Raw genomic sequence first — 112513 nt, 5'->3', positions numbered from 1 at the left:
GATCGGCCGCAGCCATTCCATCACCTGGAACTTGTAGCCCTGCCGCAGCTCGCCCGAGGAGCCGGACGGGATATAGAACGACACCACGCTGAGGTTGCCGAAGCGGGCTTCGATGTAGCGGCCTTCTTCGTCGAACTCCGGCCAACCGAGCGCGGTGCGCACCTCGTCGGGTTCACGCTTGGCGTAGATCGCCACGCCGCTGTAGCCCTTCTTGGTGCTGGCATCGCGAAACCAGGCCTTGTAGCCGGCAGGCAGGAATTCCGGCCCGGCCAGCTGATGTTCCTGCGCCTTGGTCTCCTGGATGCACAGCACATCCGCGTCCTGGGTGGCGAACCACTCGAAGAACCCCTTGCTGGCGGCCGACCGCAGGCCATTGGCGTTGAAACTGATGATGCGCATAAGAGCTGGGAATGGGGAGTCGGGAATGGGGAATCGTAAAGCCTACCCCAGCGCCGCCAGGAAGGCTGCCGCGCTGCGATGCGTTTACCATTCCCGACTCCCTATTCCCCATTCCCGCCCCATGACCGACCACCGCACCCGTTTCCTGCAGCTGGCCCTGGATGCCGATGCCTTGCGCTTTGGCGAGTTCACGCTCAAGTCCGGCCGGCTCAGCCCGTATTTCTTCAATGCGGGGCGCTTCGATTCGGGCGCAAAGACCGCGCAGCTGGCGCAGTGCTACGCCGATGCGATCGATGCGGCGGGGGTGGAGTTCGACCTGCTGTTCGGGCCGGCCTACAAGGGTATTCCGCTGGCGACGGCGTTGGCCTGCGCCTATGCCGGGCGGGGCCGCGACCTGCCGCTGGCGTTCAACCGCAAGGAAGCCAAGGACCATGGCGAAGGCGGCACGCTGATCGGGGCGCCGCTGCAGGGCCGCAAGGTGCTGATCGTCGATGACGTGATCACCGCCGGCACCGCGATCCGCGAGGCCTTGGGCATCATTCGCGCCGCTGGCGGCACGCCGTCGGGCATCGTGGTGGCGTTGGACCGGCAGGAGATCGCCTCCGAGCAGGACCGCCGTTCGGCTGCGCAGGCGGTGGCGGCCGAGGCCGGCATTCCGGTGATCGCGGTGGCCAACCTCGCCGACCTGCTTGCATTCGCGGCAGGAAACGCCGACCTTGTGGGCTTCCGGGAACCGCTGCTGGCCTATCGTGGCCGCTACGGAACCGACACCACAGGCTGATAGCAGGCGACAGGGGGCTGCGCTGATGCCGATACACACACGTTTGGCGTTACTGGCCGCCGTTGCGGCCGCCGTGGTGGCCGCACCCGGCGTTGCGCAGGACAAGCCGGCCGCAAAGAAACTCTATTGCTGGAACCAGAACGGCGCCCGGGTCTGCAGCGATACGCTGCCGCCGGAGGCGGTGAACCAGGCGCGCGACGAATTCAACGTCAAGAGCGGCATGCGCAGCGCCGAGGTGCAGCGCGCGATGAGCAGCGACGAGCGCGCCGCCGCTGCGGCCAGCGAGCAGCAACGCCAGGCCGACCTGGCCGCCGAACAGATGCGCAAGCGCACCGACCAGGCAATGCTGATGTCGTACCAGAGCGAGGACGACCTGCGCCGGGTGTTCAATGAGCGCATCGCCATTGTCGACAACAACATCCACACCGCGCGCTTCAACGTGACCAGCCTGCGCGAAGGCCTGGCCAGCATGCTGCGTGCCGCCGGTGACCGCGAGCTGGCCGGCCAGGCGGTGGCCGACAAGCTGGCCGGCGACATCCAGCAGCGCCATCGCGAGCTGATGGCGCAGTTGCGCCTGCAGGGCAGTTTCGAGCAGCAGCGCACCGCGCTGGACGGCGAAATCACCGACATCCTGCAGCGCTACCGAGCCATGAAGGGCGCGCAGGACACCGCCACGCCGGCAGGCTGAGCCGGCCGGACGCCGCCCGCAGGGGTGACGCAGCGCCGTCGGGGCGCATTTCCCGATCCGGCGCCCAGCCCGCATAATGGCCGGTCTTACTCCTTGCCCACGAGGCTCTCCCGCATGGCCCGGATCATCGCCATTGCCAACCAGAAAGGCGGCGTCGGCAAGACCACGACCGCGGTCAATCTGGCGGCCGGCCTGGCGCGCGCGCCCAAGCGTGTGTTGCTGGTGGATCTGGACTCGCAGGGCAACGCCACGATGGGCAGCGGCATCGACAAGCGCGAGGTCGCCGCCTCCACCTGCGACCTGCTGCTGGGCGAAAACACCGCCGCCGAGATCCGGGTCACCGCGCCGGAAGGCTTCGACCTGCTGCCGGGCAACATCGATCTGACTGCCGCCGAGATCCAGCTGATGGACCAGGGCGAGCGCGAACAGCGGCTCAAGCGCGCGTTGGCGCCGATCCGCGACGAATACGACTTCATCCTGATCGATTGCCCGCCGGCGTTGTCGCTGCTGACGCTCAACGCGCTGACCGCGGCCGATTCGATCATCGTGCCGATGCAGTGCGAGTACTACGCGCTGGAGGGGCTGACCGCGCTGCTGGAAACCATCGAAGCGCTGCGTGCCAACCTCAATCCGGCACTGGAGATCGAAGGCGTGCTGCGCACGATGTTCGACATCCGCAACAACCTGGCCAACGCAGTGTCGGCCGAGCTGACCGAGCATTTTGGCGACAAGGTGTTCCGCACCATCGTGCCGCGCAACGTGCGCCTGGCCGAGGCGCCCAGTCACGGGCAGAGCATCGTGGGCTATGACCGCACCTCGCGCGGCGGGGTGGCTTACCTGGGCCTGGCCGGCGAGATCGTGCGCCGCCAGAACGACCGCAACAAGGCCGTCCGGCCCATGGAGACCATCTGATGAGCAAGCCGACCCCTGCCAAGAAGCGTGGACTGGGCCGCGGCCTGGAAGCGCTGCTGGGACCCAAGGGCGCGGCAGCCGCAGCGGCACCGACCGGCGCCGACGAAAGCACCCTGCAGCCCGGCGACACCTTGCGCCAGTTGCCGGTCACCCAGCTGCAGCCGGGCAAGTACCAGCCGCGCCGGGAGATGGACGAGGTCAAGCTGGCCGAGCTGGCGGAGTCGATCAAGGCGCAGGGCGTGATCCAGCCGATCGTGGCGCGCGAACTGGCGCCGGGGCAGTTCGAGATCGTCGCCGGCGAACGCCGTTGGCGCGCCTCGCAGCTGGCCGGGCTGACCGAGGTGCCGGTGGTGGTGCGCGAGCTCGACGACCGCACCGTCATCGCGATGGCGCTGATCGAAAACATCCAGCGCGAAGACCTGAACCCGCTGGAAGAAGCCCAGGCGCTGCAGCGCTTGATCGACGAGTTCTCGTTGACCCACGCCGAGGCCGCAGAAGCGGTGGGCCGTTCGCGTGCGTCGGTATCCAACCTGCTGCGCCTGCTGGAATTGCCGGTGGCCATCCGCGTGCTGCTGGAAACCCGCCGCCTGGAAATGGGCCACGCGCGTGCGTTGCTCACCCTGGCGCCGGAACTGGCCAGCAAGCTGGCGCAGGAAGCGGCCGACCAGGGCTGGTCGGTGCGCGAAGTGGAACACCGCGCGCAGCAGTTCGCTGCCGGCAAGGTGCCGGGGTCGCTACGCAAGGGCAAACCGGCCACGGTTGCGCCGCAGGCCGATATCGCCTCGCTGGAAACCGAACTGTCCGAGTCGTTGGGCACCAAGGTGGTGTTCAACCACGGCCGCGGCGGCAAGGGCAAGCTGGTGATTCATTACACCGACCTGGACACCCTGGACGGCGTGCTGGAACGCTTGCGCGCCCGCACGGGGTGACGCGGCCAGCGCAGGAGGATCAGCGATGCATCCCGCCAAAGTGGACCGCGCGCATCTGCTGCGCCTGACCGACCTGCCCAACGTCGGGCCGGCCTGCGAAAAGGACCTGCAGCAGATGCCGGCGCAGCTGCACGGCCGTGATGCCTACGATATGTACGCCCAGCTCTGCCTGCGCACCGGCGTCACCCATGACCCGTGCGTGATCGATGTCTTCCTGTCGCTGGTGCGCTTCATGCAGGGCGAGCCGGCACGCAATTGGTGGGATTTCAGCGCCGAGCGCAAGGCAACCCTGGCGGCCGAGCGCACGGGTACGCGGGCAACCGCGCCGCTGCCGGGCCGCCGTGTCGCCAACACCAGCACCAGCACCGGCGCCAGCAGCGACGGCAAACACCGCCCATGAGCCACGCCGACGAGACGATCAGCCCGTCCGGCAGCCCGATCCTGCATCACGCGCAGGCCAACGGCTTCGAGCCGGCACGCGGCGAAGAATGCCTCGTGCAGATCAGCGCGCACATCGAGCAGCACCTGGGTCCGATTGCGAGTGTGTTCCACGAAATCCTCTCCGATACCGTGCATCTGGATGTGCATATCGTGCCGCCCAATGCGCACTCGCCGCATCTGCGTCTGGTGACCTCGGGCATGAGCGATCTGCCGATGACGCTGCCCGACGGGGTGGCGGCGCCGCGTTACATGGAGCTGATGCTGAGCCTGCCGGGCGATTGGCCGGTCGACCAGCGCGACTTCGACGACGAGCGCCACTACTGGCCCATCCGCCTGCTCAAGAACCTGGCGCGGCTGCCGCACAAGTTCGACACCTGGCTGGGTTTCGGCCATACCGTTCCCAATGGCAACCCGGCCGAGCCGTATGCGCCGGGTGTCGCCTTCGACGGCGCGATCGTGCTGCCGCCGGTGAGCACGCCGCAAGCATTTGCCCAGCTGCGCATCGATGCCGACAAGACCATCGCCTTCATGACGGTGGTGCCGTTGTATCCGGAAGAAATGGCGCTGAAGCTGAGCCACGGCAGCGATGCACTGCTGGATCGCCTCGATGCCGGCAACATTCGGGACGACATCGACCTGCGCCGCCGCAACGTGGCGAGGAAGCGCTTTTTCGGGCTGTTCTGAGCGCTGTTGTCTCCTTCCCTTTGACGTTTTCAGGACCATTGCCATGACCATTCTCGTCACCGGCGCCGCCGGTTTCATCGGTGCCTACACCTGCCGCGCACTGGCTGCGCGCGGCGAGAACGTGGTGGGCCTGGACAACTACAACAGCTACTACGACCCGCAGCTCAAGCACGACCGCGTGGCCGCGCTGTGCCCGCAAATCGACATCCGCACGCTGGACCTCACCGACCGCGAAGGCCTGGCCGCGCTATTCGACGAGATCCAGCCCACCCGCGTGGTCCACCTGGCTGCCCAGGCCGGCGTGCGCTATTCGCTGGAAAACCCGCATGCCTATGTCGACAGCAACCTGGTCGGCTTCGTCAACGTGCTCGAGCTGTGCCGCCACCGCGGGGTGCAGCACCTGGTGTATGCGTCGAGCAGCTCGGTCTACGGCGATTCGGCCACCCCGCCGTTCTCCGAAGACCAGCGCGTGGACCAGCCACGTTCGCTGTATGCCGCGACCAAGGCGGCCAACGAGTTGATGGGCTACACCTATGCGCAGCTGTACGGCCTGCGCGCCACCGGGCTGCGCTTTTTCACCGTGTACGGGCCATGGGGCCGGCCGGACATGGCGCCGCTGATCTTCAGCCGCGCGGTGTTGGCCGGGCGCCCGATCGAGGTGTTCAACCACGGCAAGATGCAGCGCGACTTCACCTTCGTGGGCGACATCGTGGCCGGCGTGCTGGGCGCGCTGGATACCCCCAGCACCGAGCCGGTGCCGCACCGCGTGTTCAACCTGGGCAACCACACCCCGGTGGAACTGGAATACTTCATCGACGTGATCGCCCAGGCGGCCGGCCGCCCGGCCGAAAAGGTCTACCGGCCGATGCAGCCAGGCGACATGGTGCGCACCATGGCCGACACTTCGCGGGCGCAGGCGGCATTCGGCTTCGATCCGGCCACGCCGGTCGAGCTCGGTCTGCCACAGGTGGTGGAGTGGTGCCAACGTTATTTCGCCTCGCGCGCCTGAGCTTCATGCCCGGCTCAGATGGTCAGGGCACAATGCGCGATCTTTTTTGCTCCGCCTGCATCCGGGCCACCACACTCCCATGAGCCAACCTCAGCTTTCCGTCGTCGTCCCCGTGTTCAATGAGCGCGACAACGTGGCGCCCCTGGTCGGCGAGATCGTGGCCGCGTTGCGCGGCGTGGCCGCCTTCGAGATCGTCTATGTCGACGACCACTCGCGCGATGACACGCTGGCGGTGTTGCAGGAGCTGAAAACCCGCACCCCCGAACTGCGCGTGCTGCACCACGTCACCCAGAGCGGGCAGAGCACGGCGGTGCGCAGCGGGGTCAAGGCCGCGCGGGCGAGCTGGATCGCCACGCTCGATGGCGATGGCCAGAACGACCCGGCCGACATCCCCAAACTGCTCATTGCGCGTGCCGAGGCCGAGCCGCAGGTCAAGCTGTTCGCTGGCTGGCGGGTCAACCGCCAGGATTCGGGCTCCAAGCGCTGGGCCAGCAAGTGGGCCAACGCGATCCGCTCGCGCATGCTGCAGGACAACACCCCCGATACCGGCTGCGGGATCAAACTGTTCGAGCGCGAGGCGTTCCTGGACCTGCCCTACTTCGACCACATGCACCGCTACCTGCCGGCGCTGATGCAGCGCGCCGGTTGGCGCACCATCAGCGTGCCGGTGCATCATCGCCACCGCACCGCCGGCGTGTCCAAGTACAACAATCTCAACCGGGCGCTGGTGGGCATCCGCGACCTGCGCGGCGTGGCATGGCTGATCACCCGCAGCAAGCGCACCGCGGTGGAGGAGCGCTGATGGAGCTGCACTGGCTGGATCAACCGCTGACCTGGCTGTATTGGACCGGGCTGCACGTCACCGGCTGGAAGCTGATCGGCTATGTGGGCGCGCTGATGTTCGGCGGCCGCTGGCTGGTGCAGTTCGTGGCCTCCAAGCGCGCCGGCAAGCCGGTGATCCCGCGCATGTTCTGGTACATGAGCGTGGTCGGCAGCCTGATGACGCTGAGCTACTTCGTGTTTTCGGCCAAGCAGGACTCGGTGGGCGTGCTGCAGAACATGTTCCCGGCCTTTACCGCGTTCTACAGCCTGTACCTGGACATCAAGCACCGCGGCTGGAAGCGCGAGCGCGCCTCGCACTGAGTACTGCACAGGCTTGCTGCGCCTGCTGACGGACGCACCGCCAGCGCGCGCCTGAAACGGCGCGTCTTCGGACACTGCGCTGCCGGGTTTGCCTAATCGCGCGTGGGTGCCGCACCGATGCGCGGCGACGTTGCTGCCACGCAGGCTGTGGGCATGCCCAGCGCCCAGCCCCTGCCCGCTCTACCTCTGCCGTCCAACGCCGCGCGGCTTTGGCATCTGCAGGTGCACACCCATCAGCAGGTGGCGCTGTTCGCTGACTGGCGCTGCGCGCGCGCTGCAGCGGCGTGCCTGTCGCGTAGTGGCCATTGGCATGGCACGCGATTGCTGTGCTGGGTGTTGCTGCCCGATCACTGGAGCGCGCTGTTGCAGGCGGATCAGCCGGCGCTGCTGCTGCACCGCGCCGGCAGCGCGTGCCAGGCGGCGGCAGAGGCGGTCAATCGCGCACGCGGGCGCGGCGGTACGGTCTGGCAACCGCAACCCACCCTGACGCCGTTGGCTGCGCCCAACGACCATCGGCACTTCGCGCGTGCGCTGGTGGCCGCGCCGGTGCGCGCCGGACTGGCCGCGCACGTGGGCGCCTATCCGTACTGGGATGCGGTCTGGCTGCCGCGTGAGGCCGGTGGCACAGCGGTGCCGGGCATCACGGCGATGACGCGGCGTGCCGGCTGACTGTGCGATGCAAATCATCGCGACGGGATCAGCGAACGCAAGAGGCCAGCGCTCGCGCGCGAGGGTGCCCGGCAGCCCGGGCGGATGCTCTTCCCCATGCGTCTTGAGCTACGGAATCAGCGCGAGTGCGCTGGGAAAGCCGCGCGCAACCACGTCAGTGCTGCGTCGCCGCAGCGGAGTGGCTACTCCTCACCGCCGAGCAACGCACGCGCAGCCTCGCGCGCGGAGACTGCGGAGCAGAACGCGGCTTGGCCAGGACGCCACTGCGCCGGCCGCGGCCGATGCGGCCAGCGCAGTGCCTCGGCGGTTGCCGTGCTCAGAATGCGAGCGGGTGATCCGGCAGCAGCGCCTGCAGTTCGCTGCGGAACAGCGCGCGGATGCGTTCCAGCGCCACAGCGGTGTCGGCTTCGAAGCGCAGCACCAGGATCGGGGTGGTGTTGGACGCACGCACCAGGCCCCAGCCGTCGCCGAAATCCGCGCGCAGCCCGTCGATGGTGGACAACCGCGCGGCCTCGAACGGCGACTCCTCGCCGGCCTGGGCACGCTCCACGAACCGGGCCACCAGCGCATGCGCATCGCCGTCCACCGGCACCTTGATCTCCGGCGTGGACACGCTTTCGGGCAGCTCGCCGAGCACGTCGGACGGGGTCTCTTCGCGCTGGGCGAGGATTTCCAGCAGGCGCGCAGCGGCATAAATGCCATCGTCGAAGCCGTACCAGCGCTCCTTGAAGAAGAAGTGCCCGCTCATTTCACCGGCCAGCTCGGCATCGGTTTCGCGCATCTTCGCCTTGATCAGCGAATGCCCGGTCTTCCACATCAACGGGCTGCCGCCGTTGCGTAACACGTAGTCGGACAGCTTGCCGGTGCACTTCACGTCGTAGATCACCAGCGCGCCGGGATTGCGTTGCAGCACATCGGCGGCAAACAGCATCAGCAGGCGGTCGGGGAAGACGATGGCGCCTTCCTTGGTGACCACGCCCAGGCGGTCGGCATCGCCATCGAAGGCCACGCCGATATCCGCATCGAAGCGCTGCACCATCTGCACCAGATCGCCGAGATTGTGCGGCTCGCTCGGGTCTGGATGGTGATTGGGAAAAGTGCCGTCGATTTCGCAATACAGCGGCACCACTTCCGCACCGATGGCCTCCAACAAGCGCGGCGCGATCTCGCCGGCCGCGCCATTACCGGCGTCCACCACCACCTTGATCGGGCGGTCCAGCTGCACGTCGTCGGCAATGCGCTGGATGTAGGCATCGCTGATGTCGCGCTGCTCCAGTTCGCCGGGGCTGGCTGCGGTATGCAGGCGGCCTTCGTTGATGCGCTGGTGCAGCTCGGTGATCGCCGCACCGGAGAGCGTCTCGCCCCCGATCACGATCTTGAAACCGTTGTAGTCGGGCGGATTGTGGCTGCCGGTCACCGCCACGCAGCTGCCGGCGCGCAATTCGTAGGCGCCGAAGTACACCACCGGCGTCGGCGCCAGGCCGATGTCGGTGACGTTGCAACCGGCGCGGCGCAGGCCTTCGATCAGGCCGTTGGTCAGTTCCGGGCCAGACAAACGTCCATCGCGGCCGACCACGATGTCGCGCAGGCCTTGTGCCTGCATCACGCTGCCGATGGCCTGGCCGATCAGCGCGGCGATGCCGGGGTTGAGATCCTTGCCCACCACGCCGCGGATGTCGTACGCGCGGAACATTTCTGCGGCGACCTGCACGGCCGGGACCAGCGCCGCAGGCGCCGGCGTGGCAGCGTCCAGCGCGCGGGGCTCGCCGGCCACGCTGGCGTCCTGCTGCAGGCTCTGACGGAAGGTCGGCTCGTCTGCGGCCGCATCACCGGCCACCCGGCGGCGCGGCAAGGCCACCTGGCCCCGGCTGGCCAGCACCAACAGCACCGCGATCACCAGCAGCAATGCCGCCACGATCGCGCAGCCGAGCGCGCCCAGCCCCAGCGGGCCGCTGTCGCTTTGCGGCACTGCCGCAGCGATGCGCAGGCCGCTGTCGCCCAACGGGCGGGCCAGGGTTTCGGCGGCGTCCGCCAGCGCGGTATCGCCCTGCTCCACCACGTTGAAGCTGCCCTGGCGCAATGCCAGATAGGCCTGCCCGGGCACGGCAATGGCATCGAGCGGGCCAGTCAGGCGAAGCAACGGCAGCCGTGCGTAGGCCACCGCCGGCTGGCCGCCCAGGGCGACCGCGGCGGCCACGCCCAGCCGCACCTGCTTGGCGTCGCGCACCACGCGCACCTGGGCACGTTCGCCGACCAGCGCCGACTCGAGCAAGCTCAGCCGCGCATAGCCGAAGTCTTTGGGGTTGTCGTACGCCGCGCTGAGGTCGCCGCGCAGCACCTGCACATCCTCGGCGCCCTTGAAGCGCTCGCGGATCGCCGAGGCGGCGGCAAGTGCATCGCCGCCGGCCAACGCGGCCACCACCTGAGGTTGCTTGAGCACGGCGTCCAGCTGGCCGGCCTGCGAGGTCATCGCCTGACGCACGTCCTGCACGGCGCGGTCGCGCGCCTGCTCAAGCGTCTGCGCGATCGCGTCCTCGCGCCATTGCGCGTAGCTGTTCCAGCCAAACCAGGCGGCCAACAGCAGCAGCATGCCGCCCAACACCGGTCCACTCGTCCGCACGCCCGACATCCCCTGCCTGCGCTCGTTCGCCTTGCTCATCGTCAAGCTCCCCTGTCAGCGCACGCCGGTGTGGCCGAATCCACCCGCTCCCCGCGCGCTGTCCACGAAAGTATCCACCACTTGCAAGCTCACGCGCACGATCGGCAGGATCACCAACTGCGCGATGCGATCGCCCGGCTCGATGGTGAAGGCCTCGCGGCCGCGGTTCCAGGTGCTGATCAACAGCGGCCCTTGGTAATCGGCATCGATCAGACCGGTGCCATTGCCCAGCACGATGCCGTGCCGGTGGCCCAGGCCGGAGCGCGGCAGGATCACCGCGCAGACCTGCGGGTCGTCCAGATGGATGGCGATGCCGCTGGGAATCAGCGCCGCATCGCCGGGCTCCAGCGTCATCGGCGCCTCCAGTGCCGCGCGCAGGTCCATTCCGGCGCTGGCCTCGGTGGCATAGGCCGGCAACGGCCACAGGTCGCCGAAACGCGGGTCGAGCAACTTCACCTGCAAGGACTGGGTCATGCCTGCAATCTCTCCGCGATCAGGGCCAGCAATTGCTCGGCCAGGTCCGTCTTGCTGCTGCTGGGAAACGCACGTTCGCCGCCCTGCCAATAGGCGGTGGCGGCATTGTTGTCGCTTTCGAAGCCACCGCCGGCGATCCCCACCTGATTGGCGATGATCAGGTCCAGCCGCTTGGCCGCCAGCTTGCCACGGGCGTAATGCTCCACGTCGTGCGTTTCGGCAGCAAAACCGACCACCAGTTTCAGCGCACCGGTCTGCGCGGCGACCTCGGACAGGATGTCCGGCGTGCGCACCAGTTCCAGCGTGAGCGTCTCGCCGGTCTTCTTGATCTTCTGCGACACCACCCGCTTGGGCGTGTAGTCGGCCACCGCGGCTGCGCCAATGTAGATATCGGCCGGGAACGCGCCCAGCACCGCATCGCGCATCTGCGCGGCCGAGCGCACATCCAGGCGCTGCACGCCCTCGGGCGTGGTCTGGTGCACCGGCCCGCTGACCAGCACCACATCGGCGCCCTGGCGTGCGGCCGCCGCTGCCAGCGCGTAGCCCATCTTGCCGCTGCTGCGGTTGCCGACATAGCGCACCGGGTCCAGGTCCTCGAAAGTAGGCCCGGCGCTGATCACGATGCGCAGGCCTTCGAGTTGAGCACTGCTGGGAACGAACACCGGCGGCGACGCGCCAGCAGCGTCTTGACGCAGATCGTCACCGGCCAGCGCCGCGATGATCGCGGCCGGCTCGGCCAAGCGGCCGGGACCGGATTCGCCCTCGGCCAACGGGCCGTCGTCCGGGCCGACCACCGCCACGCCGCGCGCGCGCAAGGTGGCGATATTGGCCTGGGTGGCCGGGTGCAGCCACATGCGGTGATTCATCGCTGGCGCCACGGTCAGTGGCGCGCTGGTGGCCAGGCACAGGGTGGTGACCAGGTCGTCGGCCAGGCCGTGCGCCAGGCGCGCCAGCAGATCGGCGGTGGCCGGCGCGACGATCACGCGGTCGGCCCAACGCGCCAGTTCGATATGGCCCATGGCCTGCTCGGCAGCGCTGTCCCACAAGGTGGTGCGGGTGGGCTGGCCAGACAGCGCCTGGAAGCTGAGCGGGGTGACGAAGTGCTGCGCGCCGCTGGTCATGGCGACCTGCACCTGCGCACCGGCGTCGCGCAGGCGACGGACCAGTTCGAGCGATTTGTAGGCGGCAATGCCTCCGCCGACGCACAGCAGCAAGCGCTGTCCGTCCAGGGGGCGGGCCTGAGTGGAGCCGGTCACGTCGGAGTCGTCCTACCGTTACAAGGACAACTAGATTAGCCGATGCCCCCGTTCGGCCTGATAGGCGTCGGCGATGAGCACCGGCAATCTGGCCATATGCACATCAACGACTGGCCCACCGACGAACGCCCGCGCGAGAAACTTCTGGCCCGCGGCGCCGCTGTTCTCTCCGACGCCGAGCTGCTGGCGATCTTTGTCGGCTCGGGGTTGCGCGGCCAGGACGCGGTGCGCACCGCGCGCGACCTGCTGCACCGGCACGGCCCGCTGCGCTGCCTGCTGGATCGCCCGGCCAAGGCGCTGGCCCGCCTGCCCGGGCTGGGGCCGGCGTCGGCCTGCAAGCTGAGCGCTGCGCTGGAGCTGGCCAACCGGCACCTGCTCAGCGACCTGGAGCGCGGCGAGGCCTTGAGCGATCCCAGCAGCGTGGGGCGCTACTTCTCGCAGCGGCTGCGGGCGCGCAACTACGAAGTGTTCGCGGCACTGTTCCTGGACAGCCGCCATCGCGCGATCGCCTTCGAGGAGTTGTTCACCGGCACCATCGATGCGGCCGAGATCCATCCGCGCGAAGTGGTGCGGCGAGCGCTACTGCACAACGCGGCGGCGGTGGTCGTGGGCCACAACCATCCCTCCGGCAATCCGGAGCCGTCTGAGGCCGACCGCGCGGTCACCCAGCGCCTGCTGCAGGCCCTGGGGCTGGTGGATATCCGGCTGCTCGACCACTTCGTGATCGGGGATGGCCGTCCGGTCTCGCTGGCCGAGCGCGGCTGGGTGCCGTGAGCCTGCGCGCCGGGACCTGAATCGTCACTCGGACCTGCGGCCGCGCGGTCGGGTAAAATCGCTGGTTTCGTTCCAAGCAGATCCCACGTGAAAGCCCAACTCCGCGCACTGATCGGCCAAGGCATCGAAGCCTTGCGCGCCAATGGCACCCTGCCCGCCGACACCCTGCCGCCGGATTTTGTGGTCGAGCGGCCCAAGACCCGCGAGCACGGCGATTTCGCCACCAATGCGGCGATGCTGCTGGCCAAGGCTGCGCGCAGCAACCCGCGTGCGCTGGCCCAGGCGCTGCTGGCCGCATTGCCGGCCAGTGACGATGTAGCGCGCGTGGAGATTGCCGGCCCGGGCTTCATCAATTTCCATCTCACCCCGGCCGCCTACCAGCGCGAAGTGATTCATGTGATCAAGCAGGGGCACGACTACGGCCGCGGGCTGGCCGGCAACGGCCGCTCGGTGGGCGTGGAATACGTCTCGGCCAACCCGACCGGCCCGCTGCATGTCGGCCACGGCCGCGCGGCGGCGATCGGCGACAGCCTGGCACGCGTGCTCGATGCCAATGGTTGGAACGTCAAGCGCGAGTTCTACTACAACGATGCCGGCGTGCAGATCGAGAATCTGGCGTTGTCGGTGCAGGCGCGCGCGCAGGGCCTCACCCCGGATAGCGCCGGCTGGCCGGAAAACGGTTACCGCGGCGATTACATCGCCGATGTCGCAAAGGCCTATCTGGCGGGCGACACCGTCGACCTGGAAGGCCACCTGGTCACCGGCACCAGGGATCCGGCCGATCTCGAATCGATCCGTCGCTTCGCCGTGGCCTACCTGCGCAACGAGCAGAACCACGACCTGGCCGCGTTCCGCGTCGATTTCGATATCTATTTCCTGGAAAGCTCGTTGTACAAGGACGGCAAGGTCGACGAAGCCGTGCAGAAGCTGATCGCCTCCGGCCACACCTACGAGGAAGGCGGTGCGCTGTGGTTGAAGTCCACCGACTTCGGCGACGACAAGGACCGCGTGATGCGCAAGTCCGACGGCACCTACACCTACTTCGTGCCGGACGTGGCCTATCACCTCACCAAGTGGCAGCGCGGCTATGAGCGCGCCATTACCGAGCTGGGCGCCGACCACCACGGCTCGCTGACGCGCGTGCGCGCCGGCCTGCAGGCGATGGAGCTGGGCATTCCGCAGGGCTGGCCGGAATACGTGCTGCACCAGATGGTCACGGTGATGCGCGGCGGCGAGGAAGTGAAGCTTTCCAAGCGCGCCGGCAGCTACGTCACCTTGCGCGACCTGATCGAAGAAACCAGCGCCGATGCGGTGCGTTGGTTCCTGATTGCGCGCAAGCCCGATTCGCAGCTCACCTTCGATATCGACCTGGCGCGTGCGCAGAGCAACGACAACCCGGTGTTCTATGTGCAGTACGCGCATGCCCGCGTCTGCAGCGTGCTGCGCCAGGCGCAGGAAAAAGGCCTGAAGTACGACCAGACCCACGGCATGGCCGAGCTTGCACGCCTGGACGACGAACATTCGCTGGCGCTGATGCTGGAGCTGTCGCGCTACGCCGAAGTGGTGGAATTGGCGGGCCAGACGCTGGAGCCGTACCAGATTGCGCAGTACCTGCGTGAATTGGCGCACGCCTTCCACACGTGGTATCACAACAGCAAGGTGCTGGTGGACGATGCCGCCGAGCGCGACGCCAAGCTCACCCTCGCGGTGGCCACCCAGCAAGTTCTCGCCAACGGCCTGGAACTGCTTGGCGTCAGCGCCCCAGAAAAGATGTAATCAGCGGCCGCATGGCCCGCAATGACGTGATTCGGAGAAGTGGTGAATGGCAGCACGACGCGGTAAGAGTCAGGCGCGACGCAATACCAGCAATGGCACACCGGGATGGGTCTGGTTGGTCGCCGGCGCAGCGATTGCGGCCGTGATCTTCCTGGCGGCCCCCAACCTGTTCAAGAAGGACGGCGACGGGTTCCTGCGCGTGGGCCCGCGGCCCAATCCGGATGCGCAGCCCGCTCCGGTGGCCGACACCGATGTCGACACGCCGGCCGAGTTGCCCAAGCCCAGCACGCCGCCGGCCAAGCCGGCGGTCAAGCCCGGCGATGCGCAGACGCAGTACGACTTCTACACCCTGCTACCAGGCAAGGAAGTGCAGATGTCCGATGCCGAACTGGCCGCCAGCGCGCGTGCCGAAGAGGCTGCGCGTGCGCGCGCCGCGCTGGAAGGCAAGCGGGTGGCACCAGCGGCCAGCGTCGCGGCCGCCACACCCACGACCAGCGTGCCGATGCCCTTGAACGAAACCGCCGCCAGTACGCCCAAGCCGTTGCCGGAAACCGCGCCCGCGCGGCCGGCCGCAACGCCGGCGCCGGCCAGCACCGCTGCGGTCACCACGCCGGCAGCCGCAAGCGCCGCCAAACCGGCGGCCAGCGCGGCCGCTGCACCGGCCGTGGCCGACACCACCCGTTACATCCTGCAGGCCGGTTCGTTCGGCGCCTCGGGCGATGCGGAGTCGACCAAGGCCAAGCTGGCGATGATGGGCCTGGCCGCACGCGTGGAGTCGGCCGACATCGCTGGCAAGACGGTCTACCGTGTGCGCATGGGGCCGTACGGCAGCGCCGGCGAATTGGCCGAGGCCAAGCAGAAGCTCACCGGCAGTGGGCTGCCGGCCATCGCCATCAAGGCGCAGTAAACACCGGTGATGCGCCGGGTCGCTGCGCTGCTGCTGTGGGGGCTGATCTGCACGGCGCAGGCCACCGAGCAGATTCCCGACCGCATCCAGATCGATGGCCGCGATGCAGCGCTGCTGGCCGAACCGTTATCTGCGGTGCTCGACGACCAGGCCACCTGGCAGCGTTTCGTCGCCAGTGCGCACCAGGCGCTGGGCGGTTGCAGCGCCAATTGGCGTGGCTACCAGGCCTATTGGCGACTGGACGGCGTGCGCCTGCTGATGGATCGCGTGGTGATCGGCGCCTGTGCCGACACGCCGCCGAACTTGCCGCTGCAGGTGCTGTTTCCGCAGCGCCAGGCGCCGCTGCTGGCAGACTGGGTCGACGGCGAACTGCTCATCGCCCTGCCTGATGAGCACGCACACGATGCAGCGGCGGCTCCTGCACAGGCCAGTTCGAAGTCGCTGCCGTATCTGCTGTTGCACGTCCAGCACGGCCAGGTCACCACACGCGAACCGCTCAGCGCGGCGATGTTGGAGGCGCGGCGCGCCGCCGCCGATGCGCAACGTGCCGCTCCCCATCCCTGACCCATGTCCCCAGGAGTTCCCCCATGTCCAAGACCGTCCTGATCACCGGCGCCACTTCCGGATTCGGCAGTGCCGCCGTCCGCCGTTTTGCTGCAGCCGGCTGGAACGTCATCGCCACCGGCCGGCGTGCCGACCGCCTGCAGGCGCTGGCCGCTGAACTCCCCGCAGGCCAGGTGCACACCGCCGCCTTCGACATGCGCGATGCACAGGCCCTGGGCGCTGCCATCGACGCGCTGCCGGCGGACTTCGCCGACATCGACGTGCTGGTCAACAACGCTGGTCTGGCGCTGGGCACCGCACCGGCGCAGCAGGCCGACCTGACCCAGTGGCAGCAGATGATCGACACCAATGTCACCGCGCTGGTGACGCTCACCCATCGCCTGCTGCCGGCGCTGATCGCGCGCCGCGGCGCCATCATCAACATCGCCTCGGTCGCGGCGACCTACCCCTACACCGGCGGCAATGTGTACGGCGGCACCAAGGCGTTCGTGCAGCAATTTTCGCTGGGCCTGCGCTCGGATCTGCACGGCACCGGCGTGCGCGTGACCTCGATCGAACCGGGCATGGCCGAAACCGAATTCACCCTGGTGCGCACCGGCGGCAACCAGGCCGCCTCGGACACGCTGTACCGCGGCGCCACGCCGATGACGGCCGAGGACATCGCCGAGCAGATCTTCTATGTGGCCAGCCTGCCGCCGCACTTGAACATCAACCGGCTGGAGATCATGCCGGTGACGCAGTCGTTTGCAGGCTTCCAGGTTGCACGCGACGCGCAGTGAGGCGGTGATGCGTGCGGGCACGCGAGCGTGCTTTGCATGCCAAGCGCATCGCCGGTAATCACGCCGCCGCACTGCGCTGCGTGGGCAGAACGAACGCCGCGTTTGCGGGCGTGTTGAAGCCGTGCCGGTGCATGGCCGTGGCTGCACCCGCTTTCGTCCATGAACGCGACTGCTGAAGCCAGAAAGCCGCGCATTGCGCGGCTTTCTTCATTGGCGTCGATACGTCGAGAGATCGGTGGGTTGGTCGATCGGTAGCCGCTGCTTGTTGGCGCGATGTGGACAGAGAACAGCGCACGGCTGCGCGCCTGTTCGGCCAGCAAGGGTGTAGCGCATACCCAACGCAGGAGCGCCAACGCCGAGCGCGCTACGCCGGCTCGGCCACCACGGCCGAACTGCGCCGGCGAAGCACACTGCCGCGCAGGCGCAGGAACGGCCGCTCCACTGCGTAGTGCAACAACGCCCCGGCCAGCAGTGCGCAGACGCCGTAGACGGCGAACGCGAGGATGCCGCGCCCGTCCAGCGCCTCCCCCAGCCAGGTCTGGGTGACATGGAACACCGCCTTGTGGGTCAGGTACAGGCTGTACGAAATGCCTGCCAGCCAGGTCGCGCCCGGTACATGCAGCCTGCCAAGCGCGCTGTTGGTGGCGGTACCGGCCAACACCAGGCATGCCAGGCCCCGCGACAACACCGGCCAGCCCACTGCATTGCCGAGCAGGCCGGTTCGGTCGCGGAACAGCCACAGCGCCAGCGCCATGACCGCCACACCGGCCAGCGCGAAAGCGTTGCCGCGCTGCTGCAGGCGCTGCCAGGTGTGCGGGCGAAACACCTTCACCACCGCCAGCACCACGCCGGCCAGCAGGCCGTCCAGACGGTTCCAGGTGGGGTAATAGATGTCTTCGATAAACCAGTTGCGTTGCAGCCCGGCGCCGGCCGCGTCCAGCGCGCTGTCATGCAGCCACACCCCCGCACGCAGCGCGATGCCTGCCGCGACCACCACGACGCACAGCACACCAAAGCGCAACGCCGACGGACGCCGCAGCAGTACCGTGGCCAGCAGCGGAAACACCAGATAGAAATGCTCTTCCACGCACAACGACCACGCATGCGAAAACGCGGCGTCACGGCCGTAATCGACCAGCAGATTCAGCGTAAAGGTCACAAACATCCACCAAGGCGCCAGGCCCGGCGACTCGCGGAATGCCGGCCAGGCCAGGTACACCGCCAGCACCACCAGGAAGGCCGGCAAGATGCGGAAAGCGCGGCGCAGGTAGAAGTCGGTGAAATCCAGACGCTGCCCACTGGCCAGCGGCATCAGCACCTGCGTGCCGATCAGAAACCCGCTCAGCACGAAGAACAGATCCACGCCCATCCAGCCGTAGCGCGACAGCCACGCCCACTCCGGCCCCAGGCCACCGACCACGAACGCGTGGAACAGCATCACCCACACGATGGCGATACCACGCAACAGATCGAGAGCCGGATAGCGCATGCGGGTAGGGGCAGTCGGGAGAACTCCAAATTGTGCCCTAACCATCGCGGCGTTACGGATGGGTGCGCGTGCATTGGCGCAGACGCCCGGGCACGCAGAGGAATGCACTACCGATGTCAGCAGCGCACGCGCATGTGGCAATGCGCCGCAAGCGCATGCATGCCTGGATCAGAAGGGTTGTGCACGCATGAAAGACACGCCACTGCGCAACCACGCTGCCAGCGTGCACGCCATTCTGGCGATCGCGCGCCAACTGGCCGGCCAGCATGACGGGCGAATGATGCAAAGCAACGCAGTGCCGATGTCAGCGGCGCACGTTTGCTTGGACACTGGTCGCGAGCGCATGCATGGAGCAGACGGCGGATAAAGAAACGTACTCCACCGCCGCATCACGCGGCCAATCATGAAGACACAGCCAGTGGCCCGATGAACCCTGATGGCTCGCACTGCTCTCACGTTAGATGGCCTTGCCTGCGCATGGATCCAGCACGCAGCGCAGGCACTCTTCCCGCACCCAAAGAATAGGCCGCGTCACACGGCGGCCAGTTGATGCGTGCGCTATAGCCTTGCGCAGCAGCGACCCGTCAGCCCATCAGCAGCCAGACAAACGTGCCTGCTGCGGCAATGCATCGCGGCACTGCTCACCTCAGCGCCGCCACATGCCAAACGCCATCGCGCCTCAGGCCATCGCCGGCTGCGTACTCCGCGCATCCACGCTGACGGGTATGCCGGCGTCCAGTAACGCCCAGGCCTCCAGCTGGTCCACGGCCCGGCGGATGCCGTCTTCGTCGCGAATGCGTTGGCCCAGCGCAGCTGCGGCCGCACGCATAGCCGGCGTGCTGGCCTGGGCGATGGCATCGGCCAGGGTCTGCGGCAGCAACCCCTTGCGCGACAACGCTGGCGGCGCCACACCGCGCTGGGCCAGGCAATGCGCCCAGAACGGTTGGTCGTAACCGAACGGCAGCACCACCGACGGGATCCCCGCGGTCAGCGCCGCACCGGAGGTACCAGCGCCACCGTGATGCACGGCCATCGCCACGCGTGGAAATAACCAGTCGTGTGGCGCCTGCTCCAGATGGAAGAAGCGCGTGGCATCGTCGTCGGCGTCTTCCCCGGCCGCCAACCCGCCCCAGCCGCTGGCCAGCAGCGCACGCTGGCCGGTCAGGCGCACCGCCGCCTTGACGGTGGCGGTGAGTTGCGCGGCATCGTTGCTGGTCATGCTGCCGAAGCCGATGTACAGCGGTGGCGGCCCGGCTTGCAGAAACGCCTGCAGCGCCGCCGGCGGCTGCCACTGCGGCTGCGGCAACTGCCAGAAGCCGCAGACCTGCGCGCTCTCCGGCCAGTCGGGCGGACGCGGACACAGGTGCGCGCTGTAGCCGTATAGCACCCGCAATGCACTGCGATCGGGCCCGTTCCACGGGTACGCCGGCAACCCCAATGCCGGGCGCACCACCTCGTTGAGCGCCGGGCGCATCAACTGCCAGCCGGCAAAGCGCATCACATGATGCAGCGCCACGCTCACCAGCCCGGGCAGGCGCACGGTGGGCATCACCATCAACGGCAGATGGCGCGAGGCGGTCAGCGGCTGCAACTGCGCGAACACCACCGGCAGGCCATACCGCTGGCCCAGGCTATGAGCCAGGAAACTGGCGCTGCCCACGCCAAGAATCAGGCCGGCATCGGCGCAGGCGGCGCGGCCCTGGTCGGCCCAATCGCGCGCCCACTCCATCAGCTGAGCACGCAATTTGCCCCAGATGCCACGCCAGCCGCCACGCATCTCGGCGATGTCCGGATGCCCCTGCAACAGCTTCTGGTGATCGCCGCTCAGCGGGTAGAACTCCAGCCCGTTGGCAAGAATCAACGCAGCAAAGTTGGCGCTGGTCAGCACCCGTACCCGGTAACCACGCTGCTGCAGGCCACGGCCCAGCGCGATGATCGGGCGAACATCGCCATGCGTGCCCAGCGTGGCGATCACCACCGGGCGCTGGGATGACGCTGTGGAGGACTCAGGCATATTCGGCCACCCCGTCGCTGGCGGTGGTGATGCAGCCGTCGGTGCGCGCGGTTTTCGCGGTCGCCGCATGCAGCAGCGTGCTGAGCGTGGCCGAGTGCGCAGGCGACAGCATCGAGTGGTGGTCGCTATCCAGGGTGTGCAGCTGCAGGGTGCGCACATACGGGCGCCATGCCTGCGGCCGGTAGTCCACCCAGAGCGCATCGTCGCCACCGGAGGTCATGCGCACGCTGGCTTCGACGAACAGCACATCCTGCGCCAATGCACGCGGCTGGTAGCGCCGTGCCAGGTGCAGGTGATGCTGGGTCACCGCGCCCAGATCATCCAGCAGCGTGGGGCGTTGATCGAGCAGGTGGCGCACCGCCGGCAACGACATCAGCCCGTAGTGATCGCACAACAGGCTGGCGAGTTCGGCCACCGTGGTCGGCATGGGTTGTCCGTGCGCCAGGTTCAGATTGAGCGCATGCACCGAGGCACGCACGCCTTCGGATTCCGGCAACGCCGCGGCCTGCTGGCGATGCGGGTAACTGTCGAGCATGGCCAGCACCTCGACTTCCTCGCCAAGCGCATGCAGCTCGGCGGTGATCGCATGGGCGATCAGCCCGCCCAGCGACCAGCCCATCAGGCGATAGGGCCCGTGCGGCTGCACTGCGCGTAGCCGCGCCAGGTAATCGCGCGCAATCGCCTCGATGCTGTCCGGGCGGTGCAGCGGGTCGCTCAGGCCAGGCGACTGCAGCGCATACACCGGCCACTGCGGGTCGAGCTGCCCCAGCAAGGTGAGATACGACCAGCCAAGCCCCACCACCGGGTGGATGCAGAACAACGGCGTAACGCCTGCGGTGCCGGCACGCAGCGGCAGCAGCACGCCCAGTGGATCGTTCGGCGTATGGGTACTGCGCCGGACCACCTCGGCCAGCCCGGCAATGGTCGGCGCATGGAACAGCGTCCCCAGCGGCAGTTTCACCCCAAACAGCTGCGGAAAGCGTGCCGCCATTTCCGCAGCGCGCAGCGAGTCGCCGCCAAGCTCGAAGAAGTTGTCGTCCACGCCCACCACGGCAATGCCCAGCACGTCCTGCAGCATCGCTGCCAGCTGCTGTTCGAGTGCATCGCGCGGGGCCAGATGCGCACGCTGCGGTATGGCGCCCGGCGCCGGCAATGCGCGGCGATCGAGCTTGCCATTGGCCGTGAGTGGCAGCGCCTGCAACGGCATCCACAGCGTGGGAATCATCGATGCCGGCAGGCGCTGCTGCAGATGCGCGCGCAGCAGCTCGGTGGACGGTGTGGCGCCGTGCTTGCCAACCACGTAGGCGAGCAGCTGCAACGCGTTGGCACCATCGTGATGCCCCACCACCACCGCCTGCGCCACCTGCGTATGCAGCAGCAGTGCGTTTTCGATTTCCGCCGGCTCCACGCGGTGACCACGGATCTTCAATTGCCCGTCCGCACGGCCGATGAATTCCAGCAGGCCGTCGCGGCGCTGACGCACGCGATCGCCAGTGCGGTACATGGTGCTGCCGTCATCGGCAAACGGGTCGTGCACAAACCGTTCGCTGGTGAGCTGCCGCTTGCCGCGATAGCCCTTGGCCACGCCCGCGCCCCCGATGTACAGCTCGCCGACCGCGCCGGTCGGCAACGGCTGCCGCTGTGCATCGAGCACGTATACGCGTGTATTGAGCAACGGCCGGCCGATGGGCGGCGCCGCCGCGTCGCTCAGCTGCAGCGGCATGATGGTCGACCAGATGGTGGTTTCGGTGGGCCCGTACAACTGGGTCAAACGGCCCACGCGGCTCAGCAGTTGCGCGGCAAGTTCGGGCACCAGGGCCTCGCCACCGACCAGCGCATGCACGCGGTCCAGCGCCAACTCCTGGTTGGCCAGCAGGATGCGCCACAACGACGGCGTGGCCTGCACCACGCTGATCTGTTCGTTGGCGATCAGGCGCGAGAGGCTGCGTGGATCGTGCGTAATCCCTGCAGGTGCAATGACCACGCGCGCGCCAGTCAGCAGCGGCAAATACAGTTCCAGCCCGGCGATATCGAAGGTGATGGTGGTGACCGCCAGCACGCGATCGCGCGGGCGCAACGCCAGTTCCTGCTCCATCGCATGCAGGAAATTGGCCAGGTTGCGATGGCTGACTTCCACGCCCTTGGGCACACCGGTCGAGCCGGAGGTGTACAGCACATACGCGGTGCCATCTGGCTGCGCCAGTGGGGCGATTGCGGCGGGCAAGACGGCCGGGCACGGGTCCAGCCAGACCATGCCGCCGAGCAGATAGCGCTCGCACAGCGCAGGCTCGCAGACCAGGGCGATGGCACCGGAATCGTTGAGCATCTGCCGGTTACGCGCGGCCGGGCTTTCCGGGTCCAGCGGCAGATACGCCGCCCCGCTCCACATCACCGCCAGCAATGCCACCAGCAACTGCTCGCTGCGCGGCAACGCGATGGCGACCACATCGCCCGGGCGCACACCATCGTCCACCCATTGCGCGGCGATGCGCGCGGCCAGCTCGCACAGCGTGGCGTAATCCAGCGTGCGGTTGTCGTACTGCACCACCACCGCAGCGGGCATCAGCTCGGCACGCTGCAGCATGCCGTGCAGCAAGGTGCTCGGCTCCGGCAATGGCGCGGCGGTGGCGTTCCAGGTGTGCAGCAGACGCTGGCGCTCGGCATCGCCCAGCACATCGACCTGACCAAGCGCGCACTCCGGATCGGCGAGCACTGCATCGGCCAGATGGGTCAGGCGGCGGCAATGTTCGGCCAGCTCCTCGCTGTCATACAACGCCGGGTTGGCATCCAGATCAAAGCGTAACGCTGCACCGTCGCCACGCTCGTAGCAGAAAATGGTCAGATCATCGGCCGGGCCATTGCACAGGTTATGCGGCACCGCGTAGGCCTCGCCAAACCGCAGTACATAGTCGAAGGCTTCGATATTCACGGCCAGGCGTGCGAACTTCTGCTCGATGCCGAACAGGCCCAGATCGCGGCGCACATCCTCGAAGCGATATTGCTGGTGCCGCAGTGCACTCCTGACCACGGAGGCCACCTGCGCGAACAGTGCATGCACCGGCTGCTGCGGGTCCATCTTCAGACGCAGCGAAATGACATTGGCCACCAACCCGGCGGCCTGCCGGTAGCGTGCATTGATCCGGCCAGTCACCGGCATGGCCAGCACCAGGTCTTCTGCGCCGGTGCAGCGGTAGTAATACGTGGCAATCAGCGCAATCAACATCTGCGGCAGGCTGGCACCGTAGTGCTTGCCCAGCGCCCGCAGCTGCACCACCTGCTGCGGGGAGAATTCCCCGGTGCCACGCAACAACCCGGTGGACAGCTGGTTGCCCGGGCGCGCCAGGGTCGTCGGCGGTGGCAGGTCGGCCAGCTGCTCCATCCAGTAATTGCGATCACGCTGAAAGCGATCAGAGTCGCGGTACTGCTGCTCCAGCTCGATCAACGACAGCGCGCTGCCGTACTCGGCAGGTACCGGCTCGCACCCGGCGGCGTAGGCGGTATACAACACCGCCATGCGCTGCATCATGATCGAAGCGCAATAGCCGTCCATCACCAGATGGCTCACGCATTGCACCCACATGTGATGGTCTTCGCCCAGGCGGAAGACTGCACACCGCCACAACGGCCCGTTCTGCAGATCCTCCGGCTTGCGGATCTCCTCTTCCACCCAATGCTCGGCCGCATTCCGTGGCGCAGGATCGTCGCTGAAGTTGAAATAATGGATCGGCGCGGTGTACTCGGGCATCACCACCTGGCTGGGCACGCCGTCGTGCTCGACGATGCATAGCCGCAGCGTGTCGAACTCGCGCGTGAGCTGCAGGCTGGCCCGGAGCAACACTTCAGGATCGAGCGGGCCGAACAACTCCAACGCTTCGGACAACATCAAGGTGTTGTCGGTATGCAACTTGCTGGCCACCCACAGCCCGCGCTGCGCTCTGGTCAGGGGATGTATCGGGGAAGAGTCAGCGTGCATTGATGTGCGTTCCTTGTTGTTGGCGTGCAGTGATCCAGCGCGTTCCCACGCATTGCGGCATCAGGATGCGGGCGAGACCTTGCTGCCTTGTAAGATCATGAGGGTGAGCAACACCATCGATCACCGACATCTTCCGGCAATACGCGATGGAAACGCACAATGGAGACGCACACGAACGCGACGCACAGTCGACTGAATTGCAGTTGACTGTTAAAAAACCCCTTGCGTCGATACAAGTTAATAAACACTAACAATCTGTGCACGCAATAAACCGTGCAAAAATCACGGTTTTCGCGTCGTGCGCAAATATTTTTACCGAAGCGTGATTTGAACTAGTGTTATTGATGCATAGGTCGCGCGCGCGCACTTCGCGATCGCAGCTGCCGCAGAAGCGCCTGATAAAGGCTGCATTCGTGCACTCAAGCCTCCACGCATACTCGGAGTCTTCATCCATCGCAACGCATCGGATGGAGGCTCGAGTAAGACCACTTTGCGTAACGCTATTGGTATAACTGCGCCGCAGAGCGAATCACTTACCGAAATCGGACTGGCTCCAGAGAGCGGCGAACGTTTTAGCAAGCACGGCGTGTCCTCGCACGATCATCTGACAGTCGCCGAACTGTCATCGGCGTGCAGCAACCTTCGGGAACAACGCGCAGCGATTGCCTACGCCTTCTCGGCACACGCATGCGGCCAATGGCAGGCCTTACGCACAAGAAAGTGCGGCGTTGGTCACTCTAATCGGTCGATGCGCATGGCGCGGGCGTGTGCGTGCATCACCCGGCTTAGAAGAGGCTGACGAGTGCACCCCGCTCCGTGGCAGGCCTGCGCATACCACCCCCACTGCGCTGCGGCACTGGCCGCAGCGCAGCTGCCCATCAGCCCAACGGCTCGTCGGACAGATAGGTGTAGCCGGTCAGGCCGGCTTCCAGGGCGTCGTGCAATTCCTGCGCGCGCTCGGGCGGCAACTGCGCCGCGGCGATACGTTCGGCATAGGTAGCACGCAGGGTGTCCAGCTGATAGCCCACGTAGTCGAGCATCACATCGGTGGTGTCGCCGCGACGCTGCTGCGCGATGCGGTAGCCGGTGCCGTCCACCGCCACTTCCACCGCATCGGTATCGCCGAACAGGTTATGGATGTCGCCCAGGATTTCCTGGTAGGCACCCACCAGGAAGAAGCCAATGCGATAGCTCTCGCCGGGGTTCAAGCCATGCAATGGCAGCGAGCTGTCCAGGCTTTCGTTCTCGACGTAGGTCTTGACCATGCCGTCGGAATCGCAGGTCATGTCGGCGATGATGCCGCGCCGCTGCGGGGCCTCGTTCAGGCGCTCGATCGGCACGATCGGGAAGACCTGATCGATCGCCCACACATCCGGAATCGATTCGAACACGCTGAAGTTGACGAAGTACTTGTCCACCAGCCGCTCGTTGAGCTCGTCCAGCACCGGGCGGTGGCTCTTTTCGTCGAAACTCAGGCGCGCACGCACGCCGTGGGCGATGGCGTAGAACAGGTCGTCGATGCGCGCACGGTGGGTCAGGTCGATCTGGCCCAGCGCGTAGGCACTCAGCCCTTCGGCATGGAAGTGCTGCGCTTCCTGGAACAGTTCCACCGCCGGGCGCACATCGAGCTCGTCGTGGATCTCGCGCAGGTGACGGATCGCCGCCGGCTCGTCGTCGTGCGCATCCGGCACGCGGCCTTCCGGCGCCTGCTCCACTTCCGAGACATTGGCGATCAGCACCGCGTGGTGCGCAGTCATCGCGCGGCCGCATTCGGTGACGATGCGCGGCGGCGGCAGGCCGTGTTCTTCGCAGGCACTGGCCAGCGGCTGCACGATGTTGCTGGCGTACGAATGCAGGCCGTAATTGATCGAGCAATAGCTGCGCGAACGCGTGCCTTCGTAGTCGATGCCCAAGCCGCCGCCGACATCCACATGGCTGATCTTCGCGCCCAGGCGCGAGAGCTCCACGAAATAGCGGGTGGCCTCGCGCATGCCGTTGGCGATGTCGCGCACGTTGGAAATCTGCGAGCCCATATGGAAATGCAGCAGGTTCAGGCTGTCTGCGTATTCGGTGTCGCGCAGCGACTTCCACAGGTCCAGCACCTGGCGCGGCGACAGCCCGAACTTGGCCTTGTCGCCACCGCTGTTCTGCCACTTGCCCGCGCCCAGCGACGCCAGCCGCATGCGCACGCCCAGGCCCGGCTTGACGTCCAGCGCGCGCGCCTCTTCCAGCACCAGGTTCAGCTCGGAGGGCTTTTCGATGACGATGAAGGTCTGCAGGCCGAGCTTGCGCCCGATCAGCGCCAGGCGGATGTACTCGCGATCCTTGTAGCCGTTGCAGACGATCAACCCACCCGGACGCGACAGTGCCAGCACCGCCATCAGCTCGGGCTTGCTGCCCGCTTCCAGGCCGAAGCCCTCGCCGTGGTGGCTGGCCAGCGTGCCGGCCACGCCGCGGTGCTGGTTGACCTTGATCGGGTACACCGCGGTGTAACCACCGGCGTAGTCCCAATCGGCCTGGGCCTGGGCGAACGCCGCCTGCAGCTTGCCCAGGCGCTGGCCCAGGATGTCCGGGAAGCGCACCAGCAGCGGCAGCTTGGCGCCGGCCGCACGCGCGGCATCCACCACTTCGGGCAGCGACACCGCAGGGCCGTCGGCGGTCGGTCTGACCACCACATGGCCGGCGTCGTTCACATCGAAATACCCATCGGCCCAATGCGGGATCGAGTAGGTCTTGCGGGCTTGGTCGAGGGACCAATCGCTCATTTCGTTGTCTCGGCTGGGGCAAAAGGGCGTGAATTGTAACGCCTGGCATGCCGAGGGTCCGTTACAATCCGCGCCGATCTGACGCCCTGTTCCCGATGGAAACGGGGCTGACGAGGGCTCGGACCTGGTCGTCAGCCGCATGGCTGCACCAGGCTGCGCCCCGACCCTCACCTGGCGCCGTGCGCCACCTTCTCCCGCCGGGAGCAGGAACAGCCCGTTTCTTTTCGATTAGGACGTCCGCATGAGCACCAACGACAACTGGTACATCGAACACTTCCAGCCCACCGGCTCGGCCATCGGCTACCGCATCAGCGGCAAGCTCGACGAGGTGCAGTCCCCGTTCCAGAAGATCGAGATCTACCAGACCACCGATTGGGGCAAGCTGATGATCATCGACGGCGCGGTGATGCTCACCAGCCGCGACAACTTCTTCTATCACGAGATGATCAGCCACCCGGCGCTGTTCACCCATGCCGCACCCAAGCGCGTGGTGATCATCGGCGGCGGCGACTGCGGCACGCTGCGCGAGGTGCTCAAGCACCCCGGCGTGGAAAGCGCCACCCAGTGCGACATCGACGAGCAGGTCACGCGCATGTCGGAGAAGTACTTCCCCGAACTGTGCGATTCCAATGACGATGCGCGCGCCGAGCTGCTGTTCGACGACGGCGTGGCCTACATGGCCAATTGCCCGGCCGGCAGCGTGGATATCGTGATCGTGGATTCCACCGACCCGGTGGGCCCGGCCGAAGGCCTGTTCAACAAGTCCTTCTATGAGAGCTGCTTCAAGGCACTCAAGGACGACGGCATCCTGGTGCAGCAATCCGAATCGCCGCTGGCGCTGCTGGACCTGATCAAGGAAATGCGCACGGAAATGGGCAAGGCCGGCTTCCAGTCGTTCAAGACCCTGCCGTTCCCGCAGCCGTGCTACCCCACCGGCTGGTGGAGCGTGACCATGGCCAGCAAGCAGGCCAACGCGGATTTCGCCTTCCGCCAGGCCGACGCGCAGGCCAAGGGCTTCGACACGCTGTACTACACCGCGCACCTGCACACCGGCGTGCTGGTTGCACCGCCGTTCGTGGCCAAGGCGCTGGGCGAGTAAGCGTGAGAAACGCCGGCAGTGGAGTACGCGCTTGCCGGCGTCGTGTGAAACGAGAACGGGGCGGATGTTGTCATCCGCCCCGTTGCCACATCTGCAGTTCCGACGCGCGTCTGATCAGAAGCGCACTTCGGCACCAACGTTCAGCACTTCTGCGCGATTGATGGTGATGTCTTCATCGGAGTAGTAGTAATCGTTGGCGTACAGATAGTTCGTGTAGAGCACGCTCAAGCTCGCATGCCGGCCGAGGTCGACGCCAACGCCCGCACCGGCATAGCCGCCGGAAACGCGCTCGTTCGAGTCGCCTTGTGAATTAGCCGACCAGTATCCCAGCCGCACGACGGCAAACAGTGGGCTGTCGCCGAAGTTGAAGCGCGCCATGCCGCCCAGACTGCCGAATTCCACGCTAGGAACGTAGTAGCCGTCGTGATCACTGATACGGGCCAGCTTTCCAACTGCGGCCTCGACGCCGATCAATGTCACCGGACCTGCCCGCCACCGATAACCGGCATTGAAGCCAAGCATGTCCTGGTCGATGCTTTCGTACACCTTGCCCTGGCCGCCCTGCACACCGATAAACGCGCCACTCTTCAGGCGTTGTTCTTCCTGGCGTGGTGGCGGTGGTGCATACGCTGGTGCTGGTGTCGTGTCCACGACCGGGTACGGTGCAGTGGCGGTGGTCATTCCATCGCTGGCGGTCCCGCTCGCATCGGCAGACTGCGGCGACGTGCCACGTGTTTGCTGCGTAGTTGAGGCAGGCGCCGCCGCACCCTGCGTACCGGCCTGCTGCTGCTTTTGCTGCTGGCGGTAGCTGTCCCAGCCGCGCGATAACGATTGCGCCGAGGCCTGTGCCGTGACGCCAAGCGCCGTGCAGGCCAACAGCAGTGTTGCGGTCCTTTTCATCGCATCCCCATGAGTGAAACTCCATCGTCTTCCGCATCCTTGCGCGCGCAGGCATGGCCCAACGGCGTCCGGAAGTGGCGCAGTTGCCGTCAGTAGCTGGAGCGTTCCCCACATCACCGCATGGCACGCGGCGCGCACGCCTTGGCATGCGCGCGGGTGATGCAGCCCCCCTGACCGCAGCGGCACAGTGCCTGGAGTCTCATTTGCGGTCAAGACGTTAAGTGACCGGTTTCCGATGGACGGTTGAGGCGCGATGCCGGGTCCTTCCGGGCTGTCAGTTGTGCCTCGTCTCAACGTAGCCACTGTGCTGCGCCGCCTCGGCATCTACTTCCCGCAACCGCCTGCATCTGCGTGATCGCCCAAGTGCCTGATCTGGCAGAGCATTCCACCTCCGGAACATTTCATTTTTAACAAATCTAATTTCAGAACTTGGAAGTTCTAAAATTGTCCGGTCCCGATCTAATGATCACCGTGGACCTGCAGACGCGTGACCACTCCCGCGCCCCCAGGGTCCGGAGAGCCGTCATGCACTACCAAGCGCTGGATACCGCCAGCCTGACCATCGCCACCCCCGTGCTGCTCAAGCAAGGCACCCGCCTGCTCGAGCCCACCGTCTACCGCACCCATCTGGATGGGCAGCTGGCGGTGGTCAAGGACTACAGCCGCTACCGGCGCACCCTGCTTGCGCCGATCGCGCGGCTGATGGTGCGCCACGAGACCAACATGCTGCGGCGCCTGCAGGGCTGGAAGCATGCACCGGCCTTGCTCGGCACCTTGGGTGGCCTGGCGCTGGGCATGGAGTTCATTCCCGGCGACACGCTCAGCGCCAGCGCGGTGGTGGGGCAGGAAGTCTTTCAGCAGCTGCAGCACGCCTTGCGCCGCCTGCATGCGGTGGGCATCACCCATAACGACCTGCATGGCACCAACGTGGTGGTCAGCGCCGGGGTGCCGGTGCTGATCGATTTCACCTCGGCGTGGCGGTTCCCGCGCTGGTTACGCCGCAGCACGCTGTCGCGGCAGCTGCAGCGCAGCGATGTGGCGAACTTCCAGAAGATGCGTCGGCGCCTGGTCGGCATCGCGCCCAGCGACGCCGAAGCCGCGCTCACCGCCGAACCGGGATGGGTGCGCGGCGTGCGTAACGGCTGGAAGCGGCTGTATCGGCGGCTGAAGGGCGGCGCTGCCTGAGATCCGGCAGGGGTGGGCCTGCGGTGCGTGTTGATCACAGGCCGGTGGGATCCACAGGATTGGCCGCGGACTGCGGACTGCGGACTGCGGACTGCGATAAGTCTGTGCCCGTAGTAAGTCGGGTTACTGCGGTCTTCCGCCGACGACCACATCCAGATGCACGTGCTTGCGCGCATGGCAGCGCCGTCGATCACGTCGTGGCGAGGTCCACCAGCGCCTCCACCCACTGCTCAGCACCAAGCACTACCTGGGAGCGTGGCATTCGCCCCACGGACGAACGTGCCTTACAGCGCGTCGCCGTCCAGTTCGCCGGTGCGGATGCGCACCACGCTGCCCAGGTCGTAGACGAACACCTTGCCGTCGCCGATCTTGCCGGTGCCGGCCGCCTTGACGATGGCTTCCACCACCTGCTCGGCCTGGTCGTCGGTCACCGCCACTTCGATCTTCACCTTGGGCAGGAAGTCGACCACGTATTCGGCGCCGCGATACAACTCGGTGTGGCCCTTCTGGCGCCCGAATCCCTTGACCTCGGTCACCGTGATGCCCGCGACGCCGCAGCCGGCGAGTGCTTCGCGCACATCGTCCAGCTTGAACGGTTTGACGATGGCCATGATCATTTTCATCGGGGGCAAGTCCCAGGAATGACGGGCGCGCAGCATACCGTGGACCGCCGCAACACTCATCCCATCCGATGGCAGGGGCCGCCACGGCCGACAGCCGAATGGGACTATCCTTACCACCTGCCGACTGCCCTGCCGATGTCCCGTATGACCGGCCTGCACTAGGCTTCCTACGGACCTGCGGAGAACTGCCATGATCGATTTCAACCAACTCGACGACCTTGCCCGCCGCCTCAGCGACCTGGTGCCCCCGGGCCTGCGCCAGTCGCGCGAAGAACTGCAGAGCACCTTCAAGGGCGCGCTGCAGGCCGGCCTGGGCAAGCTGGACCTGGTCACCCGCGAAGAGTTCGATGTGCAGCGCGCGGTGCTGCTGCGCACACGCGAAAAACTCGACGCGCTGGAGCAGACGGTCGCGGCGCTGGAAGCGCGCAGCGGCACCGCGCCGCCCACCTCCCCAACCCCCTGACCCAAGGCCGCCCCCATGAGTCTGGCGCTGGTGCACAGCCGTGCCCGCGTGGGAGTGCACGCGCCTGAAGTCCGGGTGGAAGTGCATCTCTCCGGCGGCCTGCCTTCCACCCAGATCGTGGGCCTGCCCGAGGCCGCGGTGCGCGAGTCACGCGAACGGGTCCGTGCCGCCTTGCTGTGCGCACAGTTCGAATTCCCCGCACGCCGCATCACCATCAACCTGGCGCCGGCGGATCTGCCCAAGGACGGCGGACGCTTCGACCTGCCGATCGCGCTCGGCATCCTTGCGGCCAGCGGGCAGATCGACCGCCAGGCCCTGGCCGACTACGAATTCCTCGGCGAGCTGGCCCTCACCGGCGAGCTGCGCGGCATCGATGGGGTGCTGCCTGCGGCCCTGGCCGCCGCGCAGGCCGGGCGGCGCCTGATCGTGCCGCTGGCCAACGGCGCCGAGGCGGCCATCGCCGGACACGTGCAGGCCTTTACCGCGCGCACTTTGCTGGAAGTGTGCGCCGCACTCAACGGCACCCAGCCGCCACCGCCCGCCGAACTAGCCATCGTCGCACTCGGCGCCCGCGCGCTACCGGACATGGCCGACGTGCGCGGGCAGCCGCATGCACGCCGGGCCCTGGAGATCGCCGCGGCCGGCGGCCATCACCTGCTGCTGGTCGGCAGCCCTGGCTGCGGCAAGACCCTGCTGGCCTCGCGCCTGCCCAGTCTGTTGCCGGACGCCAGCGAGGCCGAGGCGCTGGAAACCGCCGCCATCACCTCCATCAGCGGTCGCGGCCTGGACCTGGCGCGCTGGCGGCAACGCCCTTATCGCGCCCCGCACCACACCGCCAGCGCGGTGGCGCTGGTGGGCGGTGGCACCCATCCGCGCCCGGGCGAGATCTCATTGGCGCACAACGGGGTGCTGTTCCTGGACGAGCTGCCCGAGTGGCAGCGGCAGACCCTGGAAGTGCTGCGCGAGCCACTGGAGTCCGGCGTGGTCACCATCTCGCGGGCCGCGCGCAGCATGGACTTCCCGGCGCGGTTCCAGTTGGTCGCCGCAATGAATCCCTGCCCGTGCGGCTGGGCCGGCGACGCCAGCGGGCGATGCCGCTGCAGTGGTGACGCCATCCGCCGGTATCGCAGCCGCATCTCCGGGCCGCTGCTGGATCGCATCGACCTGCACGTCGACGTGCCGCGCCTGCCGCCGCAGGCACTGCGCAGCGGTGCGACCGGCGAGGACAGTGCCAGCGTGCGTGCACGCGTTGCTGCTGCACGCGAACGCCAGCAGGTACGTGCGCAGGTGCCCAATGCCCGGCTGGACCAGGCCGCCACCGACCGCCACTGCCGGTTGGGCAATGACGATCAGCTGCTGCTGGAACGCGCCATCGAACACCTGCAACTGTCCGCGCGCTCGATGCATCGCATCCTGCGCGTTTCGCGCACCATCGCCGATCTCGACGATAGCGCCGACATCGCCACCCGTCACCTCACCGAAGCCATCGGCTACCGCAAACTCGACCGCGCCCTCGATACCTCCAGCGCCGCATAACGTGTCTTGATGGATGGCTCTGGCAACGCGACCGGCGGCAGACGCATGCGGGTTCGTGGTGAAGGAAAGACGCATGGCCGCTGTGGTGTCACCGCAGGACTCGTAACCAGGCTGTTCTGCGCTGCTCGAACAACACACTGCGTGTGCGGTGCGCTGCGTGACCACACAGCTGCGTTGCACCTGGCTGCGTTGATCTGCTCGGCACGCGCACTGCGCGGCGCCTGCTCGAAAACAGCCCGCTGCGGTCAATCGCAGGAGCCCGCAACCGGCGCGTAACGCCACCCCGCACCACATGCCGACACCCGATTCATGGCGGTGCGCGTACAACTGCGGCGATCCCACTGCACAGAGGCCGCCATGAGCCGACATCCCGACCTGTCCACCGTCGCATCGTTGGACCTGAGCCGTTATCTCGGCACCTGGTACGAGATCGCCCGCCTGCCGATCCGTTTCGAGGATGCCGATTGCACCGATGTGTCTGCGCATTATTCGCTGGACGCCGACGGTGGCATCCGCGTGCAGAACCGCTGCTTCACCGCCAAGGGCGAGCTCGAGGAAGCGGTTGGGCAGGCACGCGCGATCGATGAAACGCACGCACGCCTGGAAGTCACCTTTTTGCCGGAAGGCTTGCGCTGGATTCCCTTCACCAAGGGCGACTACTGGGTGATGCGTATCGATGCCGACTACACCGCTGCGCTGGTTGGCAGCCCGAATCGCAAATACCTGTGGTTGCTGGCGCGCTTGCCGCAGCTGGACGAAAACATCGCGCAGACCTATCTGGCACACGCACGCGAGCAGGGCTTCGATCTGGCGCCGCTGATCCACACCCCGCATACGGGGCGGCTGACCGAGCAGCCGCTCCCGTAGCGCGGCACCGCTAGTTGTTGAGGGTGCCCAGGTCCTTGGCGGCGGCCTGCGCGCCCTCCAGGCTGTCGAAGGCGACGCCGGTGTCGCCCACCACGTACTTGGTCACCTCGCCGTCGCGGGTGGCCTCCTGCATCTTGAAGATCGGCACTGCATCGGTGCCGCCGACACGTTCTTTCTGTTGGGTCATGGGTCGTTCTCCATCGAGGGCGCCAGCATGGCGCCGAGGTGTCGGATCAGTGCAGCACTGCCGACCACCTGACCCTACCCGCTGCCCCGACGCGGGTGCGTGAACCTAACAGGGCCGGACCTTTCAACACCGACACAAGCGGCCGCGAGCATAAAAACGCGACCGCTTCGCCGAAACGCTGCCCGCAATGCACGTGTGTGTCGTACATTCGTGACGTGCAGCCTCATCTGTCACCGCCGCCCGCCATCTCCGCCCCCATGCGGCGGTGTTGTGTGGCCGAACATCCGCCACAGCGCAAACCACTCTCGAGCGCGCCGCGCGCGGCTGCCCACCCTGCCATCGGCCAGCCGGCAATGCTGGCCACCCATGTCAGGATCTGAAGTGAAGCGGCACCGCATCATCAGCGTCACCGTGCTGCTTGCCCTGCTGTGTGCAGCGCTTCCCACCGGTGTCTCGTATTACCTGGCGTGGCGGTTGGCGCTCACGCGCGAACAGGCCGAGTTGAGCAGGCTGGCCGAATTGTCGATCCGCCGCACCGACACCGCCTTCGACGAGGCGCATGGCGCGCTGCTGAGCATGGCCGCATCGACGCTGCCCTCCTGTTCGCCCGCGCACCTGGCGCAGATGCGCGCGCTGGTGCTGAGCAGCCACCACATCGTCGAACTCGGCCATTTCCAGCAAGGTCAGCTGCGCTGCACCTCGTGGGGCACGCTGGACGCGGCAGTGCCACAGATGCCTGCGGACTTCACGGTCGCGCGCGGGATCGCCGTGACCACGCGCCTGCTCCCGCTGGCCAGCCCGCAGCACCCGGTGATGGCCCTGCACCTGGGCGACTACAACGTCCTGATCAACCCCTCCACGCTCACCGACATCAACGTCCCACCCGGCCTGCAGTTGGCAATCGGCACGCCGGCCGGGCAGATCCTCAGCAGCACCGGCACCGCCGCCGAACAGTTGCTGCAAGGGCAGGCGCTGGCGGCCACCTCGCATGCCGCGCCGGCCTCGGAAGTGCTGTCCGGGCGGGCGCGGCGCGGCGATTGGGTGGCCGTGGTCACCGAGCCGGCCGCCTATCTGCGCGGGCCGCTGGCGGCCTTGCGCCTGCAGCTGCTGCCGGTCGGCATCCTGGTGGCGCTGTTGCTGGTAGGCGCAGTGGTGTGGGTGTCGCGGCGGCGCCTGTCCCCGCTGGCGCGGCTGGAGATCGCCGTGCAGCGTGGCGAGTTCGTGGTGCATTACCAACCGATCATCGCGCTGGACAGCGGCGACTGCGTGGGCGCCGAGGCCCTGGTGCGCTGGCAGCAGCCCGGCGGCGCGCTGGTGCCGCCGGATGACTTCATCCCGTTGGCCGAGCACAGCGGGTTGATCCTGCCGATCACCGACCTGGTGGTGGCCGAAGTCATCCGCGATCTCGGCCCGATGCTGGCGGCCGACCGCTCCCTGCACGTGGCCATCAATGTCTCGGCCGGCGATATCAAGAGCGGCCGCGTGCAGAGCGTGCTGGCCGATGCATTGGCCGGCACCGGCGTGGACAGCGGGCAACTGTGGGTGGAAGCGACCGAGCGCAGCCTCATGGATATCGATGCGGCGCGCACCACGATCATGCATCTGCGCGGCGCCGGCCACACCGTGTCCATCGACGACTTCGGCACCGGCTATTCGAGCCTGCAATACCTGCAGGGGTTGCCGCTGGACGCGTTGAAGATCGACAAATCCTTCGTGGACACCATCGGCACGCACTCGGCCACCAGCGCGGTGACCTCGCACATCATCGAAATGGCCAAGACCCTGCAGTTGCGCACCATCGCCGAAGGCGTGGAGCGGCAGGAGCAACTGGATTATCTGCGCGCCCACGGCGTGGACCTGGCGCAGGGCTGGCTGTTCTCGCGCGCCTTGCCGGCTGCGGGGTTCATCGCCTACCGCAATGCGCTGCGGCGGACTGGCTGAGCGTCGGATCGCCGACCTGCTCAGTGGGTCGTTGGTTCATTGGCTCGCCAATCAGCGGCAGGCTGTGCGCTGCAAAGCTATCGCGTGCGTCTCATGCACTTGCATGCGCTCCGCAAGCATCGGTTCGTGCCTCGCCATACCCATCACGCCGTCGCTTCCAGCCAGTCACCAGATGACGGTGACGGCGCAGGGCTGGCTGTTCGCGCGCGCATTGCCGGCGGCGGATTCATCGCCTACCGCAATGCACTGCAGCGGACTGGCTGATCGCTGTAGCGCTAATCGGCTAATCGGCTAATCGGCTATTCGGCTAATTGGATCGTTGGATCGTTGGATCGTTAGGTCGCTATCAGCGGACATGCTGCGCGCTGAAATAGCGACACGACAGTTGTTACGCATTACCGCATGCACTCCAACGCAACCGCCCTTCCGTCCCGGCGACATCGCATCACATCGCGGTTCCAAGCAAAGCCGACAGCGATGGCGCGAGCCCTGCCACACCTGTTTCCGTTGTACGTGCCAGCGAGCGTAGCTGCTCCTCAATACAGTCAGCCAAACAGTTGCGCACCCCACAAACACAATCGGCCTGCCGCACGCGCGACAGGCCGATCATTTGTATCAGGTCGCAAGCCTCAGGCGCGTTGCAGTGCGCCGTCGTTCTGCCGCACCGGTGCCGGGCGGCTCGGGAAGGCGTGCCGCACGATCCGCCACATCACCTGGCCGAACTGACGCGGCAGCGAACCGGTGTTGTAGTGCTGGCCGTAGCGCGCGCAAATCTGCTTCACTTCGACCGCGATCTGCGCATAGCGATTGGCAGGCAGGTCGGGATAGAAGTGGTGTTCGATCTGGTGGCTCAAGTTGCCCGACAGCACATTCATCAGCTTGCCGCCGGTCAGATTCGACGAACCACGCAGCTGACGCAGGTACCAGTGACCACGCGACTCGTTGCGGATCGATTCCTTCGCGAACACTTCCGCATCGGCGGTGAAGTGGCCGCAGAAGATGATCACGAAGGTCCAGATGCTGCGCAGCATGTTCGCAGCCAGGTTGCCCAGCAGCACGGTCAGGAAGAACGGGCCGGCCAGCAACGGAAACACGATGTAGTCCTTGAGCATCTGGCGGCCCATCTTGCGGCCGACCGGCAGGAACGACGCGCGCAATTCGGCGGCCTTCATCTTGCCGGCGAGCCAGCGGCCCAGGCGCAGGTCCTGGATTGCCACGCCCCATTCGAACAGCAACGCGAACACCACCGCGATGAACGGCTGCAGCAGGTAGAACGGGCGCCAGCGCTGCTCGGGGAAGATGCGCAACAGGCCGTAGCCGATGTCGTCATCCATGCCGCGCACGTTGGTATAGGTGTGGTGCTTGAAGTTGTGGGTCTTGCGCCAGTTGTCGCCGGTGGCAACGATGTCCCACTCGTAGGTGTTGCCGTTGAGCTGCGGGTCGCCCATCCAGTCGTACTGGCCGTGCATGACGTTGTGGCCCAGCTCCATGTTCTCCAGGATCTTGGACAGGGTCAGCAGCACCACGCCGGCGATCCATGCCGGGATCAGCACGCTGTGCACGAAGGCGCCCAGGAACAGCAGCGCACGGCCGGCCACGCCGGTCCAGCGCACGGCCGCAACGATGCGGCGGATGTAGCGCGCGTCGGCGGCGCCGACCTGGGTCAGCACGCGGGCACGGACGGCATCGAGCTCGTCGCCGAAGGACTGCAGTTCGGCGGCGGACAGGGCGCGGTTATGGACTCGGCTCATGAGGGTTCCTTACAGATCCAGGATCAGGTCGGTGCTGGCGGCGCTGATGCACAGGCGTACCTGTGCGGTGGGTTCGCTGCTGCGCTCGCCGGTCAGCAGGTGCCGCGTGGTGCCGGACTGGCGCGCACACGCGCAGCTGTTGCAGATGCCCATGCGGCAGCCGTGTTTGGGACGCAGGCCCTGGGCTTCCAGCCCTTCCAGCAGCGACTGGCCGCGCGGCAGGGTCAGCGTACGGCCGCTGCGTGACAGCTGGACCTGCACCTGGCCGGCTTCGCCGTCGTCCAGTGCCGGCACGCTGAAGGCTTCGGCCTGGAACCGGGCAACACGGTCCTGCAAGCGCGCGCGCGCGGCCTGCACGAAACCGCCCGGCCCGCAGGCCATCACATGCCGGTCCTGCAGGGCGGTGACCTGCTCCAGCGGGAAGGTGTCGATACGCGGCGCAGGCGCGGCGCCTTCGCGGGTGGTGAGCAGTTGCACGCGCAGGCGCGGATGCGCGGCCGCCAGTGCTTCGAATTCGTCCAGAAAGCAGGCCTCGTCGCGCTGGCGCACCCAGTACAGCAGGTCCACGTCCATCGGCATGCCTGCCGCAGCGGCGGCCTGCAGCAGCGCGCGCATCGGCGTGATGCCGCTGCCGGCCGCCAACAGCAACAGAGGTGCGGGCGTTGTGGGCAGCAGCATGTCGCCGAACGCCGGATCCAGCGAGACCAGCGCACCCAGCGGCGCCTCACTGGCCAGATACGTGCTGACCAGCCCGCCGGTGATCGCCTTGACGGTGATCGCCAGGCGGCCGTCGGCCAGCACCGTGGGGCTGTAGCTGCGCAGCAGGCGGCGGCCGTCGATTTCCACGCCGATGCTGACGTGCTGGCCGGCCTGCAGGCCCTGCCAATGCCCATTGGGCTGGAACAGCAAGGTCACTGCATCCCGGCTGGCTGGCGTGCGTGCGACCAGCCGCGCCAGCGGGCGCTCCAGGGTCCACAGCGGGTTGATCCGGGTCGCCCAGAAGTCGAACAGCTGGGGCGACACCAGCCGGCGCGCCAGGCGCGTGGGCAGCGGGGACTTGGGCATGCGAGCAGGAGCCGAGTTCATGGGGTGTACTATACGCACGCATGCACAGACGTGTATACAGTTGTATATCGACCAGAGGGGCTATGATTCAGGCCCACGCCCGGCTGCTGCCTCATGACCTCCATCGCCCTGCCATCCCACGACGCGCCGCCGTCACGCAAGCCGGCGATTTCACGCGAGGACCTGATCGCCGCAGCGCTGTCGTTGATCGGCCCGCACCGCAGCCTGTCCACGCTGAGCCTGCGCGAAGTGGCCCGCGAGGCCGGCATCGCGCCGAACAGCTTCTACCGCCAGTTCCGCGACATGGACGAGCTCGCCGTGGCGCTGATCGATCTGGCCGGGCGCTCGCTGCGCACCATCATCGGCCAGGCACGGCGGCGGGCGACCTCCACCGACCGCAGCGTGATCCGGGTGTCGGTGGAAACCTTCATGGAACAGCTGCGCGCCGACGACAAGCTGCTGCACGTGCTGCTGCGTGAGGGCGCGGTGGGCTCGGATGCCTTCAAGCAGGCGGTGGAACGCGAGCTCAGCTATTTCGAAGACGAGCTGCGCGTGGACCTGATCCGCCTGGCCGCCGCCGACGGCGCCACGCTGCATGCGCCGGCGCTGGTCTCCAAGGCGATCACCCGGCTGGTGTTTGCGATGGGCGCCACGGCGATGGACCTGCCGCCGGAGAAAGACCCAGAGCTGGTCGAACAGATCTCGCAGATGCTGCGCATGATCCTCACCGGCGCCCGCACGCTGGGCTCGCACGGCCACTGAGTGTTGCGGGACGGCGGGTGGTGCCTTGTCGTCACGCTGGAGTGCATGCGCCATTGCCGCTGTGGTGCGCCACCGGTATCCCTGCGCGAATGCGTCTTTAGTCGCCTACAAATCGTTGGATGCAAACTGGTGCATACATTCAAACGGCACTGCGGTGCATTGCCCACCGTGCGACCGACTGTCGCGATTGAGCTGCGTTGAGACAGCGCCCAGCGCGTTTTTCGCACGCCTGCCGAGGCCGCCGTTGCAGCAATGGCCGAACACGCACGCGCACCATCGCCACCCAGTGAGCATGCCCGCGCGCACCACTACGTGATTCACGGCGTCTCGGCGGGCCGCGCCCTAGCGTCGGCTACCCGCTTGCCTTGCCGCCGCCCATGCCTGCGCACCGCATCTCTTCTGCGCCCACCACTCCATTGGCCAAGCCGGTGGACACCGTACCCAGCGGCACCTTGCCCGCGCTGCGAGCGCAGGCACAGCACTGCCGTCGCTGCGATCTCTGGAAGCCGGCCACCCAGGTCGTATTTGGCGCCGGCCCTGCCCGCGCGCCGTTGATGATCATTGGCGAACAGCCCGGCGACCAGGAAGACCAGCAGGGCCGCCCGTTCGTGGGCCCGGCCGGCCAGTTGCTGGGCACGCTGATGGCCGACGTGGGCCTGGATCCGGCGATGGCCTACGTCACCAACACGGTCAAGCATTTCAAGTTCGTCCCGCGCGGCAAACGCCGGCTGCATCAGCGCGCCACCGCCGGCGAACAGGCCGCGTGCCGGCCATGGTTGGCCGCCGAACTGTTACGGGTACGCCCACGCATTGTGCTGGCGCTGGGCGCGATGGCGGCGCAAACCCTGTTCGGCAACGCGTTTCGATTGACCGCCGAACGCGGGCAATGGCGCGCGTTGGATGACCGCACCACTGCGCTGGCAAGCTGGCACCCGTCCGCCATCCTGCGCATGCGTGAGCCCGAGCGCACCGCCACACGCGCGCTGCTGCGTGATGATCTGGCCCAGGTCGCGGCCGCACTGGATAACCGCCGATGATGCCCGGAGATAATCGACTCGATTATTTTTTGCATAAAGTCCTTGCACAATAAAAACAACACGGGTAATGTTCGCGCCCTCGGCAGGTACGCCCTGCAATTTTTGGATTCCCGCGCAGATGACCATTCATCTCCCCAGCAAACAGGACCGACTGCAACGCGCCAACCGCGTTCCGCAGACGCGTGTCGCCGTGCTGGCAGCGCGGATGCACATCTTCGATTGATCTTCAGCCACGGGAGATCGGTCACCCGATCTCCGAGGCTTGCGAACGCCCTCGGATGCTGCATCCGGGGGCGTTTTTCGTTATGCGTTCGCTCAACAGGTTGGTACGGCTGATCGCCGAAGACACCCGGGCAGGGAACGCCCGGCAACAGGGAAGTTGCAGTGCTGCGAGGCGCGCAAGCGCTGTGCCCAGGTGTCGGGCACGGGCGGCAGACGATCATGCGTACACATGGATTATCGTTCCAGAGAACGGTAATCAGAAACGATGCAGAAAGGTTTCCAGCGGTCTGGAGTTTATTCCAGCTGGTGTGCGCGGCGTGCCGTGGCATATACCGGAAACCCCGATGCAGTTTCTGACATCGGATGTCGGCTCCTGGTGGGAGCGGTGGCGTCAGCCACAGGGTCGGTTCGATTCCGGCACATCCACCACTGGATAGCTCAGTTGGGTAGAGCAGCGGAGTCACCTCCGTGAGTCGCGGGTTCGAATCCCGCTCCACCATGACCTTTCACGTCATGCACCACGGGACGCATGTCCCAACCCCAGGAAACGCCCTTGCCTGGTGTAGGCGCACAAACGTGCGCGGCCACCAGACAGCGGCGCTGTCGCCGGGCCTGCGGCCTGGCGCTGCCTTCCCTGCAGTGCGTCTGGCCGTGCGGTTCGCCGTGTTGGTCATGTGCGGTGCGGCGGCAGCGCCAGCCCACCGTGCTCCGCCACCGCGCTGTCTCGGGCGTTTCCTTCTCTTTCCCGCTTGCGCCGCGTTGCGTCGGCAATGGCTTCGTCCCGGTTCCGATCCGGGGGACGAGGCGTGTGCGTGTGCCCGGATCGGATCACCAGAGCCAACCCAAGGAGACATGCCATGTTCTGGACCAAGAAGGTCGTGATCGGTGACGGCGAACGCGGCCTGGTGTATCGCGACCGGCGCTTTGCGCGCCTGCTCATGCCCGGCGTTTATCGCCTGTTCGACCCGTTGCATCGCCTCACCATCACGCTGCATGCGGTGGGCAATGGCGCCCCGGTAGGGGCCGAGGCCGAGCGGCTGATCGAGGCGCTGGGCCCGCAGCTGGAGACGCACTGTGTGCTCGCCGACATCGGTGCGCACCAGGTCGGCCTGCTGCTGCGCAACGGCGTCCTCGACGGCGTACTGCCGCCGGGCTCGCGCACGCTGTACTGGCGTGGGGCCACCCCCCTGTCCGTGCAGGTGCTGCCGCTCAGCGATGGGCTGCAGGTGCCAACGGATGTGCAGCGCCGGCTGCGCCAGCTCGGCACGCTGTCGAAGGTGGCCAGCTGCGTTGAGGTGCCGGCCGATTCGGTCGGCCTGGTCTCGGTGGATGGCACGCTCGCACCACCGCTGCCACCCGGGGCGCATGCGTTCTGGAATTTCCAGAACACCGTGGTGACCGAAGTGGTCGACCTGCGCGTGCAATCGGTCGAAGTCTCCGGCCAGGAGTTGCTGACCCGCGACAAGGTGTCGTTGCGGGTCAACCTGGCTGCCAGCATGCGTATCACCGATGCGGTGGCGATGCGCACCCGCGTGGCCAAGGCCGGTGATTTGCTGTATCGCGAACTGCAATACGGGCTGCGCCGTGCGGTGGCCAGCAAGACGCTGGACGAGTTGCTGGGCGACAAGGCATCGCTGGACGCCGACATCGTGGCGCATGTGCGTAGCAGCGTGCACGGCTTCGGCATCGAGGTGCTGGGCGTGGGCGTCAAGGACGTGATCCTGCCCGGCGAGATGCGCGCCATCCTCAATGCAGTGGTGCAGGCAGAGAAGCAGGCGCAAGCCAATGTGATCCGCCGGCGCGAAGAAGCCAATGCCACGCGTTCACTGCTCAACACTGCAAAGTTGATCGAGGAAAGCAGCGTGCTGATGCGGTTGAAGGAACTGGAGGCCTTGGAAAAGGTCACCGAAAAGATCGACACGCTCACCGTGTTCGGCGGCCTGGATGGCGTGCTGAAGCAGCTGGTGACGCTGCGCTGATGATCGCCGTGTGCGGTGGACGGATCCGCCGCGCACGGCCCCAAAGGAATGAGAACAATGAACACACACACCTACGAATTACTGCATGCCGAAGGCACCTCCACGCCGATCAAGGGCTGGGTGCGCGGCGTGCCGCTGGAAGAACAGGCGCATGCACAGCTGCGCAACATCGCCGCCGTGCCCTTTGTCGGGCCGTGGGTGGCGGTGATGCCCGACGTGCACCTGGGCAAGGGCGCAACCGTGGGCTCTGTGATCCCGACCCGCGGCGCCATCATCCCGGCTGCGGTCGGGGTGGACATCGGCTGTGGCATGGCCGCAGTGCGCACCACGCTGCGTGCAAACGATTTGCCCGACAACCTGGCCCAGCTGCGCTCCAGCATCGAGCGCAGCGTGCCGGTGGGCAACGGCCGTGGTGGCGAACACCGTAAGCTCCCGGACAGCATCGCCACGCGCATTGCACAGTCCGGGTTGGTGCCGCGCCTGGAAGCGATCAAGCAGACCCATCGGCGCATCCGTACCGACAAGCTGGAGTGCCAGATCGGCACGTTGGGCGGTGGCAATCACTTCATCGAGATCTGCCTGGACGAAACCGATGCGGTCTGGGTGATGCTGCACAGCGGCTCGCGTGGCACCGGCAACCTGATCGGCACCTATTTCATCGAGCGGGCGCGTGAGCAGCTGGCCAACCGCGTGCTGGGCTTTCATTTGCCCGACAAGGACCTCGCATTCTTCATGCAAGGCGAGCCGTTGTTCGATGAGTACGTGGAAGCGGTGTCGTGGGCGCAGGATTACGCCCGCGAAAACCGCGAGGCGATGATGGCGCGGGTACTGGCGGAAATGCGCCACCGCCTGCCGAAGTTCCAGCTAGAAAAGCTGGCGGTGAACTGTCACCACAACTACGTGCAGAAGGAAACGCACGGCGGCGAGGAACTGTTGATCACCCGCAAGGGCGCGGTCAGTGCGCGCACCGGCGAGTTGGGCATCATTCCCGGCAGCATGGGCACGCGTAGCTACATCGTGCGCGGGCTCGGCAACGCGGAGAGCTTCCACAGCTGCAGCCATGGTGCGGGCCGGGTCATGAGCCGGACCGCCGCGCGTCAGCAGATCACGCTGGCGCAGCACCGCGAAGCCACTGCGCACGTGGAATGCCGCAAGGATGCGGCGGTCATCGACGAATCGCCGGCGGCGTACAAGTCGATTGACGCCGTGATGGCCGCGCAGCAGGACCTGGTGGAAGTGCTGCACACGCTGCGCCAGGTGGTGTGCATCAAGGGATGAGCAAGGGCCGCGCAAGCGGCCCTCTTCATTGCGCGCGCGAACGCGACGAACTCATCCGTAACTGCGCGTGCACAGTTCAGTCATGTCGCGGCCGCACTCACATCCACGCACACACGTTTCACTCCTGCGACGCCATCGTGACGCCACATTCGCGGACCTGCAGTATCAGGACGCGTCCTTGAAGCAACCCGGAGGCGACATGACCAGCTACGACAAGCAGGAACGCAAGGCAGAAGCACAGGACCTCAACCGCGACCCGATCTCCGGTACGCCCGGCTCCCATCCGGTGGGCGTGGGCGTGGGCGGCATTGCCGGTGGTGCGGCCGCAGGCGCGCTGGCGGGCACGGTGTTTGGCCCGCTGGGCACGCTGATCGGCGCCGCGGCAGGTGTGGTGGCTGGCGCTGCCGCCGGCAAGGGCGTGGCCGAACGGCTAGACCCAACGGTGGAGGCCGAATACTGGCGCCAGGAACATCGCAACCGCCCGTACTACAAAGAAGGCACCGACTACGATCGCGACTACGCCACCGTTTACGGATTCGGCCTGCAGGCGCGCGAAACCCGCCCCACCAGCACCTGGGAAGAGACCGAAGCCACGCTGGCAGGTGAATGGCCGCGCAACCGTGGTGAATCGCGTCTGGAGTGGGACGAAGCCCGCTTGGCCGCGCGTGATGCCTGGGACCGTGCGGATCGCACCCACACCGTGTATCGCGACAACGACAACCACTACCAGAGCCGCTTCGACAGCGTGGGGTACCGCGAAGCCGATTATTCCTACGATGACTATCGCCCTGCGTACCGCTATGGCATGCAGGCGCGCCAGCAACATGCCGGCCGCCAATGGGATGACCATCTGGAGCGCGACCTGGGCGACGGCTGGGACCGCTTCAAGGCCGATTCGCGCCTGAGCTGGGAAAAAGCCAAGCATGCCGTGCGCGAGGCCTTTGATTCGGATCGTCACGATGGCTCGGTGCGCCGCACCGATGACACGCGTCTCTAAAGGAGCGCGCTACGTGCAACGCAATCCGTTGCACGCGGGTGGCTAACAACAACGGGCCCAGTGGGCCCGTTGTTGTTTTCAACGTCTTGCGAGACTGTCTTGCTGCGTGGCCAAGCGCGTGTTTTGAACCGCCTCGGCAAGTGCAACTTAAAGCGGCCAACAAAACGTAGCGAGCAGTCGTCAGGTGGGTGCGGACGGCGCTCGGAACCGGAATGTACGTGGGTACATGCCGATTCCGAGAACCGGCCGCGCCCGCCTGGCGGCTGCGCAGTAGTTTTGATAGCTGCTCTTATGCCGACGTCTTTTCCACCGCACGGATGTCGCCACGAAATTCGCGCGAACCCTGCCCCGGCAACGACACCGCGTCGCCCTGCTGTTCCTTGAGCAACTGCTTGCGTGCGGCCACCACTTCCTTGGCCAATGCGATGCGACGCCCCACCACCATCTCGGTCAGCCAATCGATCAATGCACGGGTGTATTCCTGCTGATGCTCTTTCACGCTCAACGCATGATCGGCACCGGCGATGACACGCGAGGTCAGTGAGCGCGCATTGGTGAACGCAGTTGCATAGTTGCGCATCACCGGATGCGGCACGATCACATCGTTCTCGGCCTCCACCAGCAACACGTCGCCCTTGTACTGCGCGCACGCGGCAAGCGCCAGATTGTCGCTTGGCGCCAGCGCACGCCGGCGATAGTCCATCAAGTCCGGGTCGGCATTCAGGCTCACTTTCGGCTGATCCCAATGCGCATCCTTGTAGAGCGCAGGCGAGCGCAGCGCTAGCCATTCCACCGGGCGCTCGCGCGTCAGCAAGGCCGAGAGATACCCCCCATAGCTCAAGCCCACCACCGCAATCGAATGCGCATCCACATACGGCAGGCTTGCCAGCTGATCGTAGGCGGCCTTGATATCGTCCAGGTTCTGCGCACGTGTCACGCTCTGGCGCATCGAGGCATAGCCTTCGTGGCCGCGTAGATCGAAGGTCATGCAGATGCAGCCCAGGCCCACGGCTTCGCGCGCGCGCACCAAGCTGTGATGCTGGCTGCCACCCCACCCGTGCACGAACAACACACCCGGCATGCCGGTCGGCGTGAGCAAGGTGCCGCTGAGTTCATCCTGGCCAACGGGGATTTCGATGCTGGATAGTTTGGCTTCCATCAGTCCGTAGACACCCTCCGGTATTTGATGCGCGGCCCGGGCCCGGGCCGCTGCGCGCGGTAGTAGATCTGTACGTCGTCCGGCGCATCGCCCTCATACAGTTCATGCGTGGAGGCGGTGACCCACCGCAGCGCCGGGTCCTGCTGAAAGCTGGCAATGGCAGCGAGCTCTGCCGGCGTGGCACCACCGACGCGCCAGGATTGCTCCAGCACACCACAGACCGGGCCTACCTGCGCGTCCTGCCCACTCACGACATCGTAATTGCGACGCGAGATCTGCAACGCAGGATACGCGGCAGTGATGAATCGATCGTACATGCAGGCCTGTGCGACCACCTGTTTTTCAAGCGGGGGCAACGCGCTGGCGGCAAGCGCTTCGAGCGAGCCGCGGTAGACGCGCAAGCTGGAACCGCCATACACCTCTGCACCATTGCCATCGCGCACGCTGCATTGAGTGCCGTAGTAGGCGATCTGGATGCCGCCGATGCACAGCTCGCCCACGCTATGGGTGTGCGGCTGCACCACGTTGCGCTCCAGCACCGCGCCATGGGTGGCGAGATACGCAGGCGGCAAGGCGTCCAATGCGGCATCCAGCTGCGCGGCATCGTCGATCCGCCACTGGCCGTTGCCACCAACACCGGTGGGAAGTTTCAATCGCACGCCACCACCTTTACGCAACGCCGCTGCTGCCTGCGTGGCATCTGCACGCGAGAACACCGTGTACCCCGGCAACGTGGCGGGCATCAAGGCCGTGGCCAGGGCTTGATTCCAACCGTCCACACGCTGCGCCGCGTCTGTGATCAACGGATGGCCGATGACCTTGGTGGCCAGAAAGGCGTAAGGCACCACGCCGCCCAACACGTCACGCGTGTCCTGAATGCCCAGCGTGCGTGCTTGTGCAATGGTCAGGGTTTCGTCGGGGATATGCAGCGTGTGCGCTGCCGCGCCGCCATCGTGTTGAACGCGCTCATTGCTCCCGGCGTGCATGGTGCGCACGCCCAGCAGACGCGCCACTTCTGCGCACACCCAGGCATGGGTGGCACGCTCGTGACCATCGTGAGATACGTCGCGCAGCGTGTGCCCCAGCACCTGCCGGTAGTGCGTGTGTTGCATGGCATTCCCCTCGTGGCAGGTTGTCACTGGCGTGATGCACGCATCGCATGCCATGCCCCGCTGTCTACCGCGCCCTGTCTGCTACTTCAGCAGCAAGTAGAACCCGAACACGATCAGCAGGACAACGACCAGGCTGACCAACATGCGGCCGCCACGTAGCTCCAACAGGGCGTGCCACCAGACGCGTGCTTCGGGGGTGCCGCTTGCGTGATGCGGCTTTGAACTGCGGTTATTGCTGTCCTGCATCCTGAGTACTCTCTCCATCGCTCCAAGCGTCCACCTTAACGATCAGACGTTACACAGGTGTGGAGCGGTTCAGAATCTTCCGTGAAATGACGCAGTGCGCGCGCTATTTCGCGCAATCAATGCAGGCAACGCGACGCTGTTGCTTTACCGTGCGCAGTGCGCAGTTCATCGATGCCCCGTAACGTAGCTGCAATCGACACCGAAACTCCGCAGTGCCTGGTGGGTGGTGCGGCACATGTGCACGCAAGGTGTTCGCAGGTGAGTTGCGATGGCACGCTGTGCAGGCGCGGCGCAAAAAGCTGACTAATTAAGCAAACCCTGGCAAACGCCGCGCTGAATTGTCGCGTTCGATGATCATTTGTTGACATACCTGCAGTTACTCTGCGCGTCAAGTTTGTTTAACCCGGAACATGCAAGTCATGAGCAGAGATCCCTCCGTCATCGATGTACAAGCCGAAATCGCGCATTGGCAGGCGCGGCATGCCCAAGGCAATCTCGGCGCCGGCAAGTTCAGCGAATTGTCGCCGGTTGTGAAGATGGCCTGCGACATCTATCTGCAGGCACCGCGTTCCAGCGACCAGGAGCGTTTGAGGCTGTTTCGCGACCGTCTGGAACATCACTTCATTTCGTCAAGCACGCAGTCGAACTACGAACAGTTGGCCACTGACTGCTGGCAGCGTCTGGGCAATCGCACAAGTTGATCGCAATCGTTGAGCAAGACCTGTAATCCAATGGAGATCGTCATGAAAACCCCGTATCAAGTGCAGCAGGAGCTGGAACGACTGGAGCGGCTGGTGCCGCACATCATCAGCGACCAGGGCGACCGCGCGGAGGAGATCCTTGGCTTCCATGTAGCCAGCTTATTGGGCAGTGCACCGGCAAGCGAACACCCGCTGATCCGTGAGCGCACGGCGCACATGGCGCGGATGTGCCGGACCGGGCAGGCTGCAGCACGTGCACCTGTACGACCTTTGGGCATGCAACCCGTTGCCCAGCCGCAGTGGGCCTGATCCATGCGACACCGGAGCCGCTCAGCGGCTCCTTTGCATTTGGAGCAGCTATCAAAACTACTGTGCAGCCGCTCTTGTAGGCCCGTTGACGGCCGCCGCCATTCCCCCGTTCCCAGGACTTTCATGAAACTCACGCTTATTGCTGCTTCGTTGTTGACCATGCTCTCCCTCAGCGCCTGTGATCGCCCAGGAGGCGACGCCTCGCGGACCGCGTCGGCGGTCTCGCCCGAACCTACCGCTGCCCCGGTGAGCGGCACTGGCGCAACCGAGTTGGCCAAGGGCGACGGCGGCGCGCTGGGCGTGCTTGCGGCGATCGACGAGAACGAAATCGCATTGGCCAAGCAGGCCATCGCACAGGATCTGGGCGGCGCCACGGACGAATTCGCCAAGCAGATGCTGCACGACCACGAGGCCAATCTGGAAAAGACCAAGGCCCTGGGCGCAACCGATTCGCCGCGCGCCGATGCGATGCGTGCCAAAGGCAAGGCTGCGGTGGACGCACTGGAAAAGACGCTCACCCTGCCGGACGGCAAGGACGCGTACCGCAACGCCTTCATGCGCACGATGGTCACCGACCACGCCGACACCATCAAGATCCTGGATGCGGAGCTGATCCCGGCCGCGGAGACCGACCCCGTCAAGGCGCATCTGGAAGAAACCCGCCGTGTGGTTTCGGCGCATTTCGAGCGGGCGCATTCGGTGTCGTCTTCGCGCTGACGCGCCAGGCGGTACCTGCATCACGACGCGCCGGCTTGTCCGGCGCGTTTGCGTTTCAGGCGTGCCGCGTTTCTCGTGCATCACGCAGCCGCAGTGACAAACACGCCCCCGCACGGCTTCACTCCACTCGCGCCCGCCATCGCCTATGGTGCGGCATCGATACGGCGCACTGGAGCCTGGCAATGCATCTGCTCATCACTGGCGGCACCGGTTTCATCGGCCAGGCACTGTGTCCGGCGCTGCTGGAGGCCGGCCATCAGGTCAGCGTGCTGACCCGCGACCCGCCGCGTGCGGCGCGCACACTGCCCGGCGTGACCGCGGTCGCCACGCTCAGCAACAGCTTGCGCGCCGATGCGGTGATCAACCTGGCCGGCGAACCGCTGGCGGCCGGGCGCTGGACCGACGCACGCAAGCAGCGCTTCCGTGCATCGCGGATCGGCACCACCGAGCAGCTACACACCTGGATCGCCCAGCAGCCGGCCGAACAACGGCCGCGCGTGCTGGTGTCCGGCTCGGCGGTGGGCTATTACGGCGAACGCGGCGACGCGGTACTGACCGAGGCCGACGGCCCCGGCGATGACTTTTCCGCAGCGCTCTGCCGCGACTGGGAAGCCGCGGCCATGGCGATTGCCGCGCTGGGCCTGCGCGTGAGCTGCGTGCGCACCGGCATCGTCCTGGACCGCGATGGCGGTGCGCTGGCGCGCATGCTGCCGGCATTCCGGCTGGGCGGCGGCGGGCCGTTCGGCAATGGGCGGCACTGGATGAGCTGGATCCATCGCGCCGACATGGTGGGCCTGCTGCAATGGCTGCTGGAGCACGGCCAGGCCGGTGCCTACAACGCCACGGCACCGACGCCGGTGACCAACGCAGAATTCGCGCGCACGCTGGCAAGCACGCTGCACCGCCCCGCGCTGCTGGCGTTGCCGGCCGGTGTGTTGCGACTGGGCTTTGGCGAAATGGCCGATCTGCTGCTGGTCAGCCAGCGCGTGCTGCCGCAACGCGCGCTCGATGCGGGTTTTCAGTTCCAGTACGTGCGCCTGGACGCAGCCTTGCGCGCCATCCTGCAGCACTAAGCGCGCGTACGCGGCCACACGCGGCACCCAGCAGTGCGCGTCCTCGCGTTACTGCGCAGGGGCCAGCGCGCGCGCCAGGGTCGGCCAGAGCTCGGAGACTGTTGGGTGGATCGGCACCGCCCATTCCAGGGTGTCGATCGGCTGGTCGGCGTTGATCAGGTCGACGATGCCGTGGATGGCTTCATCGCCGTGCAGACCCAGAATTGCGGCGCCCAGCAAGCGCCGGGTCTGCGCATCGGCCACCAGTTTCATCATGCCGATGGTTTCCCCGTTCTCGCGCGCACGCCCCACCTGCTGCATCGGGCGGTGCGCCACCAGCAATGGCCGCCCGCTGGCACGCGCCTGGGTTTCGCTCATGCCCACCCGGCCCAATGGCGGGTCGGTGAACAGCGCATAGGCCGGTACTCGCTGGCTGAGCCGGCGCTCGGCACCGTCGAGCAGATTGGCGGCCAGGATCTCGTAATCGTTGTAGGCGGTGTGCGTGAACGCGCCGCGGCCGTTGCAGTCGCCCATGGCCCACACGCCGGGCACGTTGGTGGCCAGTTGCATGTCGACCTGCACATAGCCTTGCGCATCGGTGGCGATGCCGGCGGCCTCCAGGCCCAGATCGTCGGTGTTGGGCTGCCGCCCGAGGGCCAGCAGCACGTGGCTGGCCACGATCTGCGGCGCGCCCTGCGCGCACTCCAGTTGCACGGCCGCACCGTCGGCATGCGCCGTGAAGGCGATGCAGCGCGCGTCGGTGCGCACCGCGATGCCCTCGTCTTGCAGCATCTGGGCGATGGCCTCGGAGATGTCGGCATCCTCGCGCCCGATCAGGTGCGCGTGCTGCTCCACCACCGTGACCTGCGCCCCCAGGCGGCGAAAGATCTGCGCAAATTCCAGGCCGATGTAGCTGCCGCCGATCACCACCAGATGCTGCGGCAACGTGCGCAGCTGCAGGATCGAGGTGTTGTTCAACGTATTGATCTGATCAAGCCCGGGCAGCTCCGGGGTGCGTGCGCGTCCGCCCACGTTGAGGAAGATGCGCGGTGCGCTGAGTTCTTGCGCGCCCACGCGCAGCCGATCCGGCGCCACAAACCGCGCATGGCCGCGGATCAACTGCACACCCGGCGTCTGCGCCAGCCACTGCTCCACGCCGGTGCGCGCCGCATCGCTGATCGCGTGCGCACGCGCCATCACCTGCGGCAGGTCGACCTCCACCGGGCCGGCAATGCGCACGCCATAGTCGGCCGCGCGCCGGGCCAGGTGCGCCACGCGTGCGCTCGCCACCAGGGTCTTGGTCGGCATGCAGCCGGTATTGACGCAGGTGCCGCCCACCAGGTGCCGCTCGATCACTGCCACCCGCTGGCCGCGTTCGGCCAGGCGCACCGCCAGCGACGGGCCGGCCTGGCCCGCGCCTACCACGATGGCGTCGTAGCGCGTGGCGGTCATGGCAGCAGCACCAGGGCCACACCGCCCAGCAGCAGCGCGGAGCCGTCTTCGAGCAGCCCGGCGGGACGGTCACGCCCCAGCCGCTGTGCCACGGCGGCGCGCGCGGCAGCGCCGCCATAGGTGCCCAGCACCGCACCGACCACGCCGGCCGCTGCGCCGAGCACCCACTGCCCCGCCTGCAGGCCAATCGCCCCGCCGCACAGCGCACCGCTCAGCAGCCGGGTCAGGAACTGCACCGGGACCTTGCGGCTGGGTGTGTTGGGCAATTGGTCGGTGATCAGCTCACCCAGGGCCAGCAACGAGACGATCCAGGGGGTGTAGCGCCAGCCCAGCCAGCCCAGCGGCGTCCCGGCCAGCTGCACGTGGCCCAGGGCCGCGGCCCAACTGAGCAGGGCGGGCGCCAGCATCGCGCGCAGCCCGGCCACCACACCCAGCAACAACGCAGCAGGGAGAAGGTCCATGCAAGCACTCCTCGTAAAATCCGCGGGATGCCGCCTCGGTGCGAGCCAGGCTCGGACACGGCCGCGATCGCCGCGAGTATAGGCAACCCAGGTACTCTCCCTGGCGGCTGAGCCCGTTACTGCGCACGTCGATACCACTGGCGGCCCGCCTCTGGTCGGCTGCCCGGGTTGCCCGCGGTGGCGATGCACTAATATTTGCCTAACGACCACAACCGACAGTGCTGCGGAGATCGGACTGGCCCCAGTGCCCGGCGGACCCACCATGCACCTGCTCCTCGTTGAAGACGACACCATGCTTGCCGACGCCATTTGCGACGGCGTCCGCCAGCAGTCCTGGACCATCGACCATGTCGGCACCGCCGCCGCGGCCAGGACCGCGCTGGTGGAACACCACTACACCGCGGTGTTGCTGGACATCGGCCTGCCCGGCGATTCCGGGCTCACGGTGATCCGCTACATGCGTGGCCATTACGACCCCACCCCGGTGATCGCGCTGACGGCGCGCGGCCAGCTCACCGACCGCATCCGCGGCCTGGATGCCGGCGCAGACGACTACCTAGTCAAGCCGTTCCAGTTCGATGAACTGATGGCACGCGTGCGCGCCATCGCCCGGCGCAGCCAGGGCCGCGTGGTGCCGTTGCTCACCCAGGGCGAAGTGTCGGTGGACCCGAGCAGCCGCAAGGTCACCCGCAACGGCAAGTGGGTCGCATTGAGCGCGCACGAATACCGCCTGCTGCTGGCCTTGATGGAGCGCGCCGGGCGCGTGGTCACCAAGGACCAGCTCGAAGAAGGCGTGTATGGCGGCCCGTCGGAAGGCGGCAGCAACATGATCGCGGTGTACGTGCACCAGCTGCGGCGCAAGCTTGGCGACGAGGCCATCAGCACCATCTATGGCCAGGGCTACATGATCGGCCAGGCGCCCGAATGAGATCCCTGCAGGCGCGCATGCTGGCGACGCTGGGGGCAATCGTGGTGCTGAGCTGGGCAGCCTCGATCTGGATCATCGTGGCGCTGATGTTCCATGGCAAGGACAGCGCGCTCGAACACGAACTCACCCATTTCGGTGCGCAGCTGCTGGCGGCGCTGCCGGACCCGATCGAACGCCAGATCGCCACTGTCGATGCAGCGCATCTACGTGCCAGGCGCAATGCCCGCGCGCACGACCAAGCTGCCGTCGATGCCGAATCACCCCGCGCCGAACTGGAACGCACGCTCACCGCGATCGTGCTCAATACCAGCCAGCTGGCGATCCTGGGCCTGCTGATGTGGCTGGCGGTGCGCACCTCGCTGCGCCCGCTGCGCGCCATCTCGCACGCCATCGCGCAACGCAAGGGCCTGGACATGGAGCCGCTGCCCCTGCAGCAGGTGCCCGACGAAATCCGCCCACTCGTGACATCGTTCAACACGCTGCTGGCACGCGTGGAAAAGGCCGTGCAAGCCGAACGCGATTTCGTTGCCGACGCCGCACACGAACTGCGCACACCGCTCTCCGCGCTGCATGCCTACGCCGAGGTCGCCCTGCGTGCCACCACGCTGGAAAGCAAGGACGCCGCGCTGCAACGCTTGCTGGAAACCGCACGTCGCAGCAATCGCCTGGCCGAACAACTGCTGGATCTGGCCCGGCTGGATGCCGGCATGAGCTCGGCGGCGTATCACCAGGTGGAAATGGCCGAACTCATCACGCATGTGCTGGACGAATTCAGCGTGCAGGCCGAGGCACGCCATATCAATCTGCAGGTGGAAGCCGCACCGTGCGTGCTGCGCTGCGACGTGGACGCGGTAGGCATCCTGATCCGCAACCTGGTCGACAATGCCATCCGCTACGGGCGCCTGCACGGCACGGTGGAAGTGAGTTGCGGGTATTGCCTGCGCGCAGATCAGCTGCACCCATTCGTGCAGGTCAGCGACGATGGCCCCGGCGTGCCGGAGGAGGCCCGCGCCGCGATTTTCGAGCGGTTTTACCGTGTTTCCGGCAACGCGGTGCAAGGCAGTGGCATCGGGTTGTCGCTGGTGGCCGGCATTGCGCGGCTGCACGAGGCGCGCATTGAAACCTGCGAAGGCGGCGACGGACGTGGCCTGTGCATCCGCGTGCTGTTCCCGGCCGACACCACCAGCGGCCCCGCTGCGCGCTGAACACGCAGCACGCACGGCGCCCTCGGCGCGTGCACCAATACCGTCCCAAAAAGTGCTGCCTACAGTGCCTGGAACCGCTCGCATCCAGGATGCACGCCCATGTTCCACTCCATCCGTTCTACCCCGCCCGCGCCCGCTCCGCTGGTGCTGCGCGTGCCCACAGTTGCCGCCAACGAGAGTGCGCCGGCCGCCACCACCGACATGCACGCGGCACCGCCGTATCGCTGCCCCCGCACCGGCATCTGCAATCGCGATATCTGGAGTGCGCTGCCGGACATCCGCAGCACGCGCGACGCACGTCGCCTGCAGCACCGCCACTGCGGGCTGCTGTGCCTGGCGGCCACCGCTGTGCTGGTGATGGCTGCGTGCCGGTTGCTGCTGCATTGAATCCGCGTGCCAGCCGCGCTGGTGCTGGTGGCCCCTTCGTTGTCTCCTTCCAATCAGGTACCCCTGTATGTCCAGCTCTCCTGTTATTCGCTGGTGCGTAATGGCATCGATCGGCCTGCTGCTATGCAGCTGCGCCAGCACGCGGCCACTGCCGTATAGCCAGTTGCCCTCGTCCAGCTATCTGCGTCCGCATGACGGGAGCCGCGGCGACCGCATGCCCTACGCGTATCAAGGCGATGCGAACTGGAGCCGCTACCGCGCCGCGATCGTGGAGCCGGTCAGCATCTATCGCGGACCGGATGCGCAGTTCGAAGACGTACCCGAGCAGGACAAGCGCATGCTGGCCGAGTACATGCAACAGGAATTCAGCGGCGCCATCACCCAGCGCTGGCAACGCGCCACCACACCCCTGGCCGACACCGTGCGCATCCGCATCACCCTCACTGGTGCCAAGCCCAACAAACGGGTGATCGGCACCATCATGAAAGTGGATATCGGTGGCGGCTCCTACAACGCGGTGCAGGCCGCACGCGGCAAGGAAGGCGCGTTCTCAGGCTCGGTCAGCTACGCGGTGGAAATCTTCGATGCGCAGAGCAATCGCCTGCTGGCCGCCTACGTCGAGAAGCAATATCCAAGCGCCTTGAACATCAAGGCCAGCCTGGGCGCATACGACGCCGCCAAGGCCGGCATCCGCAAAGGCGCCGACCAGTTTGTGCAAGGCCTGCAGTGAGTGATGCCGTGACTGCGCTGCGCAGCGCAAGGCGGCTTACGCCGACGGCGGCCTGCGCAGCTGCAGTGGCGTGCCGCATCCAAACGTAGCGCTTACCTAGGCTCCGCGGCCGATGTGCGCGCAGCGTCTTGCACACCGATCAATTGGTGCGGCCGCTGTCACCGCCGCCACTGACAATGAAACAGGCCGGCGCTACTGCAGCGCCGGCCCGTGGTTTTCAGCGCGTGCCGCGCGGAAGGGCCTTCTTGACGGCGGCCTTGCGCGCAACGCTGTTCTTGGCCACCACGCGCTTGGCCGGCGATGCGCTGGCGGTGGCGGCTTTCTTCAGTGGCGCCTTTTTCACCGCCGCCTGCCGGGTCGCGGTCTGCTTGGCCGCGGGTGCCTTCTTGGCGATCTTCTTGGCGATCGCCTTCTTCACCGCTACCGACTTCACCTGCGCCTTCTTGGCGGCCGAACGCGTGCCGGCCGTGGCAACCGCCGCCTTGCGCGCGGCCTTGCTGGCAGCGGTCTTGGTGCTCAGTGCCGCCGCTTCGGCCTTGGCATTGGCCTTGGCGGTTTCCAGCTTCAACTTGGTGTTGGCCTTGGTGCTGGCGATCTTCTGCTTGGCCGCGGCCTTGGTAGTGGCAATCTTCTTCTTCGCCGTGGCGGTGGTGCCAGCGATCTTGCGCTTGGCCGTGGCCGCGGTGGTTTCGATCTTGTGCTTGGCTGCCGCCGTGCCGGTCTCGATCGACTGCCGGGTCTTGGCCACACTACGCTTCACCGCGCTGGCGGCGGCACCGGCTTTCTTGACCACGCGTTTTTCGACCTTGACCACGGCCTTGCGCGCCTTGCTGACCCGCTGCTTGACCTGCGTTACCGCGCCATCGGCGGCGTCCTGCACGCTGGCGACCGCGTCACTGGTGGTGCTGGCGATGCTCTGCCCCAGTTCGGTGGCCGTACTTTTCACGCTGTCGACGGCGTCGGACAGCGTTGCCGTCACACCATTGCCATTGCTCATAAGCCCTCCTTCGGGGCGTCAGTGTGGAAACCCGGGGCGGTGCGCATAGGCACGCCGCATTGCTGAATGTGGGGCTGTTCGAGCGGACGCTACGCCGGGCTCAAGCGGCTGTCAACGCAATGCCCACAAGGCCTGCGCGTGACTTTCACCAGCGGTTAAATCGCGCGCTGGCATCTTCGTTCAGCTTGATTTACGCAGTCAGACGCCCTATTCCTCTTCCACCGCGTAACCCGGAATCCGTTGCATGCGACCGCTGCCCACCCTGCTGTCCCTCTCGCTGGCCGCCGCGTTCGGCGGTTTCGCTGCCAGCGGCATCAATGCCTGGCTGGACAACCGCGCCGAAGCCGCGCCCACCGCCGGTGCCGCGTTTACGCTGCCCACCGCGGCCACGTTGCCGGCGGCGGTTGCCGGGCAGCCGGTGCCCTCACTGGCACCGATGCTGCAGCAGGCCATGCCGGCGGTGGTGAGCGTCAACACCAAGCAGGTGGTGCGCGTACGCAACCCGTTCTTCAATGATCCAATCCTGCGCCGGCTGTTTCCGGAAATCCCGCAGGACCGCATCAACGAGTCGCTGGGCTCGGGGGTGATCATCGATGCGCAAAAAGGCTATGTACTGACCAACCATCACGTCATCGAAAACGCCGACGACGTGCAGGTGACGCTCGGCGACGGGCGCACGGTCAAGGCCGATTTCATTGGCTCCGATGCCGATACCGACATCGCGCTGATCCGCATCAAGGCCGACAAGCTCACCGACATCAAACTGGCCGACAGCAACGCCTTGCGCGTCGGCGACTTTGTGGTGGCGATCGGCAACCCGTTCGGCTTCACCCAGACGGTCACTTCGGGCATCGTGTCGGCGGTGGGCCGCAGCGGCATCCGTGGGCTGGGCTACCAGAACTTCATCCAGACCGATGCGTCGATCAACCCCGGCAATTCCGGCGGTGCGCTGGTCAATCTGCAGGGCCAGTTGGTCGGCATCAATACCGCCAGCTTCAACCCGCAAGGCAGCATGGCCGGCAACATCGGCCTGGGCCTGGCGATCCCGTCCAACCTGGCGCGCAACGTGGTCGAGCAATTGGTGACCAAGGGCGTGGTGGTGCGCGGCACGCTTGGCCTGGAAACCCAGAACCTGACCCAGCAGATGCTGCAGGGCCTGGGCGTGGATTCGCTGCGCGGTGCGCTGGTGACGCGCGTGCTGCCGGGTTCGGCGGCGGCAGCGGCTGGCGTGCAACCCGGTGATGTGATCGTGGCAGCCAACGATCAACGCGTGGACAGCGCGCAGGCGCTGCACAACTACGAAGGCCTGCAGGCAGTGGGCAGTGCGGTCACGCTGGATATCCGCCGCGACGGCAAGCCGCTCAAGCTCAAGGCCACCTTGAAGGAACAGGACCGCGCAGTCACCGGCGACATGCTCGACCCGCGCCTGGGCGGCGCCACCTTCGTGGACCTGCCCGAATCGCTGCGCCAGTCCGGTGTCACCGGGGTCATGGTGAGCGATGTCAAACGCGGCGGGCGCGCAGCTGCCAACGGGTTGGTGAGCGGCGACGTGATCGTGGCCAGCAGCGTGGGCGAGTTCGCCGACCTGGCCAGCTGGCGGGCCAATTTCCAGCGCAAGCCGCAACAGCTGGTGCTGCGCATCCTGCGCGGAAACGCCCAGTACGACGCGCTCATGCGTTGATCCGGCGTGCACTGGCGAGCGCCTGCCCTAACACCCCCTACACCCTGCCGATGCTATTGCTACCGCACGACCGCACGCTTTCGCGGCTGCCCTCAACGACCGTAGGAGATATCGCATGAGCCCCACCAATACCGAACAGCTGAAGGACAACCTGAGCGAAGCCGGCACCCATCTGAAGTCCGCCGCCAGCGCAGCGGGTGAAGCGGTCAAGGGTGCCACCAGCGCCGCGGGCGATGAGCTCAACCTGGGCCGTGCCAACGTCAAGGCCGAACTGTCCGACACCGCGCTTGCGGGCATGGCCGCTGCAGAGTTCGGTGGTGCCGCTGCCAAGGAACAGATGGACGTGCTGGTCAGCAAGGGTAACGACCTGCTCGACAGCGCCACCGATCTGATCCGCGAGCGTCCGCTGGCCGCCTTTGGTGTGGCATTTGCTGCTGGCTGGATCATCGCCAAGCTGGCCCGTAGCAACGACAACTAAGTCGTGAGCGATCAGGCCTCTACTGCTGGCGGCCCGGACGCGCACGATGCACGTCCGGAAACGCCAGGATTGGACGAAAGCGTACGTCAGGTCGGTGCTGCCGGCCGGGCGACGCTGGGATCGGCCAGAGACACCAGCCGTGCCTTGCGCCGGCTGGTGTCGGCCGACCTGCAACTGGCACGCAGCGCCTTTGGCCGCGGCCTGGCCTGGGCATGTGTGGCGGTGGTGTTTGGCGCCTCGTCCTGGTTGCTGCTGGCCGGTGCCATCATCGCGCTGCTGCAACGTGCAGGGTTGTCGTGGTTCCAGGCGATGTTCTTCACCGCCCTGGCCAGCCTGCTGGTCACCGGTCTCGCCGCATGGCGGGTGTTCTTCTACTTCGATCACACCGGCATGAATGCCACGCGCCGACAGCTGGTGCGCCTGGGCATCTTCGATGACGGCAATGACGATGAGACCAGCCCGGCCTCGCCGGCAGCGCCATCGTCCACAACCGGAGGCCGCCCATGAAATTCGGCGCCATGCGTCATCGCGTTGAACGCGCCGAACTGCTGGTCGAAGGCCGCAGCGACGAAACCCGCCAGCATTGGGCGGAGCTGCGTCAGGCATGGACCAGTGGCTGGTCACCGGTGCGGATTCTGGTCGCCGGTTTCGGGCTGGGCTTTGTCGTCGGTCGCAACGAACCGCAGGCCGCACTGGGCAGCATTGCCAGCAAGTTGGGCGGCATCCCCAAGATCCTGCAGATGATCAGCACCATCTCGGCGCTGTTTACTGCGCACCGCGCGCAGGAAGCTTCCGAGCAGGCCGAACGCGCTGCCGACAACGCCGAAGAAGTTGCCGCCGACAACAGCGCAGGTGCTGCCATGGGCCAGGTACCGGTAGACGAACGCACGCTGGCCACGGCCACCGTGGCGCCAGCCCAGGCGACCTACCCGCGTGGCGCACCGCGTGCGGCCGAGGCCGCTACCGAGCTCTCCGAGCATTGAATCCCCGCGCACAGTTCTGTGCGCGGCGTTGACACGTTCTGCTGATAATGGCCCACCGCCGGCACCTCGCCGGCTGCTGCCAGGGCGCGCATGAACTTCCCCGTTGACTCACTGGATGCCGCCGAACCGGCAGACTCGCTTCCGCCACCACCGGCGCCACGCCCGCGTGCACCCGCCTCGTTGGTGGTGTTGGCCACGCTGGCAGTGGGCTACACGCTCTGGGCCGCGCAAACGATCATCCTGCCGGTGATGCTGGCGGCGTTTTTTGCGCTGATCGGCAACCCCATCCTGCGCGGTCTGCGCAAGCTGTACATCCCGCGCTTTCTCGGCGCCTTGATGATCCTGTGCCTGGGCCTGGCCGGCACCGTGGCACTGGCTGCGCAATTGGCGGGCCCGGCGGCCGAGTGGGTGCAGCAGGCACCGCGGCAAATGCGCCAGATCGCCCGCGATGTGCGCGACTTCACCAAGCCGGTGCAGCAGGCCAATCAGGCCGCGGAAAACTTTGCCCGCGCCGCCGGCGGCGAAGGCGCACGCGGCATCCAGATCGTGCGCACGCAGCTGGATGACCCGTACAAATCACTGACCCGCACACCCAAGCTCGCCGCCTCGGTGCTGGCGGTGGTGCTGCTGACGTTCTTCTTCATGGTGTATGGCGAGAGCCTGCAACGGCATGCGATCGCCTTGCTGCCCAATCGCCAGCAGCAACGCTTCACCACCGAAATCATGCTGGACATCGAGCGCGAGGTCTCGCGTTACGTGCTCACCATCAGCGTGATCAATATGCTGGTGGGCCTGGTATTTGCCGGCATTTTGTACGTGCTCAAGATTCCGCTGCCCGAAGCCCTGCTGTGGGGCACCGTGGTGGCGCTGCTGAACTTCGCGCCATACGTGGGGCCGCTGATCGGCGTGATGCTGATGTTGCTGATGGGCTTTGTGGAATTCCGCACCACGTTGTCTTCGCTGCTGCCGGCCATCCTGTATCTGGCGCTGCATACCATCGAAGGCCAGGTGGTCACCCCGATCGTGCTGGGCCGGCGCATGGCGATCTCGCCACTGATGCTGATCCTGGCGTTGATGCTGTTTGGCTGGCTCTGGGGCATGGTCGGCCTGCTGCTGGCGGTGCCACTGCTGGTGTGCATCAAGATGGTGCTCAGCCGGGTGGAAGGCATGCAGCGCTGGGCGCGGTTGTTGGAGTAGCCGGGAATCGGGAGTTGGGAATCGGGAATCGCAAGAGCAGCGGCTGCGCTCTACCCATTCTCGATTCCCGACTCCCCATTCCCGGCATTACAATCTCGCGATGAGTTTCCAAATCAGCGCCATCACCATCGACCTCGACGACACGTTGTGGCCCTTCGCTCCGATCGGTGCGCGCATCGATCAGGTGTTGTACGACTGGATGTGCGAGCACAGCCCGGTCACCGCAGCGCGGTTCCCGGTGGAGGCGATGCGTGAGTTGCGTGAGCGCAGCTTTGCCGACAACCCGCACCTGCATCACGACCTGAGCGCGCTGCGCAGGCTCACGCTGGAGATGGCCTTGCGCGACAGCGGCGGCGATCTGGCGCTGCTGGAACCGGCCTATGAAGTGTTCTATGCCGCGCGCAATCAGGTGGAATGCTATCCGGATGCGCTCGATGCATTGGCGCGCATCGCCGCGCACGTGCCGGTGGCTGCGCTCAGCAACGGAAATGCCGATCTGGAACGCATCGGCCTGATGCACCATTTCGCCTTCCAGCTTGGCTCGCGCGAACACGGCAGCGCAAAACCCGACCCGAGCATCTTCCTGGCCGCGTGCGCGCGCCTGCAGGTGCCGCCCGCGCAGGTGCTGCATGTGGGCGACCATGTGCGCATGGATGTGCTGGGCGCGCTCGATGCCGGCCTGCGCGCGTGCTGGATCAACCGCGAGCAGGCGCAGTGGTCGCACCCCACCCAGCAGCCGGACCTGGAGTTCGACAGCCTGACCGGCCTGGCCGATTGGCTGGACGTGCACCACACACCGGCGGCGCACGCTGGCGTGTGCGTGCCCGGCTAAACCCGGCGCCTTCTTTCCGCAGCTTTTGCGCGGCATGCCGCGCCGCATTCGAGGATTCCCATGTCGCACCTCACCGGTTTCACCGACCCCAGCGCGGCAGCGTTGCCGCTGCATGTCCTCGACCGCGAAGGGTTTGCCAGCTGGTGTGCCGACCAGCCCACCCAGGTGCTTGCATGGGCGCAGGCGCAACGCTTCGACGCCGCACCAGGTAGCGTGCTGCTGCTGCCCGGTGAGCAGGGCCTGGCCGGTGCGGTGCTGGGCATTGGTGACCGCGCTGACGCGTATGCGTATGCGTATGCACCGATGGCGCTGCCGCCGGCCAGCCGGTGGGTGCTGGCCACGCCGTTGAACGAAGCCGAACAGGCGCTGCTGCAACTGGGCTGGGGCCTGGGGGCCTACCGTTTTGCACGCTACCGCAAGGTGCCGCGTGCGCCGGCCGAACTGGCCGCCGCGCCGTCTGCGCATACCCGCGCGCTGATCGAGGCCTGCCTGCAGGTGCGCGACTGGGTCAACACACCCACCGAAGACATGGGCCCGCAGCATCTGGAAGACGCCGCACGCGCGTTGGCGCAGACGCACGGCGCACAGGTCGAGGCGATTGTCGGCGAGCAGTTGCTGACGCAGAACTTCCCCACCATCCATGCGGTGGGCCGTGCCTCGCACCGGGCGCCGCGGTTGATCGTGCTGCGCTGGGGCAAGCCGGAACACCCGCACCTGATGCTGGTCGGCAAGGGCGTGTGCTTCGACACCGGTGGGCTGGACCTGAAACCGGCCGACGGCATGCGCAACATGAAAAAAGACATGGGCGGCGCCGCGCATGCACTGGCGCTGGCCGGGCTGGTGATGGCGCAGCAGCTGCCGGTGCAGCTGACGTTGCTGATTCCGGCGGTGGAAAACGCCGTGGGCCCGGATGCATTCCGTCCTGGCGAAGTGATCATCACCCGCGCCGGCGTGAGCGTGGAAGTGGACAACACCGATGCCGAAGGCCGCCTGGTGCTGTGCGATGCGCTCAGCTACGCCAGCGAGCAACGCCCGGACCTGATCCTGGATTTCGCCACGCTCACCGGCGCGGCGCGCATCGCGCTGGGCCCGGACCTGCCGGCGCTGTTCGCCAACGACGAGGCGGTAGCGCAGGCCTGGTTGGGCGCTGGCGAACGCACCCGCGACCCGGTCTGGCGCATGCCCTTGTGGCGCCCGTACCTGCGCTATCTCAACAGCCATGTCGCCGACATGGCCAACGCCGGCTCGCGCATGGCCGGCGCGGTGACCGCGGCGCTGTATCTGGAACGCTTTATCGCCCCAGGCCTGGCGTGGGCGCATCTGGACGTCTACGCCTGGAACGACAGCGACCGCCCCGGCCGCCCCGCCGGCGGCGAAGCACTGGCGTTGCGCTCGGCCTTTGCGATGCTGCAGCAGCGTTACGGCGGCTGAGGCACACGGCCGGCGCAGCGCGCGCCCGGCATCGTCGGATACCGCGCTGAGACGTGCGGGACGCAGTGCGGGCGCATGCGTTGCAGGCGCCGGTCACACTGGCACTTGCCCGCGCGTTGCCAACATCACACGCTACACGCAGCGCCCTGCGGATGATGCGGCGCAGGCGTCCTCTGCCGCGGCCATTTGCGCGGCCAACCCGGGCGACCCCCACATCACCTCTCGCATCACCCGGAGCCAGCCATGTCGTTGCCACCTCCCTCGCCACACCGCGCACGCAGCCCTGTGGTGCCCTTGCTGGGTATCGCAGCGATTGCCGGCGGCATCGCCATCGCGTTCGCCTGGACCGCCGGCTGGATTGGCGGCGACCGGCTCACTGCCGCGCGCATGACCGACACCATCGAATCCAGCGGGCCGCCGCATCCGGGCTTCCGGCGCGCGCATACCAAGGGCGTGTGCGTGAGCGGGCAGTTCCAGTCCAGCGGCAAGGCCACCTGGCTGTCGTCGGCACGCATCTTCAGCCAGCCCAGCACGCCGGTGCTGGGGCGCATGTCGATTGGCGGCGGCGACCCGCATGGCGCCGACGGTGCGGCGCGCGTGCGCAGCATGGCGCTGCAACTGCGCAGCGATGACGGGCAGGAATGGCGCACCGCCATGAACAGCTTTCCGTTTTTCGTGGTGGCCACACCGGCCGGGTTTCAGGCGCTCAACGTCGCCTCCAAGCCCGACCCGGCCACTGGCAAACCCGATCCGGCCAAGCTGGCAGCGTTCGGCAAACAGTACCCGGAGGCGGCCAAATTCCAGCAGTGGGCCAAGACCGCACCGTGGTCGGACAGCTGGGCGAATACCCAATACAACGGCGTCAACGCTTTCCGCGCGGTGGCCGCCGATGGCCGCGAGCGCTACATCCGCTGGTCGATGCGCCCGCACACGCCGTTCAAGGGCTTGAGTGCGGAACAACGCGCGCAGGCCGATGGCGATTTTCTGGCCACCGATCTGGATGCGCGCCTGGCGCAGGGGCCGTTGCGCTGGGACATGGTGCTGACCGTCGCCGAGCCCGGCGACCCGGTGGATGATCCCTCCCAGCCATGGCCGGCGAGCCGCCGCCAGATCGTGGCCGGCACGTTGTCGCTCGACCATGCGCAGCCGCAGGCCAGCGGCCCATGCCGCGATCTCAACTACGACCCGCTGATCCTGCCCAAGGGCATTGCCGCCTCCAACGACCCGATCCTGGCGGCGCGCTCGTCGGTGTATTCGCAATCGTTCAATCGCCGCGAGCGCGAGATCGCCAACGGCAAAGGCAGCGCCGCCACCGGCCAGGGAGCCCACCCATGAGCAGCCGTACCCACTTCAATCTGCCCGCACGCGTGCTGCATTGGCTGATGGCCGCGATGATCCTGACCATGCTGTTCGTCGGCGTGGGCATGGTGGCCTCGGTGACGCAGCGGCCGTGGTTGATCGACCTGCATCGCCCGCTGGGCATCGCCATTTTGATTCTCGCCGTGCTGCGGTTGATCAACCGCCTGCGCAATCGCCCGCCGCCGCTGCCCTCCGATCTGCCGGCCTGGCAGAAGGCGGCAGCCATCGCCTCGCATTGGCTGCTGTACGCCTTGATGCTGGGCATGCCGCTGATCGGCTGGGCGATGCTGTCTGCCGGTGCGTATCCGATCGTGCTGTGGCCGGGCGCGCAATTGCCGCCAATCGCGCCGCATGACCCGGCGCTCTACGCCTGGCTGCGCAGTGCGCATGGCTGGCTGGCGTATCTGTTGTTCGCCACCGTGCTGGGGCATCTGAGCGCGGCGCTGTTCCATGCCTGGGTGCGCCGCGATGGCGTGTTTTCCAGCATGGCGCGCGGGGAGCGCTCGGTGCGTTGATGGATGGGGGCTCCCTTATCCCCTCGGGAGAAGGTGCTCCGCAGGGGCGGATGCGGGTATGGGCGAAGCATCGGGTTCGCCGCCGTCTGGAGTGGCTTTGCCACGTACCCTCTCCCCAACCCCTCTCCCGACGGGAGGGGGGCTAGCGCTGGCGTTTTGTCTTGGCCTCTGGCGCAGATGCGTCGATGCCCTTGCCGGTCGCGGCCCAGTAAATCCCGCCGTACAAATGCTCCAGATAGCGTGGGTCGTTGTAGGCCTCGGCCAGATGGCCCAATGCCGTGGCGAAGACGCGGCCGCCTTCGAAGTGGTGGTACCACGCCACCGGGTGCTGCCTGCCCATGCCCTTGGCGACCTGGCCGGGCCAGATCAAGGTGGGGTCGTAGCTGGATTCATCCACCGTCATCAGCGTCACTAACTCATCGCTGTAAGGCGGGTCGTATTCGTACCACTCATCGGTCCACACCCAGCGCGCAGGCAAGCCGGCCGTGGCGGGGAAATTGGCGTCCACCACATCCACCATGGCGGTCTGCATGTAGGGATGGGTGCGGAACGACCGCCCGATCAAATGGTCGTACCACTCCCAGTCGCCACGCTTGATCGCAAACGCCTTGTGCACGGCAACCACACCGCCGCCGTTGCGCACGTACTTCTGAAAGTTGGCGCGCTGGGCGGGATCCAGGTCGGTGGCCGGTGTGTTGAGCAAGACGATCGCCGCGTACTGCGACAGATCGCCATCGAAGGCCTTGGCATTCCAGGCCCACACCAGTTCGACGTAATGCTTGCGCGCCATCGCTTCGAACTGCGGCTTGGCGACGGGAATGTAGTCGTGGTGATATTGGTTAGGAATGGCCGCCACCAAAATCTTGAATTGCTCGGCAGATGCGTTGGATGCACACGCCAATAGCAGACCCAACAGCCACAGATGTTTCATGCAATGCGCTCGCGTTAATCACCCATCAACGAGTGTACCTGCGCACGCGTGGCATGCCTTTCCCTGCGTTTTGGAATAGGTGTCCATGCGTGTTCTGCACCACAGACGTCACCGCGTTACATCGCGCGTGCAACGGCCAAACATCGCGCATGCATGCACGCGTATCAGCGCATCACTCGCTCACAACCAGCCTTTTTGCCGCGCCAGGCGATACGCTTCGATGCGATTGGCCACGCCCAGTTTGCCGATGCATTCGGACAGGTAATTGCGCACGGTGCCGTGCGACAACTGCAGCTGTTGTGCGATCTCGCTGGCCGAGCGGCCTTCGCCGGCCAGCCGCAATACGGTGCGCTCGCGCTCGCTCAAGGGGTCGGCTTCCACCCAGGCGTCCATTGCCAGTTGCGGGTCGATCACGCGCCCGCCGCGCTGCACCGTGCGCAAGGCGCTCACCAGTTGTTCGGCCGGCGCATCCTTGAGCAGGTAGCCGGCCACGCCGGCATCCAGGGCGCGGCGCAAGAATCCGGGGCGCGCAAAGGTGGTCACGATGATCACGCGTACCGGCAACGCCTGCCGCTGGATGCGCTGCGCCAGCTCCAGGCCGGTGAGCGCCGGCATCTCGATGTCGGTGACCAGCACGTCCGGCTGCAGGCGCTGCAGCTCGCGCCAGGCGCTTTCGCCATCGGCGACGCTGCCGACCACCGTGATGTCGTCTTCCAGGCCGAGCAAGGCCACCAGCGCACCGCGCAGCAAGGCTTGGTCTTCGGCCAACAGGACACGGATCATCGGTCGCGCTCGCATGCATGCAACGGCTGCGCACGATAGCAGCCGCACGCCTGGCGTGTATGCGACACGCGCACCGACCGATGCGCCGTCAGTGCGACTGTGGCATCAGCGGCACCGGCAGCGGCGGAGTGGCCGGCGCCAGCGTGGGGCGCGGCAGCGGCACGCTGGCACGCAAGCGCATGCCACGCGGCAGCGCTTCCACATCCAGTGCACCGCCCAGGCCTTGCAGGCGCGTGCGCATGCCGTCCAGGCCGTTGCCGGGCACGATCACGCCACCGCGCCCGTCGTCGGTGATTTCCAGCACCGCCTGCGCGTCCTGTGCCTGCAGGCGGACCCGCACGCGTTTGGCCTGCGCATGGCGCTGCACATTGGTCGCCGCCTCGCGCACCACCAGCGCGAGCGCGGTCTCGTGTTCGGGTGGCAAGGCCAGCGTTTCCAGGTGCTGCTCCAGCACGATGCCGTCCAGGTCCAGCAACACCCGCGCCGAGGCCAGTTCGGCCACCAGCCCGGCCGCACGGATGCCGGTGACCGCGCGCCGCACCTGCGCCAGCGCATCACGCGAGATCTGCGCCACCGCATCGATCTCGCAGCGCGCCGCCTGCGGATCACGCTCGATCAGGCGCGCGGCCAGATCCGACTTGAGTGCCACCAGCGACAAGGTGTGCCCGAGCAGATCGTGCAGATCGCGGCCAATGCGCTCGCGCTCGGCAGTGGCGGCCAGCCGCCGCACTTCATCCTGCGACAGCCGCAGCAGCATGTCCTTGCGCTCGTTGACGCTGTACACCGCGCCGACCGCCGCCATGCCCAGCACCGAGACCGGCAACCACACCAGCGATTGCCAGCCCAGCCCCAGCCAGCGCGCCCAGCCCAGGTAGAGCAGGTTCATCAGCACCAGCATGCCGAAGTGCCGCCACAACGCGTGCCGGGTGGAGGCGCGCAGGCTCAGGCAGGCAAACACGAAATAGCTGATGCCGGAGGAATACACCGGCAGCAAGGCCGCGCTGAGCACGCCCATGGCCAAGGCGTAGCGATACAACTGGCCGCGCGGGGCAAGCAGCATGCGCGCATACAGCAGCAGGAACACCGGATACGAGAGCAGCGTGCACAGCAGCCAGGTGGCATCGTAGCCACGCGAAGAAAACACCGGCACTACAAAGATCCAGGACGACCACAGCAGGTGCACGCAATCCATCCAGGGCGACTGCCCTTGCGCAAGGCGTGCGCTGACCTGCGAATTGGCGGCGGGGCGTAACCAGGCAGGAAGCGGAAAGCGCATCTGGATGAGTCCGGTGAGGAAGCTGGAGTCTGCCACCGCGGTGCGCACAGTGGACTGGAACAGTTGAGCACGCATCCGGTCTGTAAGGCACGGCCCGCTTGTCGCGCGCGCCAGTGCGTGCACCTACGATGCGACGGGCGCAGCGCTGCCACAGCATGCCTGGCGAACGCGACAGCCTGGCATGCACCCAGCATCGCGTACTGCCACCGCCGCGCCCAGTTGCCGCTGTCATGTGCGGCGGGTGACAGCTGTCACTGGCGGTCGCGATGGGGCGGTTGCATGCTGCGCGGCACCCACCCCGTTGGTCGCCTTCGTATTGCTTGTGACTTCCGGCAGCTTGCGGCACGGCGCCCGGCCGGTCACATTTCGCGCAGCACCCCGTCACGGTCAACGATGAACACTTCCGCCGATCTGCTCAAGCAACTCCGTATCGACCGCCAGACCCCGCCACCGGCCCCGTCCCGGCGCGGGCTGTGGATCGGCCTGGCCATCGTGCTCGTCGTCATCATTGCCGCCGCGTTGTGGTGGTTCAATCGGCGCCAGGTCATCGAAGTGCAGACCGCACCGGTGGTGGCGATCAGCGCAGGCAGCAGCAGCGCCTCGGTGCTGGATGCTTCCGGTTATGTGGTGGCACGACGCATGGCCACGGTGTCGGCGCAGGTCACCGGCAAGGTGCGCGAGGTGATGATCGAAGAAGGCATGCGCGTGGAAGAAGGCCAGGTGATGGCCACGCTCGACCCGCTGGACGCCGATGCGCAACGCACCTTGTCCGCCTCGCAACTGTCGGCCGCACGCAGCCAGGTGGACAACATGCAGGCGCAGCTGGCGGTGGCCAATGCCGATGCCTCGCGTCTGCAATCGCTGGTAGGGGCGCAACTGGTCTCGCGCTCGCAGTACGAACAGGCCACTGCGCAGCGCGATGCCCTGCGTGCGCAGCTGCAGAATGCGCAGCGCAACGTGCAGGTGGCCTCCAATCAACTGGCGATCTCGGCGATCCGCTCGGACTTCAACGTGGTGCGCGCGCCGTTTGCCGGTGTGGTCACTGCCAAGGCCGCGCAGCCGGGCGAAATCGTCTCGCCGCTGTCGGCCGGCGGCGGCTTCACCCGCACCGGTATCGGCACCATCGTCGACATGGAATCGCTGGAAATCGAGGTGGAAGTGGGCGAGTCCTACATCGGCCGGGTGCAGCCGAAGATGCCGGTCGACGCGGTGCTCAATGCCTACCCGGAGTGGAAGATTCCCGGCGAGGTGATCGCCATCATCCCCACCGCCGATCGCGGCAAGGCCACGGTGAAGGTACGCGTGGCATTGCAGGTCAAGGACCCGCGCATCGTGCCGGAAATGGGCGTGCGGGTGAGCTTTTTGGAACCGGCCAAACCGCAGGAAGCGGCCACGCCGCAAGGCGTGCGCGTGCCCGCCGCCGCGCTGGTGGAGCGCGATGGCGCCACGGTTGCCTTCGTGGTCGATGCGGAAAACCGCGTGCAGGCGCACACCGTTACCACCGGCATCACCCTGGGCGAGGACAGGCAGGTCAGCAAGGGGCTTGCCGCCGGCGACAGCGTGGTGTTGCGGCCGCCGGCGCAGTTGAAAGATGGCGACACGGTGGCCGAGGCGGCCGCCGAGAGCGAATGACGCACGCGATGGCGCCTTTGCACTAAGAGCGGCTAACAAAACGTAGCGAGCAGCCGTCAGGTGGGTGCGGACGGCGCGGAGGAACCGGAATGTACGTGGGTACATGCCGATTCCGAGCACCGGCCGCGCCCGCCTGGCGGCTACGCAGTCGTTTTGATAGCTGCTCTAAGCAGACGCAACCTGGTTGCAGCGTAGCGCTGCGGCGTTTGTCGAAATCAGCAGCTGCCGAACGTCGTGTGTTGTGTGTCTTGCTGTGTCGTGCCCGCTGTTGAATTGCTGGATTGCGCTGTGCGCCGTGTTTGCCGTTGTGGCGCTGCATCGCGGCCGCCGTGTGTAGCACCCGTTGGCCGCAGCGCGTAGCCGCGGTGTTGCACCGTCGTCCTGCCATGCGTTGCCGCTTTGCCTTGCCGCTCCATTCCCGCCATTGCCCCGTCAGGAACCGTCATGACCGCCCTTGTCACCCTGCGCAACATCACCAAGACCTACCAACGCGGCCCGGAAAAAGTGCAGGTGCTGCACGGCATCGACATGGAAATTGCCCGCGGCGATTTCGTCGCCATGATGGGGCCCTCCGGCTCCGGCAAGACCACCCTGCTCAACCTGATCGGTGGGCTGGACACGCCCAGCGGCGGCGAGATCGAGATCGAAGGCGAGCGCATCGACCGCATGAGTGGCGGCCAGCTCGCCACCTGGCGCAGCCACCACGTCGGCTTCGTGTTCCAGTTCTACAACCTGATGCCGATGCTCACCGCGCAGAAGAACGTGGAGCTGCCCTTGCTGCTCACCTCGCTCAATGCCGCCCAGCGCAAGCGCAATGCGGAAATTGCCCTGACCCTGGTCGGCCTTCAGGAACGCCGCAACCACAAGCCCAGCGAATTGTCCGGCGGCCAACAGCAGCGCGTGGCGATTGCACGCGCAATCGTGTCCGACCCCACCTTCCTGATCTGCGACGAACCCACCGGCGATCTGGACCGCCACAACGCCGAAGAAATCCTGCGCCTGCTGCAGGAGCTCAACCGCGAACACGGCAAGACCATCGTGATGGTCACCCACGACCCGAAGGCCGCCGAATACGCCACCCATACCATCCACCTGGACAAGGGTGAGCTGGCCGACGCGCCACTCGCGCTGTAAAGGAGCGTTGCCATGAAGTATCTCTCGCTGGTGTGGGCGCAACTGTTCCGCAGCAAGACGCGCACGTTGCTGACACTGCTGTCGGTGGTGGCGGCGTTCCTGTTGTTCGGCATGCTCGATTCGGTGCGCGTGGCGTTTAGCTCCGGAGGCAATGTCAGCGGCGTGGACCGGCTGGTGGTCGCCTCGCGGCTGTCGATCACCCAATCGCTGCCGATCCGCCTGGAAAACCAGATTCGCAGCGTGCCGGGCGTGCGCGATGTGACTTCGGCGATGTGGTTCGGCGGCATCTACCAGGACCCGAAGAATTTCTTCCCGAACTTTTCGGTGGCGCCGAACTTCTTCGATGTCTACAGCGAATACCAGCTACCCAAGGACCAGCTCAAGGCCTTCCAGACCACGCGCACCGGCGCGGTGGTCGGCGAGTCGCTGGCCAAGCAATTCGGCTGGAAGATCGGCGACACCATTCCGCTGCAGGCCACCATCTTTCCGCGCAGCGGTAGCAACGATTGGCCGCTGCAACTGGTCGGTATCTTCCGCATGAAGGACCGCACCGTGGCAGCCAACCAGGAACGCCAGTTGATGATGAACTGGAAATATTTCGATGAATCCAACGACTACATCAAGAACCAGGTGAGCTGGTACACGGTGACCTTGCGCAGTGCCGACCAGGCCTCGCGCGTGGCGTTGGCGATCGATGCGTTGTCGGCCAACTCCGATCATGAAACCAAGTCGCAGACCGAATCGGCGTTCCAGCAGGCGTTCCTCAAGCAGTTCGCCGACATCGGTTTGATCGTCACCTCGATCATGGCCGCAGTGTTCTTCACCTTGCTGCTGCTGACCGGCAACACCATGGCGCAGGCGGTGCGCGAGCGCATTCCGGAACTGGCCACGCTCAAGACACTGGGATTCCAGGACCGCACCGTGCTGACGTTGGTGATGGTCGAATCGGTGTTGCTGATCGGCCTGGGCGGGTTGATCGGCATGGGGTTGTCGGCGTTGGTGATTCCGATGGTGGCCGCGCGTAGCGGTGGCCTGATGCCGACACAGACGGTGCCGCTGCAGACCTGGTTGGTCGGCCTGGGCCTGATGGCCGGGATCGGCATCGTGGTGGGTGTGCTGCCGGCGTTACGCGCGCAGCGCTTGAAGATCGTCGATGCCCTCGCCGGCCGCTGACAGGAGCACGCAGATGCAAAGCAAATGGAAGAACCGTCTGGTCAATCTGCTGTCGGTGGTGTTGCTGGCAATCGGCCTGGCTGCGTGGATCGCCTTGCCATGGACGTTGTTGCTGCCAAGCGCCGCGCTGTTGGCGGTGTGGTTGGTGGTCACACGCAGCGGCCGGCTGTCGCTGGCGGCGGCACGCATCGGCATTGCGACGTTGCCGCAACGCTGGGGCTCCAGCTCGGTGATCGTGGTCGGCATCGCCGGCGTGGTCGGGGTGCTGGTGGCGATGCTGGCGATGGGCCAGGGATTTCAGGCCACGCTCAACAACACCGGCGACGACAGCACCGCCATTGTGCTGCGCGGCGGCTCGCAAGCGGAAACCAACTCGGTGATCACCCGCGATCTGGTGCCGTTGATCAGCAACCTGCCCGGCATTGCGACCGATGCCAACGGGCGCCCGCTGCTGTCGCCGGAACTGGCGCAGGTGGTCAACATCGCCTCCAAATCCGATGGCACCGACGTCAACGCGCAATTGCGCGGGGTGGGTGAACAGGCCTGGGCGGTGCACACCAAGGTCAAGCTGGTGCAGGGCCGCCACTTCACGCCCGGCCTGCGCGAGATCGTGGTCGGCAAGGGCGCGTTGAATCAGTTCCGCGGGCTGGAACTGGGCAAGACGCTCACCCTGGGCAGCCAACAGTGGACGGTGGTGGGCGTATTCGCGTCCGGCGATGCGCACGACTCGGAGATGTGGACCGACGCGCAGACCCTGGCCACCACCTACAACCGCAGCGCGTATCAGTCGATCACCGCGCGCACCGCCGGCAAACCGGGATTTGCGCAGTTCAAGGCCGCCATGGCGGCCGATCCACGGCTCAAGCTGGATGTGGACACCACCCGCGCGTACTACGGCAAGCAGGGCGGCGGCTTGAACAAGTTGATCAGCATTCTGGGCACGGTGATCGGCGCGATCATGGCAGTGGGCGCGGTGTTTGGTGCACTCAACACCATGTATGCCGCCGTGGCCACGCGGGCGCGCGAGATCGCCACCATGCGCGCGATCGGCTTCCGCGGGGTGCCGGTGATCATGGCGCTGATGCTGGAAACCATGCTGCTCGCCCTGCTCGGCGGCCTGCTGGGCGGGCTGATCGCCTGGGCAGTGTTCAACGGCTACACCGTCTCCACGCTGGGCAACAACTTCAGCCAGGTGGTGTTCCAGTTCAAGGTGTCGCCGGAGCTGCTGTGGAGCGGGCTGAAGTGGGCGCTGGGCATTGGGCTGGTGGGCGGGCTGTTCCCGGCATTGCGCGCGGCGCGCTTGCCGATCACCACGGCATTGCGCGAGGTGTGAACGGGCGGTGGCCCGCCGGGATTGGGGATTGGGGATGCATGACAGCCAGGGCAAACCATCTGGCTGCGGCTGAACGCTGGGCGGGCTGTCATCGTTTTGTCACCGCACTGCGGTAGATGCGCGCGCCAGACAGTCCGTAGTCTGCTCGGCCGCTTCGCCCTTCGATGCATTGCCATGACGCGCCTGCTCCTGCTGGCCTGCGCCTGCCTTTGGCTGGCCGGCTGTTCCTCGTCCTCCACCTCGCTGAGCGAGCGCCTGGTCGCGCCCGGTGGCACCTCGCTGTTGCTGGACGAAGAGCGCATTGCCGCCACCATCGCCAGCGTGCCCAGCCGCAGCGGGCACGTGGTCACCCGCGATCAGGTGCCGATCTTCTGGCGCGCAATCGACCCGGGCCAGTACGCCATGCGCTACCGCTACCGCGGCCAGCGGCATGACCCGGCGCATGCGCTGGACGTGGATTTCAGCTTCACCGTGCCCACCGCGGCCGCGCCGGCCACACCGCGCGGCACCGTGGTGCTGCTGCACGGCTGGATGATGGATGGCGATTCGCTGCTGCCGTGGTCGTTGGAGTTGGCGCAGGCCGGCTACCGCGTGGTCACCATCGACCTGCGCAACCACGGCCATTCCGGCGGTGGCCCGTCCGGCTACGGCACGCGCGAGTCCGACGACGTCATCGACGTGATCAATGCACTGCAGCCGCGCGGCGAGATCCAGGGCCCGCTGTATCTGTTCGGGATTTCCTACGGCGCGGCCACCGCACTGTTCACCGCCGACAAACTGGGCGACCGCGTGGCCGGCGTGGTGGCCATGGAATCCTTCGCCAATGCCGGGCGCGGCATTCGCGACATGGTGCCGCACCTGCTCGCCAGCCAGCCCAACGGCTGGCGTGGGCAGGCGGTGGCAGCGTATGCGCGCTGGCGCTATGGCGGCCAGGACATCGATGCGGTGATTGCCGCGGCAGACACGCAATTGCAGCTGGATCTGGACCATGTCGACGTCACTCAGGCATTGGCCGCCACGCGCAGCTGCGTGCTGCTGTTGCATGGCGATGCCGATCAGCACATTCCGGTGGCGCATGGCCGTGCCCTCGCCCTGGCCAGCCCGCGTGCGCACTACCTCGAGCTGCACGACGAAGACCATCTGAGCCTGCCGTTGCGCCTGGATCTGCTGGCGCAGCCGATCGATGCCTGGCTGGCGCAAACGCAACAGGACCGCGGCACTTGCCCGGCCCCGCAGGCACTGCCGGCCTCCACGCTTGCTGTCGCGGCAGCGGCAACGCCGCCGCGTAGCTGATCGCAGGGCAGGCCGTCGCTTCAGATCACTGCGCGGCGGCACGCAAGCGCGCGTAGCGAAACCAGATTGCACATCGAGTCCCGCGTGCGCAGGTACATCAAGCACGCGACCACGTCCGCGCGGACTCTCACACCTGCATGCCACACGCTCCGCGCTCAGCGCGATGCCGCAGGCCTGCGCGCACGCCACACGCTGTCACCGACGAACAACAACAAGCCCAGCCAGATCGCGGCAAATCCAATCGCACGGCCCTGGTCGAACGGCTCATGGAAGAACCACACGCCCAGCAGCAGCTGCAGGCTCGGCGCGATGTATTGCAGGATGCCCACCAGCGACAGCGGAATGCGCCGCACACCATAAGCGAACCCGATCAACGGCAAGGCCGTGACTACGCCGCCGAAGATCAGCATCGCGTCGGTGCCCAGGCTCCAGCTGCCGATAAAACCGCCGCCGTGGCCGTACTCGCCCCAGCCCACCAGCAACAGTGCCGGCACGAACAGATACACGCTTTCCACGCCCAGGCCGGCCACCGGATCCACCGCCACCAGTTTGCGCAGCAAGCCATACAACCCGAACGAACTCGCCAGCCCCAACGCGATCCACGGCGGCGCGCCCGCATCCAGCGTCAGCCACAGCACGCCCAGCGCCGCGCATGCCACCGCCACCCATTGCAGGCGCCGCAGGCGCTCCTTCAACACCACCACGCCCAGCAGCACGCTCAGCAGCGGGTTGATGAAGTAGCCCAGGCTGCTTTCGATCACATGCCCGGCGTTGATCGCCCAGATATACAGGCCCCAGTTGAAGGCAATCACCACGCTGCTGCCGGCAAGCATCGCCAGCGCGCGCGGCTGCGCGGCGATTGTGCGCCACCAGCGCAAGCCGGAGGTGGCCACCAGCCACGCCACCACCAGCAGCGCACTCCAGACGATGCGATGGCCAATGATCTGCAGCGACGGCACCGCCTTGAGCACATGCCAATACAGAGGAATCACGCCCCACAACACGAAGGTGGACGCGGTGATCAACAAACCGCGGCGCGCTTCGACCGGTGACACCGCGCTCATCGGCGCGCCTTGGCAAGCGTCACCACCAGCACGCCGCACAGGATCACCGCCATCGCGCCGATGTCGTGCGCACTGAAACGTTCGTGGCCAAGCCAGGCGCCCAGGCTCACCGCAATCACCGGGTTGACGTACGCATAGCTGCCGGCCAGCGCCGGGCGCACGTGATGCAACAACCACACGTATGCGGTGAACGCCACGATCGAGCCGAACACGCACAGGTAGGCCACCGCCAGCAGGCCCTGCGTGGTGGGCCAGGCGTGCGGGCGTTCGCCCAGCAACAGGCCGGTGCTCACCAGCAACACGCCGCCGCACAGCATCTGCCCGGCGGCGGTCATGAACGGAGTCGGCAGATCACGCCCGCGCGACCACACCGAGCCGAACGCCCAGCCGATCGGCGCGATCAGCAACAACACCAGCCCACCCGGCGTGGCGGTCAGGCTGCTGCCGGCATTGAGCCAGACCACGCCAAGAAATCCGATCACGATGCCCAGCCATTCGCCGCGGCTGGCGTGCTGGCCGCGCAACGCGCCGAACAAGGCCATCCACAACGGCACCGATGCCACCGCGGTCGCCGCCAGGCCCGACGACACACTGCGCTCGGCCAGCACCACCATGCCGTTGCCCAACAGCAACAGTGCCGCGCCCATGAAGGCCACATGCGTCCATTGCGCAGGCGTCGGTGCGGCCACGCCACGCCAGCGCAGCACCGCATACAACAGCGTGCCGGCAACGATGAAGCGCGCGCCGGACACCATCGTCAGCGGTTGCGCGCCGCCGGCCAGGGCGAAGCGGATCACCAGGTACGTCGAGCCCCACACCACGTAGACCAGCAGCAGCGCGAGAACGACCAGCCCGTTGCGCGCAGGCGCAGGCGCGGCAGCGTTGTGAGAGGCAGACATCGGACAGGCCAAGTGCAGCGGAAGCTTCAATTCTAGAGCACCTGCACACGCCCACGTGCCGCATGCGCTCGCCTGCCGCGCACGTTATGGTGCCTACCGACTCTCATCACGATGGAATGCTTATGCAGCGTCGCATCACCTTGCTGGCCCTGGCCGCCCTGAGCCTGCTCTCCACCACTGCAGCGGCGCGCACGCCCGAGCCGTGGGAACTCACCGGGCAAACCCTGATCGATGCCGGACTGGACGGTTCGCTGGCACCGGAAATCGACGCACCCGGGCAGCCCGAACTCAAGGTCATGGTCTCGGCCAGCCGCGCGGGCGCGTACGTGCTCGGCGTCGCCAGCACCGGCTATCGCACCAAGTGGTGCATGCCCGCAGGCAAGGCCGGCCCGCCAGACTTGCAGGCGATCATTGCCGATCTTGCGGCGCTGCCGTTGAAGCGTCTGGAAGAGCCCGCTCCCGGCTTGATCCTGCAGGCGCTGGCCAAACGCTATCCGTGCCGCTGAGGGTCAGGATTGCTTGCGGACTGCCGCAATCCTTCGGCGGCGTGCGCGGTACAGCTGAAGGTGCATCTGCACTCAGCGATGCCCGGGCCTGACCAACGCACCGGGCACCTGCACCGCGCCGCGCTTACTTGCGCGCCGCATCGCTCTTGCTGCGGATCGCCTTGAATTCCGACCCGTCCTGCCAGCTCGGCCACTGGCGGTTGTTGGCCAGCGCCACACCCACGTCATAGACCAGCGTGGTGTCGGCCGCATGGCCGCTGGCATCCCATTGCGGGGTCCAGCGATCGCAGGGCTGGTGATAGCACTGCGCAAAGTAGGTATCGCGCAGCGCCTTGCCGGCAGCCACGCCACCATCGAGCATGTCCAGGCCCGGGCCTGCGGTGATCGCCGGCACACCCATGCGGGCAAACGCGAAATGATCGGCGCGGTAGAAGAAGCCCGCTTCCAGATTCGGGTCCGGCGAATACGTGCGCCCACGCGCCTTGGCCGCCTGTTCCAGATCGCCCTCCAACGAGACTCTTCCACGGCCCCACGAGGCGATGTCGCGGGTCGGGCCATCCGGGCTGAACATCTCCATGTTGAGCACCGCCACGGTCTTGTCCAACGGTGCCAGCGGATGTGCCGCGTAGTAGTTGGCACCCAGCAGGCCCTTCTCTTCGGCCGTCAACGCAATGAAGTACAGCGTGCGCTGCGGTCTGGGGCCGGCAGCGAACACGCGCGCCAGTTCCAGCACGCTGGCCACGCCGGTGGCGTTGTCCACCGCACCGCGCCGGATCGTGTCGCCGCTTGCATCGGCCTTGCCAACGCCAAACGCATCCCAGTGCGCGGAGAAGATCACCGTCTCATCCGGATGCTGGCTGCCGGTGAGCTTGCCCACCACGTTGTGGGTCACCACCCGCTCGCGCTTGAGCTTGAAGTCCACCGACAGGCGCGCATCGCCCAGCGCGATCGGTGCGAAGTCGCGCTGCTGTGCACGCTGCTTGGCCTGCTCGAAATCCAGGCCGGCACGCTGGAACAACGATTCCGCCAACGCACGCTGCATCCAGCCACGCACCGACACGTGCTGCGCGCGGGCGTCGGCATCACTGCGTTCGATATCGAACAGCGGCGACAGGCCGGAGCTCTGCACCGTGGCCCAGCCATACGCGGCCGGCGCGGTCTCGTGCACGATCAACACACCGGCCGCGCCGCGGCGCGCGGCTTCTTCGTATTTGTAAGTCCAGCGGCCGTAGTAGGTCACCGCCTTGCCGTCGAACGCGCCCGGCTGCGGCGTAGCGAAGTCGGCATCGTTGATCAGCACCACCGCGATCTTGCCGCGCAGGTCCACGCCCTTGTAGTCGTCCCACTGCCGTTCCGGCGCGCTGATGCCGTAGCCCACGAACACCAGCGGTGCATTCTTCAATGCCACCGTGTCGATCGGCCGCAGGCTCTGCAAGGTCACATCGGTGCCGTTGATCAGAGATTGGTCCTTGCCGCCCACATGCAACGTGGCGCGGACCGGCCCATCCACCTGCGCACGCACCAGCGGCACCGCCTGGGTCCAACCGCCCTGCTCGCCACCGGGCTGCACCCCTGCGGCCTTGAATTGCTCGACCAAATAATCCACGGTGCACTGCTCGCCGGCGCTCGCCGGTGCACGCCCTTCAAAATCGTCGGACGCCAGCAGGCGCACATGCCGCGACAGCGCTTCGGCATCAATCCCGCCGCCGGGCAGATCGTTGGCGGCCTGCGCCACACCTCCCACAAACAGGCAGGCGGACAACAGCAGGATGCGCATCGGATTCACGGCGTGGCCTTGCAACTCAAAGATGACCAACAGTTTACAAAGCGCGCGCGCAAAACCGTAGCGCTGTGTTGCTGCGCGATACGGGCAAGCGTGCTGCGCAGTGATTCGCACGCGGTTGCCGCCACTTGCAGCGCAACCACACGCCACACGCTGCCTCAGCCCGCGCGCACCGGCCGATCCAGCCAGCAGGCCAATCCCTGCGCATTGAGTTCGATATCGGTGGCCAGCAATTGCTCCACCGCGGCATCGTCCAATGGGCAGCCATGCTGGCGTGCGCGCTCCAGGTAGAGCGCGGTCAATGCGGCCACCAGGCAGCGGTGGCGGTCGGCACGCTCGGCACAGCCGTGCGCGATCTCGGTCATCGCATGGATCTGCTGCACAAGCGCCTGCGCCAATCGCTGCGGATGGGTCACGCGACCATAGTGGGTGAGATACATCGCCTCTGGCGCCATTGCCATCAGCCGTGCGATGGACTGCAGCATGGCCTCTGGCTCGAACTGCACCGGCGATGAGGTCGGCAGGATGAAGGCGCCCTGCGCGCTATCGAGCTGGCGATACGACAACCCGAAGGTGTCGCCGGTGAACCAGCTGCGGCTGCGCGCATCCCACAGGCACAGGTGATGCCGCGCATGCCCGGGCGTGTCGATGCACTGCAACGCGCGTGTGCCCAGCAGCAGCGTGTGCCCGTCCGGTGCCTGCACCACGCGTTCGGCCGGCACCGGCAGGATCTCGCCATAACTGCGCGCCATCGCTTCGGCGCCATAGACGGCGGTGGCGCCAGCAATCAGACGCGCCGGATCGATCAGATGCGGCGCACCGCGCGGATGCACCAGCACGCGCGCATTGGGCAGGTGCTGCAGCAAGGCCCCGGCGCCGCCAGCGTGATCCAGGTGCACGTGGGTCAGGATCAACCACTCCACCTGCGCCGGCGTCAGCCCGGCATGGGGCAACGCCGCCAGCATGTGCGGCACCGACAGACTGGTGCCGCAATCGACAAATGCGCCGCGTTGTTCGTCGACGATCAGGTAGGCGGCATCGAAGTTCGCGCCGCCAAAGCCGGTGTCGATGGCCTGGATGCCATGCTCGACGGGTTCTGTCATGCCCACCACACGATTGCCATGCGCAGCCTCAAGTGTAGACGCGTGCGCAGCGCTCCGCTGTGGACCACGTCAAGCGGCGACAATCACGCCTCGCGCAGCGCGCGCAATGCGGCAAGCACCGGCGCCGCATCGGCGGGCAGCTGCACACCCGGCAGTTGCAGCTGGGTGGTGTCTTCGGCCTGTTTCAGGCGCGCAATCAGCTGGCCCGCCTCGCGCGGCGATGCAAAGCCATCGCTCTGCAACAGCAAGGTGCCGGCCGCGTCGTGCAACTTGAAATAGAACTGGCCATCGCTCTCGCGGTATTGCTTGAATACCGGTAATGCAGCCTTGGCCGTCGTCGCCGGACCCACCGCGCTGGCCTGGCTGGACAGATCGCGCAAGCCCACCGCATCGCGCAGTTGCGCCAGCAACGGCGTGGCATAGCGGGCCCGCAGGCGCGCACCGCCGGCACGTAGCGTCGCCTCGATCTTGGCCGGCTCGGCCATCAATGCCTCATAGCGTGCGCGCAGCGGTGCGATCTCCAGATCGATGCGTTCGAACAGTTGCTGCTTCGCATCGGCCCAGCTGATGCCATCGGCAAACGCCTGCGCAAACGCAGCGGTTTCCTGCGGCGTGGCGAACGCCTGGTACAGCTGGAACAGCGCCGAGCCCTGCGTGTCCTTGGCCTCGCCCGGCGCACGCGAGTCGGTCAGGATCGAGAACACCAATTTGCGCAATTCCTCGCGCGGGGCGAACAACGGAATGGTGTTGTTGTAGCTCTTGCTCATCTTGCGGCCATCCAGGCCCGGCAAGGTGGCCACCTGTTCATCGATCACCGCATCGGGCAGGGTGAAATAGTCCTGCCCATACACATGGTTGAAGCGCTGCGCGAAATCGCGCGCCATCTCGATGTGCTGGATCTGGTCGCGTCCCACCGGCACCTTGTGCGCATTGAAGATCAGGATGTCGGCGGCCATCAGCACCGGATACATGAACAATCCGGCGGTGACTCCGGCGTCTTCGTCCTCGCCCTCGGCGCGGTTCTTGTCCATCGCCGCCTTGTAGGCATGCGCGCGGTTGAGGATGCCCTTGCCGGCCACGCAGGTCAGTAGCCACATCAATTCGGTGGTCTCCGGCACATCGGACTGGCGGTAGAACCACACCTTGTCCGGATCCAGGCCACAGGCCAGCCAGCTGGCTGCGATTTCCAAAGTGGAGCGCTGCGTCCGCGCCGGGTCCTGCGCCTTGATCAGGCTGTGCAGGTCGGCCAGGAAGTAGAAGCTCTCGGCATCGGTGGCCGTGCTGGCCTGGATGGCCGGGCGGATCGCACCGACGTAGTTACCCAGGTGCGGTGTGCCGGAGGGAGTGATGCCGGTAAGAACGCGAGTGGTCATCTGCATAGGCCAGGGAATCAGCCTTCAAGTTTAACGGTTCCGCGCCAGGGCATCTGGCAGCGCCTGGCGCCGGTGCCGCGTACAACGAAAGACGGGCCGCAGTGCAGCCCGTCCCTTGCACACGCTGCTTAGCCGATGGGCAAGCTGGCGCGCTGTGCCTTAGCGGTCGTCGCGCAACGACTTCTCGAAGGCGCGCACCTCGGTCTGGGCGCGATCACGGTCCCAGCCATAGCGCTCCTGCAGCTTGCCTTGCAGGTATTCCGCATTGCCTTCGGCCACCTTGAAATCGTCGTCGGTGAGGTCGCCCCACTTGGCCTGCATCTGGCCCTTGAGCTGGGTCCACTTGCCGGAAATGATGTCAGTGTTCATTGCGATTCTCCGCTGCTTGCGGCCGCGATTGACCGTGGCGCCAGCTTGATTCTGGCCGCGTTCGGCACAGGTCAAAAGATGTCGAGCGCGCACTCACCGCGATGAACGGTTGCCATCGCATCCGCGTGCGAAGGCGACGCCTGCACCCGCACATAGTGCCGCGCGCCATTGCGTTATCCACAAAAAAACGGGCCTTTCGGCCCGTTTTTGTTCACCGATGCAGCAAGTGGATCACTTGCGCGCGGCGTCTTCCACCTTCTCGCCAGCGCCCTGCACGTCCTTGCCGGCACCTGCGACGGTGTTGCAACCCGCCAGCATTCCAACCGACAACATCGACAGCACCAACAATGCAATTGCACGCTTCATAAACTCACTCCTTCATAGGCACGCGGCGGTCGCCGCAGATCAATCAAGACCAACCAAACAGATCAAACAAAACCGATCAGCACTTACCGTCGCTGCATTTGTCGGCGGTCTTCTCGACCTTGTCACCCGCACCCTGCATGTCCTTTCCGGCACCAGCCATGGTGTTACAGCCAGTCATCATGCCAGCCGAGAACAGGCCCAGCACCATCAGTGTCAGCAGTCGCTTCATTTGGTCTTCCTCGGTTCCGCGTCCGGTGCCGATGCACCCCGCTTGGCGCCAAATCTGACTGCGCGACCGTGGATTTGATGTGAACGCCGGGCCAAACGTTCAGGCACCGATCAATCTCGCATCAGCGTCGACTTGCCAAACAGGCTTTCCACCAGATCCACCGCCAGCTCGGCGGTGGCGTTGCGGTTGTCCAGCACCGGATTGAGCTCCACGATATCCAGCGACCCCATTCGCCCGGTGTCGGCGATCATCTCCATCACCAGCTGGGCCTCGCGATAGTTCGGCCCACCCGGCACGGTGGTGCCTACGCCCGGCGCAATGCTGGGGTCCAGGAAGTCCACATCGAAGCTCACATGCAGGTGGGTATCGGCGCTCATGCCCTGCAGGGCCGCTTCCATGGTGCGCTTCATGCCGGCTTCGTCGATGTAGCGCATGTCGTAGACGTCGATACGGTGCTGCTTGATCAGGCGCTTCTCGTCCGGGTCCACCGAGCGGATGCCGATCTGCCGGATCTGCTCGGGCAACACGGCGGGCGCGCTGCCGCCCAGGTGGGTCAGCGCCTGCGGGCCAAGGCCGCACAGGCAGGCCACGGGCATGCCATGCACGTTGCCGGACGGGGTTACCTCGCTGGTATTGAAGTCCGAATGCGCATCCAGCCACAGCACCCGCAGCGGGCGATGCTGCTCGCGGCAGTACTTGGCCACCGCGGTGATCGAACCGATGCCCAGGCAATGGTCGCCGCCCAGCATGATGGGCATGCGGCCTGCGCACAGCTGTGCGTAGCTGGCGTCCATCAACGCCTAGTTCCAGGCGACCACCTCGTCCAGATGCCGGTACCCGGCCTGCGGTGCCTGCCACGGATTGCGCGGGCCATCCAGATTGCCCAGGTCGCGCACCTCGACGCCGCGTCCGATCAAGGCCTCCTGCAGCCCGGCGATGCGCAATGCCTCCGGCCCCATCCGGGCACCACGGTGGCCGGCACCGATGTCGGTGGGCACGCCAATCAGGGAAACCGGCACGTACTGCGTTGCCATGCATTGCTCCAGCATCGGGAAAGCCGCGCAGTCTAGTCGTCGCATCGCGCAACTACGCGCGGCAGCGCAGCACGGCACACCGCTTGCATCGTGGTGCGTAGTCGTCATGACTGCCGTGAGCACCGTCATAAGTGACGTTGCGGGGCAGTTTGTGGCACGCGCAGCTTTGCGGGCTGTGCTTGTCTGACCGCACAGTTAAGAAGCTGAGTCCGGTATGACTATGCCCTCATATGCCGATGGTATCGTTCGCCCGCCAGCGCAGGACCGGTGTCACTTATTCGCGCAGGCCGTTCGCAACAGGGGGAAAACGTTCATGCCGCACAACGCCGTCAACCAGGTCGTCAAGGCTGCCGTGGGCGAAGTCGCGCGGGCGTCGCATCAGTACGACCTGCAGCGCATCGGGCGCGAATTTGCGCAGACCATCGAGCGCGAACCGGGGATCCGGCTGCTGATGTTGTCCACCGCGGACGGGCGCGCGATCACCGAGCAATCCAGCCTCGACGCCGATGGCCGCCGGCTTGCCGCCATGGCCAATTCGTTTTTGACGCTGGGCGAGACGCTGGCGCGCGAATCGGGCCTGAGCGAAGCCGATTACGCCACCATCAGCACCCGTGGCGGGCAGTTGGTGCTGATCCGCATCCGTGCCGACAAACCATTGACGCTGACCGCCGTGGGCGCCAGCGATCTCAATGCCGCCGCGCTGCTGTTCAACGCACGCGATTGCGCAGGCCGGCTGGCCACGGCGCTGGCAACGCCACCGCCGGCCGCCGCGTAGCACTGCTCGCTTGGCACTGTTCGTGCTTGCGTGTACGCACGGCATCCGCCCACTCATTTCTCAACGCTGGTAAGGACGACTCGTGTCAAAACTCAATCTGGAACAACTGCATTCGCTGGCCGGTTTCGTTGGCGCCGCGCTGGTCGACAGCGACAGCGGCATGGCGCTGGGCATGACCGGCGGTACCGAGCTCAACCTGGAACTGGCCGCGGCCGGCAACACTGAAGTAGTGCGCGCCAAGCGCCGCATCGCCGAACAGCTGGGCTTGAACGACACGATCGAAGACATCCTGATCACCCTGAGCAAGCAGTACCACCTGTTGCGTCCGCTGGAAAGCAACGGCGCGCTGTTTCTTTACGTGGTGCTGGACCGCGCCAAGGCCAACCTGGCCATGGCACGTCACGAACTGAAGGCGTTCGAGAAGACCCTCGACTTCGGTTGATCCGCTGATCGTTAAAGAACGGCGCCACTGCGCCGTTGCTATTGGCCTGCCGGCGCCCGCCCGCAGGCGTTGCTGCCTCGATGCGCCGCCAGGCGCCAGATCATGACCACACCCATCCACACCATGCGGGTCGCCACGACCGGCCTGGACCTGCTGCACACCACGCGCCTGAAACTGGCCTGCTCGCTGCTGCTCGCCGAACGCATCGACGTGCAGCTGGGCGAGTGGCCCGAGCACGCCGCCGATGTGGTGGTGCTGGGTCTTGAAAGTGCCGATGGCCTGGCCGCGTGGCAGGCCTTGCAAGGCCAGCCGGTGCGGGTGTTGGTGGTGTCGCGCACGCCGGTGGCGGGCGCATGGCTCAAGCACGGTGCCACCGTGCGCGAACTCAACGAACAATTGCGCCTGCTGCTGTCCTCGCCACAGCACGCGCCGGCCGCCGAGCCGGCGCTGTTGCTGCGCCATTGCCGCGGCGAATTCGGTACCGGTGCGGTGGTGCTGCAACAGGCGCAGCTGCGCGTCCGTGTAGACCCGGGCAATGGCTGGCTGGAGTTGCCCGCCTCGCTGCCGCTGGCTGCCTTGGTGGCTGCGCTGGACCGCCCCGATTGGCAACGCGCAATGGGCGACATCGGCACCACCGCCACCCGACGCATCTCGCTGGAAGCGCTGTATTTCGCCTTGCCCGAACACCTGCGCCCGGCACTGCCGGCGGTGGAACCGGGCCACGCGCTGCAACTGCGCCAATGGCCGGAACTCAGCGCCGATACCAGCACGCCGTCACAGTTGCTGGCCATCGCGCACCTGCATGCCCGGCCGTGGCGCCCGCAGGCGCTGGCCAATGCTTGCAAGCTGCCGCTGCAAACGGTGGAATGCCTGTTCGCCGCCGCGCTGGCCAGCGGCCTTGCCCAGACAGCGGAGATTGCCGTGCCGTCCACGCCGCGTCGTCAGAACAGCAGCAATTCCCGGTTCTTTTCCTGGGTTGCGCGTCGGTTCGGTCTCACCCTCTCCCAGGCACAGTCATGAGTCTTCCGGCCAACAAATTGGTGTTCGTGGGCGGCATGGGCGCGGGCAAGACCACCGCGGTGCGTGCGATCTCCGACGTGGAGCCGGTCAGCACCGAAATGCCGCTGAGCCAGGATGCCTACGGCGACAAGACCTACACCACCGTGGCGCTGGACTACAGCTCGATCGAGCTCGAAGACGGCGAGCTGCTGCACGTCTACGGCGTGCCCGGCCAGAAATACCTGGATTTCATGTGGCCGCTGGTGTGCGACGGCGCCCTGGGCGTGATCGTGCTGACCAGCGCACGCGATACGCAGATGCGCGACACCACACTGGAGCTGCTGCGCGAATTTTCGCGGATTGCGCCAGAGGCCAGCCTCGCCGTTGGCGTCACCATGACCGACGAAGTGCAGGAATTTCTGCTGCCGCCGTTCCGCGAGGCGCTGGTGTCCGCAGGCTTCCGTATCCCGGTCATGCGCGTGGATGCGCGCTCGGCCACCCAGATCACCTTCCTGGTGAAAACGCTGCTGTCCTATCGCTACACCTCCGCGCCGGTCTGAGCGGAAGGTGGCCGTGCGCGATCAACGCACACACAAAGTGAGTCAAGGAATCCGGTCACGACGGTGCCTGCAGAGGGCGTCACGCGGAGGATGCCGCCTCTAGGGTGGCGGCGACGCGTCCTTCATCCTTGAAGTCAGTAAAGCGTCGCTCAAACGCTACACGATTGAGCACCGTGCCTGACTTGTTCAGTATGACAACCGGACACGAGCGGCGGCATCGGGACATTCCTGACACATACGGCGGCGAATGCTGCATGCGCTTGTCGGTGCACCGACCAGCACGCGACTGCACGCAGCAATCGGCGGATTCAGGGGGATCGGCTAAAGTAGCGTGATGACTATCGAACTCACGCCAGGCGGCTTGTTGATCGCGATCGAAGGGATCGACGGAGCCGGCAAGACCACCCTCGCCAGGAGCCTGGCCACACTGTTGGAGCAGGCCGGCGCGCGCGTCGTGCTGAGCAAGGAGCCGACCAACGGCCCCTGGGGCACACAGCTGCGGCAGTCGGCCGCCACCGGGCGGCTGAGTGCCCAGGACGAGGTCGACCTGCTGCTCCGCGACCGCCGCGAGCATGTGGAAGCCTTGATCGCCCCGGCGCTGGCGCGCGGAGAGATCGTGATCCTGGACCGTTATTTCCCGTCCATGGTTGCCTACCAGGGCGCCGCCGGCCTGCCGCTGGATGCGCTGCTAGCCGCCAACGATTTCGCGCCGCGCCCGGACCTGCTGCTGCTGCTCGACCTGCCGCCGCCCACCGGTCTGGCGCGCATCCGCGCACGCGGCGATGCCCCCAATCATTTCGAAACCCAGGACAACCTGGAACGCTGCCGCACGATCTTTGCGGCGCTGCAGTTGCCGGGCAAGCACGTCATCGACGCCAGCGCCGATGCGGACAGCGTGCTCCGCCAGGCGCATGCGCTGGTGGTGGCCGCACTGGCCGAACGCGTGTCCGGCCATGGCGCAGGCACCGAGCAGGACGTACTGGGATTGCTCTCGGCCGGCCGCCCGGCCTGAGCCGAGGTCGCCGCCGGCCAACGCGCTGGCTGGCCTCACCGACAACCACTCTAGCGGTTGTCGACACGTCACCTGCGCCGTGACCAAACCAAGCGTCGCCCGCTGCGCGCCGTGGAACCAGACATCCACGCACAACACATCAGCGCGCGCCAGACGGTGCGCACTGTGATGACTGAAGAACGGGGATGGTGCCGACACCCGGATTCGAACCCCCTTGTGCTGCAAGGGTTTCCAGGCAGAGTGGGGAATTTGCTAAGTCACAGCCCTGCGATCGGGGCGTGTGGCTACCCAGAAGTCAGCCGCCCCTGGCGGTCGTCGTCAGCAATCTCAACCTGGCTGCGCGTCAGATTGATCGGCTACACGCGCGTCGTGGCGGGACAAGAACCGCGCCGGGCTGCCGAAGGGCCACAAGAAATGAAGAAGCCCGCCAAGAATATCTGGCGGGCTTCGTCATATAGGAAAAAACGCTGCGTCTAACAGCTCAACTTGCTCAATCAGGCCGTCGCCGACGCCTCACACCGTTCAATAGCACGGTCCAGATGTCGGTCAATCATGGAAAGCTCGGCCAGCACTTCGTGCGCCAAAGCGATCAGATCGTTCCTGTTCTTCGGCTGCGCCATTGCGTACAGGTCAAAGTTCAGGGTTGCGCCATTCATGTCAATTCTCCAATGTGCTTCGGGGTGGGTTAGATCTGCGCCTGCTGCTTGAGCTCGTGCATGACCTTGGTGTACTCATCCTGATTCTGGACTGCCAACGCGTTAGAAAGCAGCTTCATCTTTAAGATGCATTGCTTCGCGTTAAGGGCCTGCCGCATCTCGTCGTGTTCTAAGTCTCCACTCTCCACAAACTTAGTGAGGGCGAAGTCAGCGAACTCAAAACCCTTGATCACTTCTTCAAGGGACGGATTCAGGTTCTCTAAAAAATTGAAAAACTCGAAGGTTTCATGCGCTCTGAGCAGCGCGTTGACTTGACCGATGACGCGATTCCAAATTCGCCCAAGTAGTTCAGGCAGTGCATCTTCGGTCAACCGTGTTTCTTCATTCATCAAATAATCGTCCTTGTCAAGCCTCTCCGCGCTACGCCTACTACCTTCGCCTTCTTGCTTAGGCATGCGGAAACGGATGTTGCAGTAGTTGAGATAAGTTCGCTAGTGCCAGCGGCCTACTCCTTTTTGCTACATTTTCCAAGACTTAAAGTCGCACGAAAAAATCTATGTTTTTCATAAACTTACGATGGAATCCACCTTGAACGAGCCCGTACCATAGGACAATTGTCGGCAGATCGAACGAAATCTTTAACGAACATTTGCGCAAATTCTTAGCAGCGCTGCAAAATCTCAACTAGCATGAGACCGAGGTACTAGGCAGCGAGCGGCCATCGCAGACAAAGGCCTCCGACCAGCCTTCATGGTATGTAGTACCCCAGCCGCATCAGATTAGAAGGGGACGGTACGCTTGATATCTAAGCTCCCGACTTGGCGCTGCTCAGGCGCCTTGCGGAGTGAGCTGCCATTTTGGCACCGCGACCGGCACAGGTAGATTGGCGGCGATAGGTTCCCCAACCTCAGCCTCATAGCGTTTCAGTGCGTCATCGAAAGTCTTGTCTGGCAGCTTTGTGCCGCGCAGCTCGGCCTCGCGCTCCAAAGCCACTGAGCGGCTTCCTGACGCGTCGCCTTCGTGGTCGAGTCACGCACGCCGTCGATGTAGACCTGCACGCGGTACTTGTTGCCTGTTCGTTGGATGCTGGCCATCGCCGCATCGTATGGGGAATTTCTGGGGAGTGGGTAGTGACGAACCGTTGCGATACCGGGCGCCCACGTTTTTCACCGCCCCTGCGAAACCCTTGCTGCATGGGCCTTCCGGGCCTTCCGGGCGATTCGGGGATGTTGCGAAAAAACCTTCGTGGTGCCGACACCCGGATTCGAACTGGGGACCTACCGCTTACAAGGCGGTTGCTCTACCAACTGAGCTATGCCGGCAAAGGCGTGCGCGCATCGCGCAGGGTGCGCATTCTAGCGCAGCGCGGTGCAGTCTAGCGATCGTTGCCGGCTCGCGCCCGCACTGCGCTGCAGGCTGGACACCGACGCACTGCTGCGCACGTCGATCCACCAGCGCGATTGGCCGGTGCCACTGGGCACCAGTTGCGCGGGAAAGCCGGCGCTGACCAGGCTGGCCTGGCGCCGCTCTGCACGCTCACGGCTCTGGTACTGCCCCAGCGCGATGCTGTTGTCCTCCCCCTGGGCAATGACGTAGTAATCGCCGATTCCGGCCGCAGCAATGCGCTTGACCAGCGCCTGCGCCGCGGCGCGGTCGCCGACATTCGGCAGCATTACCCGAAAGGTACTCACTCCCGCATCCTTGTCCTCGCGCACGCTGGTCCGGCTGGCCTGCCCGCGCAGTGCGGGCAAGGCCGCATCGGCTTCGGCACGCGCCGCATACGGCCCCAGGCTGGTACAGCGCTCGGCGGGTGCGGCAACGGCGGGCGGCGGGCTTGCGGCAACCGCCGCTGGGGTGACAGCGGCGGTTGCCGCCGGCGTGGGCGGTGGAGTGTTGTCCACCGCTGCGACAGCCGGCTGCGCTGCAGGGGCCGCCGGGGGCGGCACGGGCGCTGCTGCTGGCGCCACCGTGGCAACGGCGGGCGCGGCAGCGGTGGGCGGCGTGGGCAGCAGCTCCAGCCGCGCCACACCTGCCGGTTGCGACGGCGCCGCCGGCGGGACAGCCGCCGGTTGCAGTGCCCACCACAACGCCACGCCGGCGTTGAGGATGATCAGGACAACGATGAGTGCGCGTACGTACATGCGGCCGATTCTACGGCGCGGCCGAATGCGTCGCCCAGGTCGCCAGGCCGTCCAGCACCAGCGCGGCGCGGAACTCGGCCGTGGGCAGCAACGGCAGCAACGGCGGCGCGCCACCGCCGTGCACCAGCAAGCGCACCGGCATGCCAAGGGTGCGCGCGGCGTGTTGCAGGCTGCGTTCGATCAAGGCCACCGCCGCGCCATCGCAGCCGGAGGTCAGCGCATCGTCGGTGTCGTTGGCCAGTTCGGCATAGGCGCCGCCGGTGGGCGGTAGCTGCACGGCGCGCGCATGCAGCGCCTCGCGCATTGTGGTCGGCGAGGCAGCGATCCGCCCGCCGTGATGCTGGCCGTCTGCGCCCAGCACGTCGATGGTCAGCGCGGTGCCGACCCCGGCCACCAGCACCGGCGCATCACCGCGCGCGCCGAGCAGGGCCAGGAAGCGGTCCACCCCGAACCGGCTCGGGTCGGCATAGGCAATCCGCACGCCGGCACAGGCAGCGGCGGTGCGCACCACCCGCACCTGCTCAAAGCGCGTGCGCAGGCTGGCCAGCACGCGCTCGGTCAGGCCCGCGGCGGCCACGCTGGCCACGTGCGCAACCTTGCCCGACGGCAGCGCCGACAACGCGGCGGTATCCATTGCCTCGGCCCCGTGCGCCCAGGCCTGCACATCGCCGGCGCGAGTGCCGTCCAGCGGCGCGTATTTGAAACGCGAATTACCCAGGTCGAACAGCCACTCACTCATGCAGGTCTCACGCTCACTTCTCCGGAGTGGAACAGGCGCACATCGCTGCCGATCTGCACACGCAGCGCGCCATCGGCCGCCAGGCCAAGCGCGGTGCCGCGGTGCAGGCTGCCGGCTTCCTCCACCTGCACCGCGCGCCCGCTCAGCAGGTCCAGCGCGGCATAGCGGCTCAGGAACGGGGCCAGCCCCTGCGCCTCGAACAACGCCAGCGCCGGGATCAGCCCGGACAGCACGGCCGCCACCACCTGGTCGCGCGACACCGGCCGGCCGGCCAGGGTATCCAGGTCCACCCAGGGCTGGTCGATGCTGGCAGCCGCAGCCGGCGGCATGTGCACATTCAACCCCAGCCCGATCACCGCGCGCGCATTGCCGGCCATCTCACCGCCGCCTTCGATCAACAGGCCGCCAAGCTTGCGCCCGCGCGCCAGCAGGTCGTTCGGCCACTTCAGCCCGACTTCGTTGAACCCGCAGCCGCGCAAAGCCTCGGCCACCGCCACCCCGACCGCCAGGCTCAAGCCGGCCAGCTGACCGAGCCCACCACTGAAGCGACGCGATGCCGACAGGTACAGGTGCGCGCCCAACGGCGAAGCCCATTGCCGGCCCCGGCGACCGCGCCCGCCGGTCTGCCGCTCGGCCAGCAACACAGACACGCCGTGTTCCGGCTCCGGGCGCGCCAGCAGCGTGGTGTTGGTGGAGTCCACGGTCCAGGCCAGCTCCAGCGCCGCCAGCCCGGCGGCGGCATCGGCTTGCAGGGCGGCGCGGATGCGCTGGGCGTCGAGCAGGTCCAGCGGCGCGGCAAGCTGGTAGCCCTCGCCGGCCTGGCCGTCGATCGCAACCCCGGCCGCGCGCAGGTTCTGAATGCGCTTCCACACCGCGGCACGGGTGAGCCCGGCCTCGCGCGCCAGCGTGTCGCCGGAGAGCCGGCCAGTCGCAAGTTTGGCCAGCAACGCGCGGTCGTCCACGGCAAGGTCCCCAAATCGATCCGTGAAATTATGCGCCAAGCTCCCCCAGGCGCCCAGCGCGGCTTGCGTGATGGGGTGAAAACCACGTTATGATCGGGGACTTACGCCGCTTGCCCTGGATGTGGACGATGCGCCGACTCACGCTCTGCCTGCTCTTGTTGTTGGCTCCGCTCGCCGCTCTGGCAACGGACCAGCTGGCCGACGGCGATCATGAGAGCTGCGTCAGCAGCAACTCGGCAGCACGCGGCAGAACGCCAAATGGCGAGCCACCCGCCGCGTCGCGCGTACCGGCCCACAAGCCTGCACCCGCCTCCAATGGCGGCGGTGGCGAAGGCGATGCGTTGTTCCCGCGCATGCGCATGATGCCGCGCTGGCACAGCTTCCTGCCGGGCATGTTCCGCTGATCCAGTGGGTGTTGCGCTGGCTACGCCGGCCACCTGCAGCCCTTGACGATGCACTTTGGCAGGCGGTCTGCACCGAGTGCGCCTGGGTTACCGCGCTCGATCCGCCGCGGCAACACCGCCTGCGTGCACTGACCACGCAATTCCTGCAGCAAAAGACCATTTCGCCGGTGCATGGGCTGACCCTGACCCCGCACGATGCCGTGCTGCTGGCGGCCACCTGTTGCCTGCCGCTGTTGAACATCGGCGCCGCCGGCTGGCGCGGCTGGTCGCAATTGATCGTGTATCCGGATGCCTTCCGCGTGCAGCGCACCCACATGGATGCCGCCGGCGTCATGCATGCCTGGGACGACACCCTGATCGGCGAGGCCTGGGAGCATGGCCCGCTGATCGTCAGCTGGGCCGATGTGCAGGCCGATCTGGCCGATCCCACCGCCGGCTTCAACGTGGTGGTGCACGAGATGGCGCACAAGCTCGATGCGCTGGATGGCGCGCTCGACGGCACGCCGCCGCTGCCGGCAGCGCAGTTCCGCGACTGGGCACGCGATTTCCAGCAGGCCTATACCGCGTTCTGCCGCCAGGTGGACGCAGGCACGCAGACCGACATCGACCCGTACGCCGCCGAAGCGCCCGAAGAATTCTTCGCCGTGCTCAGTGAGTATCACTTCTCCGCACCGCAGGTGATCGCACGCGAGATGCCGCGCGTGGCCGCACATCTGACCCGCTTCTACGGCGCCTCGCCGTTCGCGCACACGCCGCCAAACTGAAGTAACACGACGGCCACGGCATCGCTTGCGATCACTGCCGCAGTGCCGGCAACGCACGCGCACCTGATACGCCGTGCCGCAGGTTCTGCATCATCGTGACTGCATTGGTTTGCTGCCTTAGACCAGCCCAAGATTGCGCGGCCTGGCGCCGGGGAATACCCGCTCCAGCTGCGATGGCGACAAGCCCCACAGCCGGCCCAACAGGCCACCAAACAGGTCACGGTAATTGTTGAGTACCGGGTAATCGCGGTTCTGCAGCAGTTGCGCCTGCGCCACCGCGACCTGCTCGCCGGCGATGCGCCCGCCATGCACGGCGCCGCCCAGCACCCAGTACGCGGTGCCGTGGCCATGATCGGTGCCCTTGCTGCCGTTTTCGCGGAAGGTGCGCCCGAACTCGGAAATCACCACCACCACGGTGTCCTGCCATGCCGGCCCCAGCGCGTCCGCATAGGCGGCCAGGCCCTGCCCGAGGTTGCGCAGGTTATTGGCCAGCCCACCTTCGACGCTGCCCTGGTTGGCATGCGTGTCCCATCCACCAACATCCACAAATCCCAGCCGGTAGCGGTCGCGCATCAAGGTCGCCATGCGTCGGGTCTCGTCGGCAAAGGTGCGTGCGCTGGCCGCACCGCGGCCGGCCTGCTCCATTTCCTCGCGCAGTTGGGTGGTCACCTGCTGCCGCAACGCCAGGCCATCGCGCGCGGCCGCGGCCAACGGCGTGGCGCCATACATCTGCGCCAGGATCTGCGCCTGGCGGTCATCCAGGCCGCGCTTGCCAATGCCCTTGAGCGAGACATTCGGCAGATCGCCGGCGCCCTGGAACGTCAGCGGCAAGGAGTCGGTAAAGGCGATCGCCGGCACCCCGCTGAGCACACCCGACAACCGCGCCATGAAGCCGGAGCGGTAATCGCGGCGCTGCGTGGCCACCTGGCCGGATTCGATATCGTCCTGGGTTTCGAAATGGCTGCGCGACAGATCATCGGTACCGGCGAACGGCACGAACGCCAGTTGCTTGCGTTGCCACAGCGGCAGCAACGACTCCCCCACCACCGGGTTGAGACCCCACTGCGCATCCAGTGCCAGCGCGCTGCGCGGATTGTTTGTGTCTGGCCGGGCGATCGCCAGCGTCGGACGCGCCTGATAATAGAAATCGCTGCCATGCGGCACCAACAAATTGTTGCTGTCGTAGCCGCCGCGCAGGAACACCACCAGCATGCGTGCGCTGTCGCGTGGGGCAGCAAACAGGCGGCCGCTCCACGGCAGACTCGCAGCGGCAGCGGAGGCCAGCAAAAATTGACGTCGTTGCATCGGTGCACTCCCGCTCAGCGATAGTTGAAATCCGGCGAAGACAGCAAGAACCCATTCCACTCCTGCGGTGTGCGCGCCTGCTCCAGCCCCTGGCGCGTCGGCGCCGACAGCGATGGTTGCAGCCAACGGTACGCGGGGCGCGCATCGATACGCGTCAGTGGTGGTTTGCGCGCATTGCTCAGCTCTTGCGGCACATCGTCACGTTGAAACAACTGCACCGGCGCGCTGCCCAGCGTGCGTGCCACTTCGAACCGACGTGCCAGCTGCCCGGAACTGGTCCAGGCCTGCGATTGCAGCGACCATCCATCCGGCGTGATCCGTCCGAACAACGGCTCACCGAGTTGCTGCACCCAGCTCACCATCGGCGCGGCATTGGTGATGACTTCCCCGTCGTAGGCAAGCCGCATCGCCGATACCACCAGACGATTCGGGTCCTTGAATTTGCGCGGTTGCGCAGTGGCAAATTCCGGTGCGGCGAGCATGGTCTGCATCACTTGGGCGATGTCGCCGTCGCTGCGCTGGAACGTGGCGGCCATGCGCTTCACCAACGCCGCAGGCGGCTTGTCGCTGACGAAGTATTCGGCGAGCTTGTGCGAGATGAACTGTGCGCACGCCGGCTGCCGTACCAGCAGTTGCACGGCGCGCTCGATCTCATCCAGGCCGCCACCGGCAATGCGCTGACCCAGCAAGGTCTTGTCGCCGGGCTGATGACGCGCCGGGTTGAATTCGAACAGCCCCTTGCGCACGACCTGTGCTTGATCCTTGGCGGGCGGCGGCACCAGGCCCTCGCGTTTGACCTGCACCAGGCCGGCGCCAGTGAGTATCAAGGCCAGCTGCTGCACATCCTGCTGCGTGTAGCCGCCATCCACGCCGAGCGTATGCAGCTCCATCAGCTCACGCGCGTAGTTCTCGTTGACCTTGCCCTTGGCATTCTTGGCGTTGTCCAGATACTCCAGCATCGCCGGGCTCTGCAGCGTGGCCATCACCAGATCGGCGAACTTGCCGGTGGCATTGGGGCGGATGGCGGTTTCCATGTAATCGGCGGCCATCCACTTCACGCGGCCCTTGTCGGCATACACGCTGAAATGATTGAGCCAGAACCACACCAGTTGCTCGCGCATCTGATCCGGCGCATACACCGCGCGCAATAATTGCGCCTGGCGCGCCTGGGTGAGCATCTGCCCACCGCGCGCGCGCCACTGTTTGCTCGCGGCCACCTTGTCATCGCCATCGGGCATCGCCTGCAAACGCGCCTTGTCGGCCTCGTATTGCACCAGCAAGGTGTCGAGCGGGGTATGCAATGCATCGAACTGCTGCAGCTGCGCGCGCACCGGTGCAGGCAACGCTGCATCGTCGCTGGCTTGCAGCAGGGCCGCGCTGTAACGCGCCTGGCCCAGCCGCAGCAACTGCGCCACGTTCTCCGCACTGGCACCGTAGGTAGCGCGCTGCAGCCATTGCAGTTGCTGCGGTGTCGGCGCCGGCGCGGCGGTGGCCACCGCGCTGCAGACAAGCAGCCAGCCCGCGGCAAACACGCCAGCCCAATCGCGGCCGCGTATCACCCGCGCGGACGTGGCAGCTTCACTCTGCATGGCGTCGCTCTCCATCGTGGCGGCCGAACACCGGCCCAGTATGGTCAAGGCAACGCGTGAGGCGTTAAACGGTTGTCGGTGCGCCGCGCGGCAGTCGCAACGGGTTCATGCAACCGTGGGTGTCAGTTACAAGCCTGGCGGCAGGGTGACTTCGAAGCGTGCGCCGCCCAACTCCTGCGAGCGCAGCACCTGCAGCTCGCCGCGGTAGGCCTTGATCAGGTCCTGCACGATCGACATGCCGATGCCATGGCCCTGCACACGCTCATCGCCACGCACACCGCGCTGCAGGATCTTGGCCACATCTTCCGGCGCAATGCCGGGGCCATCGTCTTCCACCGACAGAATCATGCCGGCGCGGCGGCTGCCCGTGGTCGGGCCCGGCTGCGCGGTCAGCAGCACGCGGCTGCGCGCCCACTTGAAGCCGTTCTCCAACAGGTTGCCCAACAGCTCCTGCAAGTCACCCGGCTCGCCGTGGAAACGCGCATCGGGCGAAATATCGAATTCGCACAACACGCCCTTGGCCGCGTAGACCTTTTCCAGGCCACGCACGATTTCCTCGGCGGTCGGCTCGATCGGCAATGGCGCGGCAAACAGCTTGTGGCCGCTGGAAGCCGCGCGAGCGAGCTGGTAGGACACCAGATCATTCATGCGGCGCAACTGCACATCCATTTCCTCATGCAGATCGCGCTCGGACTGGCCGCTATCGAGCTGGGTGCGCAACACCGCGATCGGCGTCTTGAGGCTATGCGCCAGATCGGCCAGCGTGTTGCGCTGGCGATCCAGGTTGTCGCGCTCACTTTCGATGAAGGCGTTGATGCTTTCGGTCAGCGGTTCGAGCTCGCGCGGATGCTGTTCGCTCATGCGTTGGATCTCGCCGCGCTGCACCTTGGTCAGCTCGTTGATCACTCGCCGCAGCGGGCGCAGGCTCCACTGCAGGATGAAGGCCTGCAGCACCAACAGCACCACACCGGCACTGCCCAGGTAGAACCACACCGCGCCGCGGAACACGCGCAACTGCGCGCCCATCGAGCGCGCATCTTCCATCACATAAATGGTGTACGGGATCTCGCCGCCGTTCTCGCGCTCGACATAGCTCACGCCTAGGCCGTAGCGATAGACCTGCCCAGGGCTGCCGTCGATCTGGGTCATTTCCAGCGGGCCGATGAATTCTTCCTGCCGCGGCTCCAGCATGCGCCCATGCGGAATGCTCGGCCCTTCGGCCGATACGGACGTATAGCTTTCGTCAGGTCGCACCACTTCCACATACAGGCCGCCGCCCGGCACGTCGAAGCGCGGGTCCGGCGGCTGGCCGCCGAGGTACAGCGAGCCATCGCGGACGAAGTCGATGTTGTAGGTGTAGGCGTTGGCGTAGTTCTTCAGCCGCTCACGCAGATTCTTCTCTGCGGTGTCGGCGAACGCCACGTCGAGGGCGTAGCCAGCCAAGGCCAGAAAGGCCACCAGACTGAGGCTGGCGGCCAACAGCTGGCGGGCCTGCAACGAGCGCGGCCGCCAGCGCCGATACCACTTGGAACGTCCCGACACTGGCCGATCGCCGCTGCGCTGACTCAGCCTTCGGTACGCGGGATGGCGAAGCGGTAGCCGCGACCACGCACGGTCTCGATCGGCTTCAACTCACCATCCGGGTCAAGCTTCTTGCGCAGGCGACCGATGAACACTTCCAGCACGTTGGAGTCGCGGTCGAAATCCTGCTGGTAGATATGCTCGGTGAGGTCGGCCTTGGAGACCAGTTCGCCGGCATGCATCATCAGGTATTCCAGCACCTTGTACTCGTAGCTGGTCAGATCCACGTTGGCGCCGTTGACGCTCACCGTCTGCGCAGCAAGATCCAGGGCCACCGGGCCGCATTCCAGCGTCGGCTTGCTCCAGCCGGCCGCACGACGCAGCAGCGCATTGACGCGCGCCAGCAACTCTTCGACGTGGAACGGCTTGACCAGGTAATCGTCGGCACCCTGCTTGAGGCCTTCGACCTTGTCCTGCCAGCTCGAGCGCGCAGTCAGGATCAGCACGGGGAATTTCTTGCCCTCGTCGCGCAGCGCCTTGATCAGTTCCATGCCCGACATCTTGGGCAGGCCCAGGTCGATAATGCCGACATCGAACGGCACTTCACGGCCCATGTAGAGACCTTCTTCGCCGTCCTGGGCAGCGTCAACAGCAAAGCCTTCGCGCTTCAGGCGCGCGGCAAGGGTCTCGCGCAGCGGAGCTTCGTCTTCGACCAAAAGGATACGCATGCACTCTCCCTACTTACGTTGTGTGGCCACAGGCCAGGGGATTTATGTCACTGAACGCAGAAGTATCTGCGCTTACTGGTGATCGGCGCGTGGTGGTGGCGGCGCGTCGGACGGAGATGGTGCCGGGCTGCGTGCATTGGCCGGCGGTGGACCGCCTTGCCCGCCTTCGGGGTGGTAGACGATATGCACGCGGCCGCGTTCGTCCATGTACTTGACGCGCGTCAGCCGGCTATCGCCAAACGGAACACTCTCCGCACCAAGGATCTGTCCACCGGTAGACCGCTGCACGCGGCGAATGGTGTCCGAAAAAGAACGGCTGTCGCGCGGGCCAACGCCCTCGCGACCGGCCTGCGCCATCGGATATCCCTGCCCCCACGCGGACGGCGCGACCACAGCAACCCAGAGGGCCACCAGGGCGAGACGACGGGACGTGTGGAAGGGCTGGGTCACGGATGAATCCTAGCGGGTTGTTCAGAAACATTCAAAATTCGTGAAACCGGCACCGTGTCACACCAATGCCAGCCGCAGAAATCGAGCCAAATTCTTGATTTTTCGGGGTGAATCCGATCTGAACTTTTTAGCTCGGTGTTAACGCCATTCAGTGAAATGAACATCTAGACGGCAATTCCGGGAAAGGACTGGAGTGGATAGCTGGCGCAATCGCGATGGCGCATGCCGCTGGCATGCCTCAACCGTACAGCAGCTGCCCATGCCCGAAGATTGCAAAAACCGGGCCGAACTTTCGTCTTGGAGGTACCGACTGTTCAGGCAGCAATACGCCGCGCCTGATCGTCGGTGCGCTGTAACGCCTGTTCCACCAGCTCCCAACCCGCGCCGGGGCGATGGGCGCCCTCGCTCAGCACCTGGCGGAACACCCGGCCGCCGGGCTGCCCGTGGAACAAGCCGAGGATGTGCCGGGTCATGTGCTTCAGGGCCAGCCCCTGATCCAGTTGCGCCTGCACGTAGGGCTGGTAGGCCTGCAGCAGGTCTGCGCGCGCGCGCTCGGGGCGCCCGGACAAGGCCGCCTCCAGCTGATGCAGCACGTACGGGTCGTGATAGGCGGCCCGGCCCAGCATCACTCCGTCGGTGTGCTGCAGATGTGCCAGGGAGTCCTCGACGCTGGCGATGCCGCCATTGAGCACCACCGGCAAGGCCGGACGCTCCTGCTTGAGGCGGTAGGCCCAGTCGTACCGTAACGGCGGGACTTCGCGGTTCTCTTTCGGCGACAGGCCCTTGAGCCAGGCGTTGCGCGCGTGCACCACCACCATGGCGGCGCCAGCGCCGACCACCTGGTCGATGAAGCCGGCAAACACGGCGTAGTCGTCATCGTCGTCCACACCCAGGCGGCACTTGACCGTAACCGGCAGGGCGGTGGCCGCGCACATGGCCGCGACGCAATCCGCCACCAGCGCCGGCTCGCGCATCAGGCAGGCGCCAAAGCGCCCGGCCTGCACCCGATCGGACGGGCAGCCGCAATTGAGATTGATCTCGTCATAACCCCACGCCTGGGCGATCTGCGCCGCCTGGGCGAGCAACGCAGGATCGCTCCCGCCCAGTTGCAGGGCCAGCGGGTGCTCGACCGCATCGAAGCCGATCAGGCGCTGGCGATCGCCATGGATCACCGCATTGGCGTGCACCATTTCCGTGTACAGCCGCGCCGACGGCGCCAGCAGCCGGTGGAAGACCCGGCAATGACGGTCGGTCCAGTCCATCATCGGGGCGACGGACAGGCGCAGGGAATCGGCGTACGCAGCGGGAGGGGGCAGAGTCATCGACGATGGGCCGCGCAACCGGCGGCCTGGAATGCGGAGCAGGATCAACAGCTTACACGGCAGGCGCTGAATCTGCGGCAGCGCGGCGTGCATGCTGGCGCCCCTTGCTGTCGGGCCCTGCTCGAGAATCAGCTGTTCGCTGCGCTATGTGATCGACCCTACCTGCTGGCCGAGTTCGAACAGTACGCGCGCTTGTGGATCCCGCTGGTGACGCGCTGTGGCGGCCAGCATCATGGCGACTTGCTGCCGTCCGAAGGGCGAACAACAGCGTCGCTTGCCGCGTACGAGCGCTATCGGAGCGCTTCACTAGAGGACGCCGAGTGCCTGGCGGCGTTTGCGTATGCCGAGCACACGCGGTGCATCATCAGTGACGAGCGGAGCTTCTTTCGTCCGCTACCGGGGTGAGCGCTGCGGCGCTCCCCCATCACCATCCGCCTCAGCTGCGGATGCTGGCGCGTTCTTCAATACTGAGCGGCTTGCCGAGTGCGTGGTACGAGGCGACCAGCGTGATCAGGGCGGTGCCCATCACGGTGTAGAAGCTCCACGACTTGGCCAGCAGATGCACCTGACCGAACACCAGGGCCACGACAGCTGTCGCGGTGCACAGCACCATGGACAGCAGGGACATCAGAAACGGGATGGAGGGATCGAGCTTCATGGTCCGGGGGTTCCAGGGTGCGATAGCTCCAGCATCGGCGTTCGCCGACCTTTCTTGAAGGATTTTTTGAGGTTTTTATCGCCGCTTTTTTCGCAAGTCAGCGAGCGCTCAGATAAATGTCAAACCCTTGGCGTGCAAGGGTTTGCGCGTCAGAAATTCCCTGACAGCAGCGCAGAAAAACGACCACGCGTGTCGGCATTCCAACGCACGTGCGGCGGAAAACCGACGGTGTTGCTGGTGAGATTTGGTCGGCGGAAATCGGGGTGGTCGACGGGCTGCGCGCCACCGTGGATGTCTATGCCGGAGCGCCAGATCATTGCAACGGTGCAAAGAGGAGCCAGCAGCAGGGACCCTCATCCCTGGCTGTCGCCTGGCGTGTTGCGGGGGCGGGACGACATCACCAACCCCCGATGCCGCCTGCGGAATCGTTCGGCACGCACACGAACGATTGCCCTCTCGCACGCTGAGGCGCTGCTGCGCCTTCAGCGTGCCGGCGCGGTGGCGAATTCGCCGCGTTGCAGCTTGGTCACTTCATTGCCCTGCGCATCCTTGATGCTCAGGTCCGCTCCCTTGGCGGCGAGATCCTTCAGCACGTCAGTGCGCTGGAACAGCGCGGCGTACATCGCCGCGGTCTGGCCGGCATTGTTGCGCTGGTCCGGCGCGCAGTCGGCCTGCATCAGCCGCTTGGCGATGGCCAGCTCGCCCTTGAAGATCGCGCCCATCAGCGCGGTATTGCCACGCTTGTCCTGCGCGCACGGGTCCGCACCGGCCTGCAGCAACTGTTCCACTGCCGGGGCCTGGCCGTGATACGCGGCCAGGATCAACGCGGTGTAACCCTTTTCGTCGCGCGTATTGAGGTCGTAATGCGAGCGGATGAATTCGCCCAGCATGTCCTGACGCCCCTCACGCGCGGCGTCGAAGAAGTAGGTCTGCAGCTGTGTCTTGATCTGTGCAGGCGTTGCCGCCGCGGTCGGCGCCTTGGCCGCGACCGGTGCCGGCGAGGCAGCGTTGGCGGTTACGGCCAACGCCGACCACGCTAAAAACAACAGAGTGCGCATCTCGCTCTCCCGAAACGAAGGACGGCACCGCGGCATGGCGCCGCGATACCGTCGGGTGGATCAGTCCTGCAGGGTCGACGCGAGCTGCTTCACGCGCGCCAGATCGCCCTTGGCCACGCGGGTGACACCGGCGCCGTACTCGGGGTCGGCCTTGTACAGGAACGACAGCACCAGGTGCTTGCTCTCGGTGTCGGTGGTGGCCAGCGACTCGCCAAAACTCTGCACCAGATCGGCACGATCCTTCTTGCTGTAGGACCGATACAACTCACCGGCCTGCTTGAAGTTCTGCTCGCGGGTGATCTTGGCCTGCTGGGTGGTGCCCGACAACGGCAGCTCGCTGTAACGGGCGGCGGTGTCCTGCGGACGCGGTTCAAGACGGCTCGGCTCGTAGTTCACGCCGCTGGTGGTGTGCCCGGTGTTGGCTTCGCCGTCCTGGTTGCCATTGTTGACGGCCACACGCGGACGGTTGACCGGCAGGCTCAGGCCATTGGTACCGATGCGGTACAGCTGCGTGTCGGCGTACGAAAAGATACGGCCCTGCAGCAGGCGGTCTTCCGACGGTTCGATACCCGGCACCAGATTGGCCGGCGCCATCGCGACCTGTTCGGTCTCCTGGAAGAAGTTGTCGACGTTCTTGTTCAACACCATCTGGCCAACCTTCTGCTCCGGCACATCCGGCCAGATCTTGGTGGCATCGAGCGGGTCGAAGTCAAACTTGGCCAGGTCGTCCGGCTTGAGCACCTGCACGTACAGGTCCCACTTCGGGTAGTCGCCCTTCTTGATCGCACCGACCAGATCGTTGGTCAGATGGCTGTAGTCCTTGGCTTGCACCGCGGCGACCTGCTTGGGGTCGAGATTCTTGATGCCCTGCAGCGTCTTCCAGTGGAACTTGACGTAATGCACTTCGCCCTGCGCGTTGACCAGCTTGTAGGCGTGCACGCCGTTGCCATCCATGAAGCGATAGCCGGCCGGGGTGCCTTCATTGGAATACAGCAGGGTCAGCGTGCGGGTGGATTCGGGCACGTGCGAGAAGAAATCGAAACGACGCGAATCATCGTCCAGGTTGGTGCGCGGATCCGGCTTGAACGCGTGGACCATGTCGGGGAACTTGATCGCATCGCGAATGAAGAAGGTGGGGAAGTTGTTGCCGACCAGATCCCAGTTGCCTTCGCTGGTGTAGAACTTGGTGGCGAAGCCGTGGGGGTCGCGCAGCGTTTCCGGCGAATGGTTGCCGTGCACCACCGAGGAGAACCGCACGAACACCGGGGTCTTTTCGCCGGCGCTGAACACCTTGGCCTTGGTCAGGTTGGACAGATCGGCAGTGGCGGTGAACTCGCCTTTGACGCCGGTGCCGCGCGCATGCACCACGCGCTCGGGAATGCGCTCGCGATCGAAGCGCTGCAGCTTCTGGATCAGTTGCACGTCCTGCAGCAACGTCGGGCCGGTGGCACCGGCGGTCTGCGAATTCTGGTTGTCGCCAACCTTGGCGCCATTGTCGCGGGTCAGGACGGATTGGGCGAAGACCGGCGGGGCGATCAGCGTGGGGGCTAGCAGGGCTAGCACCATGAGGGATCCAGGGCGCATGGCGTCAGCTCAAGTTGAAGGTGCTGAATCATGGCTAGCCAGCTGATGCGTGAGAAGTCGTTAGTTCTGATCGCTGCGATAGGGGAACATGATGATGACTGCGTAGCGTGATATGCATCGCCAAATGCATCGGCAGCGTGTTGCAGATCGTCGCTGCATGCTTCGTCTTTGCGTTGAGCATCTCGCGGCGATGGTCAGCGGCTGCCGTGCGTTGCGTGCGCTGCGCGCTATAAATGCTGCGCTGCACGCATGCGTGCCTGGTCAAGACGGTGACTTACTTGGCAGGCCTGATCAAGGCAGCGATCCGCGGATGTGCATGCGAATGGCAATGCAGGCACGCATTTCTCAACCGCGCGACAGCGACATGCCGTGTGCTTGCAAGACGCACGCTCCAGCGTGCTGCTCGTCTACTGCATGGAGCAGGCTGTCTCTCCTGCATCACCTCAAGACACGCCTGCCAGCTGCCACTGATGCCGCAATGATCACCATGGCTGCACGCGAGACTAGCTCACGCCCACCTCGCCAAGCAGCAGTATGGGTGCGTGGATCTGCACCGTGCCTGGCATCGCGCATCCATCCGCTGCACCGCGCGCTGCGCGCATCCGTCAAGCGCGCAGGCCGATGCACGCACACCGGGCTCACCGCCCGATCACCCGCTTGAACGGCGGCAGCGCATCGAGGATGCGTTTGCCATAGCGGCGCGTGAGCAGGCGCGAATCGAGGATGATGACGCGGCCGTGGTCGTTGGAACTGCGGATCAGGCGGCCGGCAAACTGGGTGAGCGTGCGCAGTGCGTGCGGGATGGCGATCAGGTTGAACGCGTTGTGGCCGCGGCTTTCCAGCCACTCGCTCAAGGTGGAGGTCTGCGGGTCGGTGGGCACGGCGAAAGGCACCTGGGTGATCACCACCGTGGTGCAGGCTTCGCCGGGCAGATCCAGACCTTCGCCGAAGGAGTTCAAGCCGAACAGCACCGAGCCCTCGCCTGCCGCGATCCGGCGCAGATGCTCGGTGATCAGTTGCGACTTGTTGCCTTCGCCCTGCACCAGCACGCGGTTGCGCTGGGCCAGCGGCAGCAGGTCGGCGACCTTTTCCATCTTCCAGCGCGAGGTGAACAGCACGATGCTGCCCTTGGCGGCCCAGTCCAGTTCGCGCACCAGATACTTGGCGACTTCCTTGGGATGGCCTTCGCGATCGTCGGGGGTGACCGGGAAATTGGGCACGATCAACTCGGCCTGGTTGGGCAGATCGAACGGCGAGGCCAGCGAGGCCATTTCGGCATGGTCGGGCAAACCGTTGTCGATGGCGAAGGATTGGAAATCGCCGCCGCCGGTCAGCGTGGCCGAGGTCATCACCACCGAATCGACTTCGTTCCACAGCAGGGTGCGCAGCACCTGGGCGGCGGAGACCGGCGAGCAGTGGCAGATCAGATCACCATCGCGCGAGAGCGTGATCCAGCGCGCCATCGGCGGCTGGCCGTCCTTGTCTTCGCGGCGCCAACCGCTCCACAGATTGTGCTGCTGCTCGGCCATTTCCAGCGCCATGCCCAGGCTGCGCTGCAGGCGCTCGCGCGCGGCATCGTCCTGCTTGCCCTTGGCCACGGTGCCGTGTGCGGCGTGCACCCAGTTGAACAGCGCGCGGGTTTCCTCGCCCAGTTCTTCGATCGCCGGGCCCCATTGCGGCGGCAGCTTGCCGTTGGGCGCACGCCACAACGGATCGCGCTCGCCGGGTTCGGGCTTCCAGACGCGTTCGACTTCGGTATGGAACGCCTTGAGCAACTTGGACACGCGCGCGGCCACCTCGATGGCTTCGCTGGGCAGCAGGTTGCCGATCTTGTCCTTGTCCACCGCGCGGTACGCGGCGGCGATCAGGATCTGCATGCGGCCGGTGCGCTTGGCCATGTCGTCCAGCGGCAGGTTGGCCGCGCCCTGGTCAATCGCCACGCCGGCAATGTGATGGCCTTCGTCGAGCACCAGCAACATGTCCGACGGCGGCGCAATCAGCGGCTGGCCGTTCTCGGCATCGCCCAGCGACAGCGACGACAGCAACAAGGCGTGATTGGTGACCACAATCTGCGCCTCGCGCACATCGGTGCGCGCCTTGAGCACCGGGCACTGCGCCGCATAGCTGCAGCGACGTCCGGCGCAGCCGGAGGCCGGCGTGGTGACGCGCATGCGCAGCGGCACCGACACCGGCTCCGGGGCGTCGTCCAGGTCACCGTTCCAGGTACGTGCGGCGTAGGCCTTGGCCAGCCGCTTGGCCAGGTCGGCATCGGCCGGGCTGAGCGGGCGGTCGTACAGCACCTGCTCGTCCTCGAACATGCCGTTCTGGCTGGTTTCGCCTTCCAGCTCGGCGGCGTTGCGCGTGCACAGGTACCGGGTGCGGCCCTTGGCCAGCGCGACGGTCGCCTCCAGGCCGGTGGCCTTGAGGAAGGCGGGGATGTCGCGTTCCACCAGCTGCGATTGCAGTGCGACCGTGCCGGTGCTGATCACCAGCTTCTTCTTGGTGGCCAGCGCGATCGGCACGCCGGCGGTCAAGTAGCCCAGGCTCTTGCCCACGCCGGTCGGCGCCTCGGCCACGCCGATGCCGCCGGAGGTGGCCAGCGCGCGCGACACCAGGCCGATCATCTGGCTCTGCGCGCGGCGGGTGGCGAAGCCGGGTGTATTGGCCTGCAGCTTGGCGTAGGCCTCGCGGATGCCGGCCTTGACCGGCTCGGTCAGGGTGCGCTGGGTAGGAACGGGCGCCGACGGGGCGGCCGGTGTGGCAATGTCACTCATCGCCCTATTTTCGCACGGACCGACGCAGCGCCTGCGACCGCGCCGCGCGCCGGCTGAACCGCTGGGCAAAGTGCAAGGGTGGCGCGCTCAGGCACGCGCTGCGGCGGGCCTGAGCACCATGCGCCACCGGGCCCGCGTGCCGCCAGTTCGGGCGCGATCACCTCCTGTGACTGTCGCTCGCCTGACTGCCGCTCGCCCGTTTCAGACGTGGCGCGGCCAGGCGTAGCGGGCCCAGACCAGGCCGATCACCAGCATCGCCAGGCCCATCACCAGCATACCCACGCCCACGCCGTTTGGCCCGAAGCGTTCGTACAGCAGGCCGCCGCGGTTGACCGTGGCCAGCCGCTCCGGGTGCAGCAGCGTCCAACCGCCCTGCCCGGCACAGACCAGCCCGACCAGGGTCAACGCGATCGCCTTGAGCGGAATCACTGCAACGCTTCCGGCGTAGGCCGCGCCCGTTGCAGGCTACTGGCCAGGGTCCAGACCAGCACGCCCAGCGCCACGCCCTGCACGCTGACCAGCACCAGCCGCGACACGCTCATCACCATCGAGATGCGCGCCACACTGCCCTGCTGCATCAACCACAACGCCACCGCCTGAATCGTGACTTCGGCCACCGAGCAGGCCAGCAGCAACCACAGCGCCGCCAGCGCGGCCCGGCGTGCCGCCACCGGCGGCGTGCGCCAGACCAGCGCCAGGCCCAGCACCAGGGCAATCAGCACCGGCACCCGCGACAGCAGGCTGGTGACGATGGACAACAGCAGATCGGTGGTGATCATCGCAACGCGCTCAGTCGGCGCTGACCAGGACGGCGTCGCGCGCACGCAGCGCGTCGTACACCGGGTCGGTCTGCGGGCGCACGCCGTGCCACAGCGCAAAGCTTTCCGCGGCCTGTTCCACCAGCATGCCCAGGCCGTCGATGGCGTAGCGGCACTGCGCCGCACGTGCCCAGGCCAGGAACGCGATGGCGGTGGCGCCGTAATTCAGGTCAACCGCCGCAGTGAGGCTGTTGACCAGGCCCAGCGGCAGCGCGAACGCACCGGCGTCGCGATCGCGGCCGGCAGCGGTGGCATTGACGATCAGCTCGAAGTCGCCCAGCTCGCGCAGGTCTTCCAGATAGCGCGACACCACGCGCCCGGGTTCGCCCAGCGCATCGCACAGCGCATCGGCGCGCTCGGGCGAGCGGTTCACCACCACCATCTCGGTGATGCCAGCCTCCAGCAGCGCCGGCGCAACGCCGCGTGCGGCACCGCCGGCGCCCAGCAGCAGCACGCGGCGGCCGCGTAGATCCAGGCCGTGCCGCTCGGTGAGGTCACGCACCAGGCCGGCGCCATCGGTGTTGTCGCCCTGCCACTGGCCGTCGTTGCGTACCAGCGTGTTCACCGCACCGGCCACGCGCGCGCGGTCGCTCAGGCTCGCCGACAGCGCGAAGGCGGCTTCCTTCAGCGGCAGGGTCACGTTGGCACCCTTGCCACCATCGGCCGCGAAGCGCTCCAGCGCAGCGGTGAATTCCTCCGGCGCGGCGTCGATGGCGGTGTAGTCCAGCGCGATGCCGGTCTGCTTCCCGAAGTCGGCATGGATGGCCGGCGACAGCGAATGGGCGACGGGGTGTCCGAACACGGCATAACGGGATACGGGCATGAAACGCTCTCTGGGTTGACTAGACTGGGCGCGACTCAGGCAGGAACACCCCATGCAACTTCGAGTGACGCTGCTCGCGCTGGCGGCAAGTTTACTCTTCGTCCCGTCTGCTTCGGGACTTGCCGAATTCGGCATCGAGGGCATGGGCGTGGTCTCCACGCCCGCCAACGAGGCACGCGCCACGCTCAGCCCCGACGGCCAGCGCATCGTCTGGGCCAGCGATCGGGCGGGCGGCGCGGGTGGCTGGGACCTGTGGCAGGCGCAGCTGGTCGGCGGACGCTGGCAGCAGGCCACGCCGCTGCCGTTGAACACGGCGCAGGACGAGACCACGCCGGTGTTCAGTGCCGACGGGCGCTGGTTGCTGTTCGCCTCCACGCGCGCCGGTGGCGTCGGTGGGAGCGATCTGTATCGCGTGCCGGCGGACGCACAAGGGCAACTGGGTGCGGTGCAATCGCTGGGCGCGGCGATCAACAGCCGCGGCAACGAGACCGCACCGACACTGTCGCTGGACGGCACCGCCCTGCTGTTCGCCAGCGACGGCCATGGCGGTGCCGGCGGCCTGGACCTGTTCGTCGCCCATTGGGATGGAGCGGCTTTCATCGCCTCGATAGCGCTGGGCGAGGTCAACAGCGCCGCGGACGAACGCGACGCGGCCTGGCTGGGCGATGGCCGCGCACTGGTATGGGCGCGCTGCACGTCCGCAGGCCCGAGTCAGCTGTTGCTGGCTGCCTGCAAGGGCGGCCACTACGGCCAGGGCCAGCCGCTGCCGCTGTCGTTCAACGGCCCGCAGGAACGCACCTTTGGCGCAGTGGTGGACGCAGCAAAGCCCGGCGAACTGCTGGTGACCGGCAGCGCCCGCGCGCCGCGCGCCGGCCAGCTGGATATCTACCGGATGAAGGCACCGGTGGTGGATGGCGAGATGGGGTGTCGGTGAGTTGGTCGAGTGTGGTCGAGCGCTGCGTCAGGTGATGCTGCGTTGACCGTGTTGGGGAGGCGCGTGTCGCAGGCGTTGGCTGGTTGTGCACGCTGCGTGGGATGCGGTCCTCTCAATACACGTGGGAATAGCGGTGTTGGCTTTCCGGATGTCGATGTCGATGTCATCGCCACGCTGCCAGCGCAGATGAGGTTTGCCTGAAGCACGTTCGATCCATCGACGCTGCTTCTTAGTACCTGCAACGCCAATGCGCTGGTCGTCCTGGGTGGCCGCGCAGTTCTGCGCCTGCAACACGGACTGCACTCAATACACGTCGCGTCGATACCGGCCGGCGGCGGTGAGCAACTCCAGCCGCGTCTCGCCCAGGATCTCGCGCAGGGCCGCATCCACCTCACGCGCCATGCTGTCCAGGCTGCCGCACACATAAATGACGGCGCCGCGGTCGATCCAGTGCCGCAGCGTCTCGCCGCGCTCGCGCAGGCGGTGCTGCACATAGCGCTTGTCGGCCTGGTCGCGCGAGAACACCCAATCCAGTTCCTGCAGATGTCCGGCGGCCTGCCAGGCCTGCAATTCATCGCCGAACAAGCGGTCGTGCGCGCGATGGCGTTCGCCGAACAGCAGCCAGTGGCCGTGCACGCCCGCCAGCTCGGCGTCGCGCAACAACGCGCGTAATCCGGCAATGCCGGTGCCATTGCCGATCAGCACCAGCGGCGCACCGTCCACACGGTGGAAGCCGGGATTCGTGCGCAGGCGTGCGCGCACCGGTGCGCCCAGCGGCGCATGGCAGACCAGCCAGCCAGAGCCCAGGCCCGGGCTGCCATCGGCGCGCGTGGTCAGCCGCACCACCACCTGCGCGCTGCCATCGGCGGGCACGCTGGCGATGGAATAGTCACGCGTCGGCAGCCACGCGCAGCCATCGAGCCAGGCCTGCGCCACCGTGCCGGGCACCGGCGGCTGCGCAGGCGGCTCGGGCAGCACGCGTTCGGCGGCGGCCTGGTGCAGCGGCAGCAATTGCGCGTCCACATGCACCAGCGCATCGGCCGCCAAGCCCCAAGCTTGCAGGCAGGCGGGCACGGCGGCGTCGGCATGCGCAGGTTGCACTTCCAGGATGTCGCCGGCCAACCACTGCGCCTCTGCCGGCGGTTGCAGGTCCACCTGCCAGATCGGTGCGCCCACGCTGCCTGGATTGAGCTGGGTCCGCGACCGCACCGGCCAGTCCATCAGCGCCGGGCGTGCCAGCGGCACGGCCGCCACCGGCGCGCCGCTGACCTGCGCCAGCTGCGCGTGCCATTGCGCCAGGGCCTGCGGATCGGTCTGGTCCATTTCCACCGCCGGGAACAGCGCACGTGCGCCCTGCGCCTCCAGCCACTGTTCGATACGCCGCGAAAACCCGCAAAACCGCGCGTACTGCCGGTCGCCCAATGCCAGCACTGCGTAGGCCAGCTGTGGCAATGCCAGTGTCTGCCGCAGCATCTCGCGCTCGAATCCGCGCGCCGCATCCGGCGGCTCGCCGTCACCGAAGGTGCTGATGACAAACAGCGCATGCCGCGACTGCTGTAGTTGCGCCGCATCCAGTTGTGCCAGCGAGCGCACCTGCACCGGTACCCCGGCCGATTGCAGATGGCCGGCCGCCTGCCAGGCCAGCCGCTCGGCAAATCCGCTTTGACTGGCAAACCCGATCAGCCACGGCGCGGCCTGCGAGGCGGGCGGCGCGCTCTGCAGCACCTCGCGCGCTGCGCGCAGCTCGCGCTTCTTGCGCCGGCGATCCAGATACAGCATCCAGCCGGTCACGAAGAACACCGACATGCCCGCACTGGCCAGCAGCACCACGATGCGCCCAGGCAGGCCGAAGAAACTGCCCGAATGCAGCGGGAACATGCTCACCAACAGTTGCTGGCCAAGCGGCAGCCGGGCGTAGTCCTGGCGCCGCAACAGCACGCCGCTGTGCGCATCCAGTTCCAGGTTGTCATAGGCGCGATCATGTGCGGGCGCGTCCGGCAGAAAACGCACGCTCAACGGCTGGCCGGCGCGGGTGGGAATGCGCAGATCCATCGCCGCGCTGCGGGTTCCCGCGATCCCGTCGAGGGTGCGCTGCACACGAGCGAAATCCACCGGGGGCGGCCGGTGCCCGCGTCCATCGCCGCGCATCGCCGGCTCATTACCCAGCAGCGCCACCATGCCGTCGCGGTACCAGGTGTAAGACCAGGTCAGCCCGGTCAAGGCAATCAGCAGATACACCAGCAGGCACCAGGTGCCGAACACCGCATGCAGGCTCCACAGAAAACTGCGCCCCTGCCGCCGCCATTCCACCGCCCACCAGGTCCGCAGGCTCCACCAGCGACGCGGCCAGCGCAGATACAGGCCCGAGGCGCAGAAGAACAGCAGGATCAGCGTACTGGCGCCGGTAATGGCCTGGCCGCGCTCGCCGGCGGTGAGATGCCGGTGCAGGTCTTCGATAAAGGCGAATGCCCCGCTCAGCCGTGGCGCGCCCACGCGCGCGCCGGTGTAGGGATCGAAATACACACGGCCGCCGGGCTTGCCGGCCAGACGCACCGTGGACGGGCGCCCACCGGTCGGGTCGATCAGCATGCGGGTGATGCCCTGCCCCGGCGCCAGGTCGAGCCGGCGCACCAGCACATCCACGGGCAGTGGCGCCTGCCCGGCGGCATGCCGCTCGGCCAGCTGCGCGATGGCCGGGTTGGCCAGGCGCACGATCTCGTTCTCGAAGGACATCAATGCGCCGGTCAGTCCCATGACGGACAGCACCAGCCCGGCAGTGATGCCCAGCAACCAGTGCAGTTGGAACACAACCGTCTTGAACACGCGCGAGCAGCCTGAAGCAGATGGCTCGCCATTGTAGATGAGAATCGTTATCGCAGTTGCGCAGGCGCAGGAGCTGCGCGCACTGCATTCAATCGCTCACCATATAAAAAAAGGCGCCCGCAGGCGCCTGTTCGTGCACTTAGGGCTGCGCTTAGTCCTCGCGCAGCCAGCGCGCCACCTGCGGCGCGAAGTAGGTCAGCACGCCATCGGCACCGGCGCGCTTGAACGCCATCAGCGCTTCCAGCACGCACTTGCGTTCGTCCAGCCAGCCATTGGCGCTGGCGGCTTTCAGCATCGCGTACTCGCCGCTGACCTGGTAGGCGAAGGTCGGCACGCGGAACTCTTCCTTGACCCGCCGCACCACATCCAGATACGGCATGCCTGGCTTCACCATCACCATGTCCGCGCCCTCTTCCAGGTCCAGCGCGATCTCGCGCATGGCCTCGTCACTGTTGGCCGGGTCCATCTGATAGGTGGTCTTGTCGGCCTTGCCGAGATTGCCGGCGCTGCCCACCGCATCGCGGAACGGGCCGTAGAACGCGGACGCGTACTTGGCCGAATACGCCATGATGCGCACGTTGAGATGGTCGTCGGCATCCAGCGCGCGGCGGATCGCACCGATACGCCCGTCCATCATGTCCGAGGGCGAAATGATGTCCACGCCCGCCTGCGCATGCGACAGCGATTGCTTCACCAACGCCTCGACGGTGATCTCGTTGAGCACATAACCCTTGGCGTCGATCAAACCGTCCTGGCCGTGGGTGGTGTACGGGTCCAGCGCCACGTCGGTCATGATGCCCAGCTCGGGGAAGCGCGCCTTGAGCGCGCGCACTGCACGCTGCGCCAGGCCGCCCGGATTCCAGGCTTCGGCCGCGTCCAGGCTCTTGCCGGCCGGGTCGATCACCGGGAACAGATCGATCACCGGGATGCCCAGTTCCAGCGCGTTTTCCGCCTCGCGCAGCAACTCGTCCAGCGACAGACGTTCGACGCCGGGCATCGAGGCAATCGGCGCGCGCCCTGGCAACTCATGCACGAACACCGGCCAGATCAGATCGTCGGTGGTCAACGTGTTCTCGCGCATCAACCGGCGCGAAAACGCATCGTGGCGCATACGACGGGGACGGTAGTGGGGGTGGGCCATCACGGGCTCCTGAAGTCGAAGAAAAAAGTGGGGCGGGCCATCGGCACGGCACTGTCGTGCGTCGCTCCAGCCTGCCGGCACGGACGCCCCGCGCACGCAACCGCTGGCAATGCGGCGCCTGGCAACTGCGCAGTGACCCCGCCGCCCAACCGCAACAGTCGCCGCGAAAGACGCGAACGTGCTGACAGACAAAGCAGTGCATGGAACGAACGAGCGGAGAGCATCGAAGTCGCCTGCAACACGGTGGCAGGCCAGCGGTGGCAGGCGATGGACAGCGCACAAGTCTACGCCCGCCAGCAGCGGCGGAATGCGCTGCGACGCTGTGTCGCAGCGCTGCAACG

The 112513-nt window shown here is 66.4% G+C and carries 108 protein-coding genes, 1 tRNA gene, 2 other RNA genes and 3 pseudogenes (1 of these 114 cut by a window edge); 58 read left to right on the top strand and 56 right to left on the bottom strand.

The window, feature by feature from the left end; translation table 11 throughout:
* Nucleotides 1-399, bottom strand: the beginning of a protein-coding gene (locus ACD584_RS16280) for an exodeoxyribonuclease III (protein WP_070693687.1). Its footprint begins 402 nt before the window's first position; only the first 399 of its 801 coding nucleotides appear in the window; the start codon lies at nt 397-399; the stop codon falls past the left edge of the window.
* Nucleotides 400-520: 121 nt separating this feature from the next.
* Here ACD584_RS16280 and pyrE point away from each other — a divergent pair, with 121 nt between their 5' ends.
* The 10 genes and pseudogenes from pyrE (at nt 521) to ACD584_RS16230 (ending at nt 7655) form a co-directional block, all read left to right on the top strand.
* On the top strand, nt 521-1180 hold the full coding sequence (gene pyrE / locus ACD584_RS16275) for an orotate phosphoribosyltransferase (protein ID WP_011038922.1): 660 nt from the start codon (nt 521-523) through the stop codon (nt 1178-1180).
* A gap of 25 nt (nt 1181-1205) precedes the next feature.
* The gene (locus ACD584_RS16270; RefSeq protein ID WP_012439447.1) at nt 1206-1868 is read left to right on the top strand and encodes a hypothetical protein; all 663 of its coding nucleotides are present in this window, start codon (nt 1206-1208) and stop codon (nt 1866-1868) included.
* Nucleotides 1869-1982: 114 nt separating this feature from the next.
* Complete coding sequence (locus ACD584_RS16265) at nt 1983-2780, top strand: ParA family protein (RefSeq protein WP_075286268.1); 798 nt, start codon at nt 1983-1985, stop codon at nt 2778-2780.
* Nucleotides 2780-3709 (top strand): ParB/RepB/Spo0J family partition protein, encoded by a 930-nt coding sequence (locus ACD584_RS16260; protein WP_076035849.1) that lies wholly within the window; start codon nt 2780-2782, stop codon nt 3707-3709. Before ACD584_RS16265 ends, ACD584_RS16260 begins: the two co-directional genes overlap by 1 nt.
* 25 nt (nt 3710-3734) lie before the next feature.
* Nucleotides 3735-4010: pseudogene (locus ACD584_RS16255) on the top strand (helix-hairpin-helix domain-containing protein); the annotation flags it as partial.
* Nucleotides 4011-4105: 95 nt separating this feature from the next.
* Nucleotides 4106-4834 carry a suppressor of fused domain protein gene (locus ACD584_RS16250; protein WP_076035847.1) on the top strand — a complete coding sequence of 243 codons (729 nt, stop codon included), beginning with the start codon at nt 4106-4108 and terminating at the stop codon, nt 4832-4834.
* A 43-nt stretch (nt 4835-4877) separates the two neighbouring features.
* Nucleotides 4878-5843, top strand: a complete 966-nt coding sequence (locus ACD584_RS16245) for an SDR family NAD(P)-dependent oxidoreductase (RefSeq protein WP_076035846.1) — start codon at nt 4878-4880, stop codon at nt 5841-5843.
* A 79-nt stretch (nt 5844-5922) separates the two neighbouring features.
* Nucleotides 5923-6645, top strand: a complete 723-nt coding sequence (locus ACD584_RS16240) for a glycosyltransferase family 2 protein (RefSeq protein WP_076035845.1) — start codon at nt 5923-5925, stop codon at nt 6643-6645.
* Nucleotides 6645-6986 carry a lipid-A-disaccharide synthase N-terminal domain-containing protein gene (locus tag ACD584_RS16235; protein ID WP_011038930.1) on the top strand — a complete coding sequence of 114 codons (342 nt, stop codon included), beginning with the start codon at nt 6645-6647 and terminating at the stop codon, nt 6984-6986. Before ACD584_RS16240 ends, ACD584_RS16235 begins: the two co-directional genes overlap by 1 nt.
* Before the next feature lie 102 nt (nt 6987-7088).
* Nucleotides 7089-7655 (top strand): hypothetical protein, encoded by a 567-nt coding sequence (locus ACD584_RS16230; protein ID WP_372357312.1) that lies wholly within the window; start codon nt 7089-7091, stop codon nt 7653-7655.
* A gap of 316 nt (nt 7656-7971) precedes the next feature.
* On the opposite strand, the gene ACD584_RS16225 is transcribed toward ACD584_RS16230, so the two are convergent.
* The 3 genes from ACD584_RS16225 to coaBC are packed head-to-tail and all read right to left on the bottom strand — an operon-like array spanning nt 7972 to nt 12044.
* A complete protein-coding gene (locus ACD584_RS16225) occupies nt 7972-10314 on the bottom strand; it encodes a phosphomannomutase/phosphoglucomutase (protein ID WP_175611483.1) in 2343 nt (780 codons plus the stop codon).
* Between the two features lie 15 nt (nt 10315-10329).
* Complete coding sequence (dut, locus tag ACD584_RS16220) at nt 10330-10797, bottom strand: dUTP diphosphatase (RefSeq protein WP_029217103.1); 468 nt, start codon at nt 10795-10797, stop codon at nt 10330-10332.
* The gene (gene coaBC / locus ACD584_RS16215) at nt 10785-12044 is read right to left on the bottom strand and encodes a bifunctional phosphopantothenoylcysteine decarboxylase/phosphopantothenate--cysteine ligase CoaBC (RefSeq protein WP_076035844.1); all 1260 of its coding nucleotides are present in this window, start codon (nt 12042-12044) and stop codon (nt 10785-10787) included. The genes dut and coaBC overlap by 13 nt, the downstream gene beginning before the upstream one ends.
* Nucleotides 12045-12140: 96 nt before the next feature.
* On the opposite strand from coaBC, the gene radC reads away from it, so the two are divergent.
* From radC to ACD584_RS16190, 5 genes are all read left to right on the top strand, one after another.
* Complete coding sequence (gene radC / locus ACD584_RS16210; RefSeq protein ID WP_011038935.1) at nt 12141-12818, top strand: DNA repair protein RadC; 678 nt, start codon at nt 12141-12143, stop codon at nt 12816-12818.
* A gap of 87 nt (nt 12819-12905) precedes the next feature.
* Nucleotides 12906-14594, top strand: a complete 1689-nt coding sequence (gene argS, locus ACD584_RS16205) for an arginine--tRNA ligase (RefSeq protein WP_076035843.1) — start codon at nt 12906-12908, stop codon at nt 14592-14594.
* 46 nt (nt 14595-14640) lie between these two features.
* Complete coding sequence (locus tag ACD584_RS16200; RefSeq protein WP_076035842.1) at nt 14641-15501, top strand: SPOR domain-containing protein; 861 nt, start codon at nt 14641-14643, stop codon at nt 15499-15501.
* A gap of 6 nt (nt 15502-15507) precedes the next feature.
* Complete coding sequence (locus ACD584_RS16195; RefSeq protein ID WP_076035841.1) at nt 15508-16065, top strand: hypothetical protein; 558 nt, start codon at nt 15508-15510, stop codon at nt 16063-16065.
* A gap of 23 nt (nt 16066-16088) precedes the next feature.
* The gene (locus ACD584_RS16190) at nt 16089-16844 is read left to right on the top strand and encodes an SDR family NAD(P)-dependent oxidoreductase (protein WP_070693708.1); all 756 of its coding nucleotides are present in this window, start codon (nt 16089-16091) and stop codon (nt 16842-16844) included.
* Between the two features lie 58 nt (nt 16845-16902).
* On the opposite strand, the gene ACD584_RS16185 is transcribed toward ACD584_RS16190, so the two are convergent.
* From ACD584_RS16185 to speA, 5 genes are all read right to left on the bottom strand, one after another.
* Complete coding sequence (locus ACD584_RS16185) at nt 16903-17055, bottom strand: hypothetical protein (protein WP_175611482.1); 153 nt, start codon at nt 17053-17055, stop codon at nt 16903-16905.
* A 153-nt stretch (nt 17056-17208) separates the two neighbouring features.
* Nucleotides 17209-18333: an acyltransferase gene (locus ACD584_RS16180; RefSeq protein ID WP_076035840.1), complete on the bottom strand. Its 1125-nt coding sequence runs from the start codon at nt 18331-18333 to the stop codon at nt 17209-17211.
* A 679-nt stretch (nt 18334-19012) separates the two neighbouring features.
* Nucleotides 19013-20347 carry a glycosyltransferase gene (locus tag ACD584_RS16175; RefSeq protein WP_076035839.1) on the bottom strand — a complete coding sequence of 445 codons (1335 nt, stop codon included), beginning with the start codon at nt 20345-20347 and terminating at the stop codon, nt 19013-19015.
* Nucleotides 20340-24320: a non-ribosomal peptide synthetase gene (locus tag ACD584_RS16170; RefSeq protein ID WP_076035838.1), complete on the bottom strand. Its 3981-nt coding sequence runs from the start codon at nt 24318-24320 to the stop codon at nt 20340-20342. The genes ACD584_RS16175 and ACD584_RS16170 overlap by 8 nt, the downstream gene beginning before the upstream one ends.
* Before the next feature lie 878 nt (nt 24321-25198).
* A complete protein-coding gene (gene speA / locus ACD584_RS16165; protein ID WP_011038943.1) occupies nt 25199-27085 on the bottom strand; it encodes an arginine decarboxylase in 1887 nt (628 codons plus the stop codon).
* A gap of 241 nt (nt 27086-27326) precedes the next feature.
* Between speA and speE the strand changes: the two genes are divergently transcribed.
* Nucleotides 27327-28184, top strand: coding sequence for a polyamine aminopropyltransferase (gene speE / locus ACD584_RS16160; protein ID WP_011038944.1), 858 nt, complete (start codon nt 27327-27329; stop codon nt 28182-28184).
* 114 nt (nt 28185-28298) lie between these two features.
* Here speE and ACD584_RS16155 read toward each other — a convergent pair whose 3' ends face one another.
* A complete protein-coding gene (locus ACD584_RS16155) occupies nt 28299-29084 on the bottom strand; it encodes a hypothetical protein (protein WP_076035837.1) in 786 nt (261 codons plus the stop codon).
* Nucleotides 29085-29609: 525 nt separating this feature from the next.
* Between ACD584_RS16155 and ACD584_RS16150 the strand changes: the two genes are divergently transcribed.
* Entirely contained in the window at nt 29610-30269 is a 660-nt protein-coding gene (locus ACD584_RS16150) for an RIO1 family regulatory kinase/ATPase (protein WP_175611481.1), read from the top strand.
* Nucleotides 30270-30553: 284 nt separating this feature from the next.
* Here the strand turns inward: ACD584_RS16150 and ACD584_RS16145 are convergent, their stop codons facing one another.
* Nucleotides 30554-30892 (bottom strand): P-II family nitrogen regulator, encoded by a 339-nt coding sequence (locus ACD584_RS16145; RefSeq protein WP_042595602.1) that lies wholly within the window; start codon nt 30890-30892, stop codon nt 30554-30556.
* Nucleotides 30893-31082: 190 nt separating this feature from the next.
* Here ACD584_RS16145 and ACD584_RS16140 point away from each other — a divergent pair, with 190 nt between their 5' ends.
* The 3 genes from ACD584_RS16140 to ACD584_RS16130 all read left to right on the top strand — a co-directional run bounded on the left by ACD584_RS16140 (nt 31083) and on the right by ACD584_RS16130 (nt 33758).
* Nucleotides 31083-31355: an accessory factor UbiK family protein gene (locus ACD584_RS16140; RefSeq protein WP_040941985.1), complete on the top strand. Its 273-nt coding sequence runs from the start codon at nt 31083-31085 to the stop codon at nt 31353-31355.
* Nucleotides 31356-31370: 15 nt separating this feature from the next.
* Nucleotides 31371-32891, top strand: coding sequence for a YifB family Mg chelatase-like AAA ATPase (locus ACD584_RS16135; RefSeq protein WP_011038949.1), 1521 nt, complete (start codon nt 31371-31373; stop codon nt 32889-32891).
* A 357-nt stretch (nt 32892-33248) separates the two neighbouring features.
* Entirely contained in the window at nt 33249-33758 is a 510-nt protein-coding gene (locus ACD584_RS16130; RefSeq protein ID WP_070693723.1) for a lipocalin family protein, read from the top strand.
* A gap of 10 nt (nt 33759-33768) precedes the next feature.
* On the opposite strand, the gene ACD584_RS16125 is transcribed toward ACD584_RS16130, so the two are convergent.
* A complete protein-coding gene (locus tag ACD584_RS16125) occupies nt 33769-33945 on the bottom strand; it encodes a hypothetical protein (protein ID WP_012439469.1) in 177 nt (58 codons plus the stop codon).
* A 381-nt stretch (nt 33946-34326) separates the two neighbouring features.
* Between ACD584_RS16125 and ACD584_RS16120 the strand changes: the two genes are divergently transcribed.
* Nucleotides 34327-35886: an EAL domain-containing protein gene (locus ACD584_RS16120; RefSeq protein ID WP_076035835.1), complete on the top strand. Its 1560-nt coding sequence runs from the start codon at nt 34327-34329 to the stop codon at nt 35884-35886.
* A 629-nt stretch (nt 35887-36515) separates the two neighbouring features.
* On the opposite strand, the gene ACD584_RS16115 is transcribed toward ACD584_RS16120, so the two are convergent.
* Both ACD584_RS16115 and ACD584_RS16110 read right to left on the bottom strand, forming a co-directional pair.
* On the bottom strand, nt 36516-37637 hold the full coding sequence (locus tag ACD584_RS16115) for a fatty acid desaturase (protein WP_372357311.1): 1122 nt from the start codon (nt 37635-37637) through the stop codon (nt 36516-36518).
* Nucleotides 37638-37646: 9 nt separating this feature from the next.
* Nucleotides 37647-38723 carry a ferredoxin reductase gene (locus ACD584_RS16110; RefSeq protein WP_217694202.1) on the bottom strand — a complete coding sequence of 359 codons (1077 nt, stop codon included), beginning with the start codon at nt 38721-38723 and terminating at the stop codon, nt 37647-37649.
* A gap of 93 nt (nt 38724-38816) precedes the next feature.
* Between ACD584_RS16110 and fabR the strand changes: the two genes are divergently transcribed.
* The 5 genes from fabR to ACD584_RS16085 all read left to right on the top strand — a co-directional run bounded on the left by fabR (nt 38817) and on the right by ACD584_RS16085 (nt 44977).
* Nucleotides 38817-39464, top strand: coding sequence for an HTH-type transcriptional repressor FabR (gene fabR / locus ACD584_RS16105; protein WP_011038955.1), 648 nt, complete (start codon nt 38817-38819; stop codon nt 39462-39464).
* A 377-nt stretch (nt 39465-39841) separates the two neighbouring features.
* Complete coding sequence (locus ACD584_RS16100; RefSeq protein ID WP_076035832.1) at nt 39842-40501, top strand: UdgX family uracil-DNA binding protein; 660 nt, start codon at nt 39842-39844, stop codon at nt 40499-40501.
* Nucleotides 40502-41580: 1079 nt separating this feature from the next.
* Nucleotides 41581-42702, top strand: a complete 1122-nt coding sequence (locus tag ACD584_RS16095) for a slipin family protein (protein WP_014506269.1) — start codon at nt 41581-41583, stop codon at nt 42700-42702.
* Nucleotides 42703-42759: 57 nt separating this feature from the next.
* Nucleotides 42760-43980 (top strand): RtcB family protein, encoded by a 1221-nt coding sequence (locus ACD584_RS16090; RefSeq protein WP_175611479.1) that lies wholly within the window; start codon nt 42760-42762, stop codon nt 43978-43980.
* A 199-nt stretch (nt 43981-44179) separates the two neighbouring features.
* Nucleotides 44180-44977 (top strand): hypothetical protein, encoded by a 798-nt coding sequence (locus tag ACD584_RS16085; RefSeq protein WP_040942403.1) that lies wholly within the window; start codon nt 44180-44182, stop codon nt 44975-44977.
* Nucleotides 44978-45131: 154 nt separating this feature from the next.
* Here ACD584_RS16085 and ACD584_RS16080 read toward each other — a convergent pair.
* The 4 genes from ACD584_RS16080 to ACD584_RS16065 all read right to left on the bottom strand — a co-directional run bounded on the left by ACD584_RS16080 (nt 45132) and on the right by ACD584_RS16065 (nt 47494).
* Nucleotides 45132-45205: non-coding RNA, sX9 sRNA (locus ACD584_RS16080), on the bottom strand.
* A 61-nt stretch (nt 45206-45266) separates the two neighbouring features.
* Nucleotides 45267-46136: a S9 family peptidase gene (locus ACD584_RS16075; protein WP_076035830.1), complete on the bottom strand. Its 870-nt coding sequence runs from the start codon at nt 46134-46136 to the stop codon at nt 45267-45269.
* Nucleotides 46136-47248, bottom strand: a complete 1113-nt coding sequence (locus tag ACD584_RS16070; RefSeq protein ID WP_175611478.1) for a DUF3182 family protein — start codon at nt 47246-47248, stop codon at nt 46136-46138. The genes ACD584_RS16075 and ACD584_RS16070 overlap by 1 nt, the downstream gene beginning before the upstream one ends.
* Before the next feature lie 81 nt (nt 47249-47329).
* The gene (locus tag ACD584_RS16065) at nt 47330-47494 is read right to left on the bottom strand and encodes a hypothetical protein (RefSeq protein WP_014506264.1); all 165 of its coding nucleotides are present in this window, start codon (nt 47492-47494) and stop codon (nt 47330-47332) included.
* Nucleotides 47495-47913: 419 nt separating this feature from the next.
* Here ACD584_RS16065 and ACD584_RS16060 point away from each other — a divergent pair, with 419 nt between their 5' ends.
* From ACD584_RS16060 to ACD584_RS16045, 4 genes are all read left to right on the top strand, one after another.
* Nucleotides 47914-48195, top strand: a complete 282-nt coding sequence (locus tag ACD584_RS16060; protein WP_014506262.1) for a hypothetical protein — start codon at nt 47914-47916, stop codon at nt 48193-48195.
* Nucleotides 48196-48237: 42 nt separating this feature from the next.
* Nucleotides 48238-48504 carry a hypothetical protein gene (locus ACD584_RS16055; RefSeq protein WP_162277240.1) on the top strand — a complete coding sequence of 89 codons (267 nt, stop codon included), beginning with the start codon at nt 48238-48240 and terminating at the stop codon, nt 48502-48504.
* Between the two features lie 123 nt (nt 48505-48627).
* The gene (locus ACD584_RS16050) at nt 48628-49221 is read left to right on the top strand and encodes a DUF4142 domain-containing protein (RefSeq protein ID WP_076035828.1); all 594 of its coding nucleotides are present in this window, start codon (nt 48628-48630) and stop codon (nt 49219-49221) included.
* A gap of 182 nt (nt 49222-49403) precedes the next feature.
* Nucleotides 49404-50294, top strand: coding sequence for a TIGR01777 family oxidoreductase (locus ACD584_RS16045; protein ID WP_076035827.1), 891 nt, complete (start codon nt 49404-49406; stop codon nt 50292-50294).
* A 48-nt stretch (nt 50295-50342) separates the two neighbouring features.
* Here ACD584_RS16045 and ACD584_RS16040 read toward each other — a convergent pair whose 3' ends face one another.
* The gene (locus ACD584_RS16040; RefSeq protein WP_076035826.1) at nt 50343-51725 is read right to left on the bottom strand and encodes an FAD-containing oxidoreductase; all 1383 of its coding nucleotides are present in this window, start codon (nt 51723-51725) and stop codon (nt 50343-50345) included.
* Nucleotides 51722-52186 carry a DUF4126 family protein gene (locus ACD584_RS16035; RefSeq protein ID WP_076035825.1) on the bottom strand — a complete coding sequence of 155 codons (465 nt, stop codon included), beginning with the start codon at nt 52184-52186 and terminating at the stop codon, nt 51722-51724. The genes ACD584_RS16040 and ACD584_RS16035 overlap by 4 nt, the downstream gene beginning before the upstream one ends.
* Nucleotides 52187-52448: 262 nt before the next feature.
* Between ACD584_RS16035 and ACD584_RS16030 the strand changes: the two genes are divergently transcribed.
* The 4 genes from ACD584_RS16030 (at nt 52449) to ACD584_RS16015 (ending at nt 55436) form a co-directional block, all read left to right on the top strand.
* Complete coding sequence (locus ACD584_RS16030; RefSeq protein WP_040941992.1) at nt 52449-53114, top strand: response regulator transcription factor; 666 nt, start codon at nt 52449-52451, stop codon at nt 53112-53114.
* Complete coding sequence (locus ACD584_RS16025; protein WP_175611477.1) at nt 53111-54319, top strand: cell wall metabolism sensor histidine kinase WalK; 1209 nt, start codon at nt 53111-53113, stop codon at nt 54317-54319. Before ACD584_RS16030 ends, ACD584_RS16025 begins: the two co-directional genes overlap by 4 nt.
* A gap of 99 nt (nt 54320-54418) precedes the next feature.
* Entirely contained in the window at nt 54419-54706 is a 288-nt protein-coding gene (locus tag ACD584_RS16020) for a hypothetical protein (RefSeq protein WP_076035824.1), read from the top strand.
* Nucleotides 54707-54806: 100 nt separating this feature from the next.
* Nucleotides 54807-55436: a DUF3313 domain-containing protein gene (locus ACD584_RS16015; RefSeq protein WP_372357310.1), complete on the top strand. Its 630-nt coding sequence runs from the start codon at nt 54807-54809 to the stop codon at nt 55434-55436.
* A 217-nt stretch (nt 55437-55653) separates the two neighbouring features.
* Here ACD584_RS16015 and ACD584_RS16010 read toward each other — a convergent pair whose 3' ends face one another.
* Nucleotides 55654-56433: a histidine biosynthesis protein HisIE gene (locus tag ACD584_RS16010; protein WP_076035822.1), complete on the bottom strand. Its 780-nt coding sequence runs from the start codon at nt 56431-56433 to the stop codon at nt 55654-55656.
* A gap of 244 nt (nt 56434-56677) precedes the next feature.
* On the opposite strand from ACD584_RS16010, the gene ACD584_RS16005 reads away from it, so the two are divergent.
* The 9 genes and pseudogenes from ACD584_RS16005 to ACD584_RS15965 all read left to right on the top strand — a co-directional run bounded on the left by ACD584_RS16005 (nt 56678) and on the right by ACD584_RS15965 (nt 64909).
* Complete coding sequence (locus tag ACD584_RS16005) at nt 56678-58114, top strand: Do family serine endopeptidase (RefSeq protein WP_076035821.1); 1437 nt, start codon at nt 56678-56680, stop codon at nt 58112-58114.
* 115 nt (nt 58115-58229) lie between these two features.
* A complete protein-coding gene (locus ACD584_RS16000) occupies nt 58230-58592 on the top strand; it encodes a hypothetical protein (protein WP_076035820.1) in 363 nt (120 codons plus the stop codon).
* Nucleotides 58593-58595: 3 nt separating this feature from the next.
* A complete protein-coding gene (locus tag ACD584_RS15995; RefSeq protein ID WP_042595630.1) occupies nt 58596-59099 on the top strand; it encodes a phage holin family protein in 504 nt (167 codons plus the stop codon).
* A pseudogene (locus ACD584_RS15990) lies at nt 59096-59473 on the top strand (hypothetical protein); the annotation flags it as partial. The gene ACD584_RS15995 and the pseudogene ACD584_RS15990, both read left to right, overlap by 4 nt.
* Nucleotides 59474-59665: 192 nt before the next feature.
* A complete protein-coding gene (locus tag ACD584_RS15985) occupies nt 59666-60772 on the top strand; it encodes an AI-2E family transporter (protein WP_011038977.1) in 1107 nt (368 codons plus the stop codon).
* 100 nt (nt 60773-60872) lie between these two features.
* Complete coding sequence (locus tag ACD584_RS15980) at nt 60873-61604, top strand: HAD family hydrolase (RefSeq protein WP_042595634.1); 732 nt, start codon at nt 60873-60875, stop codon at nt 61602-61604.
* A gap of 60 nt (nt 61605-61664) precedes the next feature.
* Nucleotides 61665-63035 (top strand): M17 family metallopeptidase, encoded by a 1371-nt coding sequence (locus tag ACD584_RS15975; protein ID WP_076035818.1) that lies wholly within the window; start codon nt 61665-61667, stop codon nt 63033-63035.
* A 243-nt stretch (nt 63036-63278) separates the two neighbouring features.
* Nucleotides 63279-64370, top strand: coding sequence for a catalase family peroxidase (locus ACD584_RS15970; protein ID WP_042595637.1), 1092 nt, complete (start codon nt 63279-63281; stop codon nt 64368-64370).
* Nucleotides 64367-64909, top strand: a complete 543-nt coding sequence (locus ACD584_RS15965; RefSeq protein WP_076035817.1) for a cytochrome b — start codon at nt 64367-64369, stop codon at nt 64907-64909. The genes ACD584_RS15970 and ACD584_RS15965 overlap by 4 nt, the downstream gene beginning before the upstream one ends.
* Before the next feature lie 142 nt (nt 64910-65051).
* Here ACD584_RS15965 and ACD584_RS15960 read toward each other — a convergent pair whose 3' ends face one another.
* The 3 genes from ACD584_RS15960 to ACD584_RS15950 form a co-directional block, all read right to left on the bottom strand.
* Nucleotides 65052-65840 carry a ThuA domain-containing protein gene (locus ACD584_RS15960; protein ID WP_076035816.1) on the bottom strand — a complete coding sequence of 263 codons (789 nt, stop codon included), beginning with the start codon at nt 65838-65840 and terminating at the stop codon, nt 65052-65054.
* Between the two features lie 180 nt (nt 65841-66020).
* Nucleotides 66021-66623: a response regulator transcription factor gene (locus ACD584_RS15955; protein ID WP_076035815.1), complete on the bottom strand. Its 603-nt coding sequence runs from the start codon at nt 66621-66623 to the stop codon at nt 66021-66023.
* Nucleotides 66624-66711: 88 nt separating this feature from the next.
* Nucleotides 66712-67899, bottom strand: a complete 1188-nt coding sequence (locus tag ACD584_RS15950; protein WP_175611789.1) for a sensor histidine kinase — start codon at nt 67897-67899, stop codon at nt 66712-66714.
* Between the two features lie 393 nt (nt 67900-68292).
* Here ACD584_RS15950 and ACD584_RS15945 point away from each other — a divergent pair, with 393 nt between their 5' ends.
* Entirely contained in the window at nt 68293-69531 is a 1239-nt protein-coding gene (locus tag ACD584_RS15945; protein WP_070693769.1) for an efflux RND transporter periplasmic adaptor subunit, read from the top strand.
* 30 nt (nt 69532-69561) lie between these two features.
* On the opposite strand, the gene ACD584_RS15940 is transcribed toward ACD584_RS15945, so the two are convergent.
* Nucleotides 69562-69636, bottom strand: a non-coding RNA gene (locus ACD584_RS15940) — sX9 sRNA.
* A 339-nt stretch (nt 69637-69975) separates the two neighbouring features.
* Here ACD584_RS15940 and ACD584_RS15935 point away from each other — a divergent pair.
* From ACD584_RS15935 to ACD584_RS15920, 4 genes are all read left to right on the top strand, one after another.
* Entirely contained in the window at nt 69976-70665 is a 690-nt protein-coding gene (locus tag ACD584_RS15935; protein WP_011038986.1) for an ABC transporter ATP-binding protein, read from the top strand.
* Nucleotides 70666-70677: 12 nt separating this feature from the next.
* Nucleotides 70678-71838, top strand: a complete 1161-nt coding sequence (locus tag ACD584_RS15930; protein WP_076035814.1) for an ABC transporter permease — start codon at nt 70678-70680, stop codon at nt 71836-71838.
* Nucleotides 71839-71851: 13 nt separating this feature from the next.
* Nucleotides 71852-73171: an ABC transporter permease gene (locus tag ACD584_RS15925; protein ID WP_175611476.1), complete on the top strand. Its 1320-nt coding sequence runs from the start codon at nt 71852-71854 to the stop codon at nt 73169-73171.
* Nucleotides 73172-73345: 174 nt separating this feature from the next.
* Complete coding sequence (locus ACD584_RS15920) at nt 73346-74464, top strand: S9 family peptidase (protein ID WP_076035813.1); 1119 nt, start codon at nt 73346-73348, stop codon at nt 74462-74464.
* Between the two features lie 155 nt (nt 74465-74619).
* Here ACD584_RS15920 and rarD read toward each other — a convergent pair whose 3' ends face one another.
* Together rarD and yedA are read right to left on the bottom strand one after the other, a co-directional pair.
* The gene (gene rarD, locus ACD584_RS15915) at nt 74620-75528 is read right to left on the bottom strand and encodes an EamA family transporter RarD (protein ID WP_076035812.1); all 909 of its coding nucleotides are present in this window, start codon (nt 75526-75528) and stop codon (nt 74620-74622) included.
* On the bottom strand, nt 75525-76427 hold the full coding sequence (gene yedA / locus ACD584_RS15910) for a drug/metabolite exporter YedA (RefSeq protein WP_076035811.1): 903 nt from the start codon (nt 76425-76427) through the stop codon (nt 75525-75527). Before yedA ends, rarD begins: the two co-directional genes overlap by 4 nt.
* Nucleotides 76428-76549: 122 nt before the next feature.
* On the opposite strand from yedA, the gene ACD584_RS15905 reads away from it, so the two are divergent.
* A complete protein-coding gene (locus tag ACD584_RS15905) occupies nt 76550-76933 on the top strand; it encodes a Rap1a/Tai family immunity protein (protein WP_161960435.1) in 384 nt (127 codons plus the stop codon).
* Between the two features lie 124 nt (nt 76934-77057).
* Here ACD584_RS15905 and ACD584_RS15900 read toward each other — a convergent pair whose 3' ends face one another.
* The 7 genes and pseudogenes from ACD584_RS15900 to rocF all read right to left on the bottom strand — a co-directional run bounded on the left by ACD584_RS15900 (nt 77058) and on the right by rocF (nt 83190).
* Nucleotides 77058-78710 (bottom strand): M28 family metallopeptidase, encoded by a 1653-nt coding sequence (locus ACD584_RS15900; RefSeq protein WP_175611788.1) that lies wholly within the window; start codon nt 78708-78710, stop codon nt 77058-77060.
* 164 nt (nt 78711-78874) lie between these two features.
* Nucleotides 78875-79819 carry an MBL fold metallo-hydrolase gene (locus ACD584_RS15895; RefSeq protein WP_175611475.1) on the bottom strand — a complete coding sequence of 315 codons (945 nt, stop codon included), beginning with the start codon at nt 79817-79819 and terminating at the stop codon, nt 78875-78877.
* An 83-nt stretch (nt 79820-79902) separates the two neighbouring features.
* Nucleotides 79903-81192 (bottom strand): tryptophan--tRNA ligase, encoded by a 1290-nt coding sequence (locus ACD584_RS15890; RefSeq protein WP_043922084.1) that lies wholly within the window; start codon nt 81190-81192, stop codon nt 79903-79905.
* A gap of 159 nt (nt 81193-81351) precedes the next feature.
* Nucleotides 81352-81561, bottom strand: a complete 210-nt coding sequence (locus ACD584_RS15885) for a CsbD family protein (RefSeq protein ID WP_011038998.1) — start codon at nt 81559-81561, stop codon at nt 81352-81354.
* 231 nt (nt 81562-81792) lie between these two features.
* A complete protein-coding gene (locus tag ACD584_RS15880) occupies nt 81793-81927 on the bottom strand; it encodes an entericidin A/B family lipoprotein (protein WP_011270059.1) in 135 nt (44 codons plus the stop codon).
* Nucleotides 81928-82003: 76 nt separating this feature from the next.
* The gene (locus tag ACD584_RS15875) at nt 82004-82156 is read right to left on the bottom strand and encodes an entericidin A/B family lipoprotein (RefSeq protein WP_011038999.1); all 153 of its coding nucleotides are present in this window, start codon (nt 82154-82156) and stop codon (nt 82004-82006) included.
* Between the two features lie 110 nt (nt 82157-82266).
* A pseudogene (gene rocF, locus ACD584_RS15870) lies at nt 82267-83190 on the bottom strand (arginase).
* Nucleotides 83191-83503: 313 nt separating this feature from the next.
* Here rocF and ACD584_RS15865 point away from each other — a divergent pair.
* The 5 genes from ACD584_RS15865 (at nt 83504) to tmk (ending at nt 86978) form a co-directional block, all read left to right on the top strand.
* Entirely contained in the window at nt 83504-83965 is a 462-nt protein-coding gene (locus tag ACD584_RS15865) for a roadblock/LC7 domain-containing protein (protein WP_012439505.1), read from the top strand.
* 82 nt (nt 83966-84047) lie between these two features.
* Nucleotides 84048-84407, top strand: coding sequence for a hypothetical protein (locus ACD584_RS15860; protein ID WP_011039002.1), 360 nt, complete (start codon nt 84048-84050; stop codon nt 84405-84407).
* 102 nt (nt 84408-84509) lie between these two features.
* The gene (locus tag ACD584_RS15855) at nt 84510-85427 is read left to right on the top strand and encodes a hypothetical protein (RefSeq protein WP_076035809.1); all 918 of its coding nucleotides are present in this window, start codon (nt 84510-84512) and stop codon (nt 85425-85427) included.
* Nucleotides 85424-85966, top strand: coding sequence for an ATP/GTP-binding protein (locus ACD584_RS15850; RefSeq protein WP_076035808.1), 543 nt, complete (start codon nt 85424-85426; stop codon nt 85964-85966). Before ACD584_RS15855 ends, ACD584_RS15850 begins: the two co-directional genes overlap by 4 nt.
* 334 nt (nt 85967-86300) lie before the next feature.
* Nucleotides 86301-86978: a dTMP kinase gene (gene tmk, locus ACD584_RS15845; RefSeq protein WP_076035807.1), complete on the top strand. Its 678-nt coding sequence runs from the start codon at nt 86301-86303 to the stop codon at nt 86976-86978.
* A gap of 494 nt (nt 86979-87472) precedes the next feature.
* On the opposite strand, the gene ACD584_RS15840 is transcribed toward tmk, so the two are convergent.
* From ACD584_RS15840 to birA, 6 genes are all read right to left on the bottom strand, one after another.
* Nucleotides 87473-87634, bottom strand: a complete 162-nt coding sequence (locus ACD584_RS15840; RefSeq protein WP_175611474.1) for a hypothetical protein — start codon at nt 87632-87634, stop codon at nt 87473-87475.
* A 29-nt stretch (nt 87635-87663) separates the two neighbouring features.
* Nucleotides 87664-88023, bottom strand: a complete 360-nt coding sequence (locus ACD584_RS15835) for a hypothetical protein (protein WP_076037697.1) — start codon at nt 88021-88023, stop codon at nt 87664-87666.
* A gap of 857 nt (nt 88024-88880) precedes the next feature.
* Nucleotides 88881-88956 (bottom strand) — tRNA-Thr (locus ACD584_RS15830).
* Nucleotides 88957-88989: 33 nt separating this feature from the next.
* Entirely contained in the window at nt 88990-89775 is a 786-nt protein-coding gene (locus ACD584_RS15825) for an SPOR domain-containing protein (RefSeq protein ID WP_011039009.1), read from the bottom strand.
* A gap of 10 nt (nt 89776-89785) precedes the next feature.
* Entirely contained in the window at nt 89786-90514 is a 729-nt protein-coding gene (locus tag ACD584_RS15820; RefSeq protein WP_014506225.1) for a type III pantothenate kinase, read from the bottom strand.
* Nucleotides 90511-91515 carry a bifunctional biotin--[acetyl-CoA-carboxylase] ligase/biotin operon repressor BirA gene (gene birA, locus ACD584_RS15815; RefSeq protein ID WP_267129572.1) on the bottom strand — a complete coding sequence of 335 codons (1005 nt, stop codon included), beginning with the start codon at nt 91513-91515 and terminating at the stop codon, nt 90511-90513. Before birA ends, ACD584_RS15820 begins: the two co-directional genes overlap by 4 nt.
* A 50-nt stretch (nt 91516-91565) precedes the next feature.
* Between birA and ACD584_RS15810 the strand changes: the two genes are divergently transcribed.
* Both ACD584_RS15810 and ACD584_RS15805 read left to right on the top strand, forming a co-directional pair.
* On the top strand, nt 91566-91880 hold the full coding sequence (locus tag ACD584_RS15810) for a hypothetical protein (RefSeq protein WP_076035806.1): 315 nt from the start codon (nt 91566-91568) through the stop codon (nt 91878-91880).
* Between the two features lie 8 nt (nt 91881-91888).
* Entirely contained in the window at nt 91889-92644 is a 756-nt protein-coding gene (locus ACD584_RS15805) for a zinc-dependent peptidase (protein ID WP_076035805.1), read from the top strand.
* Between the two features lie 117 nt (nt 92645-92761).
* Here ACD584_RS15805 and ACD584_RS15800 read toward each other — a convergent pair whose 3' ends face one another.
* The 14 genes from ACD584_RS15800 to aroE form a co-directional block, all read right to left on the bottom strand.
* Nucleotides 92762-93949 (bottom strand): DUF1501 domain-containing protein, encoded by a 1188-nt coding sequence (locus ACD584_RS15800; protein WP_040942018.1) that lies wholly within the window; start codon nt 93947-93949, stop codon nt 92762-92764.
* 14 nt (nt 93950-93963) lie between these two features.
* On the bottom strand, nt 93964-95553 hold the full coding sequence (locus tag ACD584_RS15795; protein ID WP_076035804.1) for a DUF1800 domain-containing protein: 1590 nt from the start codon (nt 95551-95553) through the stop codon (nt 93964-93966).
* A 111-nt stretch (nt 95554-95664) separates the two neighbouring features.
* Nucleotides 95665-97035 carry an ATP-binding protein gene (locus ACD584_RS15790; protein ID WP_170873898.1) on the bottom strand — a complete coding sequence of 457 codons (1371 nt, stop codon included), beginning with the start codon at nt 97033-97035 and terminating at the stop codon, nt 95665-95667.
* A 68-nt stretch (nt 97036-97103) separates the two neighbouring features.
* Complete coding sequence (locus ACD584_RS15785) at nt 97104-97787, bottom strand: response regulator transcription factor (RefSeq protein WP_002808458.1); 684 nt, start codon at nt 97785-97787, stop codon at nt 97104-97106.
* Between the two features lie 72 nt (nt 97788-97859).
* Nucleotides 97860-98180 (bottom strand): hypothetical protein, encoded by a 321-nt coding sequence (locus ACD584_RS15780; RefSeq protein ID WP_223648076.1) that lies wholly within the window; start codon nt 98178-98180, stop codon nt 97860-97862.
* Nucleotides 98181-98551: 371 nt separating this feature from the next.
* Nucleotides 98552-99559 (bottom strand): tRNA dihydrouridine(20/20a) synthase DusA, encoded by a 1008-nt coding sequence (gene dusA, locus ACD584_RS15775; protein ID WP_076037696.1) that lies wholly within the window; start codon nt 99557-99559, stop codon nt 98552-98554.
* Between the two features lie 436 nt (nt 99560-99995).
* On the bottom strand, nt 99996-100217 hold the full coding sequence (locus ACD584_RS15770) for a hypothetical protein (protein ID WP_175611473.1): 222 nt from the start codon (nt 100215-100217) through the stop codon (nt 99996-99998).
* Between the two features lie 149 nt (nt 100218-100366).
* The gene (locus ACD584_RS15765; protein ID WP_154727161.1) at nt 100367-100534 is read right to left on the bottom strand and encodes a hypothetical protein; all 168 of its coding nucleotides are present in this window, start codon (nt 100532-100534) and stop codon (nt 100367-100369) included.
* Nucleotides 100535-100699: 165 nt separating this feature from the next.
* On the bottom strand, nt 100700-101275 hold the full coding sequence (locus tag ACD584_RS15760) for an ankyrin repeat domain-containing protein (RefSeq protein WP_011039020.1): 576 nt from the start codon (nt 101273-101275) through the stop codon (nt 100700-100702).
* A 60-nt stretch (nt 101276-101335) separates the two neighbouring features.
* The gene (katB, locus tag ACD584_RS15755; RefSeq protein ID WP_014506212.1) at nt 101336-102841 is read right to left on the bottom strand and encodes a catalase KatB; all 1506 of its coding nucleotides are present in this window, start codon (nt 102839-102841) and stop codon (nt 101336-101338) included.
* 656 nt (nt 102842-103497) lie between these two features.
* Nucleotides 103498-105633: an ATP-dependent DNA helicase DinG gene (gene dinG / locus ACD584_RS15750; protein ID WP_040942022.1), complete on the bottom strand. Its 2136-nt coding sequence runs from the start codon at nt 105631-105633 to the stop codon at nt 103498-103500.
* 201 nt (nt 105634-105834) lie between these two features.
* Nucleotides 105835-106062 (bottom strand): hypothetical protein, encoded by a 228-nt coding sequence (locus ACD584_RS15745; protein WP_070693808.1) that lies wholly within the window; start codon nt 106060-106062, stop codon nt 105835-105837.
* The gene (locus tag ACD584_RS15740) at nt 106059-106412 is read right to left on the bottom strand and encodes a hypothetical protein (protein ID WP_070693810.1); all 354 of its coding nucleotides are present in this window, start codon (nt 106410-106412) and stop codon (nt 106059-106061) included. Before ACD584_RS15740 ends, ACD584_RS15745 begins: the two co-directional genes overlap by 4 nt.
* A gap of 10 nt (nt 106413-106422) precedes the next feature.
* Complete coding sequence (gene aroE / locus ACD584_RS15735; RefSeq protein WP_076035803.1) at nt 106423-107274, bottom strand: shikimate dehydrogenase; 852 nt, start codon at nt 107272-107274, stop codon at nt 106423-106425.
* A gap of 52 nt (nt 107275-107326) precedes the next feature.
* On the opposite strand from aroE, the gene ACD584_RS15730 reads away from it, so the two are divergent.
* Complete coding sequence (locus tag ACD584_RS15730; protein WP_076035802.1) at nt 107327-108208, top strand: PD40 domain-containing protein; 882 nt, start codon at nt 107327-107329, stop codon at nt 108206-108208.
* A gap of 303 nt (nt 108209-108511) precedes the next feature.
* Here ACD584_RS15730 and ACD584_RS15725 read toward each other — a convergent pair whose 3' ends face one another.
* Nucleotides 108512-111031: a sulfite reductase flavoprotein subunit alpha gene (locus ACD584_RS15725; protein ID WP_076035801.1), complete on the bottom strand. Its 2520-nt coding sequence runs from the start codon at nt 111029-111031 to the stop codon at nt 108512-108514.
* Between the two features lie 151 nt (nt 111032-111182).
* On the bottom strand, nt 111183-112172 hold the full coding sequence (gene hemB / locus ACD584_RS15720) for a porphobilinogen synthase (RefSeq protein WP_076035800.1): 990 nt from the start codon (nt 112170-112172) through the stop codon (nt 111183-111185).
* A gap of 132 nt (nt 112173-112304) precedes the next feature.
* On the opposite strand from hemB, the gene ACD584_RS15715 reads away from it, so the two are divergent.
* A partial coding sequence (locus tag ACD584_RS15715; protein ID WP_372357309.1) for a hypothetical protein occupies nt 112305-112513 on the top strand: 209 nt, incomplete at its 3' end.

Origin of the sequence: Xanthomonas sp. NCPPB 2922 (assembly GCF_041520885.1) — a bacterium.
Taxonomy (GTDB): Bacteria; Pseudomonadota; Gammaproteobacteria; order Xanthomonadales; family Xanthomonadaceae; genus Xanthomonas; species Xanthomonas campestris.
This window is presented reverse-complemented; position numbering and strand designations above follow the sequence as displayed.

Excerpts from the sequence above, each read along its gene's own strand:
- ACD584_RS16245 (WP_076035846.1), top strand. The coding sequence starts at position 4,878 with ATGACCATTCTCGTCACCGGCGCCGCCGGTTTCATCGGTGCCTACACC.
- ACD584_RS15965 (WP_076035817.1), top strand. The coding sequence starts at position 64,367 with ATGAGCAGCCGTACCCACTTCAATCTGCCCGCACGCGTGCTGCATTGG.
- yedA (WP_076035811.1), bottom strand. The coding sequence starts at position 76,427 with ATGTCTGCCTCTCACAACGCTGCCGCGCCTGCGCCTGCGCGCAACGGG.
- ACD584_RS16270 (WP_012439447.1), top strand. The coding sequence starts at position 1,206 with ATGCCGATACACACACGTTTGGCGTTACTGGCCGCCGTTGCGGCCGCC.
- ACD584_RS16015 (WP_372357310.1), top strand. The coding sequence starts at position 54,807 with ATGGCATCGATCGGCCTGCTGCTATGCAGCTGCGCCAGCACGCGGCCA.
- ACD584_RS16050 (WP_076035828.1), top strand. The coding sequence starts at position 48,628 with ATGAAACTCACGCTTATTGCTGCTTCGTTGTTGACCATGCTCTCCCTC.
- ACD584_RS16030 (WP_040941992.1), top strand. The coding sequence starts at position 52,449 with ATGCACCTGCTCCTCGTTGAAGACGACACCATGCTTGCCGACGCCATT.
- ACD584_RS15785 (WP_002808458.1), bottom strand. The coding sequence starts at position 97,787 with ATGCGTATCCTTTTGGTCGAAGACGAAGCTCCGCTGCGCGAGACCCTT.
- ACD584_RS15925 (WP_175611476.1), top strand. The coding sequence starts at position 71,852 with ATGCAAAGCAAATGGAAGAACCGTCTGGTCAATCTGCTGTCGGTGGTG.
- ACD584_RS15730 (WP_076035802.1), top strand. The coding sequence starts at position 107,327 with ATGCAACTTCGAGTGACGCTGCTCGCGCTGGCGGCAAGTTTACTCTTC.
- rarD (WP_076035812.1), bottom strand. The coding sequence starts at position 75,528 with ATGAGCGCGGTGTCACCGGTCGAAGCGCGCCGCGGTTTGTTGATCACC.
- ACD584_RS15865 (WP_012439505.1), top strand. The coding sequence starts at position 83,504 with ATGCCGCACAACGCCGTCAACCAGGTCGTCAAGGCTGCCGTGGGCGAA.
- dusA (WP_076037696.1), bottom strand. The coding sequence starts at position 99,559 with ATGACTCTGCCCCCTCCCGCTGCGTACGCCGATTCCCTGCGCCTGTCC.
- ACD584_RS15935 (WP_011038986.1), top strand. The coding sequence starts at position 69,976 with ATGACCGCCCTTGTCACCCTGCGCAACATCACCAAGACCTACCAACGC.
- ACD584_RS16115 (WP_372357311.1), bottom strand. The coding sequence starts at position 37,637 with ATGAGCCGAGTCCATAACCGCGCCCTGTCCGCCGCCGAACTGCAGTCC.
- ACD584_RS16100 (WP_076035832.1), top strand. The coding sequence starts at position 39,842 with ATGCCTGCGCACCGCATCTCTTCTGCGCCCACCACTCCATTGGCCAAG.
- ACD584_RS15850 (WP_076035808.1), top strand. The coding sequence starts at position 85,424 with ATGAGTCTTCCGGCCAACAAATTGGTGTTCGTGGGCGGCATGGGCGCG.
- ACD584_RS15825 (WP_011039009.1), bottom strand. The coding sequence starts at position 89,775 with ATGTACGTACGCGCACTCATCGTTGTCCTGATCATCCTCAACGCCGGC.
- ACD584_RS16235 (WP_011038930.1), top strand. The coding sequence starts at position 6,645 with ATGGAGCTGCACTGGCTGGATCAACCGCTGACCTGGCTGTATTGGACC.
- ACD584_RS15920 (WP_076035813.1), top strand. The coding sequence starts at position 73,346 with ATGACGCGCCTGCTCCTGCTGGCCTGCGCCTGCCTTTGGCTGGCCGGC.
- ACD584_RS16000 (WP_076035820.1), top strand. The coding sequence starts at position 58,230 with ATGAGCCCCACCAATACCGAACAGCTGAAGGACAACCTGAGCGAAGCC.
- ACD584_RS16265 (WP_075286268.1), top strand. The coding sequence starts at position 1,983 with ATGGCCCGGATCATCGCCATTGCCAACCAGAAAGGCGGCGTCGGCAAG.
- ACD584_RS16145 (WP_042595602.1), bottom strand. The coding sequence starts at position 30,892 with ATGAAAATGATCATGGCCATCGTCAAACCGTTCAAGCTGGACGATGTG.
- ACD584_RS16155 (WP_076035837.1), bottom strand. The coding sequence starts at position 29,084 with ATGAAAAGGACCGCAACACTGCTGTTGGCCTGCACGGCGCTTGGCGTC.
- ACD584_RS16125 (WP_012439469.1), bottom strand. The coding sequence starts at position 33,945 with ATGACCCAACAGAAAGAACGTGTCGGCGGCACCGATGCAGTGCCGATC.
- ACD584_RS15740 (WP_070693810.1), bottom strand. The coding sequence starts at position 106,412 with ATGATCACCACCGATCTGCTGTTGTCCATCGTCACCAGCCTGCTGTCG.
- ACD584_RS16025 (WP_175611477.1), top strand. The coding sequence starts at position 53,111 with ATGAGATCCCTGCAGGCGCGCATGCTGGCGACGCTGGGGGCAATCGTG.
- ACD584_RS16250 (WP_076035847.1), top strand. The coding sequence starts at position 4,106 with ATGAGCCACGCCGACGAGACGATCAGCCCGTCCGGCAGCCCGATCCTG.
- ACD584_RS16200 (WP_076035842.1), top strand. The coding sequence starts at position 14,641 with ATGGCAGCACGACGCGGTAAGAGTCAGGCGCGACGCAATACCAGCAAT.
- ACD584_RS15810 (WP_076035806.1), top strand. The coding sequence starts at position 91,566 with ATGATCGGGGACTTACGCCGCTTGCCCTGGATGTGGACGATGCGCCGA.
- ACD584_RS15840 (WP_175611474.1), bottom strand. The coding sequence starts at position 87,634 with ATGAATGGCGCAACCCTGAACTTTGACCTGTACGCAATGGCGCAGCCG.
- ACD584_RS15800 (WP_040942018.1), bottom strand. The coding sequence starts at position 93,949 with ATGCAACGACGTCAATTTTTGCTGGCCTCCGCTGCCGCTGCGAGTCTG.
- dinG (WP_040942022.1), bottom strand. The coding sequence starts at position 105,633 with ATGAGTGACATTGCCACACCGGCCGCCCCGTCGGCGCCCGTTCCTACC.
- ACD584_RS16035 (WP_076035825.1), bottom strand. The coding sequence starts at position 52,186 with ATGGACCTTCTCCCTGCTGCGTTGTTGCTGGGTGTGGTGGCCGGGCTG.
- ACD584_RS16095 (WP_014506269.1), top strand. The coding sequence starts at position 41,581 with ATGTTCTGGACCAAGAAGGTCGTGATCGGTGACGGCGAACGCGGCCTG.
- ACD584_RS16085 (WP_040942403.1), top strand. The coding sequence starts at position 44,180 with ATGACCAGCTACGACAAGCAGGAACGCAAGGCAGAAGCACAGGACCTC.
- ACD584_RS16110 (WP_217694202.1), bottom strand. The coding sequence starts at position 38,723 with ATGAACTCGGCTCCTGCTCGCATGCCCAAGTCCCCGCTGCCCACGCGC.
- ACD584_RS15930 (WP_076035814.1), top strand. The coding sequence starts at position 70,678 with ATGAAGTATCTCTCGCTGGTGTGGGCGCAACTGTTCCGCAGCAAGACG.
- ACD584_RS16135 (WP_011038949.1), top strand. The coding sequence starts at position 31,371 with ATGAGTCTGGCGCTGGTGCACAGCCGTGCCCGCGTGGGAGTGCACGCG.
- speA (WP_011038943.1), bottom strand. The coding sequence starts at position 27,085 with ATGAGCGATTGGTCCCTCGACCAAGCCCGCAAGACCTACTCGATCCCG.
- pyrE (WP_011038922.1), top strand. The coding sequence starts at position 521 with ATGACCGACCACCGCACCCGTTTCCTGCAGCTGGCCCTGGATGCCGAT.
- tmk (WP_076035807.1), top strand. The coding sequence starts at position 86,301 with ATGACTATCGAACTCACGCCAGGCGGCTTGTTGATCGCGATCGAAGGG.
- ACD584_RS16130 (WP_070693723.1), top strand. The coding sequence starts at position 33,249 with ATGAGCCGACATCCCGACCTGTCCACCGTCGCATCGTTGGACCTGAGC.
- radC (WP_011038935.1), top strand. The coding sequence starts at position 12,141 with ATGCACATCAACGACTGGCCCACCGACGAACGCCCGCGCGAGAAACTT.
- ACD584_RS15975 (WP_076035818.1), top strand. The coding sequence starts at position 61,665 with ATGTCGCACCTCACCGGTTTCACCGACCCCAGCGCGGCAGCGTTGCCG.
- ACD584_RS16005 (WP_076035821.1), top strand. The coding sequence starts at position 56,678 with ATGCGACCGCTGCCCACCCTGCTGTCCCTCTCGCTGGCCGCCGCGTTC.
- ACD584_RS16225 (WP_175611483.1), bottom strand. The coding sequence starts at position 10,314 with ATGAGCAAGGCGAACGAGCGCAGGCAGGGGATGTCGGGCGTGCGGACG.
- ACD584_RS16020 (WP_076035824.1), top strand. The coding sequence starts at position 54,419 with ATGTTCCACTCCATCCGTTCTACCCCGCCCGCGCCCGCTCCGCTGGTG.
- speE (WP_011038944.1), top strand. The coding sequence starts at position 27,327 with ATGAGCACCAACGACAACTGGTACATCGAACACTTCCAGCCCACCGGC.
- fabR (WP_011038955.1), top strand. The coding sequence starts at position 38,817 with ATGACCTCCATCGCCCTGCCATCCCACGACGCGCCGCCGTCACGCAAG.
- ACD584_RS16010 (WP_076035822.1), bottom strand. The coding sequence starts at position 56,433 with ATGAGCAATGGCAATGGTGTGACGGCAACGCTGTCCGACGCCGTCGAC.
- ACD584_RS16150 (WP_175611481.1), top strand. The coding sequence starts at position 29,610 with ATGCACTACCAAGCGCTGGATACCGCCAGCCTGACCATCGCCACCCCC.
- ACD584_RS16170 (WP_076035838.1), bottom strand. The coding sequence starts at position 24,320 with ATGCACGCTGACTCTTCCCCGATACATCCCCTGACCAGAGCGCAGCGC.
- ACD584_RS15980 (WP_042595634.1), top strand. The coding sequence starts at position 60,873 with ATGAGTTTCCAAATCAGCGCCATCACCATCGACCTCGACGACACGTTG.
- ACD584_RS16060 (WP_014506262.1), top strand. The coding sequence starts at position 47,914 with ATGAGCAGAGATCCCTCCGTCATCGATGTACAAGCCGAAATCGCGCAT.
- ACD584_RS15905 (WP_161960435.1), top strand. The coding sequence starts at position 76,550 with ATGCAGCGTCGCATCACCTTGCTGGCCCTGGCCGCCCTGAGCCTGCTC.
- ACD584_RS15835 (WP_076037697.1), bottom strand. The coding sequence starts at position 88,023 with ATGAATGAAGAAACACGGTTGACCGAAGATGCACTGCCTGAACTACTT.
- ACD584_RS16055 (WP_162277240.1), top strand. The coding sequence starts at position 48,238 with ATGAAAACCCCGTATCAAGTGCAGCAGGAGCTGGAACGACTGGAGCGG.
- ACD584_RS15760 (WP_011039020.1), bottom strand. The coding sequence starts at position 101,275 with ATGCGCACTCTGTTGTTTTTAGCGTGGTCGGCGTTGGCCGTAACCGCC.
- ACD584_RS16070 (WP_175611478.1), bottom strand. The coding sequence starts at position 47,248 with ATGCAACACACGCACTACCGGCAGGTGCTGGGGCACACGCTGCGCGAC.
- ACD584_RS15880 (WP_011270059.1), bottom strand. The coding sequence starts at position 81,927 with ATGAAGCGTGCAATTGCATTGTTGGTGCTGTCGATGTTGTCGGTTGGA.
- ACD584_RS16065 (WP_014506264.1), bottom strand. The coding sequence starts at position 47,494 with ATGCAGGACAGCAATAACCGCAGTTCAAAGCCGCATCACGCAAGCGGC.
- ACD584_RS15955 (WP_076035815.1), bottom strand. The coding sequence starts at position 66,623 with ATGATCCGTGTCCTGTTGGCCGAAGACCAAGCCTTGCTGCGCGGTGCG.
- ACD584_RS15950 (WP_175611789.1), bottom strand. The coding sequence starts at position 67,899 with ATGCGCTTTCCGCTTCCTGCCTGGTTACGCCCCGCCGCCAATTCGCAG.
- ACD584_RS15985 (WP_011038977.1), top strand. The coding sequence starts at position 59,666 with ATGAACTTCCCCGTTGACTCACTGGATGCCGCCGAACCGGCAGACTCG.
- ACD584_RS16240 (WP_076035845.1), top strand. The coding sequence starts at position 5,923 with ATGAGCCAACCTCAGCTTTCCGTCGTCGTCCCCGTGTTCAATGAGCGC.
- ACD584_RS16185 (WP_175611482.1), bottom strand. The coding sequence starts at position 17,055 with ATGAAGAAAGCCGCGCAATGCGCGGCTTTCTGGCTTCAGCAGTCGCGT.
- ACD584_RS15770 (WP_175611473.1), bottom strand. The coding sequence starts at position 100,217 with ATGAAGCTCGATCCCTCCATCCCGTTTCTGATGTCCCTGCTGTCCATG.
- ACD584_RS15890 (WP_043922084.1), bottom strand. The coding sequence starts at position 81,192 with ATGACCACTCGCGTTCTTACCGGCATCACTCCCTCCGGCACACCGCAC.
- ACD584_RS15945 (WP_070693769.1), top strand. The coding sequence starts at position 68,293 with ATGAACACTTCCGCCGATCTGCTCAAGCAACTCCGTATCGACCGCCAG.
- ACD584_RS15960 (WP_076035816.1), bottom strand. The coding sequence starts at position 65,840 with ATGAAACATCTGTGGCTGTTGGGTCTGCTATTGGCGTGTGCATCCAAC.
- ACD584_RS16140 (WP_040941985.1), top strand. The coding sequence starts at position 31,083 with ATGATCGATTTCAACCAACTCGACGACCTTGCCCGCCGCCTCAGCGAC.
- ACD584_RS15900 (WP_175611788.1), bottom strand. The coding sequence starts at position 78,710 with ATGCGCATCCTGCTGTTGTCCGCCTGCCTGTTTGTGGGAGGTGTGGCG.
- ACD584_RS15970 (WP_042595637.1), top strand. The coding sequence starts at position 63,279 with ATGTCGTTGCCACCTCCCTCGCCACACCGCGCACGCAGCCCTGTGGTG.
- ACD584_RS15795 (WP_076035804.1), bottom strand. The coding sequence starts at position 95,553 with ATGGAGAGCGACGCCATGCAGAGTGAAGCTGCCACGTCCGCGCGGGTG.
- ACD584_RS16190 (WP_070693708.1), top strand. The coding sequence starts at position 16,089 with ATGTCCAAGACCGTCCTGATCACCGGCGCCACTTCCGGATTCGGCAGT.
- ACD584_RS15855 (WP_076035809.1), top strand. The coding sequence starts at position 84,510 with ATGACCACACCCATCCACACCATGCGGGTCGCCACGACCGGCCTGGAC.
- ACD584_RS16090 (WP_175611479.1), top strand. The coding sequence starts at position 42,760 with ATGAACACACACACCTACGAATTACTGCATGCCGAAGGCACCTCCACG.
- hemB (WP_076035800.1), bottom strand. The coding sequence starts at position 112,172 with ATGGCCCACCCCCACTACCGTCCCCGTCGTATGCGCCACGATGCGTTT.
- ACD584_RS16075 (WP_076035830.1), bottom strand. The coding sequence starts at position 46,136 with ATGGAAGCCAAACTATCCAGCATCGAAATCCCCGTTGGCCAGGATGAA.
- katB (WP_014506212.1), bottom strand. The coding sequence starts at position 102,841 with ATGGTGCTAGCCCTGCTAGCCCCCACGCTGATCGCCCCGCCGGTCTTC.
- ACD584_RS16175 (WP_076035839.1), bottom strand. The coding sequence starts at position 20,347 with ATGCCTGAGTCCTCCACAGCGTCATCCCAGCGCCCGGTGGTGATCGCC.
- ACD584_RS16040 (WP_076035826.1), bottom strand. The coding sequence starts at position 51,725 with ATGACCGCCACGCGCTACGACGCCATCGTGGTAGGCGCGGGCCAGGCC.
- ACD584_RS15895 (WP_175611475.1), bottom strand. The coding sequence starts at position 79,819 with ATGACAGAACCCGTCGAGCATGGCATCCAGGCCATCGACACCGGCTTT.
- ACD584_RS15885 (WP_011038998.1), bottom strand. The coding sequence starts at position 81,561 with ATGAACACTGACATCATTTCCGGCAAGTGGACCCAGCTCAAGGGCCAG.
- aroE (WP_076035803.1), bottom strand. The coding sequence starts at position 107,274 with ATGCCCGTATCCCGTTATGCCGTGTTCGGACACCCCGTCGCCCATTCG.
- ACD584_RS15820 (WP_014506225.1), bottom strand. The coding sequence starts at position 90,514 with ATGAGTGAGTGGCTGTTCGACCTGGGTAATTCGCGTTTCAAATACGCG.
- ACD584_RS16260 (WP_076035849.1), top strand. The coding sequence starts at position 2,780 with ATGAGCAAGCCGACCCCTGCCAAGAAGCGTGGACTGGGCCGCGGCCTG.
- ACD584_RS15765 (WP_154727161.1), bottom strand. The coding sequence starts at position 100,534 with ATGATCTGGCGCTCCGGCATAGACATCCACGGTGGCGCGCAGCCCGTC.
- ACD584_RS16180 (WP_076035840.1), bottom strand. The coding sequence starts at position 18,333 with ATGCGCTATCCGGCTCTCGATCTGTTGCGTGGTATCGCCATCGTGTGG.
- ACD584_RS15875 (WP_011038999.1), bottom strand. The coding sequence starts at position 82,156 with ATGAAGCGACTGCTGACACTGATGGTGCTGGGCCTGTTCTCGGCTGGC.
- ACD584_RS16045 (WP_076035827.1), top strand. The coding sequence starts at position 49,404 with ATGCATCTGCTCATCACTGGCGGCACCGGTTTCATCGGCCAGGCACTG.